Genomic DNA, 113,521 nt, shown 5'->3' with positions numbered 1-113,521 from the left:
CAATAGCAAGACAGGGCAGTCGTGGTCCAATCGGTATCTGGTCATGCGTCATGGGCATAGCGAAGCGAACGGGCAGGGCATCATTGTCAGTACGCCTGAGATCGGTTGCAGCCGCTATGGTCTGACCGGGCGTGGGCGCGAGCAGGTGGCCGCGACGCTTGAGGACTGGTCACTGCCGAAGCCGGATCGTATTTTCAGCTCCGACTTTCTGCGGGCAAAACAGACGGCCGAAGCGGCAGCAGCGTTTTTCTCCGTCCCTCTGGAACTGTCAGCAGCCCTGCGCGAGCGCAGCTTCGGTGAGCTGGAAGGGCTGGGAGATCAGCACTATGCCGACGTGTGGCGACAGGATGAGCAGCATGCAGATCATCAGCATTGGGGGGTAGAAAGCACTACGGCAGTGGCCCAGCGGGTGCTGGGGCTGATTGCTGAGCTGGAGCAGCACTACCAGCAGCAGACGCTGTTGCTGGTAGCCCACGGTGACACCCTGCAGATCAGCTGTACCTGGGCGGCCGGCGTCAGCACCGCCCTGCACCGGCATCAGCCACACCTGCAGACCGCAGAGGCTCGCTGGCTGATGGCGCCGCAGGCTCAGGCTAGCGTTGTAGAGGGCAGTCATCATGGCTGATGTATTGCTCGACCAGTCGCTGTTTGATGCTTTACTGGCACAGGCCGCTGCCTCACCACGGCTACGCAGTCATCTGCTGCTGCATGCCAGTCACGATGAGCCGGTGCAGCGGGTGTGTATTGCTTTGCAGTCCGGCACTTATGTTCGTCCTCATTGCCACCGGCAGGAAGACAAACGGGAACTGTTGCTGATGTTGCAGGGCAGGATGATGGTGGTGACGTTCAGCGAGGATGGCCGCGAGTTGAGCCGGCATAGGCTGGAGACGGGGGGCGCGCTCTGTGCGCTGGAGTTTGATGCTCACACCTGGCACAGCCTGTACCCGCTGGATGGGCCTGCCGTGGTCATGGAGATCAAGCCCGGCCCCTACCGGCCTGAGGTCAAAACCGACTTTGCTCCCTGGGCACCGGCAGAAGGTGATACGGGGGTGGCGGCTTTTCTGCAGCAGATGCAGCGGGCGTCCCCTTCAGCCTGACATGCTCAGCGTGAATCCCTCTTCCATACGGGAAGAGGGAGTTGCGGGGGCGCGTTAGCCCAGTGCTGCCTGCATCAGGGTGCGGGTGTACTGATGCCGGGGGCGGTCAAATACATCGGCAGCCTCTCCGGCTTCCACCACCTTGCCCTGATACATCACCAGCAGCCGGTGACTGAGCGCCCGCACCACACTGAGATCATGGCTGATAAAGACATAACTCAGGCCGTACTTCTGCTGCAGATGACGTAGCAGGTCGATGATCTGTGACTGCACGGTACGATCAAGGGCCGAGGTGGGCTCGTCCAGAATGATCACCTCCGGTTTCAGCACCAGCGCACGAGCGATGCTGATCCGCTGGCGCTGCCCGCCGGAGAACTCATGGGGATAGCGATGGCGGCTGGCCGGGTCGAGACCGACTTCCTGCAGGGCAGTGATCACCGCCTGCTCCTGTTCACTGTCGGAGCCCATGGCATGCACCTGTAAACCTTCAGCGATAATTTCACCGATGGTCATACGGGGGCTGAGGCTGCCATAGGGATCCTGGAACACCATCTGGATACGCCGCCGCAGAGGTTTGAAGGCTTTCTGATTCATCCCCTGCAGGGACTGACCATCAAAACTCAGCTCGCCCTGATACCCCAGCAGTTTGACCAGCGCCAGCCCCAGGGTGGTCTTGCCTGAGCCCGACTCGCCCACCACGCCCAGGGTTTCCCCTGCACGCAGTGATAAGTTGACGCCGTCTACGGCTTTCACATGGCTGCTGACTTTCCTGAAGAACCCCCGCTTGATGGGGAACCAGATCTTCAGGTCATGACCTAGCAGACGCTCGGCGGCGTTGCCTGCCAGTGGCGCAGGCGTGCCTGATGGCTCTGCCGCCAGAAGGGTACGGGTGTAGCTTGCCTGCGGGGCGGCAAACAATTCGGCCGTGGGGCGATATTCCTGCTGCTCACCGTGATACAGCACGCAGACTTCATCAGCGTAGTGACGAACGATATTGAGGTCATGGGTAATCAGCAGTATCGCCATGCCCAGACGTTGCTGCAGTTCTTTCAGCAGGTCGAGAATCTGCTTCTGGATGGTGACGTCCAGCGCGGTCGTCGGCTCGTCGGCAATCAGCAGCTCAGGCTCGTTGGCCAGTGCCATGGCGATCATCACCCGCTGGCGCTGACCGCCGGACAGTTCATGGGGGTAGCGCTGCAGCTGGCTGGGCGGGTCGGGCAGTTTGACCCACTCCAGTAACTCCAGTGTGCGCTTGCGCGCTGCCGCACCGCGCAGACCCACATGCAATTCGAGAATCTCGGTGATCTGCTTTTCGATGGTATGCAGCGGGTTGAGCGAGGTCATCGGCTCCTGAAAAATCATGGCAATGCGGTTGCCGCGGATCTGTCGGATCCCTTGCGCGTCCAGCTCCAGCAGTGACTGCCCATCAAACAGGATACGGCCCTGAGGATGGCTGGCGCTGGGGTAGGGCAGCAGGCGCAGGATCGACTGCGCGGTCACCGACTTACCCGAGCCTGACTCGCCGACCAGTGCCAGAGTCTGGCCTTTTTGCACGCAGAAGCTGACGCCCTTGACCACCGGATGGCCGTTGAAGCTGACCCACAGGTTGTCGACCTGCAGTAGCGGAGAAGTAGTGGTGCTCATCAGTGCTGGTCTCCGTCGCTGGCCTGAGATGTTGCTGCGGGTTTGCTGGCAGCGGGAACGAAGGTACTGCGCGGGTCAAAGGCATCGCGTACGGCCTCACCGATGAAAATCAGCATGGTCAGCATGGCCGACAGCACGACGAAGGCGGAGATACCCAGCCAGGGTGCCTGCAGATTGTTCTTGCCCTGTTCCAGCAGCTCGCCCAGTGAGGGTGAGCCCAGCGGCAGACCGAAACCGAGAAAGTCGAGGGACGTCAGGGTCACCAACGAGCCATTGAAGATAAAGGGCATAAAGGTCAGGGTCGCGACCATGGCATTGGGCAGGATGTGCTTGAACATGATGCGACCATTGCCCATGCCCAGCGTGCGGGCGGCGCGAACATATTCCAGATTACGGCTGCGCAGGAATTCGGCCCTGACCACATCCACCAGACTCATCCAGCTGAACAGCAGCATTATGCCCAGCAGCCACCAGAAGTTGGGCTGCACGATATTGCTGAGAATGATCAGCAGGAACAGCACCGGCAGGCCCGACCAGATCTCGATAAAGCGCTGGAAGAACAGGTCCACCTTGCCACCGTAGTAGCCCTGCACCGCGCCCGCCACAATGCCGATGACGGAAGAAGCAATCGTCAGCGTCAGGGCAAACAGCATCGATACGCGGAAACCGTAGATGACCCTTGCCAGCACATCACGGCCCTGATCATCGGTACCCAGCAGGTTGGTGGCAGTGGGCGCCGACGGGGCGGGGGTCGGCAGGTCAAAATTGATGGTGTCGTAGCTGAAGCGGATGGGCGGCCACAGCATCCAGCCATGTTCATTGATCTGCCTGGCGACAAAGGGGTCTTTGTAGTCGGCATACATATCGAACTCGCCGCCAAAGGTCAGTTCAGAATAGTCATGCAGCTGCGGGAAGTACCACTGATCGTTATAGCGCACCAGTAGCGGGCGCTCATTGGCGATCAGCTCGGCCCCGAGGCTAAGCACAAACAGGATCAGCATCAGCCAGAATGACCAGTAGCCACGACGATGGTTTCTGAATATCGCCAGACGACGCTGGTTGATGGGGCTCAAGCGACGTCGCTTGGGTGGATTGCCGGCGGTGACGGTGCCGGCGGCTGCAGAAGTCGGCATGTCGGTACTCATTGTTCGCGGCTCTCGAAATCAATACGGGGATCAACCAGAACATAGGTGATGTCGCTGATCAGTTTCAGCAGCAGGCCAATCAGGGTGAAGATGAACAGGGTGCCGAACACCACCGGATAGTCGCGGTTCATTACCGATTCAAAGCCCAAGAGGCCGAGGCCATCGAGGGAGAAAATCACTTCCACCAGCATGGAGCCGGTGAAGAAGATGCCGATCAGCGAGGCGGGCAGGCTGGCGATGATCAGCAGCATGGCGTTGCGGAACACGTGTCCGTAGAGAATGCGCTGCTCACCCAGACCCTTGGCCCGTGCCGTCATCACGTATTGCTTGTGAATTTCATCGAGAAAGCTGTTTTTGGTCAGCATGGTCATGGTGGCAAAGCTGGAAATGACCGAGGCCAGCACCGGCAGCGTGATATGCCAGAGATAGTCGATGACCTTGCCACCCCAGCTCAGCTGATCGAAGTTGGCGGAGGTCAGCCCTCGCAGCGGGAACCAGCTGAAGTAGGTGCCTCCGGCGAAGACGACGATCAGCAGAATGGCAAACAGGAAGTTGGGAATGGCATAGCCGACGGTAATGGCGGTACTGGTCCAGACATCGAAGCGGCTACCGTGATGCACAGCCTTGCGGATGCCCAGTGGCACGGATACCAGATAGGTGATCAGGGTCGTCCACAGGCCGATGGTGATGGAGACCGGCAGTTTCTCCTTGATCAGTTCCAGCACCGTCTTGTCGGAATAGAAGCTGGTGCCGAAGTTGAAGCTTAGGTAGTTCTTGACCATCAGCCAGAAGCGTTCCGCTGGTGGTTTGTCGAACCCGTACTGCGCTTCTATGCGCTTCACCAGCTCCGGATCAAGGCCACGTGCCGCCCGCGAGTCGTGATGCTGGCTACTCATGGTGGAGCCACCTTCACCGCTGATACGTGCCGTCGCACTGACGTTCAGCCCCTGCAGGTTGGCTATGGCCCGTTCAACCGGGCCGCCGGGAGCGGATTGAATGATGATGAAGTTCAGCAGCAGGATGCCAAACAGGGTAGGGATGATCAGCAGCAGGCGGCGGGCAATATAGGCGGCCATTACGGATTTCCTTGGCTAGAGGCGGCATGTTCAGCTGATTTGGCCCACCAGGTATCGATTCCGGGGCTGTACAACGGCAAGGTACCGGGGCGGCCGAACTTGTCCCACACGGCAATATGGGTGTCGGGGATGGTGAACTGTGGTACCAGATAGAAGTTCCACAGCAGCACCCGGTCCAGTGCTTTGCAGGCTGCCACAAACATCTCTTTGCTCGGGGCGTTGATGATCTTCTCTACCAGCGTATCCACTGCCGGGTTGCTGATGCCCGCCAGGTTGGAGCTGTCAGGCACATTGGCATTGGCGGAATTGAAGTAGTCACGCAGTTCGTTGCCGGGGGAGTTGGACATCGGAACCACTGCCACGGTCATGTCGAAGTCGAAGTTGCGCAGGCGGTTGATGAACTGGGTGATATCGACCCGGCGTATTTCCACATCAATACCGAGGCGGCGCAGATTACGAATATAAGGCAACACCGTGCGCTCCATGCCGGGGTCAGAATAGATCAGTAATTCAAAACGCATCTGTTCGCCGGTTTTGTCGTTGAGCAGGCGATTGCCGTGAATCTCCCAGCCACCTTCACGAAGAATGCGCAACGCCTGACGTAGCTGCGGGCGGATATTGCCGCTGCCATCGGTCTGCGGCGGGTTGTACTGCTCGCTGAACACCCGCGCCGGCACCTCCTCTTTCAGCGGTTCCAGCAGGCTCAGTTCATCGGCACTGGGTGTGCCGGTGGATTCCATTTCCGAGTTCATGAAATAGCTGCGCGTGCGGGTCAGGCCACCGTAAGACAGGTTCTTGTTGGCCCACTCAAAGTCATAGGCATAGGCCAGCGCCTCACGCACCTTGATATTCTGGAACAGCTCGCGGCGGGTGTTGTAGATGTAGCCCTGCATGCCGGACGGGTTGTGATCAGGGATTGACAATTTGAGAATCCGCCCGTCATGCACGGCGGGAATATCGTAGCGGGTCACCCAGCGTGAGGCGGAGTTTTCCTGCCGCAGATCGAACTCACCGGCTTTGAAAGCTTCCAGCGCCACATCACCATCACGGTAATAGTCGTAGCTCAGGTGGTCGAAGTTATCGATGCCTTTGCGGCTCGGTAAGTCTTTGGCCCAGTAGTTGTCCAGGCGTTTGTAGACGATGGTGCGGCCGGGAATGATCTTCTCCACGGTGTAGGCACCGGAGCCGACCGGAACGGTCAGATTGGCGGCGGCGAAGTCTTTGTGCTGCCAGTAATGGGCGGGGAAGATCGGCAACTGGCCGAGAATCAGCGGCAGCTCGCGATTGTTGCCATCCCTGAAGGTGAAGCGGATGGTCAGCGGGTCTTTGATTTCCACACCGGTGACGTCGTGATAATACACCGCGTAGAGCGGGCTGCCCTTGTTAATCAGGGTTTCAAAGGAGAATTTGACGTCAGCCGCGGTGATCGGCTGGCCGTCCTGAAAGCGGGCCTTGGGGTTGATGCCGAACTCTACCCAGGTGCGCTCAGGAGGCACGGTAATAGTCTGGGCGATCAAGCCATAGATGCTGGAGGTTTCATCCTGCGAGTGCACCATCAGGGTGTCGTAGAGCAGCGTGGAGGCTGCCGCTGGTGTGCCTTTGGAAATAAAGGAATTGAGACTGTCAAAGGTGCCCATGGCGGAGCGCTTCAGTGTGCCGCCCTTGGGGGCATCAGGGTTGGCGTAAGCAAAGTGACTGAAGTTGGCCGGGTACCTGGGGGCTCCGTACATGGCCCAGGCATGTTGCGCTGTTGCCTGCGACTGCGCAACGGACACCTCGCTGGTGGCAGGGCTGGCTGCAGCAGTGTTATCCGCAGCCTGTGCCAGCTGAAGGCAGGACAGCAATATCATGCAGAGCGAGGTAAGGCTGCGAACAAAGGCTGTTCGACGAGAAGGAATGCGGTGAGGCCGGGAAGGTGCCTGATCAAGACCTGAAAGCCGGAGCATGGAACATCCTGTCGCTAAAGTTCGGCATCAACCTTACCGGGTTTTATTTCGGCCAACCAGACCCCGTCATGGATAGAAGCACTCTGAGCGTTGCAGTGTGTTGCCTGGCTACCTTGAAGTTGTGGGTAGTCGAAATGCCTGTCAGGCACAAAAAGCAGAGGCAGGTTTCACCCGGCGGGGACGGGGCGTCGTGTGCAGGATTAACGAAAGCAAACAGAGGATGCAGACCCCTGTTTGCCTTCATGTACGAGGAGCAGGTCAGGTATCGCTGGCACCTGCAGAAGCCACTTCACTGGTGTAGACCGTCAGGCTCTGCCCGGCGCGAATACTGTGGTTTTTCAGGCCATTCCAGGTCTGCAGGGATTTGACACTGACATTGAAGTGGTCGGCAATGGTGGACAGAGAGTCACCATTCCTGACTTTGTAGTTGATCTTGCTTGAGGCCACCTGCTGCTGGGCGCTGCCTTTTTGTAAGGATTTCAGGCTCAGCGTCTGGCCGATTTTTAGCGGTGTCCTGGGATTAAGTTTGTTCAGGGAGACCAGTTCCTTGACGCTCATTCCACTTTTCTGGGCGATAGTAGAAAGGCTGTCACCCGAGCGTACCTTGTAAGAGCGGTTCTTGGCCGGTGCTGGCGCCGAGGATCCCTTGCTGGTGTTGATCTGGGCGATGGTGCGCTGCACCTTGCTGGTCTGGGCGATCTGCTGCTGTGAGATGGACTTGTATGTGCCAGGGATCATCAGGCTGGTGCCTACTCGCAGGCGGTTGGAGCGCAGCGAGTTAATGTCCTTGATAGCCTGCGCTGAGGTGCCAAAGCGCTCGGCAATAACCCCCAGATTATCGCCACGGCGAACTTCATAGCGACGCCAGGCGACCTGTTGCTCCGGGGTGATGTTGTTCAGACCGATACGCAGGGTTTCGGCAGCCTCGATCGGCACCAGCAGACGGCCGGGGCCATCCCCTTTGGGTGCGGTAACGCCGGAGGTATAGCCGGGGTTGAGAGCACTCAGCTCTGATTTGCTGACACCGGCCAGGTTGGCAGCGGTATCCAGATCGATCTGGCCGTGGGTTTTGACCACGGTGAAATAAGGAGAATTGCTGATGGGCGCCAGCGCTACGCCAAAGTCTTCCGGATCATCGACAATCGAGGCCAGAGCCAGCAGACGTGGCACGTAGGTCGCGGTTTCATTGCGCAGATTCAGTGACCAGTAGTCGGTGGGCAGACCTTTACCCTGATTGCGGCTGATGGCCTGATCAATGGTGCCTTCACCGGCGTTGTAGGCTGCCAGCGCCAGCAACCAGTCACCGTTATAACGGTCAGCCAGCACCTGCAGGTAGTTCAGTGCAGCCTGGGTCGAGTCAACGATGTCACGTCGAGCGTCATACCAGTCGTTTTTGCGCATGCCCAGATGCTTGGCTGTGCCGGGCACGAACTGCCAGGGGCCAGCAGCCTTGGAAGGGGACACCGCCATAGGGTTGTAGGCACTTTCGATAAAAGGCAGCAGTGCAATTTCGGCGGGCATGTTGCGCGCCAGCACCTGATTCAGTACGTGGTAGTAGTAAGGTGATGCCTGATTACTGACTTTTTCCAGATAGCGTTTGTAACTTTCGTACCATTCCCGTTGACTTAGCACGCGGGGGTTGTCATAAAACCCTTTGAGCTGGAAATTATCCCGGGTTTGTTGCCACAGATCGTCGTCTTCCTGCTGGTTCAGACGGATCTCGGGGTCATCAGCAACCTGACGCTGTTCAATGGAACTGCTGCGGGTAGGACGGACATAGGTTGGAACCCGGATATCGTTGTCACGATAGTGGGGAGCATAACCGGTATCCGCCTGCTTCTGGGGCACCTGATTACAGGCACTCAACAGCAGGGAAACACAGGCAAGGCCCAGCCAGGACGTTACACGCGCGGGTTTCGGGGCGATTACAGAACCAACATTACTGAGCAAAACTGCCTCCAATCTGTTGTTCTGCTCTCCGTCCGGCCATTATTTGCTGCGTACCCAGGCATGAACTACCAGCGTGAATCCACGATAAAAAGGCGTTGTCTGTGCCAGAGAAACGCCTGTTTTGTATCTGAAAACGCTGTCTGCCTGAGCTCAAAAATGCTGTCGGAAAGCATCTCTAGTGAGTCGAAACCGCGAGATTCTAAAAAAGCCTGAAGGGTCCGGTCAAGGAAATTGATCAAGAAACGTTCAGAAACGATTCTTCCAATCCCTTATCACTCTAAACACTTCTGTTGTATTAGTGGTATCGATCTGTTCGAGGTTCCCCGCTGCAGCCTGTACCGCAGGCGCCTCTGTCCGCATAAAAGGATTGATCCTGCGCTCTTCTGCCAGTGTGGAGGGCAGGGTAGGCAACTGCTGCTGACGCTTGTGCTGATCGGCCTTGATGGCCTCCTGAATAGCCTGATTGTGTGGCTCGACCGCAGCGGCAAACGCCAGATTGGATAAGGTGTACTCGTGAGTGCAGTAAACCAGTGTTTCGGCGGGCAGTTCATTAAGACGGTTGAGGGATTGCAGCATCTGCTCCGGGGTGCCTTCAAACAGGCGACCACAGCCTGCCCGAAACAAGGTGTCACCACAGAATACAAATGGCGTCTGGTCAGTGGCGCTGGCAGCGACAAAATAGCCGATGTGATCAAGGGTATGGCCAGGAATGGTCATGACCTGCACCCGTCGCCCGAACAGCAGGAAGGATTCACCCTCATGCATCGGTTCGGAAATACTGCGGATCACCGAATTGGATGGGCCGTATACCGGAATGCTGGTCAGCGGTGACGCCTCCTGCAGCAGGCGCTCAATGCCGCCGGTGTGATCATGATGATGATGGGTGACCAGAATGGTATCGAGCTGCAGCTGGTGTTCTTTGAGGAAGTTGAGGACGGGGTCCGCATCTCCCGGGTCCACAACGGCAGCCCTGTGGCTATCCTCATCAATCCAGCACCAGATGTAGTTGTCGTTGAAGGCCGGGATGGGCGTTATGCGGGGCATTGTACGTCTCCATACGAGGGTTTCTGCTATGATAGCGCTTTTCTTCCGGGGGTAAGCAAGGCGGTTTACGATCAGTGTTGATGCTGACCGGTAGTGTTGCTCAGGGCGATCATTTACTTTGCCAGCACCGGCTGAGTATGCCCCCAGAATATGAATAAAGTGGTATCGACGATGTCGATGCGTTACTTGCAGTCAACAGGAGGTTGTTTCTTTGAGCGTTGCTTCCGTGAAATTGGCCTCTGTGATTGATGAATCAGCCTACAAGCCGTCACTGAAAAAGTGGCGTAACTGGCTGGACAGCCCGGCAGGGCAACAACTGCTGGCTGCTGAGCAGCAGGCGCTGGATCGCATCATGCCCGGTCTGTTTGGCTATCATCTGCTGTCGCAAAGTGTGGCTGGCAGCCGGCAACTGGCTCAACAAAGTACTATTCGTCATATCATGCACAGTCTGCCCAGTGCTCGCGGCGAACTGCCTTTTGGTGGTCTGGTAATGCGTCCGGATGAGCTGCCCTTTGCCGAGAACTCCCTCGATGTCATCGTCCTTCATCATGTACTGGACTTCGCCCGTCAGCCTCATCAGGTGCTGCGTGAGGCCATTCGTGCATTGATTCCTTCTGGCCATTTGGTGGTCGTTGGGTACAATCCTGCCGGCCTTACCCGCCTGCGGCGCTGGCCTGCGCTGAGCAAGAGCCGTCTCAATGACTGGCTGACACTGCTGTCTTGCCGGGTGGAGCATCGTCAGGGTCATTTTGTGCATCGTTTCAATGGCCCGGTGCTTAATTATTGTCAACATGGGTTGGCGGACTGGTTTGGCGTATTCAGCGTCACCGTCGCCTGCAAAGAGGTCAGCAGCATGATCCCGATTCGCCCCAGCTGGCGAGTCAGACCCCTGCTGCCAATGCCTGTGGCACGACCTTCAATGCGCAATCCCAAAGCTATGCGGAACCCCAAAGGTGACAACTGAATCTCAACGAGTAGTGATTTATACCGATGGCGCCTGTCGTGGTAACCCCGGCCCTGGTGGCTGGGGAGCCGCCATGCGTTACCGTGGCGTGGAGCGTACGCTGTGTGGCGGTGAACCACATACGACCAACAACCGTATGGAGCTGATGGCTGCCATTGAAGCGCTTCGGGCACTGAAACGGCCCTGTCCCGTGGATCTGTTTACCGACTCCCGCTATGTGCAGCAGGGTATTCAGAGCTGGCTGAAAGGCTGGAAAGCCAAGGGCTGGAAGACGGCCAGCAAGGAGCCGGTGAAGAACAAGGACTTGTGGCAGGCACTGGATGAGCAAACCCAGCGGCATGATGTGCGCTGGCACTGGGTCAAGGGCCACGCCGGCCATGAAGGCAATGAGCTGGCAGACCAGCTGGCCAATCAGGGACTGGAGCAGGCGCTGGCTGAAGAACGTGCCAGGTGATCTGATCTATTATTTCTGATGACCTGTTGCGTTGCAGGTCATCATCTTGATGTTCATCCCACCGCAATAATTTCCGCCCAGTCTGTTAGAGGTAGTGAGGCGGTGGAAGCAGGAGCAGAGCGAACCCCATGAGACAGATAATTCTGGATACCGAAACCACCGGTATCGACCCCCTGCAAGGCCATCGTCTGGTGGAAATCGGTTGTGTCGAGCTGGTGGACCGCAAGCACACCAACCGCCACTTTCACGTTTATATCAATCCTGAGCGAGAGGTGGACCCGGAAGCGGTGGCCGTCCACGGTATTACCGACGAATTCCTGATTGATAAGCCCAAGTTTGCTGCCGTTGTCGACGACTTTCTGGCGTTTGTAACCGGTGCCGAGCTGATCATCCACAATGCACCTTTCGACGTGGGCTTCCTCAATCATGAACTGAAGATGTACAACCCGGCGCTGCAGCGTATCGATGAGATTTGTACCATCACCGATACGCTGGCGATGGCACGCAAGATGTACCCGGGGCAGAAGAACAACCTCGATGCGTTGTGCCGTCGTCTGGGCGTCGATAACTCCGGGCGTACCCTGCACGGCGCCTTGCTTGACTCCGAGATTCTGGCTGATGTGTATCTGCTGATGACCGGTGGCCAGACCAGCCTGATGCTGGCGGGTGAGGGGGAAGGTGAGGATGATGCCGGTATTATCCGTCGGGTAGTGCGGAAGGCAGCCATCCCGGTGCTGCAGCCTACCGAGGCAGAAATGGCCAGCCATCGGCAGTTTCTCGGCAAAATGGGTGTGGATGAAAACGCCTGGTAAGCAAGCCGCGTGTTCAGGCCGGCCGGTCAGATAAAGGAAAGCAGCATGAATGGTCAGGACGCAGTAAGCAGTGAAGAGTCAGTGACAACGGCACAAAGCCGTGAAGCGCTGTTCGCCAGAACATCCGACTGGCTGCGCAGCCATCCTCGCCTGTTTGTGATTACCGGGGCCGGTATCAGCACCGCCTCGGGAATTCCCGACTATCGTGACCACGAAGGTAACTGGAAGCGCAACCCTCCCGTTCAGCACGCGGACTTCATGAAGCAGCCAGCCTGTCGTCAGCGCTTTTGGGCGCGCAGTCTGGTGGGCTGGCCGGTGATGTCGCGGGCGCAGCCCAATGCCGCACACAGCGCGCTGGCAGACTGGGAGCAGCGAGGCAGGGTGGAGTTGCTGGTGACACAGAACGTCGATGGCCTGCATCAGAAAGCAGGCAGCCAGCAGGTGGTCGATCTGCACGGGCGTTCCGCTGATATTCGTTGCATGTCCTGTGGCCTGCTGATGCCGCGGGATGAGCATCACCAGCACATGGCGCTGCTCAACCCGGATTATGCGGCCATGCGCGCGGACACCGCGCCGGATGGTGACGCGGATCTGGATGGGATCGATTTCAGTCGCTTCCGGGTGGTCGATTGCCCTGCCTGTAACGGCATTCTTAAGCCCGATGTGGTGTTCTACGGTGATCATGTACCCCGCGAGCGGGTTGATCGCTCTTTTGCTGCACTGGAGGCGGCAGATGGTGTGCTGGTGATCGGTACGTCGCTGATGGTGTTTTCCAGCTTCCGGTTTTGCCGGCGCGCCCATGAGCTGGGCAAGCCGATGATTGCCATCAATATGGGCAAGACCCGAGCTGATGATCTGCTGCATTTCAAACTGCCGCTGGCGGCTGATCTGGCCTTGCCCCAACTGTCTTCAGGTCTGTAACGCGGTTCGTTGAGCCAGTGCTCTGTGGTGTGGCGAACATTGCATGACCGATGTTGCGTGGTGCAGTGCCTGTACCACAGGGGCTGCCGGACGGTTATCTTGTTTCCCTACTTTTCTATCGATACCAAGGAGCGAATGAGCCCATGTCGAGTATTGTCTTTCTTGATGAAGCGAGTCTGGATTTTGGTGATCTCGATATGCGTGGATTGCATCTGCCGGGTCTGAGCTACGTGAAGTATCCCGGCACCCGGCCGGAACAGGTGCTGGAACGCCTGCAGGGGGCCACGGTCGCTATCGTCAACAAGGTGGTACTGACGGCTGACACTATTCAGGCGCTGCCTGACCTCAAGCTGATTCTCGTCTCAGCCACCGGCACCAATAATGTGGAGTTGCAGGCGGCACAGGCGCGCGGCATCCCGGTCTGCAACTGTCAGGGATACGGTACGCCCGCAGTGGCTCAGCATACGCTGATGCTGATGCTGGTACTGGCAACCCGGTTTACCTGGTATCAGGCCGATATCGCTGAAGGGCGCTGGCAGAAAAGCAGCACCTTCTGTCTGGCGGACTACCCGATGGGCGAACTGGCGGGCAAGACGCTGGGGATCATTGGCTATGGTGAGCTGGGGCAGGCGGTAGCCCATCTGGCAAAGGCTTTTGGTATGAAGGTGCTGGTCGCTGCCCGCCCCGGCACCGAAGCAACAGACGGACGCATCGAGCTGGATACGCTGTTACCTCAGGTTGACTTCCTGACCCTGCATTGCCCGTTGACAGACGCCACCCGCAATCTGATTGATGCCCGTCGTCTGGGGTTGATGAAAACCCGCGCCATGCTGGTCAATACGGCCCGTGGTGGCATCGTCAACGAACAGGATCTGCATCAGGCGGTGAAGCACGGCATCATTGCCGCGGCGGCAACTGATGTACTGAGTGTGGAGCCACCCCGAGAAGGCAACATCCTGCTGGATGAACCGCTTGATAACCTGATTGTTACTCCTCACAACGCCTGGGCCACGGTGGAATCGCGGCAGCGTATGGTGACCCAGTTGAAGGAGAATCTGCGTGGCTGGCATCAGGGGCAGCTGGTGCGGCGAGTAGTATGACCTGCATCTGACAGTGTGGTGATCATCGCTGTACTTTCAGACTTTGCGTCAAAAGAAAAAATCCGGCGGGTTTCCCGCCGGATTTTTATTTACGGTTGGTCAGATGAACATCAGACACCTTGCTTGCTGGTGACGCCCTGCAGTGTGATGTTTTCGCGTTTACGCCCCAGCGCCAGCAATACCAGCGTCAGGATGACGGGCACGACCGGGTCAAACGCGGTACCGCCAGAGCCGAACAGCAGATTGAGTACCACCACCATGGTGGCACCTGTGCCCCCGGCGATAGTGGCGGTCACGCTCCAGATGCGCAGCTGTGAGCGGGTGTCACTGATCCCCAGAGTACGGGTGACCACATGGAAGTAGGAGTCGTTGAAGTGGCTGAAGCCCACTGTACCGACCGCACAGGCCAGTGCAACAAACAGCGGGTCGAGTTGCAGCCCTGCAATCAATGGGGCAGTGATGGATGCGGTAGTGATCATACTGACGGTGGCTGAACCCTGAACGGCACGCAGCAGCGCAGAAATGAACAGGGGAATCATGATGCCGGGCAGGCCGGAAGCGACCACGGATGAGGCGATGGCATCGCCCGCACCGGATGCTTTCAGGATGGCACCCATGGCGCCGCCTGCACCGGTAACCAGCAGGATGATGCCCGTCTCAGACACGCCACGATCCATGGCCGTGAAGATTTCTTCACGCGACAGCTTGCCGGTCAGACCGTACACGGCGATCAGCACGCCGATACCGACAGCGATCACAGGATGTCCCACCAGTTGAATCACATCACCTGCCAGCCCGGGCACGTTGGGGAAGAGGGTGCGGATCAGGATCAGGATGATGGGCAGCACAATGGGGCTGAAGGCCAGCAGGTTACCGGGCAGATCCTTGTCATCCATATCATTGATCTGTTCAGCGCTGTCGATGCCTGCTCGTGACAGAATCCAGCTGCCATCTGCGGCAGGCATGCGGAAGAACTGTTCGCCGATTCGACGGGTGTACAGCAGGGTGACCAGCAGCATGGGGATGGAGATCACAATACCCCACAGCATAAAGCTACCGATATCCACATTGAGAATACCGGCCACACCGACCGGGCCTGGCGTGGGCGGTACCATGGCATGGGTAATGAGCAGACCAATGGCCAGCGCAGCGCCCAGTCCGACCGCCGATTTGCCGGTGTTGCGCGATATGGCCCTTACCAGTGACTGCAGCAGGATATAGGCCGAGTCACAGAATACGGGTATGGAGACCACCAGCCCGGTCACACCCAGAGCGATGTCCTCGCGGCCTCTGCCAAAGATCTTGATGAAGGTTTTGGCCATGCGTTTGGCGGCACCGGAAATCTCGAAGCAGGCGCCCATCATGACGCCAAAACCGATAATCAGCCCAATGGATGACAGCGTATTGCCAAAACCGGTGGTCAGTGTTTTGGTCAGATCTGCCGGCGCCATGCCAGCAAACAGGCCCATGATCAGCGTGGCGATGACCATGGCCGGGAAAACGTGAATGCGGGTGCGCAGCACCATAAACAGAAGGGCGATCATGCCCAGCAGTACACCAATCAGAGTGGTATTCATCGTTAGAACCTCGTAAGCAGGCATGAGCAGACCCGAACAGGTCAGCCGTCAGACTGCTGTCATTGTTGTTGTTATGACGTTTGCTCTTTACTTCGGTGGCGACCGATGGCGGGTCAGCTCAGATAAGGTTGAGCCCACCCCAGTCCATCCAGCGTGGTGGAGGCAGGTTTGTATTCACAACCTATCCATCCCTGATAGCCCAGCCGCTCCAGATGCTGGAACAGGTAGGGATAATTCAGTTCGCCCTGATCCGGTTCATTGCGTTGTGGGACAGAAGCGATCTGGATATGGGCGATATAGGGCAGCAGTGACCTGATCAGGTGGCTCAGGTCGCCGTCCATGATCTGCGCGTGGTAGCAGTCAAACTGCAGCCCGACGTTGGCGCGGCCGATCTGGTCTATCAGTGCCGCCGCCTGACGCTGATGGCTGATAAAGTAGCCCGGCATGTCACGCTGATTGAGGGGTTCAGTCAGGACCCTGATGCCGTGAGGTGCAAAAAAGTCAGCAGCATGGCGCAGGTTGGCGATGAAGGTCGCCTCATAATCTGCTCGTTGTGCTCCGGCTGGCACTATTCCCGCCATGGCATGGACCTGTTTGCACTGCAATGCCTGCGCGTATTTCAGTACGGTCGGCAGATGGCTGCGAAATTCTTCCTCACGCTCAGGTATCGCTGCCATACCGCGCTCGCCTGCCGCCCAGTCGCCCGGTGGCATGTTGAACAAGGCCTGGGTCAGGCCATGCCGGTGCAGCTCCTGCGCCAGCAGCCCGGCATCAAACTCGTAGGGGAAAAGAAACTCTACGGCTTTGAAACCCTGTTCAGCGGCCAGCGCGAAGCGTTGCATGAAAGGGACTTCGTTGAACAGCATGGTAAGGTTGGCTGCCAGACGCATCAGACTTTCCTCCGGCTTAATTCAAGGACTTCCTGTTCACTCAGATAACGCACTCGCTGCTGAGACAGCAGCAGTGCCAGCCGCGCGGTTTCTTCCAGCTCTTCCATATTGTCCACGGCGTGGTACAGGTCACGGCCGGTGACGACCGGGCCGTGATTGGCCAGCAGAAAGGCATTGTAATCGCGCGCCTGTTCGCCCAGATCACGGGCGATGCGCTCATCTCCCGGGTGGTAATAAGGGATCAGCGGCAGCTGACCGACACGCATGACGTAATAAGGCGTAAAAGGGCGAATAACATTGCTGCTGTCCAGACCCTCCAGACAGGACAGGGCGGTCAGATAGGTGCAGTGCAGATGCACCACGGCGCGCTTGCCGGGGTCATTCTGGTACAGCGACAAGTGGAAGTTCAGCTCCTTGGTGGGCTTGTCGCCTTGGAGGTGACGGCCTTCCTCGTCCACCAGTGACAGGCGCTCCGCCTGCAGACGGCCGAGGCAGGAATTGGTAGGCGTGGCGATAATGCGGCCATCATCCAGTCGGGCCGACAGGTTGCCGGAGCCGCCGGTGGCATAGCCGCGATTGAACAGGGACAGGCCCAGCTCGACCATGGCCTGACGGGTATCATGCTCGTTCATTGCAGGAACTCCTGAGCGCGGCTGAAGAAACTTTCACTACCGAAATTGCCGGACTTGAGCGCCATTGACAGCGGGCGGTCGGTGGCGCGTACCCAGGGCACGCCCGGCGCTATCTGCGGGCCAATATGGAAGGCGTTGACGGCCAGTGCCTGAGTGACGCTGCTGGAGGTTTCCCCGCCGGCGATGATGAAGTTGCGCACACCCTGCTGGTAAACACCGACTGCCAGCTGGCCAAACAGAGTTTCAATGGCCTGACTGGCGCGTTCTGCACCATAGGCCTGTTGCGTCGCACTGACCTGATCAGGCGTGGCCGTCGCGTACAGCAGCGGTGCAGGCTGACCCTGCTGATAGGCTTGCAGGGCCTGTTCGGTACTCCATTGCTGCAGCTCCAGCAGATAGGCGGGACCATCTTCCAGACAGCGTTGAATATCGATCATGCGATGTGCCGCCAGAGGCAGATAATGATTGACCTGTCGGTTGGTCATCTCAGAGCAGGAGCCGGACAGGATGAGGCTTGGGCTTGGCGCCGGGCGGCCTTCCGCTTCAGCGGCATGATTCTGAGCCGCGTCTTCCGCGGCCATCAGTCTGGCCAGCCCGATAGCGAGCCCTGAGCCGCCGGTAACCAGTGGCTGGTCGATAACGGCTGCGGCGATATCGAGCAGGTGCTGTTCCTGCAGCGTGTCCATGACTGCGTAACGTTTACCCTGTTCCGTCAGCTCCTGCAGGCGTTCGGCAATCACAGCGCTGCCGTGCCTGATAACGTCATAGCTGACCAGTCCGGCCTGACCGCGCGCCTGCGCTTCAATGACCCGGCCCAGATGGCTGTCGGTCATGGGGGTCACCGGGTGATGGCGCATCCCTGACTCACTGAGGAGCTGATCAAATACAAACAGATGACCCTGATAGACCGTCCGTCCATTGACCGGTAGCGACGGGCAAATAATCGCCAGTGGCTGCTGACAGGCATCCAGCAGGGCATCGGTAACAGGGCCAATGTTCCCGGCAGCGGTGCTGTCGAAGGTCGAGCAATACTTGAAGTAGAAACGGTTGCAGCCTGCTTTGTGTAACCATTCGTGGGCCTGCAGCGCTGTATCGACGGCCTGAGTGGCAGGGCAGGAGCGAATCTTGAGGCTGATGACAATGGCCTGAGCGTCAACGGTGACAGGGGCATCAGGAATGCCGCTCAGCTGCACGGTGCTGACGCCATTCTGCACCAGAAAGCCTGCAATATCGGTGGCACCGGTGAAGTCGTCGGCGATGACGCCGAGTCTGATGGGGGAGCGTTGAGAGGTGATCATGCCGCTCACTCCTTGCTGACGCCAGGCAGCTCAATGCCAGCGAAGATCTTGATCACGGCGCTGTCATCTTCTTTACCATAGCCTGCATTGCTGGCGCTGGTGAACATGTTGAGTGCTGTAGAGGCAAGAGGCGTCGGAAACTTCAGGACCTTGGCCGTATCCGCTACCAGATTCAGATCCTTGACGAAGATATCGACTGCTGACAGCGGGGTGTAGTCGCCATCGACGACATGCTTCATGCGGTTCTCAAACATCCAGGAGTTGCCTGCGGCGTTGGTGACCACGTCATACATCAGCTCCAGCGGAATCCCCGCCCGGGCCGCCATGGCCATGGCTTCAGCACCGGCGGCGATATGCACACCTGCCAGTAGCTGGTGAATCACCTTGACGGTCGCCCCCAGACCAATTTGATCACCAATGCGGTAGACCTTGCCAGCAACAGCATCCAGTACGGGTTGTAATCTGGCGAAGGCTTCGTCACTGCCGGAAGCCATGACGGTCATTGCGCCTGCGGCGGCTTTGGCTGCACCGCCCGATACCGGCGCATCCAGCATCAGCAGTTGATACTGATTTAGTTGTTGCTCAATGGCGATGGCATCGGCGGCCGACATGGTGGAGGAGATCATCACTGCTGTGCCGGGACGCAGATGAGGGGCAACGCCCTGTTCACCAAACAGAATGGCATTGACCTGAGCGGCATTGACCACCAGCAGGACCAGACAGTCCAGCTGCGAGGCCAGTTCTATGGCAGAAACGGCTACTGCTTTGGCACCGGCATGATGCAAAGCCTCCAGTGCGCCAGGATTGATGTCAAAACCATAGGTAGGCAGACCGGCGCGAATGCAGGATTGTGCGGCTCCCATACCCATGGAACCGAGACCGATGACGCCGACGGAAGAAGCAGAAGTGGTCATTAGGCTACCTTGTTATCGTTGTAGGTGATCTGTTTGATCCTGTTCCCGCATTGTCTGGATGGGCAGGGCGGTGCGGGTTGGATCAGTAAGGCCTTATGCAAGCTCAACGGGAACGAACTGGGCTGTGATATTTTGTTAAGTTGGCTGAGATTGCCCTGATAAGGCAGGATAATACTGCGTGATTTTAACTAAATGCAACTAATTAATGTGATTAAAAGTTAAATTGTCACGTTGTATGAGCACGGATACATGCTACATCTGTTCTGGATGGCTGAATAAATGGGAAAATAACAATATTTCACAGCCAGAGCGCTCGCCTTGCTGCCGGGGTTCGGTGGTATATTGCCTTCTCGTTGATGTGAAGGTTTGAGAACAGGCATGATACCAGCAGAACGTCAGCGCAAGATCATTGCGCTGCTGACTCAGAAAGAAGTGATCAGCATTGCCGAGCTGACTGAAACGCTGGCGGTGTCTCACATGACCGTGCGCCGGGATATACAAAGTCTGGAGTCGCAGGGGCGGGTGGTATCGGTGTCGGGTGGTGTTCAGCTCAGCAGGCTGATTACCACCGAGCCGTCCCATAAGACCAAAGAGGGTCTGGAGCATCACAAAAAAGTCAGCATCGGCAAAGCCGCCGCAGCGCTGATTAGCCCTGCTGCCCGCATCTATCTTGATGCCGGCACCACGACGCTGGAGATTGCGCGCCATCTTTGCCAGCGCCCTGATGTCATGGTAGTGACCAATGATTTTGCTATCGCAGCGTTGCTGACGGAGTTTGCCGAGTGTGAGCTGTATCACACCGGTGGACTGGTGACGCGGGATAATCAGTCCTGTGTTGGCACCCTGACGGCTCGCACGCTGGAGCAGTTCAATCTGGATATATGCTTCCTCTCAACGGCATCGTGGGACAGTCGTGGTGTGTCCACTCCCAGTGAAAGCAAAGTGCCGGTTAAACAGGCGGCCATGCGGGCTGCACAGAAAAGCATACTGGTCAGTGATTCTTCCAAGTACGGTCAGGTGGGGACGTTCAAGGTATGCGCGCTGTCAGAGCTGGATGCCATTGTGTCGGACAGTGATCTGTCGCTGTCGGCGAGGTCGGTTGTGGAGCAGCAGGGAACAAAGCTGCATGTGGTGGTCACTGAATCGGCAGATTAATGAGGCATCCACCACGAAAACAGAAAAGGCCGGAAATGCCGGCCTTATGGTACTCAGAGGTGGAACTGCTCAGCCATACTGGTGCGCGTTCTCAAGCACGGTCAGTGTATCGATCAGCTCTTCCTTGCCGTCTTCACTGTCGAGAATGTCGATCGGACGAATACCATTGAAGGTGTCCTGGCTATTCAGCATCCACTGAAAGAATCGCTCTTTGTCCCCAAAAATTTGTGCACCCCGATCAATCAGTTCATCCAGGTCGTAGCGATGCAGGCGCTGGGCTACATCTTTGGTTGTGAGGGCAGACATAGGGACTCCTCCTCAAAAGAGTTGTGACTTTTTAAACGCCTTGCAGTTTATCAGCTCTCATCTCGATGTCGTTACTGCTGTCGTGCATTGATATGCATTTTTTTCATAGTCCAGTCGTCGTGCCCAGCAAAGTCTGCCTTGTCACCGGGATCTGAAATACGCTTCTGAGCAAAGGCAGTGACGTCTGTCGCTCTTGTTATGCGGGCGGATCACACAGCTGACAACCCAGTTGCAGCAGGCTTTGACATGCCTGATCACGCAGTGCTGAGGGGACGGCCATGCAAAGGGTGATGTCCACGGCAAAATGCTCCTGTTCCACTTTCGCATCCCACTCAGGCAGGCGGCGCAGTAACTGGGCATGGGTTGAGTAGTCACAACGCAGCCAGAGAGGGAAGCGTGGGGTGAACTGTTGGAGGAGCAGCTCTTTCAATCCGTCCTGAGTGCTCTGGCTGTAGGCTCTGACCAGTCCACCGACGCCCAGTTTGATCCCCCCGAAATAGCGAATAACCACGACGGTGATCTCTCCGATACCTGAATGGCTGAGTACGTTGAGCATCGGCCGACCGGCGCTGCCGGCAGGTTCGCCATCATCACTGCTGCCGTGGCTGGTGTCATCGTAAGGAGCACCAGCAATAAATGCGTAGCAGTGATGATTGGCTTTCGGGTGGGCCTCACGGCATGACTGGATGAAAGCCATGACCGCTTCGCGCCCGGGTGTATGGGCAATACAGGTGATAAATTCACTGCGCTTGATGTCGCTGCTGACCGTCACCGGTGCGGCCGGTATCGAATAGGCTGCCGACATCTCAGTCAGTTTCCTGCTGGTTTTTGTCGGATGCTGAGGCGGCAGGGGTAAACCACAGGCGAATATCCTCCAGCCAGACGGGGCGGTCGGCAATCAGTTCCTGTTGCAGCTCAAGCGTAGTGCTTTGCTGGTGATGGTCGAAGTACAGCTCAACACGCACTTGCCGGTTCAGGTAGTACAGTTTGAGGTGATGTAGATGTAGCTGGCGCTCCTGCAGTCTGGGCCGCAGCCATTGCATCACATCATGCCTGCTGGGGAGGTGCAGCTGACCCTGTTCATCGGCACTGACATCAATGTGAAAGACAATGTCGCGAATGTCGGCACAGGCTTTGCGCGCTCGCTGAGTGGCGCGTAATCCAACGTGATGGGCCTCGGCGGCAGACAACTCATCACTGACGACCAGATGCACATCCACCAGATAATGGCTGCCCATTTTGCGGCTGCGCAAATCATGGACATCCTTAATGCCCGGTTCCTGACTCATGGCCTGCATGATCGCCTCGGTTTCCTCTTCAGGCAGGGCGCGGTCGGTCAGCTCCTGCAAACTGCTCCAGGTCAGCTCCCAGCCAATCCTGGCGACCATGAACGCCACCACCAGCGCGGCAACAGGATCCAGCCAGCTGAGGCCTGCATAGTTCCCAACCAGTGCTACCAGAACTACGATGGAGGACAGCGAGTCGGTGCGATGATGCCAGGCATTGGCGATCAGCAGATCTGAGCGGATCTGCTTTCCCGCTTTCAGGGTGTAGTGATACAGCCATTCCTTGGACAGAATTGAAATCAGGGTAATGGCGAGAGTAAGCCAGCTGGTCTGAGCCGGTGTGCTGTGACCGAACAGGCGGACGATACTGTCGTAGCCCAGTGCCCCGGCAACCGCACCGAGAATCATGCCGAGTAAGACGGTACCCAGGGTCTCGAAGCGCTCGTGACCATAGGGGTGATTGGTATCCGGACCCTGATGCGCAATCTTGCCCAGTACCAGCACCAGAATGTCCGACAGCAGATCAGACAGGGAATGGATACCATCCGCCAGCAGTGCATGGGAACGGAACATCCAGCCGAGCAAAATTTTGGCAATACCCAGTGCCAGATTGATAACGGAGCCAACAATGGTCACGCGTTGCAGGGTCTGATGTTTTTCCTGCGGAGTGGGGTTCATGGATTGGCAATCTCTCTGTGAATGGGTGGTCCGTGACAGCGCTAACTGACTGAGTATTTTGGCGACAGTTTAAGACGAGCCGCGCCACTGCTTGCTTGAACTGACCTGCTAACACAGTTATCCACATTTTCTGTGGGTAACTTGGCAGCCAGTCGTACAGTTGCCGTAGCAGTGTGCGGCTGTGGATAGCTGGGTGCGATTACTCTTTGCCGCCGAACCACTCGATCATCACGGGAATCAGACGGTTCAGTTCCAGTGCGCTGAGGGTGAACAGTGCATCCAGCTCCTGATCCAGGGTATCGGTCTGGTTATTGTCCAGCTCATCCTGCAACCGCTCGCTGGCCTGCAGACGCTTCAGGCTTAAGTCATCACAGAGGGTGAAGCTCAAACTGTCCTGCCAGTGCAGGCTGAGGCGCGTGGCTTGTTTGCCGGCATCAAGGTGTGTCTGTATCTCTTCGCTGTCCAGCGCCTGACGACGCACACGGATGATGCCTCCGTCTTCCTGCGGGTCGCGCAGTTCACACTCATCACCGACAGTGACATCGCCGGGCAACGAGCTGAAGTCGTTCAGCCAGGTGGTCATGACTGCCTGTGGTGCCTGTTTGACGCGTGGTGGAATCACTGGCAGCGAGCCCAGTCCTTCGCGCAACAGATTAAGCAGAGGCTCTGCTTTGGCGTAACTGGCGGTGTCGACGGCCAGCCATCCCTGTGAAGGGGCAATGCACACAAAGAAATGCTGATGGCGGCTGAAGGCACGAGGTAGCAATTCAAGAATGACCTGATCTTTCAGGTCCTGCCGCTCTTTCCGCGTGGGGCGGCGGCCTTGTTCGTCTTCGATCTTTTCCAGCTTCTCCTGCAGGTTTTCGTTGACGACCTGGCTTGGCAGCAACTTTTCCTGACGTTTGGCTTTCAGCAGGTAGAAGCCCTGGCTTTGCAGATTGAACACCTGAGGATCATTCTGCATCGGGCTGACCCAGCCCAGTTGTTCCTGTTCCTGGCTGGAGCAAGGCTGAAACCGATGGGCTTCCAGGGCCTGATGCAACTGCTCATCGTCGAGCTCAAAAGGCTGGCTGAAGGTATAAATGATCAAATTGCGAAATAGCATCAGTCACCCGCTTGGTGGTCATGCCGGTATCCATCAGGCACCGGTGCAGTGAATGGCAATCAGCGATAAGGAATGAGTCTCATCGGCATTTAACTGGATATTTGCCCAGTTGTGCGGACCCTATTGTACTCATGACGCGAGCAGTTGCCAGTCATCTTCCGGCTCTGTTCAGCAGGAAGATGATGGCTGTTCTGTGATTGAACGGTATGCAGGGAGGTGAGGGGGTTCCGAGGTGCTGGGAGATCAGATAGGGCAGGTCACCCCGGTGCCACCCAGTCCACAGTAACCCTGCGGATTCTTGTCCAGATACTGCTGGTGATAGTCTTCTGCATAGAAAAACTCAGGTGCCTGCATGATTTCGGTGGTGATGGCACCAAAGCCTGCATCCTGCAGTTTGCTGGCAAAGGCTTCACGGCTATCCAGTGCCTGTTGCAGCTGCTCGTCCGACAAGGTGTAGATACCGGAGCGGTATTGAGTACCGATATCACCGCCCTGACGCATACCTTGCGTAGGGTTGTGTACTTCCCAGAACACTTTCAGCAGGTTCTGATAGGAAGTCTGCTGTGGATCGAACACCACCAGTACGACTTCGTTGTGGCCCGTCATGCCGGTGCAGACTTCGTCATAGGTGGGGTTAGGTGTCAGGCCTCCCGCGTAACCAACCGCGGTGCTGTATACCCCGGGTTGCTGCCAGAATTTACGTTCAGCCCCCCAGAAGCATCCCAGGCCAAATAGCGCGCACTCCATGCCTTCAGGGAAGGGGGCTTTCAGCGGGTTGCCCAGAACGGTGTGCTTGTCGGCGACAGCCATCGACTGCGCGCGGCCGGGAAGGGCTTCCTCGGCGGTGGGCATTTCCAGTTTCTTCTGACGCATACAAACCTCTACATACTGCTTTTGAATAGGGGCATCCAACCCTTGCCAGCGGCGCACGTGAACTTCGCTGAGCTGGAAGGGCAGATCGTGGGCAGGTTAGTCTGCCGAGAGCCTTATTGTGGGTACGATTCAGTAACTATCAAGGGGGTAAAAGGGGGAGTGGAGGCTGAGAATACCCGGTGGAGGGTTCTGAGGCTGATCTCTCTGTCATTGTTCACTGAATGCCGGCGCCAGTGTGAAGCCTGATCCCATTGCGCGATCAGGCTTAGTCGAGGGTCAGATATAGATTTCGAAGTCGAGTGCGGGGAATTTTTCACCCGGTATAAATGGGCCGCGCAGGACATCCTGGGGTGGTGCCCCGAGGCGTGACTCCAGCCAGATATCTTCCGGGGGTAAATGCTCATTGCGTCCGATATGAAACACGGTGCGCACCACCGCAGGCTGGCGGGTTTTGGCTGCAAGCTTCATCACAAAGCCAATTTTTCCACTTTGCAGTTCAACCAGAGAACCGACCGGGAACACGCCCATGCAGGTGATGAAACGGGTTACCACTTCAGGATCGAAACGCGTGTTCTTGAGCTGCAGAATGGTCTTTAATACCGCAGCCGGAGGGCGGGCTCCCTTGTGAAAGCGATCGACAGTCATTGCATCATAGGTGTTGACCACTGCCGCCATACGACCGTACAGGCTGATTTTTTTGCCTTTCAGTCCATAGGGATAACCGCTGCCGTCGAAATTCTCGTAATTCTGGGTAGCGACCGTCATGGTCAAGGGAGAAACATCGGGTAAATCGCGCAGTAGCGATTCGCAATAGAGCGGGCTCTGGCGAATAACTTTAAATTCATCAGGGGTCAGTTTGTCCGTTTTATCGCGAATACGCTGGGGGATCAGCATCATGCCAATATCATGGAGCAACCCCCCGGTGATCAGTTCGCTGATCATGGAGGATTTCATTCCCAGAAACAGACCGAAATTGCCCAGCAGAATGGCGACGTTAACAGAGTGCTCATAAATGTAGTTTTCGGGGCTGCGCAGGCGACCGACACAGATCAGCGCATCGGCATTGCGATCCAGGGAGCGTTGTATGAGTTGGGAGCAGTTGGCTACTGCGCTGTAATCAACTGGCGCCTGATTTTGCACATTGAGGCTAACGCCGCGTAGCAGATTGACGGCTTTCTGGTGAATGGCACGGGCACTGATCAGCTCGACTTCAAAGTCGCGCGGCTTGCCCTTACCAGGTGGGATGCCATCAGTGGTGGGCTCTGCAACATTGCTCAACGTCGTATCTCCTTGAGCATTACGGTGTTACCGAGATGAATGTCAGGTCGCTATATGTATCACTTTTCGTAACAGTTAGCACCTAGTCTGAGATCTATTAGCGGTCAGCCGCCGAAAAAGTGTAGCGAAACGTTTGCCTGCTTTTGGTGCGGTCTTTCCTGGGGGTGAGCAAAAATGTATCCAAACGGTCAAATTAGTCTTTATCCAGCTCTTAACTGTTTTTGGTCTACCACAAGAACGATTGCAAGAGAGTAGGTGATAAGCATTGTTTGGGAAGAATTTTTATATTTCTTGACCACTTGGCCAAGTTGTTGCATCTGTCCCGGCTGATTTGTCAGAGAGCGGTTCTTGCCAGGCGCTTGCTGCCAGTCGGAAACAGGTATTTTCAGTGCGAGCACTTTGAATGGCTGAATGACGATAAGCTGGCCTATTGTTTTTTAACCAGTCTGACGGTTTTTTTTTACTTAAAAACGGGCGGACATTACTATTGACGCCCTTTCGGCAGCTGAAAGCCATTCAGCTGCTGTTTCGACATTTCGATGCTACTTTTATTAATAACTATTCAAGCTTGAAGGTGAGCTATGAAACGAACTCTGATGGCTGCTGCTGTTGCAATGACCGTTTCTTTCGGGGCGCAGGCAGCTGACGTTAGCCCTGCTGTCGTGTATGACATGGGCGGTAAGTTTGACAAGTCGTTCAACGAGGCGGTTTCCAAGGGTGTCAAACGTTACGCCGACGAAACGGGTGCAGAGGTCAAGGAGTTCGAGCCTGCTAACGACTCCCAGATTGAACAGGGCCTGCGTCGCATGGCCAAGCGTGGTAGTAATCCGGTGATCGCGGTAGGCTTCAATCAGGCCCATGCCCTTGAGAAGGTTGCTACCGAGTTCCCCGATACTCACTTCGCCATTATCGACATGGTGGTCGACAAGCCTAACGTTGAATCCATCGTATTCAAGGAGCACGAAGGTTCCTTCCTGGTGGGTGCGTTGGCAGCCATGGCTAGCAAAACTGGCAAAGTCGGCTTTGTTGGTGGCATGGATATCGGCCTGATTCGTAAGTTCGAATGCGGTTACGAGCAGGGTGCCAAGTTTGTTAACCCCGGCATCGAAGTCTTCCAGAACATGACGGGCTCAACCCCAGCCGCCTGGAATAACCCCGGTAAAGGTGGTGAGCTGGCCAAGAGTCAGTTTGATCGTGGCGCAGATGTGGTATTTGCTGCCGCAGGCGGTACCGGCATCGGTGTCTATCAGGCTGCCAAGGATGAAGGCAAGTATGCCATCGGCGTAGACTCTAACCAGAACTATCTGCATCCCGGCACCATGTTGACCTCCATGGTCAAGAGTGTCGACGTAGCTGCCTACAACACTATTAAGGAAGTGGCTGACGGTAGCTGGAAACCCGGTGTGAAAGTACTGGGTCTGGCGGAAAACGGCGTTTCCTGGGCGTACGATGAGTACAACAAGGAGCTGGTCACTGCCGACATGAAAGCCAAGATGGATTCCATCCAGCAGGACATCATCTCCGGCAAGATCAAAGTTCACGATTACATGTCCAACAACGCCTGCGAGTAATCAGCTAATCTCATGACTGTGCATACCTCACAGCCGGCCGGGTCGAAAGACCCGGCTTCAGCGGCATCATCGCCGCCTGCACTGGAGCTGATCAATATCAGCAAACGCTTTGGTGCCGTGCAGGCCAACAAGAACATCTCCCTCAGCGTACCAGCCGGCACCATTCAAGGTATCGTCGGTGAGAACGGTGCAGGCAAGTCGACCCTGATGAGCATCATCTACGGCTTTTACGAAGCCGATGAAGGGCAAATCAAGGTAGATGGCAAAGTTTGTACCATTCGCTCCTCGCAGGATGCTATCCGTGCGGGTATCGGTATGGTGCATCAGCATTTCATGCTGGTGGATAACTTCAGCGTTATAGAGAACGTCATGCTGGGAGCTGAGGGCGGAGCATTGCTGCGCCAGGGCCGCGAGCACGTGCGCAATGAGCTGTTGCGTCTGGGGCGTGAGTACAATCTCGAAGTGGATCCTGATGCCATTGTTGGCGAGTTGTCTGTGGGTTTGCAGCAGCGGGTAGAAATACTCAAGGCGCTGTATCGCGGTGCGCGCATTCTGATACTGGATGAGCCGACCGGGGTATTGACGCCACAGGAGACTGACGAACTGTTCCGCATTCTGTTCTCGCTGCGTGAACAGGGCGTTACTGTCATCCTGATTACCCATAAACTGCGTGAGATTATCGATGCCACCACGCAGGTTGCCGTCATGCGCGCAGGTGAAATGGTGGCTCATCGCCTGACGGGGCAAACCAGTAAGGAAGAGCTGGCCGAATTGATGGTCGGACGCAAGGTGCTGTTGCAGGTAAACAAGGCAGATGCTCAGGCCGGTCAGGTACTGATGGAAGTGTCGCACCTGTGTGTTAATGATGCGCAGGGCGTTCGTCGGGTCAAGGACGTCAGCTTCCAGTTGCGCGCCGGTGAGGTGGTAGGGATTGCCGGGGTGTCTGGTAACGGCCAGAGCGAACTGCTTGAGGCCATGTCAGGCATTCTTCCGGTCGGTAGCGGTACCATTACCCTGGGTGGCGCCAGTATCTCTGCCGAGTCACCCAAGGATCCTGCTCAACTGCGGGAACTGGGATTGGCCCATGTGCCTGAGGATCGTCATCGAATGGGCGTGGTAACGGCCTTCTCTGCCAAGGAGTCGGCAATACTCGGTCACCATCATTACCCTGAATTCAATGGCAAAGTGCTGATGAATCAGGAGGCGATTCTTAGCTCATACAAGGAAAAGGCGGAGACTTATGATATTCGTCCGCGTGATCCTCATCTCAAGTCCGCCAACTTCTCCGGTGGTAATCAGCAAAAAATCGTTCTGGCGCGAGAAATGGAGCACGATCCGGCAGTGCTGCTGATCGGTCAGCCGACGCGGGGTGTGGATATTGGAGCCATCGAGTTCATTCACCAGCGCATCATAGCGATGCGTGACGCTGGCAAGGCCATTCTGCTGGTATCGGTGGAGCTGGAAGAGATCATGTCGGTCAGCGATCGCATTCTGGTGATGTGCGATGGCCAAATTACTGGTGAAGTTAACGCTTCTGAGGCCAATGAGCGGACACTGGGTCTGTTGATGGCTAACGCTCAGCAAGAAGGGGTGAGCGCATGAGTCAACCCGCTGGTGCATTGCCTGGTTGGGCGAACAAGGCGTTATTGCCTGCACTGAATATTATTTCTGCGTTTCTGGTAACTGGCATTGTGTTCCTGATGATCGGTGAAAGCCCGATTGAAGCGGCCAAGATCATGCTTTATGGCGCATTTGGCTATCAGGAAGGGTTCGGTTACACCCTGTATTACACTACCAACTTCATATTCACTGGCCTGGCTGTAGCCGTAGCTTTTCATGCCGGTCTGTTCAATATCGGTGGGGAGGGGCAGGCCTATATAGGCGGGTTAGGGGCTGGATTGGCCTGTCTGGCATTGGATGCCTATCTGCCTGCCTGGATTCTGATCCCGCTGGCAGTGATTGCCAGTGCGCTCTTCGGGGCGGCCTGGGCCTTTTTGCCCGGCTATCTGCAGGCCAGGCGCGGTAGTCATGTGGTCATCACCACGATCATGTTTAACTTTCTGGCATCGTCACTGATGGTGTATCTGCTGTCCCATGTGCTGAAAGACCCGGGTCAGATGTCATCTTCCAGCCGGGAGTTCGCAGAAGTCGCCTGGCTACCCTTTATCCACAATATGCTTGCGGGAATGGGAATCAGCTTCGATGAGTCACCATTGAACGTCTCTTTTTTCCTGGCGCTGGTTTGCTGTGTGCTGGTCTGGTTGCTGATCTGGCGTACGCGCTGGGGTTACGAGCTGCGTACGGTGGGCAGCAATAGCACCGCGGCGGTGTATGCCGGCATCAAGCCTGCCAAGGTCATCATCTGGGTCATGTGCTTGTCAGGTGCTCTGGCCGGGCTGGTTGGGGTCAACGAGATTCTGGGTGTGCAGCACCGTCTGTTACTGGACTTCAGTGCTGGTTATGGATTCGTCGGTATCGCCGTGGCATTGATGGGGCGCAATCATCCTGTCGGAATCGTTCTGGCCAGCTTGCTATTTGGTGCGCTCTATCAGGGGGGCGCCGAGCTTGCGTTTGATATGCCCAATATCACCCGTGACATGGTGGTGATGATTCAGGGGCTGATCATTCTGTTTTGCGGTGCGCTGGAGTTTATGTATCGGCCTTTGCTGGTGCGTTTGTTGTCCAGTAAGGCTGCATAAGGAGAAGCACTCATGGATTTTTATGTGATTGCGGTGCTGACCCTTGATGCGACCGTCAGGGTCTCAGCGCCATTGATTCTGGCTGCGTTGGCCGGGTTGTTCTCAGAGCGCTCCGGTGTGGTGGATATCAGTCTGGAAGGCAAGATGCTGGCAGGTGCTTTTACTGCTGCCTGCGTTGCTTACCTGGCTAACTCTGCCTGGATGGGGCTGGCGGCAGCCATAGTCGTCTCCTGGTCGCTGGCCATGTTGCATGGCTTTGCCTGTATCACCCATCGGGGTAATCAGGTAGTGAGTGGGGTGGCTATCAATATTCTGGTTGCTGGCCTGTCCATTGTGCTGGGGCTGGTGTGGTTCCATCAGGGCGGGCAGACTCCCAATCTGCCAAATACAGCACGATTCACGGAAATCGTGTTGCCCGGAGCTGAAGCTGTCAAAAATGTGCCTGTGCTGGGTGAGTTGTACTACGAGCTGATCAGTGGGCACAACATTCTGGTATACATCGCGTTCGCAGCCGTGCCTGTAGTCTGGTGGATTGTCTATCGTAGTCGTTTTGGCTTGCGTCTGCGGGCTGTGGGTGAAAACCCCAAGGCTGTCGATACCGCGGGTATTTCCGTTGCCTGGCTGCGTTACCGGGCGCTGATGCTCAATGGCGTGCTGTGTGGAATGGCGGGCGCCTATATATCCACGGCTCAGAATGCGCAGTTTGTCCGTGATATGACGGCTGGTCAGGGCTATATGGCATTGGCAGCACTGATCTTCGGTAAGTGGCGCCCTGTGCCCGTAATGTTTGCTTGCCTGCTGTTTGGCTTCCTTGATGCTGTGGCGGTTCGCCTGCAAGGGGTTGAAGTGCCTGGCATTGGCGTGGTGCCAGTACAGCTGATCGAGTCACTGCCTTATATCCTGACGGTGGTACTGCTAGCTGGCTTTATCGGCAAGGCCATCGCTCCTAAGGCAATTGGCGAGCCTTATACCAAAGAGCGTTAATGCTATGTGCAGGTGATGTCAGTCATTGACATCACCTGCACATTCTCAACGATGAAAAACGGCGCAACCTTCAGAAAGGGGCGCCGTTTTTGTTTGTGCGGGGGCAGGTAACAGTGCGATTACGCCGGTGTGTGCTGCCCACCTGAATAGCGTGGGGGGAGCAGCTGTTGCCAGAGATGGCTGAAGGCTGCATGCCATCCTTGCCAGGTGCGTCTCTCAGGCAGTTGATATGAAGCGCGCAGCAAGTGAGCAATGGCCTGGCCCGGGCATTTCAACGCCAGATAAAGGTGACTGTAGGCTTGTGCCAGTCTTGCTTTGGCGCGACGTTTCATCAGCATGGGCAGTCTGGCTAATTGCACGGCATAGCGCTCATGAATTGCTTCACAGGCACGAATATAAGGTAGCGTGCTGTCCGTACCTGACTGCTGCCAGCTGACCCAGGGGTAGGGAGTGGCACTGACTATCCCTTGCAGGCTGAGTCTCAGGCAGGCGTCCCAAAGCTGTGCTTCGGTGGGAAGGTTCTCGCTGATGCCACCACTACGCCTCAATATTTCAACAGCGTACAGAACGGCTGACCCACAGCATACAGGTTCTCCGAGCAGGCTCTGGAAAGCACTGCCTTTCAGTGAAATCGGACGCCAGGGCGAATGGTTAAAGAAGCGACGGAAGCCGGGCCAGTGTTCAAACAGTGTGGGTTGGGGAGTATGGCCAGCACCTTTAAGCTCAACGTTGCTGAATACCATGACGGGAGAGTCTCTGTGACTGTCGGTCGTCATGGCCTCCAGAGTATGGGGCTGCCACATGAAATTTTCTTGCCAGAAGATGATCCACTGGCAATGGGTTTCTTCTATGGCTTTGTTGCGTGCCTGGGCTAATCGATTGTCTTCAACTTCAACGATGGTGATTGGCCAGGGCCATTTTTTACTGCTCAGCAGATTGCGAGCGCGTTCAGAGCCCTGTTGACTGGTTTGAATCCAGCACTCTCTGGCTAGAGTGGATTGATCGGCAAGCATCTTCAGACGGGTTTCCAGGTGCTCACCGCCGCCGCTGGAGTCTTCCAGCACTACGCATATTGAAGATTGGTGGGTGGCCATAGAGCGTTATCCTGTGTTGCGTTGCCTGCAGTAACCGCTATTCAGCAGAGTCACCGGCCTTGAGTTATTGTTGTACACGTCTTGCATCAAGTTGAGTGGAAGGTTGGTCAGCTTTGCTCCTGGCTTGTTACCTGTAAAACTGCCTTTTTGCCAATATCCACGTACATGTGTGCTGGCATCAGCTAGGTGTTCAGATGGCTATGTATAGACTTAAAAGTAGGCGTAGCGTAAGAAAAAGCCAATCTGTTAACCAGTAACAGTAGGTAACCTTTTGCCAGCTCAGGTGTCTTTTTATACATCGACAATCTGTTCCATCTGAGTCGTGTTTCTCAAGGTTAGTGGCAATCCATCCGGAAAACAGTTCCGCTTTAGTGGATAGTCATGCAATCGTGAAATTATGGCGCAAGTATTGAGTGATGGATGTGCTGTGCTGGTTTGGGGCGAGTATACTTTGCGCGGCTAGTGGCTTTCACATTAATAAGGTTAATCATAGTGACTGAGATCAAGGTGTTTGATCCAACGCCCTTGTTGGAGTTAGCGGAAGATACGTCAAACGCGACGATGAAGGCGTTCGTACAGGGATATTTGCACGACCTGCCCGGAAAGGTAGAGAGGTTGATGCAGGCCGTGAGTGCTGGTGATACTGCGCAGACGACGCTTGTAGCACATGATCTGAAAGGTAGTTCTGCTGGTATCGGGGCTCAGCAGCTGGCCAAGATGGCCATGCAGATGGAAACCAGCGCGCGAAGTGGTCAGTTAATGGCTGTTAACGTGGTCATGAAACGGCTGCCGCCGGTGCTGGAGCTGACTACCGCTGCTGTGAGCGAATGGCTGGCGAGCGTCTCGTAATGACATCATGGTTGACCAAGGGCGTGCCATCATCTGATGGCACGCCCTTTTTGCTGACCGCATACGATGAGTTTTTGTTATCTACGAAGCACTGCTATTCATTTCTTCTATCAGCTGCAGTAAAGCTTGTACGGCAACAGCATGATCTTCAGTGTCAGGTAAACCGCTTACACACACTGCGCCAATAAGGCCTCCCTCTTTGAGTCGCAGAGGCACGCCGCCGCCATGGCCACTGTATTCTGTAACATCAATATGCACCTGCTCCTCGAAAACTCTGCCCTTCGATTCATGAAAACGCCGCAGATACAGTGTGCTGTGACCAAAGCGCAGTACGCTTTGACGTTTCCTGCGAATCCACTCCAGGTTGTCCAGCTGGCTGCCCTGTAGCGCACTGAAGAACAGTTGCTGACCGAACGCGTGTATATCGATGGCAACAGCTGCATTGATATGACTGGCGTGGTCGCGAATCAGGGTGCCCAGGCGCCAGGCTGACTCGTTGTTGAAGTAAGGGAGCAGTAATTGTTGTTCCTGTTCTAGCAGTTCATCTGCGGTCTTCATGCCAATTCCAGTGTGCTCTGTTGTGTTTGACTGAGTTCTGCCAGCTCTATGAGGCGTATAACTTGCGCGGCATTGGTTGCGGAAACCGGATTAGGACCATGGCCGTGTATGTGTTTGGCCAGCTTGCTGTAGTAAATGCCATAGTCACCAGGTTGTGTCGAAACATGTTCAGCTTTGCCATTGCCATCAAACAGCACTCCCCAGTGATGTTCGTCTTCCTTGTTCCAGCCTGGTTCGGCAGGTTGTATGCCTGCTGTCAGGCGTTCTTCCTGAGGATCCAGTCCATATTTGATGTAGCTGCCAGCATCTCCCTGAATCAGAAAGCGTAACGCTGGTTTCGCGGCCATGTAGGGACTGGCATTGAGAATGACTTCTCGTTGGGGGTAGTGGAGCTGCAGATGGACATAGTCACATGTAGTTGCGCCGGTCCGTAATGGGAGGGCGCGTGCTGTCAGGCTGTGGGGCATACCAAATAAGGCCAGTGCCTGGTCGATCAGGTGTGGTGCAAGATCCCATAAGTAGCCAGTGCCTTCTCCTGGTTGTTCACGCCAGCGCTGGCGTACTTCAGGGCGAAAACGATCGAAACGACTTTCAAAGACGTGTACGTTGCCGAGACGGCCTGACTCCATGAGTTGGCGAGCTGTCAGGAAGTCGCCATCCCAGCGGCGATTGTGAAAGGCGCTGATACAACAGTGCTGCTGATCAGCATACTCTGCCAGCTCGAATGCCTGCTCTGAGTATGTCGTAAAGGGTTTTTCCACTACGACATGCTTGTAATGTTTCAGTGCCATGTGTGCCAGGTTGAAATGGCTGCTATTGGGGCTGGTGATTACAATGAGATCGATATCATCATCGGCGCAGAGGTCGGACGGCGCTTCAACAACTTTGATACCGGGTAGCGCTTCGTTGATCTCAGCTGTTCGGCTGCTGCAGATAGCTTGCAGGCGGTACTCAGGCAGAGTTCGGAGAAAGGGGATATGAAATACTTTGGCTGACAAGCCGTAGCCAATGATACCAACACGAATAGGCCCGTTGCCTGTGCGGGATGGTTGAGAGGTTGATACGCTCATGGTGAACCTTGGTGAGAGAACCACGCTAAGGCTACGCCAGTCGGCATCTTAGTCAAGTTGAGTATGTATTTGATAGTAACGAAGGATGGTCGGAGTGGAGGGATTCGAACCCCCGACATTCTGCTCCCAAAGCAGACGCGCTACCAGGCTGCGCTACACTCCGACAGGTACAAGACTTTAGTCTTGCTGGAGTAAAAGGTATCAAGTTTAACATCAGTGGTCGGAGTGGAGGGATTCGAACCCCCGACATTCTGCTCCCAAAGCAGACGCGCTACCAGGCTGCGCTACACTCCGATATGTCAAACTGACTGTGTAGAGTGGAAAATGCATGAGTTGGTCGGAGTGGAGGGATTCGAACCCCCGACATTCTGCTCCCAAAGCAGACGCGCTACCAGGCTGCGCTACACTCCGAATGGCTCCTCGAGCTGGACTCGAACCAGCGACCAACGGATTAACAGTCCGCTGCTCTACCGACTGAGCTATCGAGGAACGACTTGCTCAACTGCGGGGCGCATATTAATGAGATGGTTAGATCAGGTCAAGCGGGAGTGATATTTTTTTTGCGTTATCAATGGCTTGTATTGAGTGGGGAAATGTTATAAGCATTCTTGACCTGTCTGTAGCAAGTCAGTAACATATGCGCTCCTTCAAAATTGCGCACTGCAAAGCTGATTGTCCGTTTTCGTCCCATTGGTCTAGTGGTCTTGTACACCGCCCTTTCATGGCGGTAACAGGGCTTCGAACTCCCTATGGGACGCCATTGTCAGGTTTGTGCTAGGGATTAGGCATGGTGAAAGCAGGTTATACGTCTTGCTTACGCTTGATTGAAGTAGTAGTGATACACCCCTTCTTGTCGGGTGGTCTTGGCCACCCTTTCTTTTAAGCTTTCGCTACCCTTATTTTTAGAAAAACTAACGGTCATCGTTTGTTTTTTAGTATCTGTTCATACACAAAACCTGACAGTACTACCCTGGTTTCTTCATCCAAATAGGCAAATTCGGCGCCATGATGGAATATGGTCTGGCCTCCTTCATCCTCCTCCAGTGTTCTGTTCCGGATAATCAGTGGGATGCGAACGATTTGCTCCACATTGGCCACGCTTAATCGGGCCGTCATATAGAGTGACTCACCAATATCTACCAACGGTTCGCTCGAGCTGATCTTGGCCCCCGTTGTGCTGATGTCGGTACAGAGTGCAGGCTTGGGCCATCTACCTGGCGTGCTGTCTTCAACCATTTCATCCAGCGATACGATCAGGCGCACACTGATGCGACTGGCCTTACGATATTCCAGTACTTCAATATCCTTGGGGTAGCTCAGATGCAGATAATTGAATGGTGTCATGCAGGCTTTGATGACAACGGTGCTGAAGCCGCAAACACGGTTTTCTGCCAATAGCTTTACGCGTATTGGCTTGCCTTCCTTCAGCAGGATGGGGCGCCCTTGTGCAAGAGGGGCGGTAACCAGCATGCTTTTTCCCGCTACATAACCCATTAAACGCACTACATATCGTGTAGTGGGTGAAAGCGTTTCCAGATAGAGCGGATCGCCAATGCGTAATGCTAAATCGTCAAGGGAGTGAGGGGTACTGTCTTGATCCACCGTCATCGATTATTCCGTTATCGAAAAGCCTAGAGCATGCAATAGTTTTGTCGTTTCTGCAGCATCAGGCTGTGGCTGCTGAGATGACGTCAGCTTGTTATAGGTGGCAGTCGTTTGCTTGTCCACTCTAACCTGTAGTTGACGTAGTTCACGTGAGAGCGGGTAAGTCTTTCGCAGCGTATCGAAGGCAGATGCCAGCTCGTCAGCCACTGCAGCGCTCAATGTTCGACGAAAACGCTGGTCCTCCCGGCTCAAATCGAGTGCCAGAGGGATCAGGTTAAAGCATTCCGGCAATGAAATGGAGGCTGTGCAGGATACTGCCCGGATGGTGGGCTCCGGCACCAGCTGGTCAAAAGAGACTGTGGGTTGAATGCCAGCGAATTTGCACAGCGCCTGGTAGATCATCCAGCTGCCTCGTAATCGTCCATCAAGGCTGTATCCCGCAATATGCGGAGTGCTGATGCGAGTGTACGGAATTAGGTCCAGTAACGGGCGTGGCTCGTTTTCCCATACATCCAGAACCAGTTCCAGATCGTTTTGTCGTTGCATCCGCTCTAGAAGTGCCTGATTGTTGATGACGTCTCCACGACCTGCATTCAGCAGTAATGTGCCGGGGCGTATGGCGCTGATCTGAGGCTCATTCAGAAGATGATAGGTTGGGAAGTCGCCTGATCTTACCAGTGGCGTGTGGCAGCAGATTATATCAGCACTGAGGGCTGTATTCAGGTCGACAAAGTGCGGATCATCAGTTGGATGTTGTTGCTGACGTGGTGGGTCGTTTACCAGAACGTGCAGACCGAGGCCTCGCAAGCGTTGGACAACCTTGCTGCCAACATTGCCGGCACCGATAACGGCGGCGGTCTTGTTGGTAAACCAGTTGCTGCCGTCCTGATGAGACAGATGAGCCAGGGCGGCAATAACATAATCGGCAACGGAGTCAGCGTTACATCCGGGGGCATTGGTATGGGTGATATGATTGTTGTCCAGCCAGGGTATGTCCAGGTGATCGGTTCCGATAGTGGCGCTGCCGACAAACTTAACGGGTGTTCCTTCCAGCAGTGCCTGATTCACTCTGGTAATCGAGCGTACCAGAAGAATATCGGCCTGCAGCAAGTCTTGCCTGGTAATAGTTCTGCCGGGGAGCGCAGTCAGGCTGCCGATGTCGTTGAAAAGGGTGGTAAGACCCGGCATATTTTCATCGGCAACAATACGTAGTCGCCCCGCCGTAGGTGCTGTCATATGGCTCTCTTTACTTTTGAATGTGAATGAGGCCCAATGGCGCCCCTTTTTTTCATGCGCGCTATTGTAAGGATTCCAGGCTTGCGTTTTAAGTGGTGTTCGTCAGTGGAGATGATCTGTATCGAGATCAAGCAAGATCTTGTAGGGGATTGGTATCTCTGGACGCAGGCTTATACGCTCTCTGGCAATTTATTGACGGTAAAACGGAGTCGTTTGCCGTTGAAGTTCGAGCATGCCTGGGAGCAGTTGCAATGTCGCTGCTTGGCACTCAAAGCCCGGGGCTTTCGCCGTTTGGCGAGTGATGAGATGCAAATCGAGCTCCCCTTTTATGCACGTGAGTGAGTCATACCCAGAATGAAAAAATGGGAGCCTTGCGCTCCCATTTTATCGTTCATGCGACTGTGCTTGTGGTTTAAGTCAGCTGTCTCAAAGCATTGATACGATCATCAAGAGGAGGGTGGCTTGCCATCAGGGCGACCAGTCCACCTTTCATGCCGCCTCGAATGCCAAAAGCTGTCAGCTGGTCAGGCATGCTGGATGGTAGCTCGTACTCTTGTTTCAGTCTCTGTAAAGCGCTGATCATGGCATCTTTATTGGCCAGTCTGGCACCTGCTTCATCGGCGCGATATTCCCGCAATCTGGAGAACCAGGCGACAATAATTGACGCCAGTATGCCAAATATGATCTCCATCACAAATGACACCAGATAGTAGGCGATGCCGTAGCCAGAGTTTTGCTCATTATTATTACTATTCAGGAAACGATCTACGGTATGGCCAATAATGCGCGCGAAGAACATGACAAAGGTGTTCACCACTCCCTGAATCAGGGTAAGCGTAACCATGTCGCCATTGGCGACGTGCCCAATTTCGTGAGCCAGTACCGCTTTGACTTCCTCTGATCGGAAGCGGCTCAATAGCCCTTCGCTGACAGCAACGAGAGCATCATTGCGATTCCATCCCGTTGCGAACGCATTCGCTTCCTGTGCAGGAAAAATCCCGACTTCGGGCATTTTGATGCCTGCTTTGTTAGATAGTTCGGCCACTGTGTCCAATAGCCACTTTTCATGAGCTGTTCTGGGTGACTCGATGATCTTGGTGCCAGTCGAAAATTTAGCCATTGTCTTCGACATGAACAAGGAGATCAGAGAGCCAGCAAAGCCAAAAATGGCACAGATGATCAGCAGGTTTTGAAGGTCCAGGTCCACCCCGTTGGCCTTCAGCGTTGATCCCACGCCGAGCAAGCTCATTACGATACCCGCCACGACCATGACCGCCAGGTTGGTCGCGAGAAATAGCAGGATTCGCATAGTTGAATTAAACCTCCATTTGTCAGGATGAGCTCTAAGATAGATTGGCGGGATAAGGATTCAAGCAAATTATGGTTGTTGAGTTTATCAAAGTGTTACCCTGCACCCTGCGCGGTTATTGCTTCCAGCGGCTTGGTTACCTGGCTTTTGTTAGCTCAGATGTTCATGCAGCAGCGGTTTGCGCTTTCGTGCGTGCATGAAGTTTGGCATGCTGCGCGGCACGCGATGGGAGGTCAGGCGGAGAAACGTATATGAATAGCCAGGTCTGGCAGACATTAGGCGGTGCTTTAGGGCAGTTGGATGAGACGCAGGCCAACTTTGTAAGCTGTGAGCTGGAAGAGGGTGGGTTGTATCTTAACTGGCTGCCTCCGGTGGCCGAGCTCTACTGTGAAGGTCTTCCATTGAGCGAGGAGGATGTGTTGCACCTGTGGGGCAGCTTGCACGTTAAAGGTATTCAGTGCCTGAGTGTGTGCATGGATGGCAAGCCAATGAGGTTATTGGGCGAGTCACCGAAGGTATGGGGTTGCCAGGGGGGGGCTCAGGCTTGGGCTGGGAAACGCTATTTCAGTTGGAGTGGTGAAGGTCTGATCGATGGTTGGCAGTTGGATGACTCACTGTTGCTCAGTGCCCTGATGCCATACTTACCTGGACGTACCTGGTTGAATCTGGAGCCGCTGGATAGTCTGTTTTCTTCGGCAGCGCTCAGTGCCGGGGCACTGCACGTGGTCAATGTCACCGGCGAGCGCTGGGTGCAGGATCACCTGAGAGATGTGCACCGTTTCCTTGGGTATCGTGCCGATCGGCTGGGGCTGGTAGACCAGCCCATGGCTTCTTGCTGGAGCCGGTTGCCGAAACAGCTGGATATAGATGGTGCGGTAGTGCGTTGCCATGAAATGCATGGTGATGTGCAGAGGCAAGCGGCTTTGGCTTTGCGTCGGCTTGAACCTGTGCTGGTGCCTGAAGGCATTCTGGCATTATGGGGAGCGGATGAAAGTCTGCCTTTGCCAAATCTCAAACGTTTACTGAAGCGGGAAGGTCCCGATTTTGTTTACGTAGATCATGTTCAGCAACAGGGCGACTTTGTACTGGTGTTGCGTTATGAGCCATAACTGAGGGCGATGGTATAACTCCAAGCCAGCAGCTGACTGATCAATGAGCCGCTGCTGGCTTGAGGATTGATGGATTACTGCTGTTCGTATTTGCTCAGGAAGCGTTTGATGCGGCCGATGGCTTCTTCCAGCATGTCTTTGTGGGGGAGGAATACAATGCGGAAGTGTTGGGTGTCGCTCATATTGAACCCGGTGCCCTGTACGATCAGCACTTTTTCCTGGCGCAACAGATCCAGTGCAAATTTCTCGTCATTGCGGATGGGGTAAACGTTCGGATCCAGGCGTGGGAACAGGTAAAGAGCTCCCTTTGGTTTGACGCAGCTCACGCCAGGAATTTCATTGAGTAACTTCCAGGCCATATCACGCTGTTCAAGCAGGCGTCCACCCTCAGTGATCAGATCATTGATGCTTTGGTATCCGCCCAGTGCAGTCTGAATAGCATGCTGGGCTGGTACGTTGGCACACAATCGCATTGATGCCAGCATGTCCAGACCTTCGATATAGTCCTTGGCCTTGTGTTTGGGGCCGCTCAGAATCATCCAGCCAGAGCGGAATCCTGCCGCGCGATAGGTCTTCGACAGGCCGTTGAAGGTCAGACACAGAACGTCATCAGACAGTGAGGCTAAAGGCGTGTGCTCTTCGCCATCATAAAGAATGCGGTCATAGATTTCGTCTGCGAACAGCAGCAGATTGTGCTTGCGCGCCAGCTCGGTAATACCTTCCAGGGTCTCTTTTGGATAGAGTGCGCCGGTTGGGTTGTTTGGGTTGATGACTACGATGCCGCGAGTGCGGGGAGTGATCTTGCGCTCCATGTCTTCCAGATCAGGAGTCCAGTCGTTGTTCTCATCACAATGGTAGTGAACAGCTACGCCGCCAGAGAGGTTAACTGCTGCTGTCCACAGCGGATAGTCTGGCGCTGGAATCAGCATTTCATCGTGATCGTTCAGCAGGGCTTGCATTGCCATGACGATCAGCTCGCTGACACCGTTACCAAGATAGATGTCTTCTATAGTCACCCCCTGAATGCTGCGTAGCTGAGCGCTATGCATGACGGCCTTACGCGCCGCAAACAGCCCCTTCGAGTCGCTGTAACCTTGGGCATTCGGAAGGTTGTGGATGACATCAGTGATGATTTCTTGCGGCGCATCGAAGCCAAAGGGGGCGGGGTTGCCAATATTCAGCTTGATGATGCGTTGGCCTTCATCTTCCAGGCGCTTGGCTTCCTGCATGACTGGCCCGCGGATGTCGTAACAAACATTGAGTAATTTCTGCGACTTGCGGATGACGGACATGGTAACGCTGTCTCTTGGTGTCAAAGGGTGGCTCTTGAGGGAGTGGGGCAACAGCCTTATAAGAAGAGGGTGTCAGACTGGTGAGGCAGGCTAGGCATGTCTCTGAGATAAGGCGACGACTCATCATACGCAGCCGCAAGGTCGTTGCAAGTGAATAAGCCGACAAGAGGAAAGAGGTAGTCGATGGAAAAAAAATCGCAGCGTTCTGAAAGCGAATGGCAGGAATCGTTGACTCCTGAGCAGTTTGCCGTCTGTCGGCAATGCGGTACTGAGCCGCCTTTCAGTGGTAAGTACTACTACCACAACGCGGTGGGGTGGTATCACTGTGTGTGCTGCGATAATCCATTGTTCTCATCCGATCATAAATATGAATCGGGTTCTGGCTGGCCAAGCTTCTGGGAAGTGGCTTCAAGCGATTCAGTCAGCAGTCTGCGTGACAATTCACACGGGATGATTCGCACGGAAGTGCGTTGTAATCATTGTGACGCTCATTTGGGGCATGTATTTGAGGATGGTCCGCCACCTACCGGATTGCGCTACTGTATAAACTCTATAGCGATGAAGTTTGTACCCTCTGACTGAATAGAGAAGGTCATTTAAATAATGACCCGATGATAAGCGGTCTGGTAATCATCAAGTAATAAAAAAGAGGCATGCAGCCTGGGCTGCATGCCTCTTTTTTGTCAGGCGCTCAGCGCTGCAGGGCCTGCCGAACCTTCGGATCGCTTAGTGCGCGGTTCAGTGTGTCAGCAAAGAGCTCATTGATTATTCGGGTATTGGTCTGTTCGTCAGGAATGCGGGCGAACTCATGGTGTTTTTCCGTCTCGAACTGGCCTGTATAGGTGAAGGAGCCTTGTTCAATCACAACTTTGATGCTGTTGGAAAGGTCAACTGTCTGAATGACACCCTTGACAGAAGCCTGATAGGTAAGTCGATCCAGAATCACACGCATGTGTACATTGGCACTGTTGTAGTCCTGAACCTGGAAGCCCATTCTGCTCAATGCCTGCCCGAGACTATTGGCGAGAGTCTGGCTGACATCATTCCGTAATGTGATATTGCTGGTGCGTGCATAGATGCCACCGCGAGTACCTAGTACTGGGTTCGCTCGCTGATCCTGGATACTGACGCTGATACTTTGTCCTCTGGCCTGATAGGTGCCAGGCTGGAGTTGAGGGGTTAGCGTGATGGCTTGTGGACTTAGCGCACACCCGCTCAGCAGTAGGCTTAATACTGCGACTGCTAATAAACCGCGCATGGAGTGAATCCTCGAAAGTGTTGGCTTATCTATAATAAGTGTTGCTTGCTTGTGTGGCAGAGAGATTAAGTTGACAAGGGCAACCATGTTGTAAAACAACGCTGCTATTTAAACGATGCGAGTTCCATAGCGTCAAGGTGAGCCCTCTGTCGCAGCCGTAAAAGAAGCAGCAATTCGCAGATTGCATTGGGGCCAGTGGCTGTCGTCTGCATAGCGATGAAAAAGCGATTTAAGTGTTTGACAAGTATTGGGAAATGCGTAAAATGCGGCCCCACATCACGACGCACTGGTCGCTGATGGAAATTGTGGAGCGGTAGTTCAGTCGGTTAGAATGCCGGCCTGTCACGCCGGAGGTCGCGGGTTCGAGCCCCGTCCGCTCCGCCACTCTTCCAGAGAGTCTAAATTTGGAAACATCCTTAGTGGGTGCATAGCTCAGTTGGTAGAGCAACGCCCTTACAAGGCGTGGGTCAGGAGTTCGAGTCTCTTTGCACCCACCACTAAGGGAGCCTGGTGACACAGGCTTGTTAGTGAAGGTTTAGTGTGGAGCGGTAGTTCAGTCGGTTAGAATGCCGGCCTGTCACGCCGGAGGTCGCGGGTTCGAGCCCCGTCCGCTCCGCCACTCTTCCAGAGAGTTTAAATTTGGAAACATCCTTAGTGGGTGCATAGCTCAGTTGGTAGAGCAACGCCCTTACAAGGCGTGGGTCAGGAGTTCGAGTCTCTTTGCACCCACCACTAAGGAAGCTTGGTGACACAGGCTTGTTAGTGAAGGTTAGTGTGGAGCGGTAGTTCAGTCGGTTAGAATGCCGGCCTGTCACGCCGGAGGTCGCGGGTTCGAGCCCCGTCCGCTCCGCCACTCTTCCAGAGAGTATAAATTTGGAAACATCCTTAGTGGGTGCATAGCTCAGTTGGTAGAGCAACGCCCTTACAAGGCGTGGGTCAGGAGTTCGAGTCTCTTTGCACCCACCACTAAGGAAGCTTGGTGACACAGGCTTGTTAGTGAAGGTTAGTGTGGAGCGGTAGTTCAGTCGGTTAGAATGCCGGCCTGTCACGCCGGAGGTCGCGGGTTCGAGTCCCGTCCGCTCCGCCATTTAAAACCCAGATGTGAGTCTGGTGCGAAGTGGGTGCATAGCTCAGTTGGTAGAGCAACGCCCTTACAAGGCGTGGGTCAGGAGTTCGAGTCTCTTTGCACCCACCACTTCGGTTCATTTAATCCTCATCTTTTTTCTGCATTAACTCAGACTTAAATTTAATTATCTCCATGCTTTGTAAAATCTTAATTACTTGCCATTTTTATTAGTCCGCGATCTGGAAAGTGCCAGAACATCCAGCACTTGCCATTGCTTTATCTTCTGCCTATTTAAGCCAGGAGCTGAATATCTCCTCAGGTACTAAACTGCCACCTGTTGTCCAGAGTATGTGCGTAGCTTTGGATAGATTGATGTGCTGGCGCTGCAGGTACGTCTGTCCTTCTATGGTATTCAACAACCGCTCTGGCCCCAATAACGCCGCGGCAGCGGAAGGCTCTATCTTAATTCCCGTCTGTTTGTATAGCTGACGAAGCCGATCAAGCATTTCCTCATCACTGGCCGTTATCACTCCAGAGAGTCTTTGTTGCATCACAGAGCATACAAAACCTGACGCTGTAGGGACTGCCAGGCCATCTGCGATCGTCTGGTTGTTCAATCCCCAATCGTAAACACTGACTTCGTCCCTGACAGAGTCTTCATTTGCTAGTGCAGATGAGGCGAGATTAGCGAGTACGCAGGGTGATGCGCAGGGCTCGACAAAAAAGATGTGCACATGTGGTGCAAATAGCTGCCGTAGTCCGAAGGCAATACCTCCTGGCGCACCCCCAACCCCGCAGGGTATGTAAACCAGCAAGGGGTGCTCGGCACTGACTTCAATATTCTGCATTGCCAGCTTTTGCTGAACACAGGTAGCGGCAGTGCTGTAGCCTACAAACAGGGCTTTGGAGCGCTCATCGTCAACGAAGTAGGCTTTTTCATCTAGTTCGGCCTGTTGTCTGCCTGCTTCCACCGCTTTGGCATAATCGCCTGAATGTTCAACGACCTTGACGCCATGTTGGCGAAGGCGCTGTTTTTTCCACTCTTTGGCTTCCACTGACATATGTACTTCTGCCTGAAACCCCAGTGCGGCAGACATCAGGCCAATGGCCATGCCAAGGTTGCCAGTGCTGCCGACTCCAATACGATACTGGCTGAACAAGGCTCTGGCCTCATCACTGCCCAGAGCTGTGGATGGGGACAGTTCTGTTAGCAGTCCATGTTGTCTGGCGAGTGACTCAGCGAACAGCAGTACTTCATAAAAGCCTCCGCGTGCTTTGACAGAGCCAGCTATCGGAAACTGGTGATCCTCCTGAATCAAGTAGCGTCCAGTGTCCGGATGAGCGCCCAGAGGCTGGTATTGATCAGGCAGCTCAATGAGTGGTGCATCCAGAATACCTGCCGTGCTTTGCAGCTCTGGAAAGCGCTCTTTTATAAAACTTTCCAGCCACTGCCAGCGTGCAATAGCTTCGAGGCGCAGGCCGGACAGTTCCTTGGTGACACTATCGGTGCTGTCAACGTCATGAAAGTGTGGGTTTGTCCAGAGAACAGGAATATTTTTTTGTAGTTGCCGGATTAGGTTTTCTGTTTGCATAATGCTGCCTTGGTGGGCCAAATTGCATTAAATATACAGCATTCAAAACTGCCAATAAGTGCATGCCCTTAACTCTAGAATTAGAAATCCTAATATAAATGCCAATCCTAAATAGCCTTTGCTGGAACGGCCTGCGGGTGTTTGAAGCCGCAGCCCGGCTGCAAAGTTTCACCAAAGCCGCCGATGAGCTTTGTGTTACCCAAGGCGCTGTCAGTCAGCAGGTGCGTCAGCTTGAGCAGCAGTTAGGGGTATCGCTATTCATTCGTCAGGGGCGTGGCGTCATGCTTAGCCCCGAAGGCCGCCGCCTTGCAGCGTTGACATCACGTGTGGTAGCAGAAATTTCTGACGAGGTTCGCCGGATTCGCCGTCCCGAAACGGACCGCCAGCTGGTCGTCAGTTGCTGCCCTTCTTTTGCCATGCAGTGGTTGCTGCCGCGTCTCGGTCGTTTTTCTGCTGCGTACCCCGACATTGAGGTCTCTCTGCGGGCGGAGTTTCATGCTCTTTCTCCTCGGGAGTTATTAGCAGAAGGTATCGATCTGGCTATTCGCTATGACCCCTGGGGATATCCGATTGGTTTTGACGAGGTGTTGCTGGAAGAATATCTGCTGCCAGTCGTGGCAGCGGACAAGTTGGCGGAGGGGGGGCAGCCCACACCGGAAAAATATCTTAAGGATCAGGTATGGCTGCTGGATGGCGTGGGCTGGGCTGGTGCCGATGTTCACGATGAATGGCGGGCGTGGTTAAAAGCCAAGACCTTGCCCGAAGTGAAGCCACGTCAGGAACAGATATTCAACCTGGCGCAGCTGGCGCAGCAAGCCGCGGCACAGGGAAGGGGAGTGGCAATGGGTCGGATGGCGCTGGTTGCTGATGCTCTGAACTCTGGGCAGCTCAAGGCACTGTGGGCACCCGCTGTGCCGTCTCCTGCGCGCTATGTCCTGCTTACTCATGCAGAGCGTCGTCGTCAGGCGGGCGTGGTGCAGTTCTGTCAATGGCTTAAACGTGAGATTGAAGAGTTCAAGCGTAGCTGTCAGCGACACTTGGCTGATTGGTTGCCGGAATAATCCGGCGACCAAAAGGGACATGTACTTCGAGCCAGGTACCGGCTCCGGTTCGCGACTGCAACTCCATCGTTCCGCCAAGACTTTCTGCGCGTTCGCGCATACCCAGCAAGCCATAGCGCTGATGCGCCTTTTCCGGCGGTACGCCGATGCCGTTGTCGTATATCTTCAGGCTGACCCAGTCCGCATCCTCAGTGACACTCAACGTTAATTCCACATTGTCGGCACAGGCGTGTTTGGCGACATTGGTCAGGGCTTCCTGACTGATGCGATACAGTGCAATGGCGGTTTTGTCGTCCAGCTCCTCCACTTCTTCGGGGTCGGGAACGTCAAGCAGGAATTGCACCCCTTTTTGCTGCAGGGTGTCGAGTATGGGGATGTTGACCAGTGCATCTATCAGCCCCAGCTCATCCAGTGGCAAGGGGCGCAAAGTTCTGATCAGGTTATATACCGTGTCATACATGAGCTTGGATGTGTCATAAATGGATTCAGCACACTGGCGTGCCAGATCATCGTCCTGAATCCGATGCTTGAGCAAGTAGGCATCGGAGCTGACTGCGGTAAGGCATTGCCCCAATTCATCATGTAATTCTCGTGCCAGGGTTTTGCGCTCCTGTTCCTGCAGCATCATTAGTTGCTGGCTGAGGGTTTTGGCGCGATGGCGTGCTTCTTCCAGATCCCTGTTCAGGGCCAGTAAGTCCCTTTCCCGGCTTTGCAGGGTGTAGATAAGCTGGGAAAGCAACTTGCCCAGCAGATCAAATTCGCTGATAGGGTGATTGAATTCGGTATCTGCCGAGTGTGGGCTTTGCGCCAGACTCACCAGCCGGTGCAGTGGACCGACACTGAGTTTCGACGCCAGGATGGCGATCAGTGCCGAGAGCAGCAGTATGGTGAGAATGGCAGCCAGCAATACTTCGTTGAGGTTGGCACGAAAGGCATTGAGAGGGGCGCTGGATAAGCAAATAGCCAGATTCAAACCCAGATCATCGCCATTGATACGTAGTGGCAGGTTGAGTATCAGCGTGTCATGGCGCTGGACGAGCGGATGACTCACAGGATCACTCTGACCGAGCAGTGTTCTGGTACTGCTATCCATCTGCCCTGAGGTGATCAGCAGGCGCTGGTTATACAGCAGTGCTATACCCTGTGCATCCGTGGTCAAGGAAGCATTCAGTGCCTTTATCAGGGCAAAACTATCATTGATCACCACTCCGGCAATGACCTGTCCCAGTATTTCTCCCGTTCTGGTGTTGATCAGTGGTTTCGCCATCAGCATCGCCGTCCAGTGTGTTTGCGGGTGGCTGATCAGGCGCCACTGGTTGCTGGGCAAGGCTTTCAGCTGACTGGCTATCGCATCAGTGTCGTAAAGCGGAGAGGACAGATCGATCGTGCCTGTCCTGGATCTGATAAGCAGAAGATCAAAGGCGGAGCGATATTTGTCGTAATAGATTTGGTCCAGGCGCTGCTGATTCAATTGCTGTGACTGTTGCAGCACCTCTGTTTCCTGGCTGAACTCCAATAGCCTTTTATCCAGCTCCTGAATGTACTGATTGAACAGATACTGGCTCAGGCTACTGTGCTGAGAGTAGGTGCGTTGCGTTTCCGCTTCAGCCAGCTTCAGCCCGCTCTGATAGCTGAGGCCATAAATCAATGCGGTGCCCGCGCCTGATAGGAGCAGCAATGCAGAGAGCCAGAACGCAAACAGTGAGTAGCGTTTCATTGCTGGATGCCTGAGTAGCGGAAAGCATGCTGGCGCAATGACTGCAGCTCGGTGGCAGGAGTATGGCTGGTCACCAGTACCATCTTGCCGGAGAACACCTGAGGCACGGGCTGATGCTGCAGGTCGAGGTGTATGGCCTCGGCGATGGCAATGCCGCTGTCGTCATTCATACGCATGACAGTGGCTTCTATCAGCCCCTGTTTCAGCATCTCCAGCTCCTTGTCACCACCGCCCCAGCCATTCAATAACACCGTGCCGTGTTGAGTGCTGTGGTGAGCTAGTGCATCGCTGATACCCACGGCCAGATCGGTCGCTGCGGCAAATATCATCGATGGCTGCGGTGATTGTGCCAGAATGCGTTCGGTCGTCTGATAGGCAGAGCTGCGTGTGCCCTCTGTGTAAAAAGCAGAGAGAAGCTGCCATTCACCCTTTTGCTCCATCTGATTGATGAAGGTGTCCCCCCGAGTCTGGCTGACATATCCGGGCAACCAGTAGACGACGGAAAACCGGCTGTGTTTGGGCAGGATGGTCAGGTAGTGATCAGCCAGCAGCTGTGTACCCAGTTCATGGTCAAAGCCGACATACATCAGCGGCTTCGGGGCATCCCATTCTTTCAATGGTGTCGTGATGTTCTGCAGGATCAGCTTCGTTTTTCCGTCAATCAGTACCCGATCCAGCATTTTTTTGTCTGGCATGGAGTCGAGCGTGGTAATCAGATAGTCCGGGTGCTGATTCAGCGCCAGCGCTAATTTGGCCTCCTGCTGTCTTGGTGGCTCATCAGGGCGGAGATTGAATACGTGCAGGGTAAAGGGAATCTGTAACTCGTTGAGGCGCCGGCTGATCACGTCCGCATTGGTTTTCCAGTAGCCTGAAACCTGATTGCCCGGCTGCACGATCATGATCTTTACGGGGTGGGAAGGCGGAGAGGTCAGTGCGACTGCCGGTACGCTGACCGTCTGTGCCAGGGCGTCACTCAGGACTTTTTGCTCTGGGTGAGCAGCAAAATAGTCACTAAGGTGCCAGTAGGGATAGTTCCAGGTCTCGGCAGCCTGTACGTTGAGCTGCCATAGCCATCCCAGCGTACTTATGAAACAAAACAGCAGTGTACGCATTGGTGAATCCAGGTGGAGGGATCGCAACGGTCCCGAGTTCGTCGGCATTCTTGAATAAAAGGCATTGTAGAACCACTATGTGAAGGGCTCAATCTGCCGGAGCCTCTTCGCTGGCATCGATCAGGAGCAATGCAGAGCGCTTGGCGTGAAATGAAAATTTTGCTACATCAATTCATTCGCTGCAGTATTTCGGTGGTATCTCGTTATTCGCAGATCCTGTGAACAGCATTCAAGAAGGTAAGTCTATGCATGAGAAGGACCCACTCGGTGAGTTGCCGAGCCTTGGCCCTGCGGAAGAGCGTAAGCACAGAGCGGCGAATGTGGCTGCCGGCAATCAGCGAGCGACTGGCAAGTCAGGAGGAGGCTGGGGAGTCAGCCTGTTATTGCTGGTCGCTGTGGGCGGACTGGGGTATTGGTCTTATACCCAGCAACAGCAGCTATCAGCCCAGTTAACCGATACTCAGGCCCGGTTACAGCAAGCCGGTCAGCGCCTTGGGCAGCTGGAGGGGCTGCTCAGTGCCAGCCAGATGACCACATCAGAGTCCGGGCAGAAGCTGCAGTCTACCCTGAGCCAGGTCAAGCTGGGGCAGGAGTACATTACCGAGCAACAGCAGCAATTGCTCAATCAGTATCAGCAGTGGCAAAAGTCTCTGGAAAGCCAGGTACAGGATCTGGTCACACAGGTACAGTCCATCACCAATCATCAGGGTGATCAGGATCGCAGTCTCGACGCCCAGAGTGAGCGTATATCTGCGCAATCCAGCCAGTTCGATGCGCTATCGCAACGCCTTGACCTGCTGGACAAAGGACGGGGCGAGGTGCTGGATCGTCTGACCACGGTAGAAAGCACGGTGGCTGATGTACAGAGTAAGCTGGGTACCCAGTTGGCACTGCTGGATAAACAGCTGCAGGACATGCAGACCAGGGTTGATCATAACAGCACTGCTACAGGCCAGCTGAGTTCTACGCAAGTCGCTGAGCTGAATGAACTGAAACAGGCACAGGATAATCTCAGCGCCAGTATTGCCTCACTCAAGTCGGACCTGGTCAGCCAGGGTAAACAGCTTGCCAGTCAGCAACAGGCACTGAAGGGGGCTCAACGCAGTACTTCTTCGCAGGATAGTGATATCCGCCTGTCTGCGATGGAGGAACGTATCAGTCAGACTGAGGATGCTATCCGGTCTATTGACAGCTTCCGTCAGCAAATCAACCAGCGCCTGGTGCGTATCGAGGATCTGGTCAAGCGTCGTTAAGAATCTGTCCACGCCCTGCGGAGGTCGAGGTATCACGTGCAGCCGACTGAGTCATTGCGATTGTTCTGGGGGATCAAGGTGCCTGAGCCTATGGCAGGGCGCCTGCTGGCGTTGTGCCCTGAGTCGTTGCGCTCAGTACATCCCGCTGCTGATGTGCATCTCACTCTGGTGTTTCTTGGTGATGTGGCAGTTGAGCTGATTGCACCGATGGTGGAGCAGGTGAGCCTGAGTTTGAAAAGCACCGCACTTGAGCAGGCTGTGACGCTACAGCCTGGCGAGCTGAGACCCTGGGCTGTGGGTCGTCATCGGACGCTGCTTGGAGCCTTTCCCGTGTTGACTCCAGAGCTTGCGATGCTCAGGCAGTCGGTCATGGACGGGATCGCTGCTGTTGGTCTGCTCGGCGTAGATGATAAGCGGGACTTCGTACCGCATGTCACATTAGGCTGGCTAAATGGTGGTGCTGAGGCGAATGCCGATAGTCTGGCGCTTGATGAAGGATTCTCCTGGTCCACCGATACGGTTGAGCTCTATGTCAGCAGTGGACATCAACGAAATACTGATCCATGTCGGTATAAGGTGCTAAAGTCCATCCCCTTTGTAAGGTCATAGCGTAAAATGGCGGCCTTTTTGAGAGCGACATCGGGCGCTCTCATCTCCCTATCACCATTAACGCCGCCACGCCATGTCCGACTCTGCACTGACTTCGATCCGCACGCCTGAACTCCTTTCTCCCGCTGGTACTCTGAAAAGTATGCACTACGCCTATGCCTACGGCGCTGATGCGGTCTACGCCGGACAGCCACGCTACAGTCTGCGCGTACGTAACAACGATTTTGATCTGAACCATCTGCAGCAGGGGATTCAGTTCGCCCATGCTCATGGCAAGCAGTTTTATGTGGCCAGCAACATTGCGCCGCACAATGCCAAGCTGAAAACCTATCTGCGGGATATGGAGCCCGTGGTCGCCATGGCGCCGGATGCGCTGATCATGTCTGACCCGGGCTTGATCATGATGGTGCGCGAGCGCTGGCCGGAGCAGACCATCCATTTGTCCGTGCAGGCCAATACACTGAACTGGGCAGCGGTAAAGTTCTGGCAGCAGCAGGGCATCAAACGCATCATCCTGTCGCGTGAGTTGTCACTCGATGAAATTGCAGAAATACGCCATCAGGTGCCGGAAATGGAGCTGGAGGTTTTTGTCCACGGTGCGCTCTGCATCGCCTATTCAGGACGTTGCCTGCTTTCTGGATACATTAACCATCGTGATCCGAATCAGGGTACCTGCACTAATGCCTGTCGCTGGAAATATGACGCCCATCAGGCGGTTGAGGATGACAAGGGTGATCTGATTCCGGTGCAGCAGTGTGATCCCCTTGGTATTGAAGAGGTGGCTCCGGTGCTGCTGCAGGAAGCAACACGCCCGGGCGAATATATGCCTGCTTACGAGGATGAACACGGCACCTACATCATGAATTCCAAAGATCTGCGTGCTGTTCAGCATGTGCCGACCTTTGTGCGCCATGGTCTGCACTCTCTGAAGATCGAGGGACGTACCAAGTCGCATTACTATGTTGCTCGTACCGCTCAGGTATACCGCAAGGCTATTGATGATGCGGTGGCGGGACGCCCCTTTGATATGGCGCTGATGGATGAGCTGGAAAATCTGGCCAACCGTGGTTATACCGAAGGTTTCTATCGACGCCACGTGCACGATGAGTATCAAAATTATCAGACCGGCAATTCTGTGGGAGTGCACCAGCAATTTGTCGCTGAAGTGCTGGCGTGGGATGTCGCTCAGGGCTGGGTTGAGTTTGACGTGAAGAATCGTTTTGCAGTTGGCGATACCGTTGAGCTGATGACGCCGGCAGGCAACCGCCGTTTCCTGCTTGATAATCTCAATAACCTCAACGGGCAGCAGATTGAGGTGGCTCCCGGGTCCGGTCATCGCGTGCGCGTTCACATGCCAGTATCGACCGATCTGCAATACGCCCTGTTGATGCGTGATCTGCCCCTTTAACTGGCTGCATTGCTGTTCAGTGTTCTGTTCATCCGCAGCAGGGATAGCGGTGCTGCGGATGCCGTCGGTACTGAAACGAATCGTAAAATCCTGACCAATCGCGCTGTAGTGTCACTGTGGCGGGGCTGCTAGACTCTGCGCCAATCTTTTTGGACGAACAAAGGCCATATCATGCTCAAGCTGACCGTTTCCCGCCGCAGGCAGAGAGTTTCTCTGGTGACTACCGGCCTGATACTGGCTGGCAGTGCGCTGCTCACAGGTTGCAGCAAGCCGCCCGAGATACAGAAGATTGAAGGCTATGCACAGGGCACGACCTACCATGTCAGCTGGTGGAGTGATAAGGCGGTAGCCAACGATGAAGTGCAGCGCGACTTCAATACCACGCTGGCACAGATCGACGAGGAGTTGTCCACCTATCGCGATGACTCCTATATTTCCCACTTTAACCACAGCAGCTCCACGGACTGGCAACCCGCCTCCGTAGACTTTATTGAACTGGTCAACATCGCTAAGGACATCAGCCAGAAAACTCAGGGGTGCTATGACCCGACGATTGGCCCGTTGTTTGATCTGTGGGGCTTCAAGAAGGATGTTCTGAACGTTCCTGCTGCCGAGCAGATTGCTGCTGTCAAAGCAGAAATGGGCATGGACAAGATTGAGGTTGATGAGGCAGGCAAGCGTGTACGCAAGACGTTGCCACAGCTGCAGGTCAACTTTTCCTCAATGGGGGAGGGCTACACCATCGGCAAGCTCTCGGCGGTGCTTGAGTCCAAAGGGGTCAGCAACTACCTGGTGGAGTTTGGTGGCGATATGAAGATTCGTGGCCATAAGCCCGATGGGAAAAAGTGGCGTGTGGCTATCGAGCGGCCGGTGCCCGGCGAAGGCGGACGTACGGTACATCGGATTGTCACTATCGACGATGAGAGCGGTGTGACGCTTGATACCTCGGGTACCTACCGTCACCACTTCGACGCTGCCGGCAAGATGTATTCTCATATTCTCGATCCGCGCTCCGGCACGCCGGTTACTCATGATCTGGTCTCTGCCTCGGTGTTTGGTACAGATCCGCGTGTCAGTGATGCCTGGGCGACCGCCATGCTGTGCATGGGGCAGGAAGAGGGCATGCAAGTGGCCAAACGTGAGAACCTGCAGGTGTTCTTTATCCAGCTCAAACAGAGCAATCTGATTGACTCAAAAAGCGATGCGTTGGCAGCGAGCAAAGGCCTGACATTCGAACAGCCCTGAGTTCCACAGGACAGAGAGATGCCAGCGCGGCAGACGGTCACTGACATCGGCAGTCTGCCACTGAAAAGCAGGGCGATGGCTATTGTGTCCAATAGCCTGTCTCAATCGGGCCCGTTTGCAGGATTCATCGTTGTCAGGGCCATCAGCTGATTGGGAAAAGCAAGGCTTGGTGTATACTCTCAGCCTCTCTCCAGACGTCACAGACCTGCCGATCTGCGACGTCATAAGCAAAACTAGAGGACACCCCGAGCATGACCGTGATTCGCCAGGACGACCTCATCGCCAGTGTCGCTGACGCCCTGCAGTTTATTTCCTATTACCACCCGACCGATTTCATTCAGGCCATGCATAAGGCCTATGAGCGTGAGCAGAACAAAGCTGCCAAAGACTCAATTGCACAAATTCTGATCAACTCCCGTATGTGTGCCGAAGGCCATCGCCCGATCTGTCAGGATACCGGTATCGTTACCGTATTCATCAGGATTGGTATGGATGTACGCTGGGATGGTGCCACCATGGGTGTGGACGACATGATCAATGAAGGTGTTCGCCGCGCCTACATGAATCCTGACAACGTGTTGCGCGCCTCTATCCTGGCTGATCCCGCCGGTGCACGGAAGAACACCAAGGACAACACACCTGCCGTTATTCACATGCAGGTTGTCCCCGGTAACACCGTAGAAGTGGAAGTGGCTGCCAAAGGTGGTGGTTCCGAAAACAAGTCCAAGCTGGCCATGCTGAACCCGTCAGACTCCATCGTTGACTGGATTCTGAAAACCGTACCGACCATGGGTGCTGGCTGGTGTCCTCCCGGCATGCTGGGGATCGGTATCGGCGGTACCGCCGAGAAGGCAACCCTGCTGGCCAAAGAAGCGCTGATGGAGCCCATTGATATCCACGATCTGATCGAGCGTGGTCCTCAGAACCGAGTTGAAGAGCTGCGTCTGGAGCTGTTTGAGAAGGTGAATCAGTTGGGTATCGGTGCTCAGGGTCTGGGTGGTCTGACGACCGTGCTGGATATCAAGATCAAAGACTACCCCACCCATGCCGCTTCACTGCCTGTGGCAATGATCCCTAACTGCGCGGCTACCCGTCACGCTCATTTCGTGCTGGACGGTTCTGGTCCTGCACTGCAGACGCCACCAAGCCTTGAAGACTGGCCGGAAATCACCTGGGAAGTGGGTGATAACGTGCGTCGTGTGAACCTGGATTCCATCAAGCCTGAAGATGTACAGGACTGGCAGCCGGGTGAAACCATTCTGTTGTCCGGCAAGATGCTCACCGGCCGTGATGCAGCACACAAGCGCATCGTAGACATGATCAACAAGGGCGAAGAGCTGCCGGTTGATCTGAAGAACCGCTTTATCTACTACGTTGGCCCTGTCGACCCTGTGGGTGATGAAGTAGTCGGACCTGCTGGTCCAACAACGGCAACCCGTATGGACAAGTTCACCCGTCTGGTGCTGGAGAAGACGGGCCTGCTGGGTATGATCGGTAAGTCCGAGCGTGGTCCTGTCGCCATTGAAGCTATCAAGGACAACAAAGCTGTCTATCTGATGGCAGTAGGCGGTGCGGCGTATCTGGTCTCCAAGGCTATTGTTGGTTCCAAAACGCTGGCGTTCCCTGAGCTGGGGATGGAAGCAATCTATGAGTTTGAAGTAAAAGATATGCCTGTCACCGTGGCGGTGGACGTGAACGGTACTTCCGTTCATAACACTGGCCCGGAAGAGTGGAAGCGTCGTATCGAAGAGCAGGCTATCAAGATCATCTGATCTGCTGGTAACAGGCCTCCCTTGCGGGTGGTCTGTTCTCCTTTGATGCTGCCAAACACAGTTGCCAAAGGGGCATAGCCTGAACAGTAAAAAGGGGCTGCAGTTGATTCTGCAGCCCCTTTTTTATCTTCCCTTGCACCTGTTAAAGCGTTTGAGGAAAGGTACTGACTGTCAGTTTTTGCGCAGGATGGCCACAAACAACCCGTCACAGCCGTGCTGGCTTGGCAGCAGCTGCAGCCAGGGGCTGGTTGTCTTCAGTTTGATACCCAGTTGCTGCAGACGGGACTGCACAGGTACCAGACTGAACTCGGGATGAGCATCAATAAACGCTTGTACTTGTTGTTGGTTTTCACTGGCCAGCAGACTGCAGGTGGCATAAACCATTTCACCACCGCTTTTCACTAACTGGCTGGCCGCTGCCAGAATGCGTTGCTGGGTCGCCTGCAGGCGTTCCAGGCTCTCTGGTGTCAATCGCCATTTGAGATCTGGATTGCGGCGCAGGGTGCCTGTTCCAGAACAGGGAGCATCGATCAGCAACAGATCTGCTTTTGCCTGCCAGCGAGACAGGTAAGGATCCTGTTCATCTTTCAGCAGCACAGTTTGCACATTGTCCAGACCTGCACGCTTGAGTCGAGGACGCAGATTGTTGAGGCGGCGTTCGTTCACATCCATGGCAACCAGTCGGCCACGTGACTGCATCTGGCTACCCAGCACCAGCGTTTTGCCACCGGCGCCCGCGCAGAAATCAATCACTGTCTGGCCACTCTGAGCGTTGGCGAGCAAGGCGACGACCTGACTGCCTTCGTCCTGCACTTCCAGCGTGCCGTTCTCGAACAGCGCATTGCGGTTGATTGGCAGATGCTTGTTCAGACGGATTCCCCATGGTGACCAGGGGGTCGGTGCTGCCAGAATATGTTGCAGCTCAAGCTGTTTGAGCACGGCTTCACGGCTGACGCCTTTGGCCGCATTGACACGCAGATCCATCTCGGCCGCACGGGTAGAGGCTTTGATCAGGTTTTCGGCACCATCGTCATATTGCTCTTCCACCTGCATCTCCAGCCAGGCTGGCAGGCTGCCTGCGGGAATAACCGTGTCCTTGAACTCTTCGTCGACCTGATGGCGATGCAGGCCTTCGCTGATCTGCTGATGACGCAGCAGGTAATGGACCCACAGCGTTTTCAGGAGGGCAGGGTGGCGCTGTAACAGGTCGATGCCCTGGCCTTCGCGCAAAAAGCCGTAGATGTGCTCAATGCACCAGTTACGGCTATGAGCGTCACTTTGCTCCTTATGGAAGTGCTGGCTCAATGCCGCGTCGGCAGGCACCTGATGGTGGAGTATCTGGCTCAGTACCCGCAGGCCTTGTTGCAGCTGGCGAGCAGCAGGTGAGACAGCGGAGGGGCGGGAACGACGCGGACGTGATTTCATCATGTATTTAGTATCAGGGCACGGTATTGAGGATTGTGAGTCAGCCAACGCTGAATACGGCCCAACAGTATGCCATAAAGCGGCAGCGTAAAGACCAGACTCATCAGTAGTTTAAAGCTGTAGTCGACCCAGGCGATTTCGACCCAGTGACTGGCCATGAATTCATCACTGGAGTGATAGAAGGCCAGGGAGAAGAAGCTGATGGTATCAAGCAGGTTACCGATGACGGTTGAGGCCAGAGGGGCTGCCCACCAGATGGGAAGCTTGCGCAGACGATTGAAGACCTGAATATCAAGCAGCTGCCCCAGCAGATAGGCCATAAAGCTGGCCATGGCGATGCGGGCAACAAAGCTGTTGAAGGTAAAGAGACTATCCAGCGGCTGTACCTGCCCCTGATAGAACGCTACTGAAATCAGGTATGACAGCAACAGTGCGGGAAACATCACCAGGAAGATGACCCTTCGTGCCCGCTCGGCGCCCAGAATACGTACCGTCAGGTCGGTGGCAACAAAAATCAGAGGGAAAGTAAAAGCACCCCAAGTCGTATGAAAACCGAACAGGCTCACCGGTAGCTGAACCAGATAGTTGGACGCAGCGATCACTGTGATGTGAAACAGGGTCAGCCAGGCCAGAGTACGGCTGGCAATACGTGCAATAGCAGGTGTCGCCACATTGGGCGTGGAAGAGGTCATGCTTGTCTCCTTTTTGGTGCCGGGGTGAGGGAACCCGGAGGCGCCTAATATAAAGAACTCGGTCGCAATTGACCAGTGCAGTAGTAAACCGCCCGGTCAATATTTTATCGGGTAACACCGTTGTGCCCGCTTCTGATACGTTCTGGTTTCTGCCCGGGTAAAGGTTACAGATTGACAAAGTATTGAATAGAAATAACTATCAATCGCGGTTTTAGTGCCTGACTGATGTCAGGCTGGCAAAGGTTGGGTATGCAGATGCAATGGCGCTGGGTGGTTCTGGCTGGTGTGTGGTTTTCTATGGCGCATGGTGTAAGTCAGGCGGATGCGCTGTCGTCTGCTACACAACCGTCCTCATCTGCATCGCCTCAACGTTCAGCCGCCGAACAGCTGGAACTGGAAAAGTTCGGCCGGATGCTGTTCTTTGATCCCAGCCTGTCCCTTACCCGTGGCATGGCCTGCTCTGGTTGCCACAACCCGGCGCAGGCCTTTATTGACCATGTTGATAATGGTACCCATCGCGCGGTGTCACTAGGCGATGACAAACATTCTCTGGGGGATCGTAATGCCCCGACCGTGACTTATGCCAGCTTCAGCCCTCCTTTCCACAAGGATGAACAGGGGCGTTATGTAGGCGGGCAGTTCTGGGATGGACGTGCTGCCACCCTGGCTGAGCAGGCGGGCGGTCCTCCCCTCAACCCGATTGAAATGGCCATGCCTGACAAGGCCAGTGTCTGGCAACGGCTGCTGGAGAACCCCATCTACGTCCGCAAACTGGAAAGCCTCTTTGGCAAGCAGGCCGCATCCGATGCGAAGGTCGGCTATAACGCCATGACGCAAAGCATCGAAGCTTTTGAGCAGAGCGCCTTTATGGCGCCATTTGACTCTAAATACGACCGTTATCTGCGTGGTGAATATCAGATGACCGCGCAGGAAGAGCTGGGCCGTACTTTGTTTTTCTCCCAGCAGTTCACCAACTGCAATCAGTGTCATCAGCTGCGCAGCTCGGCGCTGGCAGAGCAGGAGACCTTCAGCAACTACCAGTACCACAACATTGGTGTGCCTAAAAATGAGCGAGTCCGTGCGATGAATGGTCTGGGAGATCAGTTTGTCGATCAGGGTCTGCTCGATAATCCTCAGGTTGATGATCCGGCGCAACGTGGCAAGTTCAAAGTGCCAACCTTGCGTAATGTCGCGGTGACGGGCCCCTATATGCATAACGGGGTTTTTCAGGATTTGCGCACGGTGATCCTGTTCTACAACAAATACAACAGCAAAAGTGCCAGGAGTCAGATCAACCCTGAAACCGGTCTGTCCTGGGGCCCACCTGAAGTAACGGAGAATCTCTCACTCAAAGAGCTGGAAAGTGGACCTGCGCTGGATAACCGTCGGGTGGATGCGCTGGTTGCCTTCCTGAAAACCTTGACTGACAAACGCTACGAGGCATTGCTGGAGCAGCAGGAAAGCACGCAGAAAAAGATCGTCGGCCAATAGCTGTTAACGTACTCCTTCTCGCATGGAGGCAGTGCACTCTAACCCAAGTCAGACAGGGCCAACCCTACAAGCTTTATAAGGTGAACCTACGCTCTTGCCATATGATTGTCCCAGCGCTGACGGCGGGCAAAGCGGTCTGGCATCGGTTGCCAGTCGCCATCTATCGGGCTGTAACTGATGACGCCGCCCGAGCCTGAACTGATGATAAAACTGCCAGCTACACTGTCCTGAGTGATCCCGCAGGTATCGGAATAAGTGATGCCTGGTCCCCAGCGGCCTGCTGAGTTTTCCGCCAGCGGCAGCGCATTGAAAAAGTAGGCCCGGCTTCCCTGTGGCGCCGTCAGTGCCAGCCACCGACCTTCGCTGTCCCAGCAGACGCTACCTATATAGTTGTGATGAAACTCCGGCCCTTCGGGTAGGTGAACAAGCTGCAAGTGATCGTCATGGGGACGCAGTAATGCCAGTAATGGCACCACTTTGCTGGCGCTGTCGGGTAAGGTAACGCCACCGGCATACTGTAATGCACAGGCAATCACGCCTGATGAGCTGACTGACAGATGGCGAATACTGAGGCGCTGCAGTGCTGAGGGCAGGTTCAGCTGGCGGCTGACCTGGCCGGTCTGAATATCAATAAAACTGAGGTTGGGATGCATGGTGTCGAGGTTGAGCATATCGCGGCCTGTGTCAGGGTGGGTAATTACCCCTCCATTGGCAACCAGTAGCTGGCCGTCAGGATGCATGATCACCTCATGAGGGCCTTCGCCACCGGACAGCCATTCATCAGTGCGTCGCAGCTGCTGACCATCCCACTGCCAGACGCCAATCACTCCCCGCTGATGTTCGTAGTCATTTTCACTGGTGAACAGGCGCTGGCCATCAGGGCTAAAGGCGGCATGACCATAAAAGCGTCTTTGTGCAGGATTGTTCAGAGTCTGCAGATGCCTGCCCTCCGGCAGGCTCACTATGGATAAGAAGGTGCCCGCACGACGGGCGATGACGGCGCACACGCTGCCTGAGGGATGGATGGCGATACCGTGAGCACGCCCGGGCAGGGGAACCGCAAAGCGCTGGCTGCCCAGCTCATCAAAGCCACCAAAAAAATGTTGGCCATGCTGATCATCAAAGGCTGACAGAATCAGGCCTTGGCCATCCGTGGTATCCGCCAGCACTTTTGCGGGGCCGGACAACGTGGCTGTCAGTGCCAGCTGCAGTAACTGGCGGCGGGAAATACAATAGTCAGGCATCGTTTTTTCTCCGGTGGCCAGTCAGTCGCCATCTCGGCTGTTGAAGCCAAGAATGATACCCAGCGTGCCACTGACATCAGTGGATAACAGACTTTGCATGGTGTCGATATTGGCCTGCAGCATCATCAGTTTGCCGCGCTGTTCAGGATCGCTGATGGCGTGCTCCAGCGTGAAGTCCATGGCCTTAAGCAGATGATCAGTGGTAAAGATCAGCCCGCGCAGGGTTTCTGCAAGCTCATCATTTTCTCTGCTGATCAGTTTGAGTAATCCGGGCTGATCACTGTTGCCTTGCAACAGGCTGGAGATAAAAGCCCAGTTGGCGCGGATGTTGGCAAGCGAACTGGCACTGCGGTAAGACTCGGCACGGCTGACGCGGGCTTTGCTCAGTTCACTGCCCATGGGCATGGCAATTTTTTGCTGGCTGATGATCTGGGCGATTTCATCCATGCTTTTCAGCAGCAGGCGAATGCCCTTTAAAGGGTCGCTGTCGGTTTGCCATTGCTGCACATAGGTGGGCCACTCTGCTGCCAGCTGCTGACTGATACGCGCCGTATTGGCAGAGATCGCGCTGAGTAACTGACAGCTATAGCTTTTGGGCTGCGGAGGCGGCGAGTCAAAGAGCAGGCGTTCTGTGGCACTCAGACCACTGACAGCAATACTGGCCTGGTTGAAGGCAGCCGGATCCAGTACTGCAGGGTCAGCATTGTTGATCAGGGTATTGAGCTGGCGTGAGCTGATATTCTTTTTGTCCGGCCAGAAGTACATGGAGGGATTGCGGTTGTGCTTTTCCGCAGGCCCCCAGTTGATGGCCTGCACCCGCATCCAGGCATTCAGACTGTCTCGATAGCTTTGTTGCACCGCTTCAAGGGAGCTGCCTGTCGTCTGGCAGTAAGCTTCTGTGTCATGGCTCAAGCGGTCAGTGGTTTCAGCCAGCTGCTGGTACGCAGGCTGGATAAGCTTGTGGCCGATATCCATGGCCAGTTGTCGCTCCAGTTCAGGTGCCGGCACTGCCCAGGTGACGTTCGCCATTGACAGCAGGCATAAGCCCGTCAGGGCTTGGCGAGGTCTTTTCAGGATAGGCGTCAGGCCTGAATGAAGGGCTGATAGAAGTGACGTCATCAGAGCGATTCCAGAAAGGTCAGTAACTGTTGTCTTTGTGTCGGCGTCATACGCTGAGCCACATGGTTTCTGGCGACTTCGGCTTCACCACCGTGCCAGAGAATGGCTTCCAGCACGGTGCGAGCACGGCCATCATGCAGGTAGCCTGCCTTGGGGTTGATGCGGCGGGTGTGGCCCAGCCCCCATAGCGGTGCTGTGCGCCACTCATGACCTGCTGCGCGATATTCCTCGTGCTCATCGGCCAGTCCTGGCCCCATATCGTGCAATAGCAGGTCGCTGTAAGGCCAGATGGTTTGCTGGGCAAGGGCTGGCGTTGTGTCAGTCGAGGTGGTGTACGTCGGGGTATGGCATTGGGCGCATCCTGCCTGATTGAATTGTTGCTTGCCTGCCAGTACTTCTTCATTGCGCGCATCCTGCCGTGCCGGGACGCCAAGGTGTCTGGCATAGAACAGGAGCAAATCCGTCATGGTTGAAGCGGCTTCGAGGTTTTCCTGTGCGGGGGTATTGCCGTTGTGTGCTGTCAGACACGCTGGCTGGGCTACAGTGCAGTCGCCATAAGCGCTGGAGAATAGCGGGTTGCCAATGCCTATATCATTGGCTAAGGCACTGTTGTTCTGATCTGTCAGGGTGGCATTGCCTGCTTTCCAACCAAAGCGGCCAAGCATCAGACGTTGTTCTGCTCTGCTCCATACCCACTGGGCTCGCCCTGATATTCCGTCGTTATTGTTATCTTCAGGATCTTCTCGGGCCAGGATCTGCTCCGCAGGGATGGCTTCCAGCAATCCCAGACCGAGCATCGGCGGTGCTACCCTTGGTGACAGACGCAACTGCGGATGCATGGGGCCATAACCCAGTGTATCGATCCGGTAGACAGGCTTGAGCAATACCACCTGCTCATTGCCTGCCAGGGTGACGGTAATTTCCTCATGCTGAATGCGCACCTTGCCCTCGGCAGGTACGTTCTGCACGCTGAAGTTCTGTAGCTGGCTACCGTAGACAGGGTCAGGAATACTGGCCAGATGGCCGGAGTACATCTGCTGTTGTTGGGACTGTGTGGGGGGAATGCTCAGGCGCAGGAACAGGGCCGTGGGCTGCTCGTTTGCTACGGGTGGATGGCCACGGCCATCTCGCACATGACAGCTCTGGCAGGAGCGGGCATTGAACAAAGGTCCCAAGCCATCACTGGCCGTAGTCGACGAGGGGGCCGCAACCCACAGTTTGCGGAACAACGCATCGCCGAGGCGAAAATCGAGTCGCTGCGCCAGGGTGAGTGTTGTCACAGGGTGGGAAAAACTATCGCGACTCAGTGCGCTAAGGTGGCTGGCAGTGCCACCGGGCATTTCTTCGCCCTGCTGGTAAAGCGGATGGTCAGGCAGCGGAGCATCCACAGGGGCGGCACGTACTGAGCTGAGTTGTACTGCAATACACAGTAAAGCAATACTGGCCCTACCAATGTTCTGAATCAGCACAGAAACCCCGAACAGCGGGGGGAGAAAGGAAAAGCTCATGTCGTTGGCGTCCGGCACACAGCAAGTGGCCCCAGAGGTATCGCTGGGGCCAAGTGATATGGTGGGTTACTGCACGGCGCTGGGGTTATCCAGGCTGTCGGAACCCTCAATGCTGATATCACCGGAGCCAACGATTTTTACTGCTTTCTCCAGAGACTGGGTTTGCGCTACCAGTCCGTCAACGAATGTCTGTACCAGTTTATTACCGCTGTCATTGTTGGCCGCAATCAGCACGTCAAAGGTGTGACCTTTGCCTGCCGCGTCCACCATGGCCTGTGCTGCGTTCTGGGTGGTGTCCAGCTTGCCGCGCAGTTCAGTATCCAGCGCGGGATCAGCTGCTTTGATCAGATCAGACAAGCTGGGGCCCTTGACGGTGTTGCCATCGACGCGTGTGTACTCGCCCAGATAAACGTTCTGAATGCCTTTGGCATCATAGAAATGTGACCAGTGGGTGTTGTCGGAGAAGCAATCATGCTCTTCTTCAGGATCGTGCAGCATCAGACCCAGCTTGGTACGCTCTCCCGCCAGTTCGCCGTAAGACAGGGAACCCATGCCGGTCAGAATGGTTGCCAGACCGTCTTTGTCACCTTTGGCCAGTAGTGCCTTACGTGCATCGCCATCCGCTTTCCAGCTATTGGCCATGTCCTGCAGATCATCAATCAGCAGCTCTGTTGCCGCCTGCAGATACTGCGCACGGCGGTCACAATGGCCTCCGGTGCAGTTCTTGGTGTCAAAGTCGGTGGCAGGGCGGTTTCCTGCACCGGGATTGGTGCCGTTGAGGTCTTGCCCCCACAGCAGGAATTCAATGGCGTGGTAGCCGGTTGCGACGTTAGCTTCTACTTCTTCTGCTTCATGAAGCTTCTGTAGCAGTGCCTTATCGATAGTTGTGGCATCCAGTTCTTCACCGTTGAGTTGCAGTTTCGCATTGGCGATAACGTTGGCCGTGTAGAGTGGATTTTCATCGGAATCGGCACCGTAACTGTCCGTGGCAACATAGTCGATCAGGCCTTCATCCAATGGCCAGGCGTTGACCCTGCCTTCCCAGTCATCCACTAGAGAGTTACCGAAACGGTATACCTCTGTCTGCTGATAGGGTACACGAGCGGCAATCCAGGCATCGCGTGCGGCTTTGAGATGGGTGTCGGTTGGTTCGCCAATTAGTTTGCTGATGCTGACCTGCAGGGCCTGAGCAGTATGGAGGCTGTCTTCGTAACCTGCCTGAGCAATATCTGCGTAGGTTTTTAATACGTCATTGGCCTGTGGGGCTGCGAATCCATGGACAGGCATCAGTGCCGTGATGCCTGCTGCCAGTACAGCAAGGGTTGGCTTAAACATGGGGAACTCTCTTCTTCACTGTCCAAATGTGAGAGTAGAGTCTATTGGCAATGCAAATCGTTATCAATCAATTTGAGTCATGATTCTTGCTGTATTTGCACTTTGTTTATCATATTTGCGCAATCTGACAGGGGCGTCATTTACGCTGCAATGACTGCCTGAGGCGCAGATAGTTGGGCATCGGGCCAATGTCTTCATAGATCGGCTCACCTTCTTCCTCACGAATAACGCGTGGGCCGGGAATATAGGGCATGCTGGCTTCCAGTGCCTGCAGGGCCGAGTGTATCAGGTCGCGGGCAATCTGCTCCCCTGGCAGGCCATAGAGTTTGGCGAGGGCATCAATACGCTCCAGATCATCCTGATAGATGGAAAACGAAAATGGGGTTTGTCTGATATGTTGATCGGCTTGTTCTTGCCACTGTTGCAGTAACTGGCTGAAGTCCTGTTTCGACATGATGTGCTCCTGGCCTGAGTGACGTTGAATAGCTTACATCTCTGGATGTAGGTGCCTGAGCAGGTGAAATCAAGCGCATTCAGCCAATGTGATTTTGCTATATTGGCGGGCAGATATTGATGTCGAGAGGTCAAAGCAATGGCAGTAGTGCGGATATTTGTAGGTACGGTATTTGGGAACGCTCAGCAGGTGGCAGAGCACGCCATGAAGTTGTTTACTCAAGCGGGGCATGATGCGCAGATAGCCATTCCTGAACAGGCTGAGTTCATCGCAGAGGGTGTGGATCTGCTGCTGATCTGTACCTCGACCACAGGGCAAGGGGATATTCCCGATGATCTTGTGCCGCTATTTGTTGGTCTGCGCGATACGTTGCCACAGCTGCCTGGCCGAAAAGCTGCAGTTGTCGGCCTCGGCGATAGCTCCTACGACAATTTCGCTGGCGGTGGTCGTCAATTTATTGCCCTGTTTGAAGAGATGGGGCTACCACTGGCGCAGGCACCGCTGATCATTGATGCCTGTGAAGACAGTGATCCCGTTGCAGCCAGTCGTGACTGGTTGACTGAGTTGGCAGGGAAGCTCTGACCTTATTCGCTTCGCGGCTCGCTGCCATGTAACGGTGGGTGAATCGTCCTGAAGGTAAGGTTGATCCGCGATTGCTGGTGGCGTGCGCTTCTGGGTACGGCATGCTGCCAGTCTCTCTGGCTGTTGCCATGCATGATCAACAGACTGCCGTGTGCCAGTTCCCATGTGTGGGCCATTCTGCTCTCCCCCTTACGACGTAAAGCAAAACGCCGTGGTTCTCCAAGACTGATGCTGGCAATGACTGGAGTTGGCCCCAGTTCTGCTTCGTCATCACTGTGCCAGCCCATAGTGTCCTTACCGTCACGATAGTAATTCAGTAGCACCGAGTTGAATCGCAATGGCGGCAACTCCGCTCCGATATCCAGAGGAGTGTCGGTAAATGCAGCGTTAAGCAGAGCGACGGCGGGATGCCAGGGCAAAGGAGTCTGTACCAGACCCGAGTAGGTGTAGCTAGTGTCCGGGTTTCCCATCCATGCCTGTAATCGCGGGATGGGGTGCCATTGGCCGTATACTCTTACACTTGGCTGACTCCAGAACGTTTCCTGCAGTAGTTGAGACAGTAATTCATCAGCCCACTGAGGTGACAAAAAGTCAGGTATGTAGAGGAATCCTTCTGGCAGTGCAGGGGGGATGCCTGTTTCAAGCAAGGGCAGCTGCAAGTTCGGGGATGACATTGATGTGATTACTAGAGTGCGGAACAGTGTTGGCCGTAATGACCGTGGCTCGTTGCTGCAGTTGCTTGAAAGCATCGTCAGCAAAGACACCATGGATACCCAGGCAGTAGGGACGTCGTTCCAGAGGAATCTGCACCAGTGTTTGCATCATGGTCTGGCCACTGGAAATGATATCGTCGATAACCACTGGGGTATATCCGGGATAGTCATCAAGATTCAGGTCTGAAATGCGCACATCGCGATCACCAAAACGCTCTTTCAGCAATACCAGATGAGGCGCCTGAAGTGCCTCTGCGACGGGGGCTACCCACTGAAGGCTCTCCGCATCAGGGCCAACGATCAAAGGCCGACTGACGTGCTCCCTGATCCAGCGGGCAATGGCCGGAGCGGCTGGAACAACCTGAGTCTGGCAGCGATAGATCTGATCGAGGCTGTCATAGCGATGCAAGTGAGGATCTACGGTTACCAGACGATCAATAAAAGCAGACAGAAGGTCAGCGAATATATCAGCAGTGACAGCTTCACCCGGTTTAAAGCAGTGATCCTGGCGCATATAGCACAAGTACGGTGTCGCCAGAATAACTTCGCTGGCGCCCAGCAACTTGCAAGTACGGGCTACAAATAGCAGGGGGAGGAGTTTTTGCTCTGGCTCGAACAGATTACAGAAGAGGATGACCCGTCGCGCAGTGACATCGGTCAGCAGGCGTAAATAGTGTTCTTGGTCGGGGAACTGCCGCTGGTCAATCTGACCGGTTTCGGCATTCAGCAGCGTTGACAGTTGGTCTGCCTGAGTGCTGTCACTATATAGGTTGAAGAGGACTGGCTGCATAGGGCCTGAGCTCCTTGTACCGAAAAGAGCATGTTGTACCTTGGGCTGGGAGGGACGGCAGCGAACTTGACGTAAAAGACTGATCTGCTTTGGCGTTCAATTAAAAAACATCAAATTCGTTTGTTCGGTGTCCACTTGCGCAGATGGCAACACGATCCTGAGGGTGTCTGAGTTGTTGTTGCTTGCTAAGGCGCGTACTAGACGGCCTCCATAGTGCAGTAACCATACAACAGTTCTGGTTTTATACAACTTTCACTTTGTCACCCGTTTTCTGCAGAGTGCTTACATTGATACTGCACATAGTGGGCGGATCTGCAGCACTGGCAACGCTGAGATAGAGCGAGAGCGGAAAGAGGAATCATGATGAGTACACAACAACAGGACACGAAAGAAGACCAGCCAGCGCTGTGTGATATCAGTTGTGAGGCATGCCGGGCAGATGCACCTCAGGCAACAGCAGAAGAACGTGTTCAGTTTATGACTGAGTTACCTGACTGGCAGATACGAACGGAGCAAGGTATCGATCAGCTGGTACGTAGCTACTCTTTCAAGAACTTCCGTACCGCACTGGCATTTACCAATGCGGTAGGGGAACTGGCAGAAGGAGAGGGGCATCATCCGGCCATTTTGACCGAATGGGGCCGGGTGGAGGTCTGCTGGTGGACGCACAAAATTAAGGGCCTACATCACAATGATTTCATCTGTGCGGCCAAGACAGATGAGGTCTGGAAAGGGCTTCAATAAGGTCAGATATGGCTTCCCCTAGTGTGAGCGACTGTTATCGTCTTGTCCGACGGGAGCTGTAAAAAACATATCTTCTTCGTATTCCAGAGCGGTCAGATCGGGTTCAGCGGGTACTGCATAGGATTCATCTGCCCAGGCACCCAGGTCAATGAGTTTGCAGCGCTCGGAACAGAAAGGGCGAAACGGGTTTTCGTTGCTCCACTCGATGTCTTTTGCGCAGGTAGGGCAGGGGTATTTCATTGTCATTTCCTGAAGACGGCAGCTCCTTCTTTGGGGAAGCAAGCTGACCACCGTATGTTTTAAGCGGTTGGGCTGAAGCGTTTCATGCTAGCAAAGATAGCCGGGAGGAAAAACAGTGCTTCGTGGCTCAATGTATCAAGGGCGAATGCTGGCCATCAGCAACGTATGGACTCTTGCAACCTCAAGTTGCAACTGCTGCAGATCACCCGCGTTATCAATAATGTAGTCGGCATGCTCCAAACGGCGGTGCCGTGGCCACTGTTTTGACATCACCGCTTTAATCTGATCGTGCGTATTGATGTCTCGCTGGCTGGCACGCTGAACCTGCATTGCCTCGGGTACATCCACTACAATGGTCTGCTGTACCAGTTGTGCTTGTCCTGACTCAAATAGCAACGGGCTTACTAGCAGAACATAGGGAGACTGGGCTTGAGCAAGGCGTTCAACGGTGAGCTGGCGAATCAGTGGGTGAAGCAAGCCTTCGAGCCACAGTCGCTCCTGATCATCCGCAAAGATATGCTGGCGCAGCCAGGTTCGGTTGAGTGAACCATCGCTGTTCAGTACTGTCGGGCCAAAATGCTCAGCTATGTGCTGCAAAGCAGGCTGACCGGGCATCACAACTTCTCGCGCGAGCACGTCTGCGTCTACAGTCTCAATACCCCGTTGTTCAAACAGTGTTGCTGTCGCACTTTTTCCACTGCCGATGCCACCTGTAAGACCGATAGGTATGCTAGCAGGTTGAGCAATATTGATAGCCACTTAGATACTTATCCAGACAGGAAGCCAGGGCTGGAGCACAATCATAATCCAGCCGGCGATGACGAGTGCCGGACCAAAGGGGAACTGATCACCAGCCTGAATGCGGCCAGTCAGGCGCAGAAACAGTGCAATCAATAACCCGGTACATGCGGAGATCAGCAGTAGCCAAGGTAAGCACAGAGCGCCACCCCAGGCACCAAGTGCTGCCAGCAGCTTGAAATCGCCGTAGCCGAAGCCTTCCTTGCCGGTGAGGAGCTTGAATATCCAGAACAATATCCAAAGCACCAGATAGCCCCAGACTGCTCCCCAGATCGCCTGCTCGATACTTATGTGTTGGGTTAGTAAGTTAAACAGCAGGCCTACCCATAACAGCGGTAAGGTAATGTCATCAGGTAATAGTTTATGTTCAGCATCAATGAAGAAAAGCACTAGCAGGGCTGAGGAAAATAGCATTAATCCCAGTGATATTTCAGTTGGGCCATAAAGCCAAAACACCAATACCCAGACAAATGCATGAAATGCTTCGACGAGAGGATAGCGAATTGAGATGGCTGTACTGCAAGAAGCACACTTTCCTTTGAGTAAAAAAAATCCCATTAATGGAATATTATGCCACCACTTTATTGGCGCCTTGCAGTTAGGGCATGTAGAAGCTGGTAGTAATAAATTGAAGTTAGGTTTTTCATCCTGAGGTAACTCAAGAAAAGACTGGCATTGTAGTCGCCAGTCGTTATTCAGCATTATTGGTAGTCGATAAATCACGACATTGATGAAGCTGCCAAAGATTGAGCCAAATATAAAAAGGAAAATAATTTGTATGACAAGAGGGAGTTCTATAAATAAAGCTAGCATTGTTGGATGATACCTTAACCAATGACCGATCCCAGTTTGAAAATAGGTAAGTACATGGCAATGATTAAACCACCAACAAGTATTCCTAGAACACACATAATAAATGGTTCTAGGAGTGCTGTAAGAGAATCGACGGCGTTATCAACGGCTGTTTCGTAAAAAATAGCCAACTTATCTAACATTGTCTCTAGGGAGCCAGCATCCTCACCAATTCCAATCATCTGAATAACCATATTTGGAAATATACCCGTCATTATTAATGAGGTTCGAAGGTTTTGGCCGCCTGACACGGAGCGTTTTGCTTGTAGTATGGCACGCTCATAGAAAATATTACCAGAAGCCCCTGCGGCAGAGCTCAATGCATCTACCAAAGGAACCCCAGAAGCATATGTGGTACATAACGTTCTAGCAAATCGAGCTAAGGCTGCTTGATGAAGAATGTTACCAATGACTGGAACTTTGAGACTGGTTAGCTGTAGCTTATGTCTAAAATTTTCACTGGATTGATGTGCTCGTTTCAACAATATTCCCGATATGAACAGTATTCCTGCCACAGCCCACCACCACTGCTGCAGTGCTCGCGAAAGATTGACAACGAATTGAGTAAATACTGGTAGGTCGGCACCAAAGCCTTTAAAAAGGCTTTCAAATTGTGGCACAACCTTAATAAGAAGAATGGCAGTTACTATGATTGCAACAACGATAACTGCTATAGGATAGGTAAGCGCCTTCTTGATTTTTGCTTTTAGTGCTTCTGTCTTTTCCTTGTAGCTAGCCAACCGATCAAGCATATGGTCAATAGTACCAGACTGCTCTCCCACCATAACCAGCTGGCAAAAAAGAGGGTCAAAGTATTTTGGGTGTTTGCGTAATGCGACCGAAAGTAAATTTCCTCCAGCCACACTGTCGCGAATATTTTCTATTAGGTCCTTCATTTTTAGTTTTTCCATTCCTTGAGCAGATATGTCAAAGGATTGGACGAGAGGAACACCCGATTGCATCATGGTCGCCATTTGGCGAGTAAAAAACGTGAGATCCTGAGAGTTAATAGATGCATTTTTCTTAAAGTTGCCAAATTCAAGCTTTTTGGCAACCTTCTTGACTTTGACTTGTTGTTCTGTAAGGAGTTGCTTGGCGTGTTGTGGTGAGTCAGCAATAATTTCGCCTTTTACTTTCTCGTTGTAGCGATCAATGCCACTCCAACTGTAGGTAAATTGTTTTTTTTCTACCACTTTTTTGCGTCTTTGTGTCGCTACCGCCATAGGTTATTCCTTGATTACTCGGTTTAGCTCTTCCAGGCTGGTCATACCCGACAATACTTTCTTGATACCTGACTGGCGAAGATCACTCATTCCTTCTTCTTTGGCAACTGCGGCGATATCTAATGAGTTACCGTTATGCATGATGACTTCCTGAATGCGGGGCGACACTTTTAGCACTTCATAGATACCGACTCGTCCTTTATAACCCTGATGGCAGCGCGTGCAGCCTACAGGTTTAAATATGGTTGCGGTTGATATTTGTTCTTCAGAAAAACCCGCATCTCTGAGAATTTCAGCCGGTATCTCTTCTATAACCTTGCAGCTGGTGCATAAGCGGCGAGCAAGACGCTGAGCGATAATCAGGCTCACTGACGTGGCAATGTTATAAACAGGAACCCCCATATTCTGCATTCGGGTAAGCGTTTCAGGGGCGCTGTTGGTATGAAGCGTTGATAATACTAGGTGGCCTGTTTGTGCGGCCTTGATGGCAATCTCCGCCGTCTCCAGGTCACGAATCTCGCCCACCATCACCACGTCGGGGTCCTGACGCAAAAATGAGCGTAGGGCTTCAGCAAAGTTCAGGCCGACCTTGGTATTGATATGGACCTGGTTGATGCCCTCAATATTGATCTCCACTGGGTCTTCTGCGGTAGAGATATTCCGCTCAGTGGTATTAAGAATATTCAGGCCGGTATAAAGAGAGACAGTTTTACCACTACCGGTGGGGCCTGTAACCAGAATCATCCCCTGAGGCTGGTTTAACGCTTCCAGATACATGGCTTTCTGGTCTGGATCGTATCCTAGCGCGTCTATACCCAACTGAGCACTGGACGGGTCCAAAATACGCAGTACAACCTTTTCACCCCAGAGGGTCGGCAAGGTGTTGACCCTGAAGTCGATTGCCCGAGTACGTGAAATTTTGAGTTTAATTCGACCGTCTTGGGGTAGTCGTCTCTCCGAAATGTCCAGATGCGACATAACCTTCAGTCGAGCAGAGATGCGATTCCCCAGTGATGCTGGCGGGCGGCTGACTTCATGTAAGACGCCATCGGTACGGCAGCGTACCCGATAAATTTTCTCGTAAGGCTCGAAGTGGATATCAGATGAGCCGCGTTTTATGGCATCCAGCAGTATCTTGTTAACGAACTTGACAACAGGGGCGTCGTCAGACGTCATCGCAGTAAGGTCAAGCATATTGAGCTGAGGCAGCTCATCAATAACTTCCAGCTTCTCTAATTGTGAGTCATCAAACCCTGCTAAGGCATCGCTGGCGGAGTCAAACAGGGTTTCGATGGCATGAGCCAGCTTGCCTGCTTCGACAAGGATTGGCTCCACACTCATGTTGCTGGAGAATTTGAACTCACTTATGGCTTGAGCTTGTGTCGGGTCACAGAAGCCAACAAACAACTTTTTGCCTCGGACAAACAACGGCAATCCGTAGTGCTTCTGGATGACTTTGTCTTTCACAAGATCTTTCGGCCAAACATCCCGATCCATCTTGCTTAAATCAATCACAGGTACACTGAAGGCTTGCGATATCACTTCTGCCAGAGCGCGTTCATCGACGCCCAGTTTCTCGACTAGGTAGAGTGGAAGTGGCTGCTGTTGCTGGTTAGCACCCTTTGCGGCCTCTTTCGCTTGTGCTTCTGTAATTAATCCAGCTTTTACCAGTTGGCCAACCAGGCCTACTGGCTGAAAGGGGATCCCCATCATTCCCTGCATGTCACTTGACCTGTACTACATTTCGCTATGTGGGTTTTATAACCTGAGAGCCAAGTATAGCCTAGTGCTCTTCATTATCTTTACCCATCGTTGATCAACAAATCTTTGTCATTTTTTGACTTTTGTGTCATTTGTTTCTTTCTGCGCGTGTGGTGCTGTTGCTTTAGGGTAAGGTCAGTGGCCTGTCGGTAAAGGGGGTGAAAGGTGCTTGAACATGGTGGTTTTTTTGATAAAGATGTCTCGCACAGTCTGGGTTATTGGTTCTACAATGATGCAGATTGAAACATACTATCCGGGAGAATATGGACATGAAAATGGGTAACAAAGCTCAGGCGGGCTTTACATTGATCGAACTGATGATTGTTGTCGCAATCATCGGTATTTTGGCGGCGATTGCGATTCCTCAATATCAAAACTATGTGGCAAAGTCACAGGCATCTCGTGTAATGGATGAGGCTGGCTCTCTGAAAACAGCTGTCGAGTCATGTATTTTGGATGGACGCACAACTATTGGAACAGCGGCAGGTCAATGTGATCCTGGGGCAACGGGTTCAACATTGTTAACTGGTGCGACTCAAGGGACAGCAGTGTTACCTGCAGGTACTGGCGTTCCTCAAGTCGCTATTACAGCTGCAACAGGTGCGGCTACTATCACCGCTACTTTGGGCGGTAGTGCTACGTCTCAACTGTCTGGCGATACTTTGGTATGGTCACGTGATACTACTGGCACGTGGACCTGTACTTCAAGTATAGATGTTCAGTGGCGTCCAACAGGGTGTACCGCCAATAATCCGTAATCGAATGTTCAAAACTCCGCGGTTTCCGCGGAGTTTTTTATCTTATGCTTAACTTTTCTTTGTATAGATCCAGAAAGGGTGAACGTCACTTTTTTCCATTAGATTGGTTTGCGCGTAATGCAAAATGGCTGGTCTTTAATCGAGTTGATGATTGTCCTTGCCATCATTGGTGTATTGGCTGGCTTGGCATTGCCAGCTTATCAAGATTATTCGTCGCGAGCTCAGCTTGCGCGTGCTGTTCATGAAGTGTCAGAGTTGAAGCATTCCGTAGAGGTGCTTGTAAACGATGGTGTTGTGCCTAGCACCTCATCCTCTCTAGGGTTCACTGGTTCGTCCTTGTTTGAGGAGGTGGGCTCAAATGGGGTATCTATAATTGTTGACGGAGATGTTGTAAGTTTGGTCGCAACCATGGGAGCAGGAAGTAATTATGCAATAAGGGGGGTCAAGGTGTTTCTAACTCGTGACTCCAACGGAACTTGGCTCTGCATTTTTGATACTACTGCTAGCCATAACTGGAAGTCAGAGTATCTTCCCAGCTCATGTAGTCTGATGTGAAGCGTTAATAAAGTTAAAAAAAGTGAGAAGTTTTTGGTTATCGACCTCCACTCCCACACTACTCGCTCAGATGGCCACCTCTCTCCTGAAGTTTTGCTTTCGGTTGCGGCAGACCGTGGTGTTTCCGCTTTGGCTATCACCGATCATGACATGCCCTTTTTCCCCTCAATGGTAAAACACTCTACGGTACAGGTGATTGCGGGTACAGAGCTGTCCTGTGTCTGGAGCAAGCAGACTATCCATGTCGTTGGTCTTAATATGACAGTGCCTGAGCCTATATCAGACCACTGTTGTGAGATTCAGCAAGCGCGTGTGCGACGCGCGGAGGAAATTGCCAGACGTCTGGAGAAGTTAGGCATGGCAGGGGCTCTGGCAGGGGCTCGTGAAGAGAGTGGCAGTAATCAGTTAGGTCGTCCGCATTTTGCCCGCTGGATGGTGAAGCAGGGGCATGTGAAGGATATGCGTGCTGCTTTCAAACGTTATCTGGGGGCGGGGAAGATAGGTGACATCAAGTCCGAGTGGCCCTCGCTGGCCAAAGCGGTCGAAGTGATAGTGGAGTCTGGTGGTATTCCCGTGTTGGCGCACCCCAAACAGTATCAAATGACCAATACCAAGTTAAAGGCGCTGATCACTGACTTTGCTGCTGCTGGTGGGAAAGCCTTGGAAGTATGTAATGGCTTTCAGCCGCGAGATCAGGTGGAGTATTTAGCCAGACTGACGCAGGATGCTGATTTGCTTGCGTCGGCAGGAAGTGACTTTCATGGTCCGGAAGCGCCTTACCATTTTCCTGGGGGATATACCGCATTGCCAGGCAATGTGCGCCCTGTATGGAGCCTCTGGGAATAGCTTTGTCTGGTTGTGCTATGCTTTAAGGCACTTGTCGCAGTGGACTTTGTTATGAGCCAGTTTTTTCAGATTCACCCGGAGAACCCACAGGTTCGTCTTATTCGCCAGGCTGTTGAAATCATAAAGGCAGGCGGTGTGGTCGCTTATCCCACTGATTGTGCTTATGCTTTGGGATGCCATATTGGTGATAAGGACGCAGTTGAGCGAATCAGACGTATCCGCCAGCTGGATGAAAAACATAACTTTACTCTCATTTGTCGTGACTTATCCGAATTGGCGACCTACGCGAAAGTGGATAACCATCATTTTCGCTTGTTGAAAGCGCATACCCCAGGGGCTTACACCTTTATTCTTGATGCCACTCGTGAGGTGCCAAAGCGTCTGATTCATCCCAAACGGAAAACAATCGGAATTCGAGTGCCCAACAACCCGATAACACTGGCATTGCTGGCAGAGCTGAATGAACCTTTGATGAGTGTGTCGCTCATTTTGCCTGGCGATGATCAGCCTATGACCGACCCTTACGATATACGTCAGACCCTTGAACATCAGCTGGATCTGGTAATAGATGGCGGGTATGCCGGTATGGAGGCCAGTACCGTAGTGGCTTTGACCGATGAGGGAGTGGAAGTCATCCGCGTAGGTGCAGGAGACCCTTCACCGTTTATGGGCAGTTAAGCACGCTACTGGAGAATACACCTCAGCAAGTGAGGGCTTGCTGAGGTAAATAATGACAAAAACTAAGAACGTATTAGCCGTTGTCGACTCGGCCAGAACGTTTGCCAGCGCGAGCTCCGGGACGCTTCACTTGCTTGCGTTGCTGACGCTCGTAGGCGACCTGCTGCTGAGCTGTTTTCTGTGGCACTCGTTTCACCGGTAGGCCAGCCATTTCATAGACTACATTGGCGTCTTTTTGCCCTAGTTCTTCCCACGATCCCGCCTTCAGGCGGCTGGGCAGGAATATATGACCGTAGCGGACGCGTTTCAGCCGGCTGACTTTTACGCCCTGTGACTCCCACAGGCGGCGAACTTCCCGGTTACGACCTTCCATCAGTACGCAATGGTACCAGCGGTTGATGCCCTGGCCGTCGAAAAATCGCACGTCGGTAAAGCGTGCTGGACCATCCTCAAGCATTACCCCGTCTTTGAGACGTTTAATCATGTCATCGTCGACTTCACCCATGATGCGTACCGCGTATTCGCGATCCAGCTCAGTTGAAGGGTGCATCAACTTGTTCGCCAGTTCCCCGTCGGTAGTGAATAACAACAATCCAGAGGTGTTTAAGTCCAGACGGCCGACGGCGATCCAGCGTTCCCCTTTTACTCGAGGCAAGCGGGTAAATACGGTAGGGCGTCCTTCAGGATCAACGCGGCTAACCAGTTCGCCTTCAGGCTTGTTATAAATCAGAACGCGAGTGCTGCGTTCATCAAGCTGATCCAGACGTACCACCTGGCCGTCGAAGGCAATGACTTCCGCACCGGTAACACGGTCACCTAAGGTGGCAATTTGACCATTGACCGTCACGCGGCCTTCTACAATGGCCTTTTCAAGCTCGCGGCGAGAGCCCAGACCTGCACGGGCTAATACTTTCTGTAGTTTTTCGTCTTGCATGATGTACTCCGATGGTAGCGCCTCACGGCGGGGAAAGGCCTTTGCGCTTGGGCAAGGGCGCGAGAGTATAGTCTAGCCCAGGGACAGGATAAAGAGGTGATGCTGGCTGGTGCCAGCATCAAGGTGTTTTAAGGGTGTGAGCGGTTATTGTCCGCTGGTGATGCCTGTCCATACTCGGGTCATCACACGCTGGAGTTTGGCATCCTTGGTTTTGTATACGTAAAGGTTTTTCTTAACTTCTGCTGGTGGGTAGATGCTTGGGTCATCCAGAATGTCTTTATTTACATACTGGTCTGCCGCTGCATTCGGGTTGGCATACCAGACGTAGTTGGTGACGTCCGCAATCACTTTGGGTTCCATCAAGTAATTCAGGAATTTGTGTGCCAGTTCAGGATGGGCAGAGTCTTTGGGAATGGCGAAGGAGTCGATCCAGAGCTGAGCGCCTTCCTTTGGAATGCTGTAGGCGATCTTGACGCCGTTTTTGGCTTCTTCAGCACGTGAAGCCGCCTGCAGAATGTCACCCGAGTAGCCAATTGCGGCGCAGATATCACCGTTGGCAAGGTCGTTAATGTACTGGGATGAGTGGAAGTAGCGGATATAAGGACGGATAGACTCCAGCAGCGGTTTAGCCGCTTTCTCATAGTCGTCCGCGTTAGTGCTGTTCGGTGGTTTGCCAAGATAGGCAAGTACAGATGGGATGATGTCGGTTGGTGAGTCGAGGAAGGCTACGCCACAATCTGCCAGCTTGCTGATGTATTCGGGTTTGAACAGCAAGTCCCATGAGCCTACAGGTGCATCGTCACCAAGGCGTTTCTTGATGGCGTCGACGTTATAGCCTATGCCTGTGGTACCCCACATATAGGGGACGCCATATTTGTTATCCGGATCAAAGGACGCCATTTCTTTCAGCAGAGACGGGTCGAGATTTTTCCAGTTGGGGAGTTTTGATTTGTCCAGAGGCTGAAATGCCCCAACACTGATCTGACGCGACAGAAATGCACCGGTTGGTACCACCAGATCGTAGCCTGTTTTACCAGAGAGTACCTTGGCTTCCAGCATTTCATTGCTATCAAAAACATCATATACAACCTTGATGCCGGTCTCTTTCTCGAAGTTACTCAGCGTGTCTTCTGCAATATAGTCAGACCAGTTGTAAATATGCAGGGTTTTGGCGTCATCCGCATGAGCTGTGGCTGCGGTTGCAAGTGCCAGAGCGGCAAGTGTCAATCTCGGAAATTTTGTCATCTTGTATCGTATCCAGAGGTTAGAAAACTTAAGCCGATACAGGCTCCATCAAGAGTGCGCTGTACGGCATGCAATGATGCATTGCTGGAGCGTTTCGATAACTCGTGCTTCTTTGATAACTAAGCTTCTATAAAGCTTACCCATGAATCCCAAGCAGAAATCGGGCCATGGTGAGTAGAGGGCTTATATATTCACGCTGGTCTATGTCACTGATAGAAGAGAAAGTGATCAGACCTGATAGAAAGGTAGCAGTGGTTACCTTTGGTGCCAAATACTTTCACCACGATGCATTATCTATCCTTGATGTGCAAATGGGCGGTTATGAGTTCGGATGCTCTCTGCCAAAGGGGCATCCGACTCATGGTGAATAGGGGGTAAAAGGAAGCGTTTTAATTGGTGGGATGACTGTGGGTCTGGATGAACTGTTTGATGCGAGGGCCAACTTCTGAGCGGAAGCGACGGCCATTGAATATTCCATAATGACCGACATCTTTCTGGATGTAGTGAAGCTTTTTATCAGCACTTAATCCCGAGCACAGTTCCTGTGCCGCTTTGGTCTGGCCTTGACCCGTGATGTCATCGAGCTCCCCTTCAATGGTCATCAAGGCCGTTTTCTTGATTGCAGACAGATCAATACGTTCGCCACGATAGTCAATCAATTTACGTGGCATCTGATGCTCAATAAACACCTTGTGCAGCGTTTCCAGATAGAAGTCGGCGGGTAAGTCCATCACGGCGAGATATTCGTTGTAGAACTTGCGGTGTGCCTCGGCGCTGTCACCGTCACCCTGGATCAGGTCGTTAAAGAACTTGAAATGCTTCTGCACATGCAGATCAGGGTTCATCATCATAAAACCAGACAGTTGGATGAAGCCTGGATATACCCGTTGGCCCGCGCCTGCATACATTTCAGGGACGGTACAAATGACTTTATTTTCAAACCACTCTACATCTTTGTTTGAGGCGTAATCGTTTACCTCTGTGGGGCTGATACGAGTATCAACAGGGCCCCCCATCAGGGTGAGTGTCAGGGGTTGATAGCTGGACTGGCTCATGGCCAGCCATCCGCAGGCGACCAGGACGGGGACGCTGGGCTGGCAAACGGCGATGACGTTGACATCCGGCCCCAGGTATTTGATGAACTCGATGACATAGCTGACGTAGTCATCAAAGCTGAAGCCGCCTTCCGACAGGGGGACATCTCTGGCATTGATCCAGTCGGTGATATACACCTCATGATCAGGCAGAAAGTGCTCAACTGTGCCGCGTAGTAGTGTGGAGTAGTGCCCGGACATGGGGGCAACCAGCAGCACCTTGGGATGGTTGAAGTGTCCGAAGCGACGGAAGTGGATCAGATCGCAGAAGGGTTTGGCCAGCGTCACTTCTTCTCTGACCAGAACCGGCTGACCATCTATTTCGGTCCCTACCAGTTCAAACTCTGGCTTTTCATAGTTGTTAGTGCATCGCTCGATAAGTTCCATGCTGGCTAGCATAGTGCGCCCGGCAGGATGCATGGGGAGGGTGCTCCAGGGCAATGACAGTTGTTTGCGAATTGCCTGGGCCCAAAGGTGCAAGGGTTGCAGAGCTTGTTGAGTGTGGGCGTGCATTTCATAAAGCATAGATTGGCTCCGCTGGTATGCATCCCTGAATAAATCTACTGGGCGACCGTGTCCAGATATCAGTTCCACTTATTGACTACGACAGCATGGGAGCCCTTTTGATGGCAAAAGGCTGCAAACCAGCTGAGGCTTCCATTGTGACTTCGTCTTACGCAATTCTGGCCAGTAATGAAGCAGCAGAAGTGCGAGTTATTACATCTCTATACGCTGCTTGTCTTTGACCGGCAACACTACATTAGTGGCGTCCTGAGCTCAGGCGTTACTGAGCGTCAAACAATCCTAGCTAGCCGTCTTTGGAAAATGGCTGTTCTCACTTATCTGGTGTGATCAGTCTTGGTTGTGCGATGCACAAAGAATAAGTGTAGCCGGTCAGGAAGGCAATTGCTGCTCAAAATTGCGCCAGTTTCGCGAATGATCTGGCTTGAAAGTGTCAGTGGGGAGTATCGGTTCGAAACCGCCTGAAGTTCGATTTTGTGTCGTCAAATCGTCATCGATGCTTCTTAAGGTGTTGCTATCTGAGCATAGCAGGAGCCGTTCGCCATGCTGAACATTGAGCAGGTCATCACCAACAAGTATCCCGCATTCCAGCAACGTGCGCCGTTGGTTAGGCACTCGACTCTAAGCCTGCTGCGTGGACTGATCCATGAAAACGAGATTAATCGTTTTCTCGATCAGTATCAGGGGCTTCAGGGTTTCGAGTTTCTTGACAAGGTGCTGGAGTATTTCAACTTCAGTTACCGTATCAGTCATCAGGATCGCAGCAACATACCGGCGACAGGGCGTGTCGTCATCGTTTCCAACCATCCGCTTGGCTCTCTGGATGGCTTGGCATTGCTGCAGATGGTGGGCAGTGTACGTCGTGATGTGCGTATTGTAGCGAATGACTTGCTCGGTCATTTGACCCCACTTCAGTCGCTTTTCTTGCCCATCGACAATATGGCGAACCAGGGCCATAAGCGAAGCATTCAGCGTATAGTTCAGTCGCTGATGCGCGATGAGGCCGTCATTGTATTCCCTGCCGGAGAAGTCTCCAGAGCAAGTTTTACCGGGATCAAAGACGGTAAATGGCAGTCAGGGTTTTTGCTGTTTGCCAGGAAGGCTAATGCGCCTATCCTGCCTGTTCATGTGCAGGGTAAAAACTCGATGCTGTTTTACGGGCTATCGATGGCGTACAAGCCTTTCTCCACCTTGATGCTCGCCAATGAGATGTTCAAGCAGCGTAACAAGGTGCTGTCGGTGAAAGTAGGCAAGCCGATCCCCTTTCAGCAGATAGATCAGCTACCCGTCAACAACAACACCAAGGCAAAGATGTTGAAGAAACACATCTATCGCCTGGGTCGAAACGGCAAGCCGTTATTCGTCACGGAAAATACTATTGCGCATCCTCAGGATCGTCAGGCTCTGAAAAAGGAACTGGTTGAGGCTGAGTGTCTGGGAAGTACGCAGGACGGCAAGCGGATCTATCTGTTCAGCTATCGACCTGACTCCATTGTGATGAAAGAGATTGGCCGCTTGCGTGAGCTGGCGTTCCGTCAGGTGGGGGAGGGGACGGGGCAGCGTCTGGATGTCGATAAGTATGATCGCTACTACCGGCATCTTATTCTATGGGATGAAGAAGCGCTGGAGATCGCCGGGGCGTATCGTTTGGGAGAGGTCGCCAAGATTGCGGAACAGGGGCAGGAGATCTATTCAGCTGAATTGTTCCGCTACCGGCCGGATATGCAGCCATTTTTCGAGCAGGGAATTGAGTTGGGGCGTAGTTTTGTGCAGCCACGCTATTGGGGGCGTCGCAGTCTGGACTACCTCTGGCAGGGGATTGGTGCGTATCTCAAATGCCACCCTGAAATCCGCTATCTGTTTGGTCCGGTGAGTTTGAGTAACAGTTATCCCGCCGCTGCCAAGTACTTGCTGGTGACATTTTATCGGATGTACTTCCCTGATCGCGATCATCTTGCAATAGCCAATGCTCCCTTTGTTATTCCCGAGGCAGATCAACGGTTGCTGGATACGGTGTTTGTGGGTAGTGACTACGACACGGATTTCACTGAGTTAAAAGAGCGTCTGGCTCACTACGGTGTGACGGTGCCCACTTTGTACAAGCAGTATTCGGAGGTGTGCGAGCCCGGAGGCGTACGCTTTTTGGATTTCGGAGTGGATCCAGACTTTGGCTACTGCGTTGATGGCCTGGTGCTGGTGGACTTGCATCGATTGACGGCCAAAAAGCGCGAACGGTACCTAGGCTAAGTTGCCTATGGCGCTGCTGGCTGGATTGCTCAGTGGGAGCCAGGGCTATTTCTGTTCGAGGGTATGACGGAGGCCTCTGTGAGAGGTCTCCGTGTTTTGGTCTCTATCACGTGTTGTGAGGAGTTCGATGTTCTGTAGTGCTCTGGTTAGTCTTCATAATCCTGCTTGATACGCCACTTGTTCTCTTCATCTGCTATCCGCTTCAGTTGGTCTTCCAGCTGCTCTTTTTGCTCCAGAATGACTTTCTCCTGCACGGCCTTCAATTGCTCCAGACGTTGAGTGATAGTTCGAATGCGCTCGTCCATGTTGCAGTATTTACTTAGTTGCTGGTAACCACTGAGGCATTGGGCTAGTGCTGTTTTGGCTGCCTTCCAGTTGCCACGCTGGTCATACTGTTGAGCTGTAAGCCATGCGATATCCAAGGATATTTGTCGGGAGGTCAGTTTCAGGTGCTGGATGTAATGTTGTGCTTGCTGATGGTTGAACAGACGTTGTTCATATAATGACTTGACCAGCTGGCTGAGTTGGCTCAATTGACGCTTGATCAATACTGCCTGCTTCTCTGAGTAGAGAATCGGAGCTGGCTCGTCACCAGTACTTTGCTGTTTCGACTCTTCTAGTTCGGCGCGTAATTCTCCTAACAAGGAGTCTGGCAGCGGGTCTTTGGCATCGAGTGATTTGAGTTCATGCAGTCTTGCTATCAACAGCTGCAGTAGGGCATTACGAAGCGGGGTGGGCACATATCCTTCAGGCGTCTGTTGCAGGTTGGTATGGACATGGCGAACCTGATCTTTGATTGCGATAACGCGCTGACGCTTTTTGGCCCGATTGTTTTCAACAGACTGCCCAATCATGGCCATGATGATCAAGGCAACCACTCCAAGCACAATGATGATGGCGATTTGCGTTGCGGTCATTGCAATCTCAGGCCCTTTATAACAATTCGGTCAGGTATCGGTAGATTTGACATCTATATAGATAGAGCGAGGTGCTCGTTCTGAATGTTACTTCTATCTATATAGTGCGTTATAAGGGCAGGGTTCCAGTACGTCTGCCGCCGTGTCGCATTCAGTCTGCTCACAGGCTAACGTGCATTTGCGTCGGCCAATCACATACTTAGGCAAAACTTACATTAATAGGATGACAGATAACAGTCTTCGCCTTCATTTAATAAGTAGTGGTGAGGACGGTTGTCACGGGGCAGTGCTTCGTCTGTGCTCACTGCTCTTTATTTATAGATCCATGAATTGCTTAGTAAAAATGAAGCAGGAAAAGCTTGACCGAAATGAGGGGTGTGAGTAGTATACGCGCCCGCAGCAGTCGTACAGTGCACTCGGTGAGAATGTTAAGTATGAGCTGATGCAGGCCGCGTCCCATTCGTCTAGTGGCCTAGGACACCGCCCTTTCACGGCGGTAACAGGGGTTCGAACCCCCTATGGGACGCCACGCGGGAATAGCTCAGTTGGTAGAGCACGACCTTGCCAAGGTCGGGGTCGCGAGTTCGAGTCTCGTTTCCCGCTCCACTTACTACTCCAAGGAGTGAAGTGGCTAAAGAATGTTATGTGTCCCATTCGTCTAGTGGCCTAGGACACCGCCCTTTCACGGCGGTAACAGGGGTTCGAACCCCCTATGGGACGCCACGCGGGAATAGCTCAGTTGGTAGAGCACGACCTTGCCAAGGTCGGGGTCGCGAGTTCGAGTCTCGTTTCCCGCTCCACTTACCACTCTAAGGAGTGAAGTGGCTAAAGAATGTTATGTGTCCCATTCGTCTAGTGGCCTAGGACACCGCCCTTTCACGGCGGTAACAGGGGTTCGAACCCCCTATGGGACGCCACGCGGGAATAGCTCAGTTGGTAGAGCACGACCTTGCCAAGGTCGGGGTCGCGAGTTCGAGTCTCGTTTCCCGCTCCACTTACCACTCTAAGGAGTGAAGTGGCTAAAGAATGTTATGTGTCCCATTCGTCTAGTGGCCTAGGACACCGCCCTTTCACGGCGGTAACAGGGGTTCGAACCCCCTATGGGACGCCACGCGGGAATAGCTCAGTTGGTAGAGCACGACCTTGCCAAGGTCGGGGTCGCGAGTTCGAGTCTCGTTTCCCGCTCCATTTCTTGTCTTGTCTCATTTCTCTTCTCATCAGCGTCAGCATCACAGATTTGTGGTGTTATTCCATTTGATTTCCTGTAATTCTTCCTACTCCTGACTGATCAGTATCTTGGCTTTTCCTGAAGGCTGAGCTCGATTAGGCGAGGCTCAGCCGTGCAGGCTTATCAGTGCGTCGTTTTCCCAAAGCGATCTTTTAACGCTTCATAATCAAAATGTAAGCCCTGTTGTTCAGCCTGAAAGCGCAACTCTTCAATGTTCTGGTAGAATTCGATTTCTTCGTCATCGAGAAAATGCAGGCAGTCGCCGCCGAAAAACCAAAACAGGTCGCGACTCGCCAAATGAGTATGCTGAGGATAAAGGCGAACAAGCTGATTAATGACGTCTTGCCCTTCTGCATACCAATCGCCACTGTGTGTCGACATACTTTCAATCAAATGCTGGAAGTTTTCTAAAAATAATTCGTCAGTCTCGCTGATGTGTTCAGGAGCGAATTCTGGCAGTGCTTCCAGCTTATTGAGGCTTTCTAGCAGCTGATCCAGATGATACTCAAACCATTGTTGATCATTCATGTAGTGGATTCCTTTGAGGTCAGGCTAATTCGGGGGATGGCCCGTGAGCCTGTCATCGTTGATGTAATACCGCCGCCGCTAAGCGGACGTGATTGATTCAGAATTCGAAACGCATTGGTTCACCCAGGTCTGGTTGAAAATGCCAGGTTTCCACCCTAAAAAAGGTGGCCACTGCATAATTGGGGATAGGTTATGACCAAAGCGCTAACCATACGTGGGTTGCGAAAGGTATATGGTAATGGTTTCGAGGCTTTAAAAGGCATAGATCTGGATGTGGAACAAGGTGATTTTTTCGCTTTGCTAGGGCCTAATGGCGCGGGCAAGTCTACCACGCTAAGTATCGTTTCGTCGTTGGTGAGAAAGACGGAAGGCTCAGTCACTATCTTTGGCTATGATCTGGACACAAAACTGTCTAGCGCCAAGAAAATGCTTGGCGTCGTGCCACAAGAGTTCAATTTCAACCAGTTCGAGAAAGTCTGGAATGTGGTCATTACCCAGGCTGGGTATTATGGTATCCCCGCTGATGTCGCGGCTCCCCGTGCTGAGCGGTTACTGAAAAAGCTCGATCTTTGGGAAAAACGCAACAACGTGTCAAGAATGCTATCAGGCGGCATGAAACGGCGGCTGATGATCGCACGGGCATTGGTGCACTCTCCCAGATTGCTCATTCTAGATGAACCCACTGCAGGAGTGGATATCGAGTTACGTCGTTCTCTCTGGGAGTTTCTGCGTGACCTCAACTCCGAGGAAGGTACGACGATTATCTTGACCACTCACTACCTTGAAGAGGCAGAGAATCTCTGCCGGCATATTGCCATCATTAACAAAGGCGAGATTATCGAGAACACCTCGATGCGGTCTCTGCTGTCCAAGCTCAATACTGAGACATTCTTATTGGATATCAGTCGTGATCTTCTGCCGGCAGATATACCGGTATTGGAGCATTACCCGTTGAGCCTTGTGGGTGAGCATACGCTGCAAGTTGAAGTGGAGAAGTCGCGCGGTATTACAGCGCTGTTTTCCGGTTTGCAGGCACACGGAATTGAAGTGGTCAGTATGAGAAACAAAGCTAATCGACTGGAGGAGTTGTTTGTGGCTTTGGTCAGAGGGGAGAGTATATGACCTCGCGCGAACTGATGGTGGCGTTCTGGACCATATTTATTAAAGAGATTCGCCGTTTTTCTCGTATCTGGGTGCAGACCTTGCTGCCTCCAGCGATCACTATGACCCTGTACTTCGTCATCTTCGGCAACCTGATCGGTAACCGCATTGGTGATATGGGTGGTTTTACTTATATCCAGTTTATTGTGCCGGGGCTGATCATGATGTCGGTGATCACAAATTCCTATGGGAACGTCGTATCGTCTTTTTTTGGTACGAAATTTCAGGGGCATATAGAAGAGCTGCTGGTATCTCCTGTGCCTAACTGGGTCATTTTGTCAGGGTATGTGTTAGGTGGTGTTGCACGTGGCCTTGCTGTCGGGCTGATTGTGACGTTATTGTCGCTGTTCTTTACCAAGCTGCATGTGCACCATATCGGCATTACGGTACTGGTCGTGTTTCTAACTGCCTTCCTGTTTTCACTTGGTGGTTTTGTGAATGCGGTCTTTGCCCATACCTTTGATGATATTTCCATTGTGCCGACCTTTGTGTTGACGCCATTAACCTATCTTGGCGGCGTATTCTATTCCATCACGCTGTTACCTCCCTTCTGGCAGGCAGCCTCTCAGGCCAATCCGATTCTTTATATGATCAACGCTTTCCGGTTTGGCATTCTTGGGGTTTCAGATATCAATGTTGGTACGGCGATAGGAATTATCCTGCTGTTCAGTGTGGCCTTGTTTGTGTATTGCCTGCATTTGTTGAAATCGGGCAAGGGTATTCGTAATTAGAGGTGGGGAGAGATGAGTAAGACTGAATCATTGTTGAAGCAGGCGCAGGCTCCTCTGGGTGAAAAAAGTGCCTACGTGGATCAGTATGATCCGGCTCAGCTGTGTCCTATTCCTCGTCAGCAGATCTGGACTGGACCCTGCTACCGCACGGACGTGTGGACTGGTTATGAAATCTCCTGGCTGAATGAGAAAGGCAAACCCGTGGCTGCGATGGCGACGTTCGGCATACCGGGTGATTCACCAAGCATCATTGAGTCCAAGTCCTTCAAGCTGTACTTGAACTCCTTCAATGGCTATCGAGTAGCAAGCTGGGATCGGGTGGCTGAGATGATGACGAGGGATCTTTCAGCTGCTGCGGGCGCACGGGTGTCGGTGACACTGCAGCCATTGCATCAGTTGTTGGTGCCTTCATTACCTGAGGGTTTGTGTCTGGATGACCTTGATGTGGCGATTGATCACTACGTTCCGGAAGCGGCTTTGCTGTCTCATGCCAAAGGGGCGGATGCGGTGGTCGAGGAGGTGGTGCATAGCAACTTGCTAAAATCCAACTGCCCGGTAACGGGTCAGCCTGACTGGGGGACGGTCGTCGTTCGCTATGTCGGTAAGGCCATAGACCACGAGTCCTTGTTACGCTACATCGTCTCTTATCGTAATCATGGTGACTTCCACGAGCAGTGTGTGGAGCAGATCTTTACTGACATAATGATGCGTTGTCGGCCAGAACAGCTCACGGTTTATGCACGCTATGTTCGTCGTGGCGGGTTGGATATTAACCCATGGAGATCGACATCGGAGTCGATGCCTACGTTCTACCGCTTACCACGCCAGTAACCCTACGGGCGTACATTTGGGTCTGGCATGAAAAGCCGGGGCAGCTAACGCTGTTCCGGCTTTTTAGTATACGGCTTACAGCGCCTTGTTATGTCATTCGGTCTCATTGCAGCAAGCTGAATGTCTGCGTAGCAGATTCAATGAGTTTAAGCTGGCCCTGGAGGCGCTCAAGATCGGTCCTCAATACGTGATGCATGTCTCTGGACTCTTTGAGCATCTCCTCTATAAACGCGTGATGCTGAGTTTTGGGGCGGATGGTGCTCAGTGCATCATGAAGCTGGCCCGTTGCTGATTGAAGCGTTTGAATTTGCTCAAGATATTCAGGAATCTGGGCATTGGTATACCAGAGCAAATCAGCGAGCTTATCTTTCAGTAAGTTAAGATCTTCATCCGGGGCTGGCATATCGAGTGTCAGCGCGTTCTGACAGGCTTGCTGAGCCTGTTTCAGCGAAGACAGGGTTTCTCTCCATCCATTCAGCGTTGTTGTGGCTGGTTCGCTATCAGCGGGATAGTTAGGGCCAAAGGCTGTTGACAGGGCGGTGAGTGTATCTTTGAGTGCTGGTTGATTTTGGATTGTTTTTTCCAGCTCTGAGTTAAGTGTAGAGAGGTGTTTGCTGGATTCAGCGGCTTGCCGCATTAATTTGTTTACTGACGGGATGAGATGCCCAAGCAATTCTGCCTCCTGTCGGGGCTGGCCTGAAGCGTTGACCACACTGGTTGGTTCAACGAGGGTGACCGGTTCAGGTTTACGCCTTTTTTGTTCAAAATCTTCTATGTACGCTTCGGCAACGCGTGACAGGCTTTTGTGAATACTGTCCCAGAAGCTGTTTTCATCGTTTGATTTAAGAGCCTGTTTTTCAGCATGCAGGAACATCAGCCGCATTGCCGTGGTCTGAACCTCGGCAGGAAGATCTTTGTTGAACTCAAAGTTGGTCTGGTCAGGGCGCAGCTCTTTATAGTGTTGAACGGTATGCTGCAATGCTTTGTTCAGGTGGTAGCGGTAGCTGCTGTCCTGTTCACCATCTATATCAGCAAGATCAAGGTCAGGCATCTGTTCAGGGCCTCTTTCCAACTGAGATTTCAGGCGTTTAATACGTTGATTCTGGTAGCGACTGAAAACTGCCAGCAGGATGAGTAAAAATGCCAAAACCACAATTGCTTCAAGGGCGAGCAGCATAAAAGGGTCCTGTAAACTCATTCAATATTCCCATTGTTCAGATCCGCTAAGCAGGTACGGGCTTTAAGCGTGCCACTGGCTCCACAGCCTATTACTCAAGCGTTAATAATGATCAGGCTGGTATGGCTCGAGTGTACTAAATAATTCGTTTGGCAACGCCTTGCGTCGCTTGATAATTGTCATCCGCAGTGCAAGTTGACCGTCAGCCGTGCTCAAGTTTTGTCTATGTTCCCTAGTCGAGGTTCCTTATGCTCGTCTGTGTAAGCATAGTCTAATTCGTATATATCTTTATGGCAGATCTGAGACAGGATATTAGCTGTTTTCAGTTTAATGTTTCAGCATCATATTTGACTAAAGCGTGTAACGTACTGCGTAACAATTAAGAGTTTTGTATCTGCGAATGCGGACAAGTTTAAACATATCTGCATTTTCATACTCTCTCAGTCGTCTCTGACGATAGCCTGAAAGGCAGTAATCGACTCTGCTGATGCGAGTCGGTAATGACGTACCAACATTATTTTCTTATCTGTTTGCGAGCGAGAGTTATTTATGGATGCATTAAGTTTACTTCAGCACCGGGTGTCTGTGGCTCAACTGACCGGGCCAGCCCCCACTTCGGATCAGTTGGAGCTTTTGTGGCAGGCAGCGTTGCGTGCGCCTGATCATGGAGCATTGCGCCCCTGGCGGTTTCTTGTCGTTCAGGGTGAGGCGCTTGCTCGCCTTGGGGAATTATTTGCTCAGGTGGCTATGGATAATGATCCTGATGCGGATCCAGCTTTTCTGGAAAAATGCCTCAATATGCCGCTGCGGGCTCCCATGCTTATTGTTGTAATCGCATGCTGCCAGCAGCACCCTAAAGTTCCTGAGCAGGAGCAGATTCTGTCTGCGGGCGCTGCGGCACAGAACATCCTGTTGGCTGCCCATGCTCAGGGGTTGGGAGCTATCTGGCGTACTGGTTGGGTGGCGGATGATGAAGTTATTAATCAGCAGCTGGGATTGGCCAGGGGGGAGGTGAATATTGGCTATATTTACATTGGCACGCCGAAAGGGCATCTGCCGGTCTCGCCCGTGTTGAATAGTGCTGATTTTGTAACATCGTGGCATGGGTGAGCTGATGAGAGTGTTCGATGATGCTGATGTCCTTAGGGTTGAGCACAGGCTGTTGAACACGATCCCGCTTGTCGCGCACATGTCACTGCAAGGTATCTCGCTACAGGAAGAGGGGTTGTCGCTGAGCGCTCCCCTGGCTCCCAACGTGAATGACAAGGGGACCGGCTTCGGAGGAGCTCTTTCAGCAATCGCTACGCTGTCTGGTTGGTCTCTGACATCCATTTATGCCGAATCTATCAAGGCAAATGGTTTTGATGTGGTTGTGTATACCAGTGAGCTGACGTACCTGGCTCCCGTTAAAGCGGACTTCTGTGCGCTTTGCTTCTACCCGGAGGAGCCGTTGCTTGAGGTCTTTTTGCGCAAGCTTGCGGAACGAGGAAAAGCCTCGTTGCCGTTACGTGCAGAAATTCGCAGTAATGGCGAGGTGGCGGTTACGTTGTCAGGGCGCTTTGTTGCTTTTGCTCGTGCAGAGCAGGTGTGAAGCTCATCGCTCTGCTTTGCCTGAGTTGTACTGATGAAAAAAATGCTTGCGTTTCAAATGCCTATTAAGTACATTACGCACCGCGTTCAGCGATGAACGCAACCGGTGAGGTGTCCGAGTGGCTGAAGGAGCACGCCTGGAAAGTGTGTATACGGGAAACCGTATCGAGGGTTCGAATCCCTCCCTCACCGCCAGATTCCAATGAAAAGCCCCGATTGAAATATCAGTCGGGGCTTTTTGTTTTTCTGCGTTATAGCATACGTTTGCGCGTCTTTTTTTGGGCGGCTGGTGCTTCTAATCTTGCAGGCATTGGTGCTGGTGCTTCTGACTGTTTTTCTTCTTTGAAGCCGCTTCGTTTCTCGCTGTGTTTCCCGTCCCGTTTGATTCCGTATCCTAAACTGTGATGTTGGCCTGAGGGTCGTTTATAGCGGCTCTAAAGGTCTATGCATGGAGAGTGGGATAGCCTGGTTGATATGGCTTTAATTCAGGTTGAAGCGAGGAGTGGGCGACCCGTCACTTTTTCCTGGTTGGCGCTCCGCTTATGTGAAGGGCATTGTTTGTTAGGTGCTGCTCGCTGTTGGTTAATGTGCAGTTGTGCTGGCGGTTATAAGACTGGTAATCACTTCCACAAGAAGTGGCAGGCTGCAAATGCAAAACCCCACTATGAAGTGGGGTTTTTAAATTGCGCTTCGATCGCTTAGCCCAGATAGGCCAGCATATCCAGATGCGATGCCGGTGTCTGGAAATCGACTGCCATCATTATGCTCAGTGCGGTAATAGTGACGATCGAAACCACAAAAACCTTGCGGGCCCATAACCGATCATCAGTGCTGGACTTATAGCCTGATAGTGCCATTCCCAGCCACCACAAGCTGGTTGCGCAGGCAACCACCAGATAGCCGTAGCCGACGTAGCCGCTCAGGGCCAGCATGACTGTCGCCAGGGCGAAGGCAACGATGTAGATGACGATATGGTGCTTGGCTTTGTTGATGCCCTGAGCAACGGGAAGGACGGGGATATTCGCTGCTTCATAGTCTTTGAAGCGGAATATCGCAATGGCATAGGAGTGGGGCATCTGCCACAGACTGAACATGATCAGCAGGATTGCAGCGCCTATGTCGAAATTGCCAGTGACGGCGCAGTATCCGACGACGGGTGGTACTGCACCAGAAAAGCTGCCAACCAGTGTGCCGTAGACGGATTTACGCTTCATGTAGAGGCTGTAGACAACCACATAAATAAAGAAGCCGAATGCTGCAAATCCCAGTGCAACGAGGTTGGTCCAGTAATAAAGCATGCCAAAGCCAATCAAGCCCAGAACGATGCCGTGGGTGAATGCTGCTTTGGTGGACATGGCGCCAGTGACGGTGACGCGATTCTTGGTACGTTCCATCTTGCGATCGATGTCGCGGTCAATGCAGTTATTCAGTGCACATCCTGATGCCACGATCAATGACAGCCCAACCACTGTGGCCAGAAACAGGGATAAATCTACGCTGCCCTTGGCAGCTAGGAAGAAGCCCCCGGCAACAGAGATCAGATTGCCGAAAATGATTCCCGGCTTAGTAACGAGTAAGTATCTCTTAATCATCAGAACACGCTTACCAGTTGAAGAGGCGTAAGAAAGGGTGCCGGCAGGCACCCGCTCTTACGGTAGGCGGACAGTCTTACAGGACCATGTTGATATGCATGTTGTACATGATCCAGACCGAACCACCGATCAGGATGACCGCAATCAGGATGGTGAAGGCAAATGCCATCACGTTCCAGCTTTGCTCTGATGAACTATCCATATGCAGGAAGAACACCAGCTGAACCAGTACCTGAGCGATTGCCATGATTACCATGACAATAACGGCGGTGACCGGTGTGGCCAGACCTGGGAACATAACCAGGGCAAAGGGTACCAGGGTCAAAATGATGGACAGAATAAAGCCGCTTACGTAGGACTTCATGCTGCCGTGGCTCGCGCCACCACTGCCATGTGAATGATGATCGCTCATTTACATTGCCCCCATCAGATAAACAACGGTAAATACGCAGATCCAGACGATGTCCAGGAAGTGCCAGAACAAGCTCAGGCAAGTCAGACGAGTCTTGTTCGTGTCGGTGAGTCCTTGTTTGGAAACAAGGAACATCATTACCACCATCCAGATCAGGCCGCAGCTTACGTGGAAGCCGTGAGTGCCCACCAGGGTGAAGAATGAAGACAGGAATGCGCTCTTGTCGGGACCGATGCCTTCTTCAATCAGGTGGTGGAACTCATAGATTTCCATTGCAACGAAGCCTGCACCCAGCAGGGCAGTGATGATCAGCCACTTGATGACCTTGGCTTTATCGCCCTGGTGCATCGCCAGCATGGAAATACCGCTGGTAAAGCTACTGATCAGCAGCAGGAAAGTTTCAACCAGCACGAATGGCAGCTCGAAAATTTCCTTGCCGCTTGGGCCGGTGGCAATGTTGTTGTGAAGGACTGCATACGTTGCGAACAGGGTCGCAAAGATAATGCAGTCAGTCATTATGTAGATCCAGAAACCGAAGACCTTTGTTGCTCCGGCATCGTGGTGCCCATGATCATCATGGGCGTGATGTAGTGCTTCAGTGGACATGGGTTACACCTGGGTTACGAAGGGGTGGCTAGATGCGTTTTTCTCAAGCACGTCGTGATGCGCGTTTTCAATGCGTGCCACTTCGTCTACCTGAACGTAATAGTCAACATCTTCGTTGAACGCACGAACAATCATGGTGGCCAGAATGCCGGCGGCACTGAGGATTACCATCCACCAGATGTACCAGATCAAGCCAAAGCCAAGGCCTACAGAGAACAGGCCGATGATGACACCAGCAGCTGCGTTCTTCGGCATGTGGATCTTCTCAAAAGAAGCAGGGCGCTTGTAGGCAATACCTTTCTCTTTGTTGTCCCAGTGGGCATCCAGGTCTTCTACGTTCGGCATATGCGCGAAGTTGTAGAAGGGGGGTGGAGAGGAGATGGACCATTCCAGTGTGCGTGCATTCCAGGGGTCACCAGTAACATCCATGTTGTCCTTGCGGTCACGGATACTGACGTACAGCTGGATGAACTGGCACAGGATGCCGCCCAGAATGATGAACGCACCGATAGCCGCGACTACCAGATATGGGTGCCAGGCTGGGTTGTCATAGTGGTTCAGGCGACGGGTCATGCCCATGAAGCCCAGGATGTACAGAGGTACGAAGGCTACATAGAAACCTACCAGCCAGCCCCAGAATGCACGGCGGCCCCATTTGTCGTTCAGGGTGAAGCCGAATACTTTCGGGAACCAGTAGCCAAAACCAGCCAGGTAACCGAACACCACGCCACCGATAATTACGTTGTGGAAGTGAGCGATCAGGAACAGGCTGTTATGCAGCAGGAAGTCTGCACCAGGGACGGCCAGCAGTACGCCGGTCATACCACCGATAGAGAAGGTGATCATGAAGCCAATGGTCCAGAGAATGGGAGCATTGAACTGCACGCGGCCACGGTACATGGTAAATAGCCAGTTGAAAATCTTCACCCCGGTCGGGATGGCAATGATCATGGTGGCAATACCGAAGAAGGCGTTGACGTTAGCGCCAGAGCCCATGGTAAAGAAGTGGTGCAGCCAGACGACGAAGGACAGTACGGCAATGGCCGCAGTTGCGTATACCATTGAGCTATAGGCAAACAGACGCTTGGTCGAGAAAGTGGCTGTTACTTCTGAGAACACGCCGAAAGCCGGCAGAATCAGGATGTATACCTCGGGGTGACCCCAGGCCCAGATCAGGTTGACGTACAGCATGGGGTCTCCACCAGCGGTGTTGGTGAAGAAGTGCATGCCCAGGTAGCGGTCAAAAGTCAGCAGAGCCAGAGCAACAGTCAGCATGGGGAAAGCGCCCATGATGATGATGTTGGAGCACAGTGCAGTCCAAGTGAAGACAGGCATCTGCATCAGGCGCATGCCAGGAGCGCGCATCTTCATGATGGTCACGAAGAAGTTAACACCTGTCAGGGTAGTACCGATACCGGATATCTGTAGTGCCCAGATGTAGTAGTCAACACCTACGCCAGGGCTGTACGTCGCCTCCGATAGTGGCGGGTAAGCCAGCCAGCCGGTGCGTGCGAACTCGCCGATACCCAGAGACAGGTTGATCAGCACCACACCTACTACGAACAGCCAGAAGCTGACAGAGTTCAGGAAAGGGAAGGCAACGTCACGAGCACCGATCTGCAGGGGAACGACAATGTTGAACAGACCGATCATGAATGGCATGGCCATAAAGATGATCATGATCACACCGTGAGCGGTGAAGATCTGGTCATAGTGCTCAGGAGGTAAGTAGCCCGCGCTACCTGCATCGGCAAGGGCGAGCTGGGTACGCATCATGATGGCATCGGCAAAGCCGCGCACCAGCATCAGCATGGCAACGAAGATGTACATGACACCGATTTTTTTGTGGTCGACAGAAGTCAGCCACTCGGACCACAGGTAGCCCCATTTCTGGAAGTAGGTCAGACCGGCAACGACGGCAAGGCCGGCGAGCAGAATGATACTTACAGTAACGACGATAATCGGCTCATGGAAGGGAAACGAGTCTAGCGTTAATTTTCCAAACATTGTTATTCCTCAGAAGCCACGTTCATGCTGACTTGCTGAGCTTCATCACCGGCCTTGCTGTTCAGGGCTTCGTGAGAGTTCAGTGCAGTCGCAGAAGGAGATTGGCAGTAAGAGCCATAACTGTTCAGGATGGACTGATACAGATTGGATTCTACGGATGAGAAGTGTGCAACAGGGTTGGCTTCGCTGGGCTTGACCAGCTCGGTGTACTGTTCTTTCTCAAGAGGCTGAGGTGCGGCTTTGACCTTCTCTACCCAGGCATTGAAGTCCGTAGTGGACATGGCCAGAGTGTCGAATTTCATGCCAGAGAAACCGCTGCCGCTGTAGTTGGCAGACATACCCATGTAAGTACCGGGTTCGTCAGCCAGCAGGTGCAGTTTGGTGTTCATGCCCGCCATGGCATAAATCTGGCTACCCAGCTGTGGAATGAAGAAAGCGTTCATTACCGAGGCAGAAGTGATGTCAAACGCAATTGGTGTTCCGGTGGGGATAGCCAGTTCGTTGACTGAGGCAATGTTCTGCTCGGGGTAGATGAACAACCATTTCCAGTCCAGAGCGACTACCTGAACGTGAAGTGGCTTCACTTCAGATTCAAGAGGCTTGTAGGGGTCCAGTTCGTGGGTGGTTTTCCAGGTGATCAACGCCAGAACGCCGATGATGACGCAAGGAATGAACCAGACTACCACTTCAATGGCGTGGGAGTGTGCCCATTTGGGAGCGTAAGTGGCGTTCTTGTTGGAAGCGCGATATTTCCAGGCAAAAACGAGGGTCATGATAATGACCGGGACAACCACGATTAGCATCAGCCATGTGGCAGTAAGAATCAGCGATTTACCGCTTTGGCCTATCGGCCCCTTGGGATCCATCAGCACCCAGTCGTCGCAGCCACTTAGGAACAGTGCAGCGAGCAGGCCAGACGCCTTCATCAAACTTAGACAGGTTTTTTTTTTCATCTCACAGCCTCATTACCTCACAAATGTAATGTCAGAAAGGGAAAGGGGATCACAGATTCTTGATAGCTACAGGCGTACTGCCGCGGGGTCACATACCTTAACTGAACACTTCGCGATTAGCAGAGGTGTCTGTTCTGAAAAGTATGATGTATTGATCTGAATCATTGATAAATCATGGACGAATGCAGCGTTTGGACTTCTTCCACAAAGGTCAGTGCTCAGCCGAGCGCTGACCCTGTCACAGGGGGCGCCATGTTACTGCATGTGCTGGCCGTGGTGGGAGAGTTACCTCCGTATCTGCAACTTCTATCCTTAAGTTATCCTGATTCCGCGGTTCACGTACTAACTCTGTGCTTCATTTGTTCTTCGGCCACTACACTGTCGTGCTAACAGGGCGGTAACCTGAATTCTTTTTGATGCTGTGACATGAATCAGGTCGATTCATACCAGCGTCGAGCGGGCCGCAGTATAGCAGCCATGCGACATTTTGTCGCTGTTAATGTGCCATTTATTGATGATCACTTCTGCTCGTTTCAACCGGTATCCAGAAGCGACCAGACTATGCTCCAGTACGACGGGGTCGAGTGTTTTCGCGGCTTGTAAGCTTACTGGGTGGACGGACAGAGCTCGATAATTAGTTGTAGAACAGTCCGTTTGTTCTGTCTTTCAGCTTTGCTTTCAACTGAGGCAGGTCGCACCTGAAACGGAGCCTGACTGGTCACGGTATTGTCTGGTCGTCAGGTCCTGAAGTTACCAGTTTGTATGCCATGAGTGAGTTAGTATAGGCATAAGCGCTGCGGTACTTTAGATCAATTCCTAAATTCAGCAGGTCATATCTGCCGTAATGGCATCGTTCGTATTATGTGTTCTGCCATTGGGAGTAGTCGCTGCGCTGCTAAAAGCTTCAGGCGTCTGATTGCTGTTTCGCCGGTTTGAGCAGCGTTGCCGCTGGCCGGCAGAATGTCTGTTTGCCACTCTTGAATCCCATCAGAGGGGGACGTATTTCCGCTATAGTCTGCGGCCCATCTGTACTGTCCATCACGATAAAGTCTGCTCTACAGCCAGGGTGTAAACCATAGTTTTCCAGTCGCAGGAGTTGCGCCGAGTGTTTGGTGATCCAGTGCAGGCATTGCTCCAGCTGTTTATCTGTTCCCAGCTGAGCAATGTTGGCATAGAGATTAGCGATACGGAGTAGCGAAGCATCGCCCAAAGGGGTAAACGGATTACGGACATTGTTGGTTGAGAGTGAGCAGCACATTCCCTGTTGCTGAAGAATATGGATCGGGCTTACTCCCCGTGGTATCAGGTGATCGTATTGCCTGCCCATCAGGAACAGATCCGTTGCGGGAAGGCAGGTAAGCTGAATACCTGCCGTAGCCAGCTTCTTCGCTGTACCAAGCAAGTCTGTATGGGAGACTGCCGACAACCGGGTGACATGGCCTAAGGTCACTCTTCCGTGCCAGCCATAGTGATGCGTTTGCTCTATGACCTTTTCCAGATTCGTCAGATCATCCATCAGGTCAAAGTCGAGATGAAAGTCCAGATCGCGATCGTATTGATGGGCTAACGCAAACAGCCGCTCAATCTGGCCCGTTGGGTCGCTATCTGTGTAGGGGCAGCCGCCAAGTACCTCCGCGCCCTGTTGCAGGCATTCTATGAGCAGCGTTTCCGTTCCCGGCTTGTTGAGCATTCCTTCCTGCGGAAAGACACAAATTTGCAGGGTCACTGCCCATGCGTAATCGGCTTGCAGCCGTCGAATGGCCTCGAAGCCTTTGAGGCCGATACCTGGATCTATTTCAACATGGGTTCGCATGTGGGTGGTGCCCTGTGTGATGGCACGCTCAATGACGTGTGCACCACGTTGATAAATATCTACCTCACTGAAGCCTTGTTTGGCCTTACTGGTCAGAGCAATGGCTTCTTCGAGCGTACCGTGCTGCAAATGGCAGCGATCCATGATGCAGGCTTTGTCCAGATGGATATGGGTTTCGATCAAGCCGGGCAGAATCAGCGCATTATCCATGTCCCTGTGCTCAATCTCTGTATCTGATCTCAGGGCGTCGGTCGGAGGCTCAACAAAATAGCCATCTTCTATCCACAGTTCAGAGGTGATGTCTGGATGATCCAGAAGGCGCAAGTTGCTCAAGTGTGTCAATGACATCGGGTGTGACCTCTGTTGTGAATCGGTAAAGCGAGACTGTCGCTGAGGTAAGTTGTTAGCAAAACGGTATTTTTTGCTAACAATGGCTTCCAAATTGCTAGCAATTTCTCTGCCTGATTTCTCAGTGAACCTTACAGCAGGAGAAAATGCTTATGCCGTCTGCGCAAACAGCCATAGACATAGTTAGAGATTTTTTGGCGGCTTCCATGGCGCCAGACCCGGTCAAGGCGGCCAGCTATATGGCGGACGGGGTTGTAATTACGTTCACCGGTGGCAGGGCAATGGCAAGTGCAACTGAAATAACCACTTTCAATGCCAGCCGTTACCGGTGGGTGAAGAAACTGCTGGGGGATTTTGACTGCATGGAAAAAGAGAGCGTGGTCGTTGTATATGCGACAGGCACGCTTTATGGCGAGTGGCCGGACGGGCGCAGCTTTTCTGGTAACCGTTACGTGGATCGTTATGAGGTGGCTGGCGGCAAGATTGTGCGCATGGACGTCTGGAATGACAGTGCCGAGTGGATTCTGGCACCGGCTATAGCGAAAAGTTGATCTACACCTTTTGATTTGACGACTGCCACACAGGCAGTCGTCAGTGTGCCCTTAACAGGCTGTTGAAAAACGTTATCGAGGCAGCCGAGACAAGGAAATACCCCGAGGGCACAAGAAACAGGCGAAAAAGCGGAGTTTAGTGAACTAAATGAGCATTTTGAGCCTGTTTTTGACGCGGTATTCGGCAACGCAGATAGCTTTTCAACGACCTGTTAATGCTCGATGCAGGCGATGACCTGTTGCTCGATGCTATCCCAGTCCAGTGGCTGCTGGCTGATGATTTCCAGTCTTGAGTCGCGACGCCAGGCCAGACGGTGGTAGTCAAACTCCCCCAGTACCTGATTGAACAGCAGCCAGGCGTCGCCAATGCGAAATACGCCTTTTACTCTGATGGCCGACGTAATGGCTGTCAGCACAGGCTCCAGTTTTGTGTAATCGAATACGTCATCGCGATGAAACTGCCAGCCGACGCTGCTGAAGTCCCCATTGCTGCCGCTGCGGCGAATTGGCTTGCCGGGATGAGGATGCTCCACAACGGGGGTGAGCTTTGAGCCTGCGAGTGGCTCCGTTACGGCAGTAAAGAGACCTTCGGAAGCGCTGGTAAATGCTGTGTTACTGTTTTCAGTAGTAGTGCCTTCCAGTATTTCCTGAAGTTCAGGAGCGCCGCTGGGAGTAAAGGGACGCTGTGGAGTACCAGCGCGCACAACATCGAGCAGGTTCGGGTCGATATGGCCTGCATGTGCCTGCACCACGGCTTGTTTGGGAGGGTACATGTTCAGGCTGCTGGCTTCGGCCAGCTTGATCAGGTCAGTTGCAGCGATATCACATTTACTGACGACGATCACGTCAGCAAGGCTCAGCTGGTCCTGAAAGGTTGGGTTGGCCAGCACGTCGGGCCGCTGCAGGTTGCGTGGGTCCAGCAGGCAAATCGTGGCCCGCACATCCAGCGCCTGGCGGAATGCTTCTGACTGCAGGGTGTCAATGATGCCTTCAGGATGACCCAGGCCGGTTGGCTCAATCAGCAGGCGGTCGGGCCTGGACTGACGCAATAGTGCAGCTAAGCCGACCTGCAAGCTGGGGCCGAGGGCGCAGCACATGCACCCCCCGGCCATCTCTTTGATGAAAATGCCATTCTCTGCAGCAAATGCCGCCTGATCGACCCCAATCTGTCCGAACTCGTTGACCAGAATGGCCCAGCGTTCATTTTCCGGCTTGCTTGCCAGTAGCTGGTTGATCAGTGTCGTCTTGCCGGAGCCAAGAAAGCCTGTAATGACATTGGTCGGTATCTGTCGCAACACGATGTGATCCTTTGTCTTCCTGAGGATTGGTCAATCGCCTGAAGGTGGGGTCAATAGAGGCGAGTTTCGAGTAGGGCGCGCAGTTTTCTTTCTTCAACCTTCAGCGTTGTGCCATGTATAAGGCGTTGTTTGAAGCGCAAGGAAGCATTTGGAAACCCAAATCGGCTGGAACGTCTCCATCTAAAGAAGGTCTATTTTGGTCAGTTATCATGGCCAATACCTGATTGAGCCCGGAAGAGGTGATCGCAGTATGAATAACGACGAACGTCAATTGATCGATGGCTTGTTTTCACGTCTTAAACAGGCGGCGCAGCAATCACCCGTGCGCGATGAGGAGGCCGAGAAGGTCATCAGTAGTCACCTGAGTGAGCAGGGGAATGCGGGTTATTACATGGCTCAGGTGCTGCTCGTGCAGGAAGAAGCACTCAAGCGTATGGAGCAACAGGTCAAAGGCCTGGAAGAGCAGAATCGCCAGTTAAATCAGCAGCTGGCGCAGGCTTCTGCTCGAAGCCAGAGCGCTGGCAGCCAGGGCGGATTTCTGTCCAGTTTGTTTGGACTGGGGGGCGGGCAGTCTCAGTCACGGCCGAACGATACCAGCTGGGGACAGCAGAATAATGCTTCACCTCAGGCAAGCCAGTGGGGGCGCCCTGTAGGGGCTGCTCCTGCGCAGGCCAACGCCTACCCGCCTCAGGCAGGTCAGGGCTATGCTCCTAATCCTGCCTTCCAGCAGGCGCAGACAGCGCCCGCGGCAAACGCTGGTCGAGGCTTTCTTGGAGGGGCATTGCAGACGGCGGCGGGTGTCGCGGGCGGTGTCTTGCTGGCAGAGAGCATCAGCAGCCTGTTCAGTCATCACAGTGGTCTCGGTGGGCTGGCAGGTGGTGCGGCACCAACGGAAGAGATCGTCAATATCTATAATGAGGCGCCCGGTACGACAACCACGGGTCTGGATAGTGGGGGCGAGTATCAGAATGGCTGGACTGACACGTCCTACAATCAGGGTGGGAATGATTGGGGGAGTGGGTTAAGTGACAATCAGGCTGATTTCGGTGGCTATGATGACGGCGATATGGGCGGTTTTGACGACGATGATTTCGTTTAAACTGCCATTCTGCGCTTGCTGGTAGAGTGGCAGCGCTGCAGGTCATCCAGACTATGACGGTCAGATACAACAAGGGGCACATGATGTGCCCCTTGTTGTATCTGAGTGCTTTATTGTATCTGTGGCCCTGATCAGGCACCGATAACAGCGTCGACAAAATAGGTATCGACACCATTGATCTTCTCGCGCACCAAGCCGTGGCAGTCAGTCTCAAAGCCCGGGAAGCGGGAGTTGAAATCACGGACAAACTGCAGATAACGGACGATAGTGCGGTTGAAACGCTCACCAGGAATCAGCAGCGGGATGCCGGGTGGGTAAGGTGTTACCAGCATGGCGGTAACCCGACCTTCAAGCTCGTCAATAGCGACGCGCTCGATCTGACGGTGTGCCATTTTTGCCCAGGCATCGGCAGGCGTCATTGCCGGTTCGATGTTGGACAGGTACATCTCAGTGGTGATCTTGGCCAGATCGTACTGTTTGTATACGTTGTGGATGTCGGTACACAGATCGCGCAGGCCGACTTTCTCGTATTGCGGGTTCTGTGCGGCAAACTCCGGCATGATGCGCCACAGCGGCAGGTTCTGGTCGTAATCGTCCTTGAACTGCTGAAGCTCGGTGACCATGGAGTTCCAGCGGCCTTTGGTGATACCGATGGTAAACATGATGAAGAAGGAGTACAGCCCCGTCTTCTCGATGATGATGCCGTGTTCGGCCAGGTACTTGCTGACGATGGCAGCAGGAATACCGATCTCATCGAAGTTACCGTCCATATCCAGGCCGGGGTTGATGATGGTTGCCTTGATCGGATCAAGCATGTTGAAGCCCGAATCGATCTGGCCGAAACCATGCCAGGTATCATTGGTATGAATAACCCAGTCATCCCGGTCACCAATGCCTTCATCGGCCAGAGTTTCCGGTCCCCAGACCCTGAACCACCAGTCATCACCGTACTCGGCGTCCACCTTGCGCATGGCGCGGCGGAAATCCAGTGCTTCCAGAATGGACTCTTCAACCAGTGCGGTACCGCCGGGCGGCTCCATCATGGCGGCAGCCACGTCGCAGGACGCAATAATGGCGTACTGCGGGCTGGTAGAGGAGTGCATCAGGTAGGATTCGTTGAAGCGGTGGGTGTCCAGCTTCCGTGACTTGCTGTCCTGCACCAGAATCTGTGAGGCCTGAGACAGACCGGCCAGCAGCTTGTGAGTGGACTGGGTAGCGAACACCAGGGTTTCTTCCGAGCGTGGGCGACCACTGCCGATGGCATGCATGTTGCGGTAAAAATCATGGAACGCCGCATGGGGCAGCCAGGCTTCATCAAAGTGCAGGGTGTCGATGGTCGAGCCCAGCATGTCCTTGATTTCTTCAACGTTATACAGAATGCCGTCGTAGGTACTCTGAGTAATGGTCAGAATACGTGGCTTCTTGTTGGTAGCGTTGCGCGCAAAAGGATTGGCTTCAATCTTCTTACGGATGGTTTCCGGGTCAAACTCGCTCTTCGGAATCGGACCGATGATGCCGTAGTGGTTGCGGGTCGGCATCAGAAACACCGGAATCGCGCCGGTCATGATGATCGAGTGCAGGATGGACTTATGGCAGTTGCGGTCAACGACCACGATGTCGCCCGGCGCAACGGTAGAGTGCCATACCACCTTGTTGGAGGTGGAGGTACCGTTGGTGACAAAGAACAGGTGGTCACAGCCGAAAATGCGCGCAGCGTTGTTTTCGCTCTTGTTAACCGGGCCGGTGTGGTCCAGCAGCTGGCCCAGCTCTTCTACAGCGTTACAGACGTCAGCACGCAGCATGTTTTCACCAAAGAACTGGTGGAACATCTGGCCGACCGGGCTTTTCAGGAATGCCACACCGCCTGAGTGACCCGGGCAGTGCCAGGAATAGGAACTGTCGCTGGCGTAATGCATCAGGGCACGGAAGAAGGGCGGTGCCAGTGATTCCAGATACTTGTTGGCTTCACGGATGATGTGGCGGGCGACGAACTCGGCGGTGTCTTCAAACATATGAATGAAGCCGTGCAGTTCGCGCAGAATTTCATTGGGGATATGACGTGACGTGCGGGTTTCACCGTACAGGAATACCGGAATATCGGTATTGCGGCGACGTACCGCTGTAATGAACTCACGTACGGATGCCAGTGCAGTATCAACCGCTTCGACACTGCCATCGCCAAATTCTTCGTCATCAATTGAGAGAATGAAACAGGATGCCCGGCTCGCCTGTTGGGCGAAGGCGGTGAGATCCCCATAACTGGTCAGTCCTACGACTTCCAGGCCTTCCTTACTGATGGCATCGGCCAGATCGCGAATGCCGGAGCCGGAAATGTTTTCAGAACGAAAATCTTCGTCGATGATGACGACAGGAAAGCGAAATTTCATGTGCAGCGCCATTTGCATGAGAGGTGAATGTACGGTTTCCGGAGGGAAGGCAGGACCATAGTCCGGAACCTTGAAAACGATCAGCAGGGAGGCGTGCTTTGACTCATGTCTCGGTCAGGTCCGCGATCGAATTCGGGGTGCATTGTGAGGCCAAAACCTCCAGAAACCTAGTGTTTATTTGCTATGGCCCTTGGTGGTAGATAATCCAACCCAAATGCGGACGGTTTTGTTACAGAGTCCTGCTGAGCGCAGGTATTTTTATCGACAGTGAGTACACTGCGGCCGTCACAAAGGCGACTTTGCCGGGCTTGGGCGGGTGGGGCAAGATGGGTGAGCGTATCTATCGCTGGGCGATTGTCCTTTGAGTATGCAGTAGCAGATGGTCTGTTGGTAATACAGGAGCAGTATAAGTGACAGGGCAACAGGTAAAGGCAGTGACCATTGAGTCGGTTTCTTCCATGGCCGATGTTGATGCCGGGGAATGGAATGCCCTGTTGGGGAATCACTACCCCTTTCTGCGTCATGAGTTTCTGCACGCCCTTGAAGTCAGCGGCGCGGTCAGCGATCAGACGGGCTGGATACCGGCTCACCTTGTGGCACGCAGTGAGGGGCAACTGGTGGCGGCAATGCCCCTCTATGAGAAGCATCATTCCCGTGGCGAATACGTATTTGACTATCAGTGGGCCGATGCCTGGGAACGGGCAGGGGGACGCTACTACCCCAAGTTGTTGTCAGCGGTCCCTTTCAGCCCGGTCACAGGGCCTCGTATTCTTGCGCGTGAGGCGGCCCATGCCCAGCGCCTGATTGAGGTGGTGACGGCCAGTGTGTTGCAGCATGGCCTGTCGGGTGCTCATTTATTATTCCCGCATCCCACCTTTGACCGGCAGCTGGAAGAGTCGGGCTGGTTACTACGACTCGGGTGTCAGTATCACTGGCATAATCGCAGCTATAGCAGCTTCGACGACTTTCTGGCGGTGTGTACCTCACGCAAGCGTAAAAACTTCCGTAAGGAACGTGCCCAGGTGACCGCGCAGGGCATCAGCTTCAGGGCCTTTCATGGCGATGAGGTCGATGAGCGTTTGTGGCGGCAGTTCTTTACGTTTTACGCGGCGACCTACCTCAAGCGCGGTCAGCGACCTTATCTCAGTCTGGCATTTTTTCTACAGTTGGCTGAACACATGGCTGAATCCATCCGGCTGGTAGTGGCTTATGCCGGAGAGCAGGAAGTGGCGGCTGCGTTCTTTCTTACCGGAGGCAATACGCTGTACGGGCGTTATTGGGGATGCCTGGATGAGTATGACAAGCTGCATTTCGAGACCTGCTTCTATCAGGGTATCGATCTCTGTATTGCGGAAGGTCTTGCGCACTTTGATGCGGGCGCTCAGGGGGAGCACAAGCTGATTCGTGGTTTCGAGCCTCAGCTCACTTCATCCTGGCACTTGTTACAACCGGGCCTGCATGAGGCAGTGGAAGAATTTCTGCTGCAGGAACGAGCTGCTATTCATCGCTACTATGCCGATGCACTGAGCTATCTCCCTTATCGAAATGAGGACAGCAGTGAATAACGGCTGGCGCTAGCAGCACTGTACAATTTCCCTTCCTTTAACCTTCTGACAAGACATCACTGATGACTGATTTAGCTTCGACATCATGCCCCTGTGGATCAGGCCGTCTATATCACCAATGCTGCCAGCCTCTACATAGGGGAGGGCAGGTCGCAACCACCCCTGAGGCGCTGATGCGTTCACGTTATGCTGCGTTCGCGCTGGGGAATCTGGGTCAGTATTTGCTGGATACCTGGCATGTCAGTAAACGGCAGGGTCTGAGTGCCAGTGAGCTGTCGCGTCGGGATACCGACTGGCAACGTCTGCAGGTGCTGAACAGCTCCGCTCATGCGGATTCAGGCGAAGTCGAGTTTCGTGCGTTCTTCAGTGAGAACAATGTTCTCAAGGTGTTGCATGAGCGTTCCAGATTTGTTCGTGAGCAGGGATGCTGGTTTTATGTCGATGGTGTCATCAATCCTCCCGCCGTGAGTCGTCAGGCCGGGCGCAATGACCCATGCCCGTGCGGTAGTGGCAAGAAATTCAAAAAGTGCTGCGGCCAATGACAGGCAAGAGCAGCAATGTAAATCGCGCCCGCTGGCATATCGTCGCCTATCAGGCGTCCATGGCCAGTACGCTGGCGGATCTTTTTACCCTGGCTGTCCAGCATATTGACGACGCTGTTTACTCCGCCGCCGAGAAAGCTGCATGGGCGCCGCAGCCTCCTGATTATGAGCGCTGGCAGCAGCGACTGGCCGGGAAACGCCCATGGGTGGCCGTCTGCCAGGAGATGCCCATCGGATTTATCGAGCTGGATGCTGACGGTCACATCGATTGCGCCTATGTCCATCCTGACTGGCAACGTTGTGGTGTGATGACGGCGTTATACCGTTTTCTTGAGACTGCCGCTTTGGTGCAGGGACTGGGCAGGCTGTACGTTGACGCCTCGGAAGTGGCGCTGTCCTTCTTTGCCGGGCAGGGTTTTACCCTGCTAAGCAAAAATCACCTGCGGCGTGGCGAGCAAACACTGGTTAACTACCGAATGGAAAAATGTTTGACCGCAAAGCCTTAACGGGTGGAGCGTTTGTGCAGATTTCAGAGTTGGGATGCCGATGGGGAATCAGGCTGCTGCCACCGTTGCCGCTCGCCACAACATCAGAAACCAGATCAGATGGCAGGCCAGTACCACAAAGCTCAGTCGCTTGCGCACATCACGATACCAGCGTTCACGAATCAACGGACTTTCGTACGCCCACCAGCCAATAAAGGCCAGACCCAACAGCGGCACTGCCCACAGTGACGGTACCAGCAATGCCGCCCAGGCCAGCAGGCTTGGCAGCATCGCCAGCTTCAGCCGGACATGAGCAGCAGGCAAAGCACCCTGCATTATCCACCCCCAGTGAATGCCACCCAGAAAAGACAGAATGACGACGCTGTAGCCTATAAACAGCGTAAAGGCGAAGTGCATGTTGACTCCGACCAGCGTGATCAGAATCGTGCCGAGAAAGGGAATCAGGCCGAAGTAGCCCAGGCGGGTAGCCAGCTCACTGATGTCCTGGCTGTGGTCTGGCTGGGTCGTAGAAGGGCGCGGTGACTGCTGCATGGGGTCTCGATTCTGGCTGAGTTATAAACCGTGGCTGCCATATACGTGGCTGCAGGTGTCGTCAGGATGAAGGTCATCGGTACTGACATCCAGGCGCTCAAGGCCCTCGATAATACCGCAACGGCTGACCGGGCCGTGATTGTCACACTGGCTGCGCAGCAGGCGCAACTGTTCCTGCAGATGCTGTAACTGGGTAATGCGGGCTTCAACATGCTGCAGGTGGTTGTCCAGCAGAACGTCCACCTGCTCACAGGGGCTGTCGGGTTTGTCCTGCAAGGTGACCAGCAGGCGGATTTCTTCCTGTGTCATATCCAGTGCGCGACAGTGCAGAATGAACTGCAAGCGTTTGAGATGCCCCTCCTGATAGACCCGGTAGTTTGCCTGATTGCGGCTGGCGGCAGGCAGCAATCCTTGCTTCTCGTAGTAACGGATGGTCTCTACCGGGCAGCTGGTCAGGCTGGCCAGCTCTCCTATCTTGTATTCCAGCACTGGCTTGTATTCCTCCACTGACCGCGAAGTGGTTGGTTGTCTTCCCATGGTGACGTTCTCTGGTTGTTCCCTTTCGTCTGACGTGATGAAAATCCATTCTGATTTCATCGCTTGACCCTGTAGCAGCTACAGGGTTTTTAATTCCTCCCAGTTGATAATTTCAGATATGCCGACTTTCAAGGAGGGAGCATGGATTTACATCGCCACGATCACGATCACGATCACGATCACGATCACGATCACGATCACGATCACAGCCATTCCCATGGTGCTCATCGTCATCAGGGTGGTGGCTGCGGTTGCCATCATACCGGACAGGATGCTACCGCCGTTGTTGACGAACAGAGTGCGCAGATTCAGGGGCGTTACCAGTATCTGCTGCATATACCTGCACTGGATTGTGCCAATGAAGAAGCACAGATCCGTCACAGCCTGACTGACATGGCGGGCGTGCAGCGGCTGCAATTCGATACTCCGGCAGGCCGGTTGCGCGTACATGCCAGTGAGGACGTGCTTGCCCGGGTGCTGGAGCAGTTGAAGCGCATGGGGTTGCCGGGCAAACCCTTGGCTGATTCAACGGAACAGCCTGCTGCTGCCGCACGCTCAACCTGGGCCGGGCTGCCCAAACTGCTGCTGGCACTGACAGCCGCTGCTACTTCGGAGCTGGTGCACTGGTTTGAATGGGGGCCTTCATGGCTGGCCGCGGGCTTTGCACTGGTTGCTATTGTGCTGTCGGGTCTGTCGACCTACCAAAAGGGCTGGCAGGCCCTGCGTTACGGCAATCTCAGTATCAATGGTCTGATGAGTATTGCTGTGACCGGCGCGGTGTTGATCGGGCAGTGGCCTGAGGCCGCCATGGTCATGACGCTCTATGTTCTCGGGGAATGGATCGAAGCCCGTACTCTGGCCAGCGCCCGTTCTGCTATCGGCAAACTGGTCGCGCTGGTGCCTGAGATGGCGGAGTGTCAGGACGCTTTGGGACAATGGCGGACGGTGCCGGTAAAAAGTGTAGAAGCAGGGCAGACGTTACGGGTGAAGCCGGGTCAGCGCATACCGCTGGATGGCGACATCAGTAAAGGTCAGGGGTCGGTCAATCAGGCCGCCATTACCGGAGAAAGTGAGCCGGTCGCTGTTGCCGAGGGGGATCCGGTGCTGGCCGGTGCGCTTAATGGCGAGTCGACATTGCAGATCCGGGTTTCGCGAACCGCTGACGAGACCCTGCTGGCGAAGATTCTGCGCCGGGTGGAAGAGGCGCAGCACAGTCAGGCGCCAACGCAGACGCTGATTGAGCGCTTCTCACGTATCTATACGCCTGCCGTTGCGGCACTGGCGGTTGTTATGGCGGTGTTGCCACCTTTGCTGGGATGGGGAGGCTGGCTGGAGTGGTGCTATCGGGCACTGGTGTTGCTGGTGATTGCCTGCCCCTGCGCACTGGTTATTTCCACCCCCGTCACCCTGATGAGCGGTATTACCCGCGCCGCCAGAATGGGAGTGATGGTCAAAGGGGGACGCTATCTGGAGGACGCCCGTCATCTGCAACAGCTGGCTCTGGATAAAACCGGCACCATTACGGCCGGGCAGCCTGAAGTGCAGCAGCTTGAAGTCCTTTCCGAGCGTTATCCGCAGGCGCAGATTCATCGCTGGGCCTGGCAGATGGCATCGGCCTCCAGTCACCCGGTCTCTCAGGCTATCACCACCGCATTGTCACCCGCTGGCAGCAGGGCACACGCCGAGGTTACGCAGCTGCCGGGGCAAGGGTTACAGAGCCAGCTGGAAGACGAACAGGGACAGTCTGTCAGCCTGTATCTGGTCAAGCCGCAGTTTGCGCAACAGCGTGGCTTGCTGTCAGCACAACAACAGCAACAGGTAGAGCAGTACTACACAGATGGATGCAGTGTGACGTTGCTGATCACCGACCATGAGGCGTTGCTGCTGTGCAGTGTGCGAGATCCGCTGAAGCCTGGCAGTGCCGATGCCATTCGTCAGTTGCATGAGCTGGGCATCACGACGCTGATGCTGACCGGCGACAATGCGCGCGTGGCCGCGGCCATTGCTGAACAGGCTGGCGTCCAGCGGGTTGAGGCTGACTGTCTGCCTGATGATAAATGGCTGCGTATCAGGGAGTTAGCTCAGCAGGCCCCGGTCGGTATGGTTGGTGATGGCATTAATGATGCGCCGGCTCTGGCCGAAGCCCAGGTGGGGTTCGCGATGGGGAAAGGAGGAACCGACATTGCTGTCGAAACCGCTGATGTCGCACTGATGGACGATGACCTGCGCAAATTGCCTCGTTTTATCAGGCTGTCGCGGTTTACCTTCAGGGTGTTGCAGCAGAATCTTGTACTGGCGATCGGCATCAAGCTGCTGTTTGTGGTGCTGGCGGCACTGGGGATGACATCACTATGGATGGCGGTATTTGCCGATGTCGGCGCCAGTCTGCTGGTGATCGCCAATGGCCTGCGGGTGCTGCGTTATCCGTCCTGATCCAGACAATAATCAGGATATGCAACGGCTGCAATTGCGCCCCATGCGACCATCTGGTAGCGTTCGTCACCTTGTTTGTTTGGCGCCTGATCGCTAGTTGTTATAAGCGTGGCCGATGTTTGTCAGCGTAAACCGACAGACAGCGACAGGTGGACAGTGTTGTGAAGTAGAGGTGTGGATGCAAGGTTCAGATAAAGTGGTGAAAGGGCTCTCCGCTCAGCAGCTGGAAGACTGGCTGGACCAGGCTGGGATTCGCCACGAGCGTTGCGGTGATTGCGATGGCTACCACTTTGCCGAGTTGGAAGCCATGGTGGAGGGAATGGAGTGCCGCCTGTTCTTCGAGCAGGACGTGATTCTGATCTCTACCGAAATGGAGATTCGTCCGGCAGCCATCTTGCCTGCAGTGGCGGAAACGGCGAGGTTGAATATGGAATTTACCAACCTCAAGATCTTCGTGGATCTCAATGATCAGACCATGCCGCATCTGGTAATGGGCGATACCCTGTCGTTGCGGGCGGGCCTGACCTTTGAGCAGTTGCTCAATTTCATTCAGGAAACCCTGAATACTACCCAGCTGGTGATCGAAGACTGCCAGCGCATGGGCTATCTCTACAACGATGAGCAGGAACCTGACACCCTGCACTAGCGTGTTGGAGATCGCCTGATCTCATTGGCAGACATACTGAAAAAGAGCGAGCCCGTGGGTTCGCTCTTTTGCTTTCTGGCCAATTACGCACCCGGAGCGTGAGCATCGTCTTACACGGTGCGCAGAGGCTTGTTGCTGCGTGATCTGATCTGGCTGATCAGCAGGAACAACGCCAGAATGCCGAGCGCGTAGAACATCTGCATTCCCAGTACGCTGAGGGTGATGACACACAGCAGCGTGCTGATGCCCGCCAGCCAGCGCCACACCCCCTGCAGCAGCACCCAGCCTGCCGCCATGCTGAGCAGATAGACCAGAATGAAGTTACCGTTGGCATAGCGAATCAGCTCGGCAATAGAGACACCCTGCCACCACGCCAGCGTGGCAAAACTGCTACAGGTCACAATTACTACCAGTAACGCACGTGCAGGTACGCCATGCTGGTTACGTTGTGCCAGCCCGGCGGGCAGTTTGCCTTCGTCGGCCAGGCTCCAGATCAGGCGGGCAAAGCCTTGTACATAGATGTTGATCGAAGCGAAGCAGGCCAGATAACCAATGACGGCAGCCAGCCACTGCGCTTTGCCTCCCATCAGCCGATCAATCAGATGAGGTAGTGAGGCGCCGTTGGCCTGTTCGTCACCGTAAGTACCGAAGGTCAGTACTGCGACGGAGCAGGCCCAGTACACCAGACCGGCCAGCAGCACACCGATCAGCAGTGCCAGAGGAAAGTCGCGCTGCGGATTTTTAAATTCCTCGCCCATGTGGGCAAAGGCCTCAATACCGACGAAACACCAGAACATTACGGCCAGCGCTGCAGGAATGCTGTGCCAGTCGACTCCGGCGGTCGGTAGCAGTGGCTGCTGCTGGGCGGGGAGATCACCAGCCCACCACAATGACGCGACCGTGGCCACAATCAATACGGCTATGGCAGTCTGAATCAACCCGGATGCTTTGGCAGGGCGCTGCCCGAGCAACCCCATCAGGCCCAGCGTCCCCAGTTGAATCAGCAGCACCATGGCGGGTGACAGGTCGAACAGGGCATGCCAGAAACCCGTGGCAATGTTTAGTGCCGCAGGCAGGCCGACCGGGACGACGGCCAGAAAGAGAAAAGCCACACTCTGCTCCATCCGTGCGCCAAAGGCCCGGCCGATCAGATGTGGTGCGCCGCCCGCATGGGGGAAACGCTTACCCAGCTGCGCAAAGGTGAAGGCGATGGGCAGCACCAGTGCGATCAGCAATAACCAGGCCCACAGTGAAGCCTGTCCGGCGACCGCAGCAGCAACCGCAGGGACAATGAAAATGCCCGTTCCCAGCAGGGAGGTCGTCAGCAGACCTACTCCCTGCAATAGACTCAGTTCTTTATTAAGGCGACTCATGATCAGCACTCACAGGCAGATAGGGCAGAGCTGCAGGGCAAGGTTCCGACCGCAGGGCACAAGGTGGCGAGCCATCGGAAAGATGCGTCTGAGGCGAGTGCTGCTATAGTATTCGCCTCCCTTGATTCTTGCTGCTGACAGACTGTCGGCATTCACCGTCACAATGACGGAAAGTGCCGGCAGACTGACTGCAGCGCGTTTTCAACACCGATCAGCGAAGGAATACCGTGGACAAGTTTGACCAGCACATCATCAGCCTGTTGCGTAACGATGCCCGCATGCCGGTGGCGCAGATCGCCAGAGAGGTCAGTTTGTCCCGCAGTGCCGTCAGTGAGCGTATTCGCCAGCTGGAAGAGCAGGGCATCATCGTCGGCTATCACGCCAAAGTGGCATCTGCTGACAGGGCACAGGTCTGTGCTTATCTGGAGCTGTTCTATGTCGACAGCAAATGTGAGAAGTACGTGACGCTGATGCGTGCCTACCCCGAGATCAAGCGCTGCTGCGCCATCAGTGGAGAAACCGACATGATGGTCTATGTGGAAACCGCCTCCATGGAGCGACTTATCGAGATTCGCAGTGCGGTAGAAAGCTTTCCCAATATGCAGCGGGTCAAGACTCACATGATCATGAAAGAGTGGGAGATGTAGTGGCTCGGCAGATGTGCGGAAGCAGGCAGCAAACGTCTATAAGTCCCTGAAAAGAAAAAATTACTTTCAGGGCTTGCGTGGCAAAACTGGCTGCGTATAATGCGGCCCATCGTCACGCGACAGGATGCGTTTCTGCAGCGGGATGGTGAAATAGGACTATAGCTCAGTTGGTTAGAGCACCACCTTGACATGGTGGGGGTCGCTGGTTCGAGTCCAGTTAGTCCTACCAAATTCTGAAGACAGCCACTACGGGTCAAGCCGGGTGGCTGTTTTTCTTTGTGCGTTTTCTTCTCTCAGCCCATCGCTTTATGGTCAGCCTGCGCTGAACTCGTTAAAGACTTCCATCGCAATTCTCTCGAATGCCACAAACTCCGGCTGGTGCTGAATCTCATCCTTGAACCACAAATACAACGGTCGTGAAATGACGGTTTCAGACAGTGGCTTCAGCTCCACGGTGCGCACAAAATCCCGTGCAGCCACCAATGGCAGGTTGGGCAACACCGCCAGATGCATTCCCTGCGACAACGTTTTCAGCAGCATGACGCCGTCATTCTTGAACACCACCTTGGTGCGCACATTTTTGATGCCACCTGCTGTCAGTAACTCTACTGCCTCCCGAACGAAGGGGGCCGACATGCCTAAACTCAGCCAGTCCGCTGCCTCATAGTCGCGAATACTGATGTCGCTGCGGCCAGCCAGCGGGTGCTGCTCACCACAGTAAATACCAATGTAGTCGTCAGCCAGCAGGCGGCGCTGGATGCCTGCCGGTCGCTGATTGTTCGGTGCCGGCATGATGGCAATATCGTAGCGATCATCCAGCAGCCCATCCCAGGCGGCGGCGGGGGATTCACTGGTGATATTCAGCACGGTGCGTGGCTTTTCAATGCTGACCCGGCGAATGATTTCCGGCGTCAGACCGATGCCAATCAACGGTCCGGTCGCGATGCGTAACTGCTCTCTCAGCCCCAGCTGAAAGCGGGATACCTGCTCGCGGGCTATTTCCATATTGCGCTGAATGGCCCGCCCTTCACGCGCCAGCACTTCACCCATGGAGGTACTCTGCACACCGAAGCGACTGCGGGTAAACAGCTGGGTGCCGGCCTGCATTTCCAGTGTGGCAATAATGCGTGTCAGGGTTGGCTGGGCCACATGCAGATGCTTTGAAGCGGCAGTGATGGAGCCTTTGTCCAGAATCACCGCCAGATACATCAAGTGTTTAGGATCCATACATTTTTGATCGATTGGTGGCTCAAAGCCGTATTTTACATAGCAAAGCCGTCACCGCTACAGTCATAGGCGTCCCACAACAAATACAAGAAGTAGCGGAGGCACTATGAATCGATCTGTGCAATGGCTGAGCCGGGGGCTGGTCAGCCTGACACTGGGCGCCCTGTCTTTTGGTGCGCATGCTGAACACATCAGTATGGAAACCACATCGGCCAGCAGCATCATTGGCATCATTCCGCAAAGTATGGCGGGCTACTGGGCCAAAGCGGGGGTTGATGTACAACTGGCGATGGACCAGACGCTGACCAAGTCACTGCTGAAAATCAGTCGTGGCTCTCTCGACTCTGCAGTCGCTCCCACTCTGGCTTACGAACAGCTGAAGGAGGCCAAAGGCCCTTATGCCAGCATGGGTGAGAAAGCCAGAGAATCTGCAACCAGTGTACGGGCGCTGTTTGGAATGCCCGGCAGCGTCTATCACCCTATCGTCTGGGCCGACTCCGGTATCACATCCTGGCAGGATGCCAAAGGAAAACGCATTTTCATTGGCCCGCCTGCAGGCTCTGCCAATGCCCAGATTACTGCTTTGCTGCAGGCGGCCGGGCTGAAGGAAGGGGAATATGAGGCCATCAAGGCACCCTGGGGAGCGGCCAGTCAGAGTTTTCAGGATGGCCAGAGTGACGTTTACGTCGCCGCCTTGCCACTGGGCTCGCAAACCCTGTCGGAGCTGAGCCTGGCGCGCAAGGTGCACTTTCTCTCGCTGGATGAGGCCCAGGCCAATGCACCCGCTGGCTTTGGCATGACCAGAGCAGTGATTCCTGCCC

104 protein-coding genes and 23 tRNA genes (2 of these 127 cut by a window edge) are annotated in these 113,521 nt (G+C 53.9%); 63 read left to right on the top strand and 64 right to left on the bottom strand.

Features of this window, described 5'->3' with window-relative positions:
- On the top strand, positions 1-625 hold the 3' portion of the coding sequence (locus QCD60_RS28520; protein ID WP_279790652.1) for a histidine phosphatase family protein. Its footprint begins 11 nt before the window's first position; the window shows 625 of its 636 coding nt (coding positions 12-636); its start codon lies off the left edge, out of view; its stop codon occupies positions 623-625.
- The gene (locus tag QCD60_RS28515) at positions 618-1,097 is read left to right on the top strand and encodes a WbuC family cupin fold metalloprotein (protein WP_279790649.1); all 480 of its coding nucleotides are present in this window, start codon (positions 618-620) and stop codon (positions 1,095-1,097) included. Before QCD60_RS28520 ends, QCD60_RS28515 begins: the two co-directional genes overlap by 8 nt.
- A gap of 54 nt (positions 1,098-1,151) precedes the next feature.
- Here the strand turns inward: QCD60_RS28515 and QCD60_RS28510 are convergent, their stop codons facing one another.
- The 6 genes from QCD60_RS28510 to gloB form a co-directional block, all read right to left on the bottom strand.
- Positions 1,152-2,741 (bottom strand): ABC transporter ATP-binding protein, encoded by a 1,590-nt coding sequence (locus tag QCD60_RS28510; protein WP_279790646.1) that lies wholly within the window; start codon positions 2,739-2,741, stop codon positions 1,152-1,154.
- Positions 2,741-3,874, bottom strand: a complete 1,134-nt coding sequence (locus QCD60_RS28505; RefSeq protein ID WP_279790644.1) for an ABC transporter permease — start codon at positions 3,872-3,874, stop codon at positions 2,741-2,743. The genes QCD60_RS28510 and QCD60_RS28505 overlap by 1 nt, the downstream gene beginning before the upstream one ends.
- Positions 3,875-3,882: 8 nt before the next feature.
- Entirely contained in the window at positions 3,883-4,962 is a 1,080-nt protein-coding gene (locus QCD60_RS28500) for a microcin C ABC transporter permease YejB (RefSeq protein WP_279790642.1), read from the bottom strand.
- Positions 4,962-6,908 carry an extracellular solute-binding protein gene (locus tag QCD60_RS28495; protein ID WP_279790641.1) on the bottom strand — a complete coding sequence of 649 codons (1,947 nt, stop codon included), beginning with the start codon at positions 6,906-6,908 and terminating at the stop codon, positions 4,962-4,964. Before QCD60_RS28495 ends, QCD60_RS28500 begins: the two co-directional genes overlap by 1 nt.
- 258 nt (positions 6,909-7,166) lie before the next feature.
- Positions 7,167-8,858, bottom strand: a complete 1,692-nt coding sequence (locus QCD60_RS28490) for a LysM peptidoglycan-binding domain-containing protein (RefSeq protein WP_279790640.1) — start codon at positions 8,856-8,858, stop codon at positions 7,167-7,169.
- Between the two features lie 246 nt (positions 8,859-9,104).
- Positions 9,105-9,902, bottom strand: a complete 798-nt coding sequence (gloB, locus tag QCD60_RS28485; RefSeq protein ID WP_279790638.1) for a hydroxyacylglutathione hydrolase — start codon at positions 9,900-9,902, stop codon at positions 9,105-9,107.
- A gap of 211 nt (positions 9,903-10,113) precedes the next feature.
- On the opposite strand from gloB, the gene QCD60_RS28480 reads away from it, so the two are divergent.
- The 5 genes from QCD60_RS28480 (at position 10,114) to QCD60_RS28460 (ending at position 14,153) form a co-directional block, all read left to right on the top strand.
- Positions 10,114-10,866 (top strand): methyltransferase domain-containing protein, encoded by a 753-nt coding sequence (locus QCD60_RS28480; RefSeq protein ID WP_133251281.1) that lies wholly within the window; start codon positions 10,114-10,116, stop codon positions 10,864-10,866.
- On the top strand, positions 10,856-11,320 hold the full coding sequence (rnhA, locus tag QCD60_RS28475; protein WP_279790636.1) for a ribonuclease HI: 465 nt from the start codon (positions 10,856-10,858) through the stop codon (positions 11,318-11,320). Before QCD60_RS28480 ends, rnhA begins: the two co-directional genes overlap by 11 nt.
- A 128-nt stretch (positions 11,321-11,448) precedes the next feature.
- Positions 11,449-12,132: a DNA polymerase III subunit epsilon gene (gene dnaQ / locus QCD60_RS28470; RefSeq protein WP_279790634.1), complete on the top strand. Its 684-nt coding sequence runs from the start codon at positions 11,449-11,451 to the stop codon at positions 12,130-12,132.
- A gap of 45 nt (positions 12,133-12,177) precedes the next feature.
- Positions 12,178-13,053 (top strand): NAD-dependent protein deacetylase, encoded by an 876-nt coding sequence (locus QCD60_RS28465; protein ID WP_279790632.1) that lies wholly within the window; start codon positions 12,178-12,180, stop codon positions 13,051-13,053.
- Between the two features lie 143 nt (positions 13,054-13,196).
- Positions 13,197-14,153, top strand: a complete 957-nt coding sequence (locus tag QCD60_RS28460) for a 2-hydroxyacid dehydrogenase (protein ID WP_279790630.1) — start codon at positions 13,197-13,199, stop codon at positions 14,151-14,153.
- Positions 14,154-14,263: 110 nt separating this feature from the next.
- Here QCD60_RS28460 and QCD60_RS28455 read toward each other — a convergent pair whose 3' ends face one another.
- The 5 genes from QCD60_RS28455 to ltnD form a co-directional block, all read right to left on the bottom strand.
- Positions 14,264-15,730: an SLC13 family permease gene (locus QCD60_RS28455; protein ID WP_279790628.1), complete on the bottom strand. Its 1,467-nt coding sequence runs from the start codon at positions 15,728-15,730 to the stop codon at positions 14,264-14,266.
- Between the two features lie 113 nt (positions 15,731-15,843).
- Positions 15,844-16,620 carry a 2-oxo-tetronate isomerase gene (otnI, locus tag QCD60_RS28450; RefSeq protein WP_347950282.1) on the bottom strand — a complete coding sequence of 259 codons (777 nt, stop codon included), beginning with the start codon at positions 16,618-16,620 and terminating at the stop codon, positions 15,844-15,846.
- Positions 16,620-17,252: an aldolase gene (locus QCD60_RS28445; RefSeq protein ID WP_279790626.1), complete on the bottom strand. Its 633-nt coding sequence runs from the start codon at positions 17,250-17,252 to the stop codon at positions 16,620-16,622. Before QCD60_RS28445 ends, otnI begins: the two co-directional genes overlap by 1 nt.
- Entirely contained in the window at positions 17,249-18,550 is a 1,302-nt protein-coding gene (gene otnK / locus QCD60_RS28440; RefSeq protein WP_279790624.1) for a 3-oxo-tetronate kinase, read from the bottom strand. The genes QCD60_RS28445 and otnK overlap by 4 nt, the downstream gene beginning before the upstream one ends.
- Before the next feature lie 5 nt (positions 18,551-18,555).
- Complete coding sequence (gene ltnD / locus QCD60_RS28435) at positions 18,556-19,464, bottom strand: L-threonate dehydrogenase (RefSeq protein WP_279790622.1); 909 nt, start codon at positions 19,462-19,464, stop codon at positions 18,556-18,558.
- Positions 19,465-19,842: 378 nt separating this feature from the next.
- Between ltnD and QCD60_RS28430 the strand changes: the two genes are divergently transcribed.
- Positions 19,843-20,619: a DeoR/GlpR family DNA-binding transcription regulator gene (locus tag QCD60_RS28430; RefSeq protein WP_279790620.1), complete on the top strand. Its 777-nt coding sequence runs from the start codon at positions 19,843-19,845 to the stop codon at positions 20,617-20,619.
- 69 nt (positions 20,620-20,688) lie between these two features.
- Here the strand turns inward: QCD60_RS28430 and QCD60_RS28425 are convergent, their stop codons facing one another.
- The 6 genes from QCD60_RS28425 to QCD60_RS28400 form a co-directional block, all read right to left on the bottom strand.
- The gene (locus QCD60_RS28425; RefSeq protein WP_104153817.1) at positions 20,689-20,925 is read right to left on the bottom strand and encodes an MbcA/ParS/Xre antitoxin family protein; all 237 of its coding nucleotides are present in this window, start codon (positions 20,923-20,925) and stop codon (positions 20,689-20,691) included.
- A 196-nt stretch (positions 20,926-21,121) separates the two neighbouring features.
- Complete coding sequence (locus QCD60_RS28420; RefSeq protein WP_279790617.1) at positions 21,122-21,730, bottom strand: YigZ family protein; 609 nt, start codon at positions 21,728-21,730, stop codon at positions 21,122-21,124.
- 1 nt (position 21,731) lies between these two features.
- Positions 21,732-22,889, bottom strand: coding sequence for a cation diffusion facilitator family transporter (locus QCD60_RS28415; RefSeq protein ID WP_279790614.1), 1,158 nt, complete (start codon positions 22,887-22,889; stop codon positions 21,732-21,734).
- 199 nt (positions 22,890-23,088) lie between these two features.
- Complete coding sequence (gene rdgC / locus QCD60_RS28410) at positions 23,089-23,994, bottom strand: recombination-associated protein RdgC (protein WP_279790612.1); 906 nt, start codon at positions 23,992-23,994, stop codon at positions 23,089-23,091.
- Positions 23,995-24,237: 243 nt separating this feature from the next.
- Positions 24,238-24,867: a peptide-methionine (S)-S-oxide reductase MsrA gene (gene msrA, locus QCD60_RS28405; protein WP_279790609.1), complete on the bottom strand. Its 630-nt coding sequence runs from the start codon at positions 24,865-24,867 to the stop codon at positions 24,238-24,240.
- A gap of 276 nt (positions 24,868-25,143) precedes the next feature.
- Positions 25,144-26,145, bottom strand: a complete 1,002-nt coding sequence (locus QCD60_RS28400; protein WP_279790607.1) for an HD-GYP domain-containing protein — start codon at positions 26,143-26,145, stop codon at positions 25,144-25,146.
- A gap of 581 nt (positions 26,146-26,726) precedes the next feature.
- Between QCD60_RS28400 and QCD60_RS28395 the strand changes: the two genes are divergently transcribed.
- Genes QCD60_RS28395 through QCD60_RS28380 form a run of 4 tightly spaced genes read left to right on the top strand, consistent with a single transcriptional unit; the run spans position 26,727 to position 31,399 of the window.
- Positions 26,727-27,716, top strand: coding sequence for a BMP family ABC transporter substrate-binding protein (locus QCD60_RS28395; RefSeq protein ID WP_279790605.1), 990 nt, complete (start codon positions 26,727-26,729; stop codon positions 27,714-27,716).
- Between the two features lie 12 nt (positions 27,717-27,728).
- Complete coding sequence (locus tag QCD60_RS28390) at positions 27,729-29,318, top strand: ABC transporter ATP-binding protein (RefSeq protein WP_279790602.1); 1,590 nt, start codon at positions 27,729-27,731, stop codon at positions 29,316-29,318.
- Positions 29,315-30,415: an ABC transporter permease gene (locus QCD60_RS28385; RefSeq protein WP_279790599.1), complete on the top strand. Its 1,101-nt coding sequence runs from the start codon at positions 29,315-29,317 to the stop codon at positions 30,413-30,415. Before QCD60_RS28390 ends, QCD60_RS28385 begins: the two co-directional genes overlap by 4 nt.
- A 12-nt stretch (positions 30,416-30,427) precedes the next feature.
- Positions 30,428-31,399 carry an ABC transporter permease gene (locus QCD60_RS28380; protein WP_279790597.1) on the top strand — a complete coding sequence of 324 codons (972 nt, stop codon included), beginning with the start codon at positions 30,428-30,430 and terminating at the stop codon, positions 31,397-31,399.
- 119 nt (positions 31,400-31,518) lie between these two features.
- On the opposite strand, the gene QCD60_RS28375 is transcribed toward QCD60_RS28380, so the two are convergent.
- The gene (locus QCD60_RS28375) at positions 31,519-32,493 is read right to left on the bottom strand and encodes a hypothetical protein (protein ID WP_279790595.1); all 975 of its coding nucleotides are present in this window, start codon (positions 32,491-32,493) and stop codon (positions 31,519-31,521) included.
- Positions 32,494-32,985: 492 nt separating this feature from the next.
- Here QCD60_RS28375 and QCD60_RS28370 point away from each other — a divergent pair, with 492 nt between their 5' ends.
- Positions 32,986-33,342, top strand: coding sequence for an Hpt domain-containing protein (locus tag QCD60_RS28370; protein ID WP_279790593.1), 357 nt, complete (start codon positions 32,986-32,988; stop codon positions 33,340-33,342).
- A gap of 81 nt (positions 33,343-33,423) precedes the next feature.
- Here the strand turns inward: QCD60_RS28370 and QCD60_RS28365 are convergent, their stop codons facing one another.
- From QCD60_RS28365 to QCD60_RS28340, 6 genes are all read right to left on the bottom strand, one after another.
- Positions 33,424-33,900, bottom strand: coding sequence for a heme-degrading domain-containing protein (locus QCD60_RS28365; RefSeq protein WP_279790590.1), 477 nt, complete (start codon positions 33,898-33,900; stop codon positions 33,424-33,426).
- Positions 33,897-34,970 (bottom strand): oxidoreductase, encoded by a 1,074-nt coding sequence (locus QCD60_RS28360; RefSeq protein WP_279790588.1) that lies wholly within the window; start codon positions 34,968-34,970, stop codon positions 33,897-33,899. Before QCD60_RS28360 ends, QCD60_RS28365 begins: the two co-directional genes overlap by 4 nt.
- 86 nt (positions 34,971-35,056) lie before the next feature.
- Positions 35,057-35,133 (bottom strand) — tRNA-Pro (locus QCD60_RS28355).
- A gap of 54 nt (positions 35,134-35,187) precedes the next feature.
- Positions 35,188-35,264, bottom strand: a tRNA-Pro gene (locus QCD60_RS28350).
- 40 nt (positions 35,265-35,304) lie between these two features.
- Positions 35,305-35,381: transfer RNA gene (locus QCD60_RS28345), tRNA-Pro, on the bottom strand.
- Positions 35,382-35,383: 2 nt separating this feature from the next.
- A tRNA-Asn gene (locus tag QCD60_RS28340) sits at positions 35,384-35,459 on the bottom strand.
- 195 nt (positions 35,460-35,654) lie between these two features.
- On the opposite strand from QCD60_RS28340, the gene QCD60_RS28335 reads away from it, so the two are divergent.
- Positions 35,655-35,730 (top strand) — tRNA-Glu (locus QCD60_RS28335).
- Between the two features lie 158 nt (positions 35,731-35,888).
- On the opposite strand, the gene QCD60_RS28330 is transcribed toward QCD60_RS28335, so the two are convergent.
- The gene (locus tag QCD60_RS28330; RefSeq protein ID WP_104153803.1) at positions 35,889-36,578 is read right to left on the bottom strand and encodes a flagellar brake protein; all 690 of its coding nucleotides are present in this window, start codon (positions 36,576-36,578) and stop codon (positions 35,889-35,891) included.
- A 3-nt stretch (positions 36,579-36,581) separates the two neighbouring features.
- Positions 36,582-37,811, bottom strand: a complete 1,230-nt coding sequence (locus tag QCD60_RS28325; RefSeq protein ID WP_279790585.1) for a 4-phosphoerythronate dehydrogenase — start codon at positions 37,809-37,811, stop codon at positions 36,582-36,584.
- Between the two features lie 36 nt (positions 37,812-37,847).
- Here QCD60_RS28325 and QCD60_RS28320 point away from each other — a divergent pair, with 36 nt between their 5' ends.
- Positions 37,848-38,153: a hypothetical protein gene (locus QCD60_RS28320; RefSeq protein ID WP_279790583.1), complete on the top strand. Its 306-nt coding sequence runs from the start codon at positions 37,848-37,850 to the stop codon at positions 38,151-38,153.
- Positions 38,154-38,223: 70 nt separating this feature from the next.
- On the opposite strand, the gene htpX is transcribed toward QCD60_RS28320, so the two are convergent.
- Positions 38,224-39,120, bottom strand: a complete 897-nt coding sequence (gene htpX / locus QCD60_RS28315) for a protease HtpX (RefSeq protein ID WP_279790581.1) — start codon at positions 39,118-39,120, stop codon at positions 38,224-38,226.
- A 251-nt stretch (positions 39,121-39,371) separates the two neighbouring features.
- Between htpX and QCD60_RS28310 the strand changes: the two genes are divergently transcribed.
- Entirely contained in the window at positions 39,372-40,229 is an 858-nt protein-coding gene (locus QCD60_RS28310) for a class I SAM-dependent methyltransferase (protein ID WP_279790579.1), read from the top strand.
- Positions 40,230-40,303: 74 nt separating this feature from the next.
- Here the strand turns inward: QCD60_RS28310 and QCD60_RS28305 are convergent, their stop codons facing one another.
- Entirely contained in the window at positions 40,304-41,521 is a 1,218-nt protein-coding gene (locus QCD60_RS28305; RefSeq protein WP_279790577.1) for a pyridoxal phosphate-dependent aminotransferase, read from the bottom strand.
- A 183-nt stretch (positions 41,522-41,704) separates the two neighbouring features.
- Between QCD60_RS28305 and msrB the strand changes: the two genes are divergently transcribed.
- Positions 41,705-42,103, top strand: a complete 399-nt coding sequence (gene msrB, locus QCD60_RS28300; RefSeq protein WP_110186871.1) for a peptide-methionine (R)-S-oxide reductase MsrB — start codon at positions 41,705-41,707, stop codon at positions 42,101-42,103.
- 109 nt (positions 42,104-42,212) lie between these two features.
- On the opposite strand, the gene QCD60_RS28295 is transcribed toward msrB, so the two are convergent.
- A complete protein-coding gene (locus tag QCD60_RS28295) occupies positions 42,213-42,866 on the bottom strand; it encodes a YajG family lipoprotein (RefSeq protein WP_279790575.1) in 654 nt (217 codons plus the stop codon).
- Between the two features lie 220 nt (positions 42,867-43,086).
- Between QCD60_RS28295 and QCD60_RS28290 the strand changes: the two genes are divergently transcribed.
- The 8 genes from QCD60_RS28290 to QCD60_RS28255 all read left to right on the top strand — a co-directional run bounded on the left by QCD60_RS28290 (position 43,087) and on the right by QCD60_RS28255 (position 43,974).
- Positions 43,087-43,163: transfer RNA gene (locus QCD60_RS28290), tRNA-Asp, on the top strand.
- A gap of 37 nt (positions 43,164-43,200) precedes the next feature.
- Positions 43,201-43,276: transfer RNA gene (locus tag QCD60_RS28285), tRNA-Val, on the top strand.
- A 45-nt stretch (positions 43,277-43,321) separates the two neighbouring features.
- Positions 43,322-43,398 (top strand) — tRNA-Asp (locus QCD60_RS28280).
- Between the two features lie 37 nt (positions 43,399-43,435).
- A tRNA-Val gene (locus QCD60_RS28275) sits at positions 43,436-43,511 on the top strand.
- Between the two features lie 44 nt (positions 43,512-43,555).
- A tRNA-Asp gene (locus QCD60_RS28270) sits at positions 43,556-43,632 on the top strand.
- 37 nt (positions 43,633-43,669) lie between these two features.
- A tRNA-Val gene (locus tag QCD60_RS28265) sits at positions 43,670-43,745 on the top strand.
- A gap of 44 nt (positions 43,746-43,789) precedes the next feature.
- Positions 43,790-43,866: transfer RNA gene (locus tag QCD60_RS28260), tRNA-Asp, on the top strand.
- Positions 43,867-43,898: 32 nt separating this feature from the next.
- A tRNA-Val gene (locus QCD60_RS28255) sits at positions 43,899-43,974 on the top strand.
- Positions 43,975-44,132: 158 nt separating this feature from the next.
- On the opposite strand, the gene QCD60_RS28250 is transcribed toward QCD60_RS28255, so the two are convergent.
- Positions 44,133-45,458 (bottom strand): D-serine ammonia-lyase, encoded by a 1,326-nt coding sequence (locus tag QCD60_RS28250; RefSeq protein WP_279790573.1) that lies wholly within the window; start codon positions 45,456-45,458, stop codon positions 44,133-44,135.
- A gap of 77 nt (positions 45,459-45,535) precedes the next feature.
- Between QCD60_RS28250 and QCD60_RS28245 the strand changes: the two genes are divergently transcribed.
- Positions 45,536-46,498 carry a LysR substrate-binding domain-containing protein gene (locus tag QCD60_RS28245; RefSeq protein WP_279790572.1) on the top strand — a complete coding sequence of 321 codons (963 nt, stop codon included), beginning with the start codon at positions 45,536-45,538 and terminating at the stop codon, positions 46,496-46,498.
- Here QCD60_RS28245 and QCD60_RS28240 read toward each other — a convergent pair.
- Positions 46,452-48,215 (bottom strand): ATP-binding protein, encoded by a 1,764-nt coding sequence (locus QCD60_RS28240; RefSeq protein ID WP_279790569.1) that lies wholly within the window; start codon positions 48,213-48,215, stop codon positions 46,452-46,454. The genes QCD60_RS28245 and QCD60_RS28240 overlap by 47 nt on opposite strands.
- The gene (locus QCD60_RS28235; protein WP_279790567.1) at positions 48,212-49,327 is read right to left on the bottom strand and encodes a substrate-binding domain-containing protein; all 1,116 of its coding nucleotides are present in this window, start codon (positions 49,325-49,327) and stop codon (positions 48,212-48,214) included. The genes QCD60_RS28240 and QCD60_RS28235 overlap by 4 nt, the downstream gene beginning before the upstream one ends.
- A 245-nt stretch (positions 49,328-49,572) precedes the next feature.
- Between QCD60_RS28235 and QCD60_RS28230 the strand changes: the two genes are divergently transcribed.
- The 5 genes from QCD60_RS28230 to QCD60_RS28210 all read left to right on the top strand — a co-directional run bounded on the left by QCD60_RS28230 (position 49,573) and on the right by QCD60_RS28210 (position 55,614).
- Positions 49,573-50,580: a hypothetical protein gene (locus QCD60_RS28230; protein ID WP_279790566.1), complete on the top strand. Its 1,008-nt coding sequence runs from the start codon at positions 49,573-49,575 to the stop codon at positions 50,578-50,580.
- Between the two features lie 90 nt (positions 50,581-50,670).
- Positions 50,671-51,189, top strand: a complete 519-nt coding sequence (locus QCD60_RS28225; protein WP_279790564.1) for a hypothetical protein — start codon at positions 50,671-50,673, stop codon at positions 51,187-51,189.
- A 97-nt stretch (positions 51,190-51,286) separates the two neighbouring features.
- Positions 51,287-52,597, top strand: a complete 1,311-nt coding sequence (yegQ, locus tag QCD60_RS28220) for a tRNA 5-hydroxyuridine modification protein YegQ (RefSeq protein ID WP_279791089.1) — start codon at positions 51,287-51,289, stop codon at positions 52,595-52,597.
- Positions 52,598-52,768: 171 nt separating this feature from the next.
- Complete coding sequence (locus QCD60_RS28215; protein ID WP_279790562.1) at positions 52,769-53,842, top strand: FAD:protein FMN transferase; 1,074 nt, start codon at positions 52,769-52,771, stop codon at positions 53,840-53,842.
- 251 nt (positions 53,843-54,093) lie between these two features.
- Positions 54,094-55,614, top strand: a complete 1,521-nt coding sequence (locus QCD60_RS28210) for a fumarate hydratase (protein WP_104155822.1) — start codon at positions 54,094-54,096, stop codon at positions 55,612-55,614.
- Positions 55,615-55,785: 171 nt separating this feature from the next.
- Here QCD60_RS28210 and QCD60_RS28205 read toward each other — a convergent pair whose 3' ends face one another.
- Entirely contained in the window at positions 55,786-57,042 is a 1,257-nt protein-coding gene (locus QCD60_RS28205) for an RsmB/NOP family class I SAM-dependent RNA methyltransferase (protein WP_279790559.1), read from the bottom strand.
- Complete coding sequence (locus tag QCD60_RS28200; protein ID WP_279790557.1) at positions 57,039-57,731, bottom strand: 7-cyano-7-deazaguanine/7-aminomethyl-7-deazaguanine transporter; 693 nt, start codon at positions 57,729-57,731, stop codon at positions 57,039-57,041. Before QCD60_RS28200 ends, QCD60_RS28205 begins: the two co-directional genes overlap by 4 nt.
- 255 nt (positions 57,732-57,986) lie before the next feature.
- Between QCD60_RS28200 and QCD60_RS28195 the strand changes: the two genes are divergently transcribed.
- Positions 57,987-59,222, top strand: coding sequence for a cytochrome c peroxidase (locus QCD60_RS28195; RefSeq protein ID WP_279790555.1), 1,236 nt, complete (start codon positions 57,987-57,989; stop codon positions 59,220-59,222).
- An 86-nt stretch (positions 59,223-59,308) separates the two neighbouring features.
- Here the strand turns inward: QCD60_RS28195 and QCD60_RS28190 are convergent, their stop codons facing one another.
- The 5 genes from QCD60_RS28190 to QCD60_RS28170 all read right to left on the bottom strand — a co-directional run bounded on the left by QCD60_RS28190 (position 59,309) and on the right by QCD60_RS28170 (position 64,882).
- Positions 59,309-60,466 carry a DUF1513 domain-containing protein gene (locus QCD60_RS28190; protein ID WP_279790553.1) on the bottom strand — a complete coding sequence of 386 codons (1,158 nt, stop codon included), beginning with the start codon at positions 60,464-60,466 and terminating at the stop codon, positions 59,309-59,311.
- A 21-nt stretch (positions 60,467-60,487) separates the two neighbouring features.
- Entirely contained in the window at positions 60,488-61,585 is a 1,098-nt protein-coding gene (locus QCD60_RS28185) for an imelysin family protein (protein WP_279790551.1), read from the bottom strand.
- A complete protein-coding gene (locus QCD60_RS28180) occupies positions 61,585-63,093 on the bottom strand; it encodes a di-heme oxidoredictase family protein (RefSeq protein WP_279790548.1) in 1,509 nt (502 codons plus the stop codon). The genes QCD60_RS28185 and QCD60_RS28180 overlap by 1 nt, the downstream gene beginning before the upstream one ends.
- A 66-nt stretch (positions 63,094-63,159) precedes the next feature.
- Positions 63,160-64,380, bottom strand: coding sequence for an imelysin family protein (locus QCD60_RS28175; RefSeq protein ID WP_279791086.1), 1,221 nt, complete (start codon positions 64,378-64,380; stop codon positions 63,160-63,162).
- Between the two features lie 184 nt (positions 64,381-64,564).
- A complete protein-coding gene (locus QCD60_RS28170) occupies positions 64,565-64,882 on the bottom strand; it encodes a hypothetical protein (RefSeq protein ID WP_279790518.1) in 318 nt (105 codons plus the stop codon).
- A gap of 138 nt (positions 64,883-65,020) precedes the next feature.
- Between QCD60_RS28170 and QCD60_RS28165 the strand changes: the two genes are divergently transcribed.
- Positions 65,021-65,464, top strand: coding sequence for a flavodoxin domain-containing protein (locus QCD60_RS28165; protein WP_279790516.1), 444 nt, complete (start codon positions 65,021-65,023; stop codon positions 65,462-65,464).
- Between the two features lie 2 nt (positions 65,465-65,466).
- On the opposite strand, the gene QCD60_RS28160 is transcribed toward QCD60_RS28165, so the two are convergent.
- Complete coding sequence (locus tag QCD60_RS28160; protein ID WP_279790515.1) at positions 65,467-66,138, bottom strand: alpha-ketoglutarate-dependent dioxygenase AlkB; 672 nt, start codon at positions 66,136-66,138, stop codon at positions 65,467-65,469.
- On the bottom strand, positions 66,104-66,967 hold the full coding sequence (locus QCD60_RS28155; RefSeq protein WP_279790513.1) for a ribose-phosphate diphosphokinase: 864 nt from the start codon (positions 66,965-66,967) through the stop codon (positions 66,104-66,106). The genes QCD60_RS28160 and QCD60_RS28155 overlap by 35 nt, the downstream gene beginning before the upstream one ends.
- A 363-nt stretch (positions 66,968-67,330) precedes the next feature.
- On the opposite strand from QCD60_RS28155, the gene QCD60_RS28150 reads away from it, so the two are divergent.
- The gene (locus QCD60_RS28150) at positions 67,331-67,711 is read left to right on the top strand and encodes a 4a-hydroxytetrahydrobiopterin dehydratase (protein ID WP_279791084.1); all 381 of its coding nucleotides are present in this window, start codon (positions 67,331-67,333) and stop codon (positions 67,709-67,711) included.
- An 18-nt stretch (positions 67,712-67,729) separates the two neighbouring features.
- On the opposite strand, the gene yacG is transcribed toward QCD60_RS28150, so the two are convergent.
- From yacG to pilB, 5 genes are all read right to left on the bottom strand, one after another.
- Complete coding sequence (gene yacG / locus QCD60_RS28145; RefSeq protein ID WP_279790511.1) at positions 67,730-67,957, bottom strand: DNA gyrase inhibitor YacG; 228 nt, start codon at positions 67,955-67,957, stop codon at positions 67,730-67,732.
- 129 nt (positions 67,958-68,086) lie between these two features.
- On the bottom strand, positions 68,087-68,710 hold the full coding sequence (gene coaE / locus QCD60_RS28140) for a dephospho-CoA kinase (protein WP_279790509.1): 624 nt from the start codon (positions 68,708-68,710) through the stop codon (positions 68,087-68,089).
- Positions 68,711-69,562: an A24 family peptidase gene (locus QCD60_RS28135; RefSeq protein ID WP_279790507.1), complete on the bottom strand. Its 852-nt coding sequence runs from the start codon at positions 69,560-69,562 to the stop codon at positions 68,711-68,713. It lies immediately after the preceding gene.
- A gap of 14 nt (positions 69,563-69,576) precedes the next feature.
- On the bottom strand, positions 69,577-70,824 hold the full coding sequence (locus QCD60_RS28130) for a type II secretion system F family protein (protein ID WP_279790505.1): 1,248 nt from the start codon (positions 70,822-70,824) through the stop codon (positions 69,577-69,579).
- Positions 70,825-70,827: 3 nt separating this feature from the next.
- A complete protein-coding gene (gene pilB, locus QCD60_RS28125; RefSeq protein ID WP_279791082.1) occupies positions 70,828-72,537 on the bottom strand; it encodes a type IV-A pilus assembly ATPase PilB in 1,710 nt (569 codons plus the stop codon).
- 317 nt (positions 72,538-72,854) lie between these two features.
- Here pilB and QCD60_RS28120 point away from each other — a divergent pair, with 317 nt between their 5' ends.
- The 4 genes from QCD60_RS28120 to QCD60_RS28105 all read left to right on the top strand — a co-directional run bounded on the left by QCD60_RS28120 (position 72,855) and on the right by QCD60_RS28105 (position 75,422).
- Positions 72,855-73,343, top strand: a complete 489-nt coding sequence (locus tag QCD60_RS28120; protein WP_347950277.1) for a pilin — start codon at positions 72,855-72,857, stop codon at positions 73,341-73,343.
- A 117-nt stretch (positions 73,344-73,460) separates the two neighbouring features.
- Positions 73,461-73,898: a pilin gene (locus QCD60_RS28115; RefSeq protein ID WP_279790503.1), complete on the top strand. Its 438-nt coding sequence runs from the start codon at positions 73,461-73,463 to the stop codon at positions 73,896-73,898.
- Positions 73,899-74,210: 312 nt separating this feature from the next.
- Positions 74,211-74,744: a hypothetical protein gene (locus QCD60_RS28110; RefSeq protein WP_347950276.1), complete on the top strand. Its 534-nt coding sequence runs from the start codon at positions 74,211-74,213 to the stop codon at positions 74,742-74,744.
- A gap of 51 nt (positions 74,745-74,795) precedes the next feature.
- Entirely contained in the window at positions 74,796-75,422 is a 627-nt protein-coding gene (locus QCD60_RS28105; RefSeq protein WP_104155603.1) for an L-threonylcarbamoyladenylate synthase, read from the top strand.
- 73 nt (positions 75,423-75,495) lie between these two features.
- Here QCD60_RS28105 and rluB read toward each other — a convergent pair whose 3' ends face one another.
- From rluB to phaZ, 3 genes are all read right to left on the bottom strand, one after another.
- Positions 75,496-76,356 carry a 23S rRNA pseudouridine(2605) synthase RluB gene (rluB, locus tag QCD60_RS28100; RefSeq protein WP_279790494.1) on the bottom strand — a complete coding sequence of 287 codons (861 nt, stop codon included), beginning with the start codon at positions 76,354-76,356 and terminating at the stop codon, positions 75,496-75,498.
- Between the two features lie 144 nt (positions 76,357-76,500).
- Positions 76,501-77,601, bottom strand: coding sequence for an extracellular solute-binding protein (locus tag QCD60_RS28095; protein WP_279790492.1), 1,101 nt, complete (start codon positions 77,599-77,601; stop codon positions 76,501-76,503).
- A gap of 389 nt (positions 77,602-77,990) precedes the next feature.
- Positions 77,991-79,220 (bottom strand): polyhydroxyalkanoate depolymerase, encoded by a 1,230-nt coding sequence (gene phaZ / locus QCD60_RS28090; protein WP_104155600.1) that lies wholly within the window; start codon positions 79,218-79,220, stop codon positions 77,991-77,993.
- Between the two features lie 540 nt (positions 79,221-79,760).
- Here phaZ and QCD60_RS28085 point away from each other — a divergent pair.
- Entirely contained in the window at positions 79,761-81,464 is a 1,704-nt protein-coding gene (locus QCD60_RS28085) for a lysophospholipid acyltransferase family protein (RefSeq protein WP_279790488.1), read from the top strand.
- Positions 81,465-81,610: 146 nt separating this feature from the next.
- Here QCD60_RS28085 and QCD60_RS28080 read toward each other — a convergent pair whose 3' ends face one another.
- Positions 81,611-82,381, bottom strand: a complete 771-nt coding sequence (locus QCD60_RS28080; protein WP_279790486.1) for a hypothetical protein — start codon at positions 82,379-82,381, stop codon at positions 81,611-81,613.
- Between the two features lie 453 nt (positions 82,382-82,834).
- Between QCD60_RS28080 and QCD60_RS28075 the strand changes: the two genes are divergently transcribed.
- From QCD60_RS28075 to QCD60_RS28040, 8 genes are all read left to right on the top strand, one after another.
- Positions 82,835-82,910, top strand: a tRNA-Glu gene (locus QCD60_RS28075).
- Position 82,911: 1 nt separating this feature from the next.
- Positions 82,912-82,987, top strand: a tRNA-Gly gene (locus tag QCD60_RS28070).
- 41 nt (positions 82,988-83,028) lie between these two features.
- Positions 83,029-83,104: transfer RNA gene (locus QCD60_RS28065), tRNA-Glu, on the top strand.
- A gap of 1 nt (position 83,105) precedes the next feature.
- Positions 83,106-83,181: transfer RNA gene (locus QCD60_RS28060), tRNA-Gly, on the top strand.
- 41 nt (positions 83,182-83,222) lie between these two features.
- Positions 83,223-83,298, top strand: a tRNA-Glu gene (locus QCD60_RS28055).
- Between the two features lies 1 nt (position 83,299).
- Positions 83,300-83,375, top strand: a tRNA-Gly gene (locus QCD60_RS28050).
- 41 nt (positions 83,376-83,416) lie between these two features.
- Positions 83,417-83,492, top strand: a tRNA-Glu gene (locus QCD60_RS28045).
- Between the two features lies 1 nt (position 83,493).
- Positions 83,494-83,569, top strand: a tRNA-Gly gene (locus tag QCD60_RS28040).
- A 163-nt stretch (positions 83,570-83,732) separates the two neighbouring features.
- Here QCD60_RS28040 and QCD60_RS28035 read toward each other — a convergent pair.
- Positions 83,733-84,137 carry a PA2817 family protein gene (locus QCD60_RS28035; protein ID WP_279790484.1) on the bottom strand — a complete coding sequence of 135 codons (405 nt, stop codon included), beginning with the start codon at positions 84,135-84,137 and terminating at the stop codon, positions 83,733-83,735.
- 192 nt (positions 84,138-84,329) lie between these two features.
- Between QCD60_RS28035 and QCD60_RS28030 the strand changes: the two genes are divergently transcribed.
- The 3 genes from QCD60_RS28030 to queF are packed head-to-tail and all read left to right on the top strand — an operon-like array spanning position 84,330 to position 86,860.
- Complete coding sequence (locus QCD60_RS28030; RefSeq protein WP_104155757.1) at positions 84,330-85,259, top strand: ABC transporter ATP-binding protein; 930 nt, start codon at positions 84,330-84,332, stop codon at positions 85,257-85,259.
- Positions 85,256-86,029: an ABC transporter permease gene (locus tag QCD60_RS28025; protein ID WP_279790481.1), complete on the top strand. Its 774-nt coding sequence runs from the start codon at positions 85,256-85,258 to the stop codon at positions 86,027-86,029. The genes QCD60_RS28030 and QCD60_RS28025 overlap by 4 nt, the downstream gene beginning before the upstream one ends.
- Before the next feature lie 12 nt (positions 86,030-86,041).
- Positions 86,042-86,860 (top strand): NADPH-dependent 7-cyano-7-deazaguanine reductase QueF, encoded by an 819-nt coding sequence (gene queF, locus QCD60_RS28020; RefSeq protein WP_279790479.1) that lies wholly within the window; start codon positions 86,042-86,044, stop codon positions 86,858-86,860.
- 103 nt (positions 86,861-86,963) lie between these two features.
- On the opposite strand, the gene QCD60_RS28015 is transcribed toward queF, so the two are convergent.
- Complete coding sequence (locus tag QCD60_RS28015) at positions 86,964-88,058, bottom strand: hypothetical protein (RefSeq protein WP_279790477.1); 1,095 nt, start codon at positions 88,056-88,058, stop codon at positions 86,964-86,966.
- Positions 88,059-88,586: 528 nt separating this feature from the next.
- Between QCD60_RS28015 and QCD60_RS28010 the strand changes: the two genes are divergently transcribed.
- The 3 genes from QCD60_RS28010 (at position 88,587) to QCD60_RS28000 (ending at position 89,822) form a co-directional block, all read left to right on the top strand.
- Positions 88,587-89,147 carry a nitroreductase gene (locus tag QCD60_RS28010; protein ID WP_279790475.1) on the top strand — a complete coding sequence of 187 codons (561 nt, stop codon included), beginning with the start codon at positions 88,587-88,589 and terminating at the stop codon, positions 89,145-89,147.
- Complete coding sequence (locus tag QCD60_RS28005) at positions 89,140-89,628, top strand: YiiD C-terminal domain-containing protein (protein WP_279790472.1); 489 nt, start codon at positions 89,140-89,142, stop codon at positions 89,626-89,628. Before QCD60_RS28010 ends, QCD60_RS28005 begins: the two co-directional genes overlap by 8 nt.
- Positions 89,629-89,732: 104 nt before the next feature.
- Positions 89,733-89,822 (top strand) — tRNA-Ser (locus QCD60_RS28000).
- 503 nt (positions 89,823-90,325) lie between these two features.
- Here QCD60_RS28000 and cyoE read toward each other — a convergent pair.
- From cyoE to QCD60_RS27970, 6 genes are all read right to left on the bottom strand, one after another.
- A complete protein-coding gene (cyoE, locus tag QCD60_RS27995) occupies positions 90,326-91,219 on the bottom strand; it encodes a heme o synthase (RefSeq protein WP_279791079.1) in 894 nt (297 codons plus the stop codon).
- Between the two features lie 76 nt (positions 91,220-91,295).
- Entirely contained in the window at positions 91,296-91,631 is a 336-nt protein-coding gene (gene cyoD / locus QCD60_RS27990; protein ID WP_104155750.1) for a cytochrome o ubiquinol oxidase subunit IV, read from the bottom strand.
- Positions 91,632-92,237 (bottom strand): cytochrome o ubiquinol oxidase subunit III, encoded by a 606-nt coding sequence (locus QCD60_RS27985; protein ID WP_279790469.1) that lies wholly within the window; start codon positions 92,235-92,237, stop codon positions 91,632-91,634. It abuts the gene before it with no gap.
- A 3-nt stretch (positions 92,238-92,240) separates the two neighbouring features.
- Positions 92,241-94,244, bottom strand: coding sequence for a cytochrome o ubiquinol oxidase subunit I (gene cyoB, locus QCD60_RS27980; RefSeq protein WP_279790467.1), 2,004 nt, complete (start codon positions 94,242-94,244; stop codon positions 92,241-92,243).
- A gap of 2 nt (positions 94,245-94,246) precedes the next feature.
- Positions 94,247-95,197: a ubiquinol oxidase subunit II gene (gene cyoA / locus QCD60_RS27975; protein WP_279790465.1), complete on the bottom strand. Its 951-nt coding sequence runs from the start codon at positions 95,195-95,197 to the stop codon at positions 94,247-94,249.
- A gap of 904 nt (positions 95,198-96,101) precedes the next feature.
- Positions 96,102-97,451 (bottom strand): amidohydrolase family protein, encoded by a 1,350-nt coding sequence (locus tag QCD60_RS27970; protein WP_279790463.1) that lies wholly within the window; start codon positions 97,449-97,451, stop codon positions 96,102-96,104.
- Positions 97,452-97,510: 59 nt separating this feature from the next.
- Here QCD60_RS27970 and QCD60_RS27965 point away from each other — a divergent pair, with 59 nt between their 5' ends.
- Positions 97,511-97,909: a nuclear transport factor 2 family protein gene (locus tag QCD60_RS27965; RefSeq protein WP_279790461.1), complete on the top strand. Its 399-nt coding sequence runs from the start codon at positions 97,511-97,513 to the stop codon at positions 97,907-97,909.
- Between the two features lie 212 nt (positions 97,910-98,121).
- On the opposite strand, the gene QCD60_RS27960 is transcribed toward QCD60_RS27965, so the two are convergent.
- Positions 98,122-99,207, bottom strand: a complete 1,086-nt coding sequence (locus QCD60_RS27960; protein WP_279790459.1) for a GTP-binding protein — start codon at positions 99,205-99,207, stop codon at positions 98,122-98,124.
- Between the two features lie 250 nt (positions 99,208-99,457).
- On the opposite strand from QCD60_RS27960, the gene QCD60_RS27955 reads away from it, so the two are divergent.
- On the top strand, positions 99,458-100,306 hold the full coding sequence (locus QCD60_RS27955; protein ID WP_279790457.1) for a DUF2076 domain-containing protein: 849 nt from the start codon (positions 99,458-99,460) through the stop codon (positions 100,304-100,306).
- A gap of 131 nt (positions 100,307-100,437) precedes the next feature.
- Here QCD60_RS27955 and QCD60_RS27950 read toward each other — a convergent pair whose 3' ends face one another.
- On the bottom strand, positions 100,438-102,693 hold the full coding sequence (locus tag QCD60_RS27950) for an arginine/lysine/ornithine decarboxylase (RefSeq protein WP_110185880.1): 2,256 nt from the start codon (positions 102,691-102,693) through the stop codon (positions 100,438-100,440).
- Between the two features lie 410 nt (positions 102,694-103,103).
- Here QCD60_RS27950 and QCD60_RS27945 point away from each other — a divergent pair, with 410 nt between their 5' ends.
- From QCD60_RS27945 to QCD60_RS27935, 3 genes are all read left to right on the top strand, one after another.
- Positions 103,104-104,258 carry a GNAT family N-acetyltransferase gene (locus QCD60_RS27945; RefSeq protein ID WP_279790454.1) on the top strand — a complete coding sequence of 385 codons (1,155 nt, stop codon included), beginning with the start codon at positions 103,104-103,106 and terminating at the stop codon, positions 104,256-104,258.
- A gap of 62 nt (positions 104,259-104,320) precedes the next feature.
- On the top strand, positions 104,321-104,800 hold the full coding sequence (locus tag QCD60_RS27940; RefSeq protein WP_279790452.1) for a YchJ family protein: 480 nt from the start codon (positions 104,321-104,323) through the stop codon (positions 104,798-104,800).
- A complete protein-coding gene (locus QCD60_RS27935; protein ID WP_279790450.1) occupies positions 104,797-105,306 on the top strand; it encodes a GNAT family N-acetyltransferase in 510 nt (169 codons plus the stop codon). The genes QCD60_RS27940 and QCD60_RS27935 overlap by 4 nt, the downstream gene beginning before the upstream one ends.
- 48 nt (positions 105,307-105,354) lie before the next feature.
- On the opposite strand, the gene QCD60_RS27930 is transcribed toward QCD60_RS27935, so the two are convergent.
- Entirely contained in the window at positions 105,355-105,837 is a 483-nt protein-coding gene (locus tag QCD60_RS27930; protein ID WP_279790448.1) for a DUF3429 domain-containing protein, read from the bottom strand.
- Positions 105,838-105,858: 21 nt separating this feature from the next.
- Complete coding sequence (cadR, locus tag QCD60_RS27925) at positions 105,859-106,374, bottom strand: Cd(II)/Pb(II)-responsive transcriptional regulator (protein ID WP_279790445.1); 516 nt, start codon at positions 106,372-106,374, stop codon at positions 105,859-105,861.
- Between the two features lie 141 nt (positions 106,375-106,515).
- Between cadR and QCD60_RS27920 the strand changes: the two genes are divergently transcribed.
- On the top strand, positions 106,516-108,807 hold the full coding sequence (locus QCD60_RS27920; protein WP_279790443.1) for a cation-translocating P-type ATPase: 2,292 nt from the start codon (positions 106,516-106,518) through the stop codon (positions 108,805-108,807).
- Positions 108,808-108,985: 178 nt separating this feature from the next.
- Positions 108,986-109,453, top strand: coding sequence for a YbjN domain-containing protein (locus QCD60_RS27915; RefSeq protein ID WP_279790441.1), 468 nt, complete (start codon positions 108,986-108,988; stop codon positions 109,451-109,453).
- Between the two features lie 110 nt (positions 109,454-109,563).
- Here the strand turns inward: QCD60_RS27915 and yjeH are convergent, their stop codons facing one another.
- Positions 109,564-110,826 carry an L-methionine/branched-chain amino acid transporter gene (yjeH, locus tag QCD60_RS27910; protein WP_279790439.1) on the bottom strand — a complete coding sequence of 421 codons (1,263 nt, stop codon included), beginning with the start codon at positions 110,824-110,826 and terminating at the stop codon, positions 109,564-109,566.
- Between the two features lie 227 nt (positions 110,827-111,053).
- Here yjeH and QCD60_RS27905 point away from each other — a divergent pair, with 227 nt between their 5' ends.
- Both QCD60_RS27905 and QCD60_RS27900 read left to right on the top strand, forming a co-directional pair.
- Entirely contained in the window at positions 111,054-111,473 is a 420-nt protein-coding gene (locus tag QCD60_RS27905; protein ID WP_110185859.1) for an Lrp/AsnC family transcriptional regulator, read from the top strand.
- A gap of 152 nt (positions 111,474-111,625) precedes the next feature.
- Positions 111,626-111,702: transfer RNA gene (locus QCD60_RS27900), tRNA-Val, on the top strand.
- 83 nt (positions 111,703-111,785) lie between these two features.
- On the opposite strand, the gene QCD60_RS27895 is transcribed toward QCD60_RS27900, so the two are convergent.
- A complete protein-coding gene (locus tag QCD60_RS27895) occupies positions 111,786-112,700 on the bottom strand; it encodes a LysR family transcriptional regulator (protein WP_279790436.1) in 915 nt (304 codons plus the stop codon).
- A 106-nt stretch (positions 112,701-112,806) separates the two neighbouring features.
- Here QCD60_RS27895 and QCD60_RS27890 point away from each other — a divergent pair, with 106 nt between their 5' ends.
- Positions 112,807-113,521 carry the 5' portion of a TAXI family TRAP transporter solute-binding subunit gene (locus QCD60_RS27890; RefSeq protein ID WP_279790433.1) on the top strand. 275 nt of this gene lie beyond the right edge of the window, so only the first 715 of its 990 coding nucleotides appear in the window; the start codon lies at positions 112,807-112,809; the stop codon falls past the right edge of the window.

Source organism: Pokkaliibacter sp. MBI-7, from assembly GCF_029846635.1.
In the GTDB taxonomy this organism is placed as follows: domain Bacteria; phylum Pseudomonadota; class Gammaproteobacteria; order Pseudomonadales; family Balneatricaceae; genus Pokkaliibacter.
Note: the sequence above shows the minus strand (reverse complement) of the source record. Positions and strands in the feature narration are given on the sequence as shown.

Coding starts and splice junctions, on each gene's coding strand:
- QCD60_RS28515 (WP_279790649.1), top strand. CDS start 618: ATGGCTGATGTATTGCTCGACCAGTCGCTGTTTGATGCTTTACTGGCA.
- QCD60_RS28510 (WP_279790646.1), bottom strand. CDS start 2,741: ATGAGCACCACTACTTCTCCGCTACTGCAGGTCGACAACCTGTGGGTC.
- QCD60_RS28505 (WP_279790644.1), bottom strand. CDS start 3,874: ATGCCGACTTCTGCAGCCGCCGGCACCGTCACCGCCGGCAATCCACCC.
- QCD60_RS28500 (WP_279790642.1), bottom strand. CDS start 4,962: ATGGCCGCCTATATTGCCCGCCGCCTGCTGCTGATCATCCCTACCCTG.
- QCD60_RS28495 (WP_279790641.1), bottom strand. CDS start 6,908: ATGCTCCGGCTTTCAGGTCTTGATCAGGCACCTTCCCGGCCTCACCGC.
- gloB (WP_279790638.1), bottom strand. CDS start 9,902: ATGCCCCGCATAACGCCCATCCCGGCCTTCAACGACAACTACATCTGG.
- dnaQ (WP_279790634.1), top strand. CDS start 11,449: ATGAGACAGATAATTCTGGATACCGAAACCACCGGTATCGACCCCCTG.
- QCD60_RS28465 (WP_279790632.1), top strand. CDS start 12,178: ATGAATGGTCAGGACGCAGTAAGCAGTGAAGAGTCAGTGACAACGGCA.
- QCD60_RS28460 (WP_279790630.1), top strand. CDS start 13,197: ATGTCGAGTATTGTCTTTCTTGATGAAGCGAGTCTGGATTTTGGTGAT.
- QCD60_RS28455 (WP_279790628.1), bottom strand. CDS start 15,730: ATGAATACCACTCTGATTGGTGTACTGCTGGGCATGATCGCCCTTCTG.
- otnI (WP_347950282.1), bottom strand. CDS start 16,620: ATGCGTCTGGCAGCCAACCTTACCATGCTGTTCAACGAAGTCCCTTTC.
- QCD60_RS28445 (WP_279790626.1), bottom strand. CDS start 17,252: ATGAACGAGCATGATACCCGTCAGGCCATGGTCGAGCTGGGCCTGTCC.
- otnK (WP_279790624.1), bottom strand. CDS start 18,550: ATGATCACCTCTCAACGCTCCCCCATCAGACTCGGCGTCATCGCCGAC.
- ltnD (WP_279790622.1), bottom strand. CDS start 19,464: ATGACCACTTCTGCTTCTTCCGTCGGCGTCATCGGTCTCGGTTCCATG.
- QCD60_RS28430 (WP_279790620.1), top strand. CDS start 19,843: ATGATACCAGCAGAACGTCAGCGCAAGATCATTGCGCTGCTGACTCAG.
- QCD60_RS28425 (WP_104153817.1), bottom strand. CDS start 20,925: ATGTCTGCCCTCACAACCAAAGATGTAGCCCAGCGCCTGCATCGCTAC.
- QCD60_RS28420 (WP_279790617.1), bottom strand. CDS start 21,730: ATGTCGGCAGCCTATTCGATACCGGCCGCACCGGTGACGGTCAGCAGC.
- QCD60_RS28415 (WP_279790614.1), bottom strand. CDS start 22,889: ATGAACCCCACTCCGCAGGAAAAACATCAGACCCTGCAACGCGTGACC.
- rdgC (WP_279790612.1), bottom strand. CDS start 23,994: ATGCTATTTCGCAATTTGATCATTTATACCTTCAGCCAGCCTTTTGAG.
- msrA (WP_279790609.1), bottom strand. CDS start 24,867: ATGCGTCAGAAGAAACTGGAAATGCCCACCGCCGAGGAAGCCCTTCCC.
- QCD60_RS28395 (WP_279790605.1), top strand. CDS start 26,727: ATGAAACGAACTCTGATGGCTGCTGCTGTTGCAATGACCGTTTCTTTC.
- QCD60_RS28390 (WP_279790602.1), top strand. CDS start 27,729: ATGACTGTGCATACCTCACAGCCGGCCGGGTCGAAAGACCCGGCTTCA.
- QCD60_RS28385 (WP_279790599.1), top strand. CDS start 29,315: ATGAGTCAACCCGCTGGTGCATTGCCTGGTTGGGCGAACAAGGCGTTA.
- QCD60_RS28380 (WP_279790597.1), top strand. CDS start 30,428: ATGGATTTTTATGTGATTGCGGTGCTGACCCTTGATGCGACCGTCAGG.
- QCD60_RS28375 (WP_279790595.1), bottom strand. CDS start 32,493: ATGGCCACCCACCAATCTTCAATATGCGTAGTGCTGGAAGACTCCAGC.
- QCD60_RS28365 (WP_279790590.1), bottom strand. CDS start 33,900: ATGAAGACCGCAGATGAACTGCTAGAACAGGAACAACAATTACTGCTC.
- QCD60_RS28360 (WP_279790588.1), bottom strand. CDS start 34,970: ATGAGCGTATCAACCTCTCAACCATCCCGCACAGGCAACGGGCCTATT.
- QCD60_RS28330 (WP_104153803.1), bottom strand. CDS start 36,578: ATGACGGTGGATCAAGACAGTACCCCTCACTCCCTTGACGATTTAGCA.
- QCD60_RS28325 (WP_279790585.1), bottom strand. CDS start 37,811: ATGACAGCACCTACGGCGGGGCGACTACGTATTGTTGCCGATGAAAAT.
- QCD60_RS28320 (WP_279790583.1), top strand. CDS start 37,848: ATGGCGCCCCTTTTTTTCATGCGCGCTATTGTAAGGATTCCAGGCTTG.
- htpX (WP_279790581.1), bottom strand. CDS start 39,120: ATGCGAATCCTGCTATTTCTCGCGACCAACCTGGCGGTCATGGTCGTG.
- QCD60_RS28310 (WP_279790579.1), top strand. CDS start 39,372: ATGAATAGCCAGGTCTGGCAGACATTAGGCGGTGCTTTAGGGCAGTTG.
- QCD60_RS28305 (WP_279790577.1), bottom strand. CDS start 41,521: ATGTCCGTCATCCGCAAGTCGCAGAAATTACTCAATGTTTGTTACGAC.
- msrB (WP_110186871.1), top strand. CDS start 41,705: ATGGAAAAAAAATCGCAGCGTTCTGAAAGCGAATGGCAGGAATCGTTG.
- QCD60_RS28295 (WP_279790575.1), bottom strand. CDS start 42,866: ATGGTTGCCCTTGTCAACTTAATCTCTCTGCCACACAAGCAAGCAACA.
- QCD60_RS28245 (WP_279790572.1), top strand. CDS start 45,536: ATGCCAATCCTAAATAGCCTTTGCTGGAACGGCCTGCGGGTGTTTGAA.
- QCD60_RS28240 (WP_279790569.1), bottom strand. CDS start 48,215: ATGAAACGCTACTCACTGTTTGCGTTCTGGCTCTCTGCATTGCTGCTC.
- QCD60_RS28235 (WP_279790567.1), bottom strand. CDS start 49,327: ATGCGTACACTGCTGTTTTGTTTCATAAGTACGCTGGGATGGCTATGG.
- QCD60_RS28230 (WP_279790566.1), top strand. CDS start 49,573: ATGCATGAGAAGGACCCACTCGGTGAGTTGCCGAGCCTTGGCCCTGCG.
- QCD60_RS28225 (WP_279790564.1), top strand. CDS start 50,671: ATGGCAGGGCGCCTGCTGGCGTTGTGCCCTGAGTCGTTGCGCTCAGTA.
- QCD60_RS28215 (WP_279790562.1), top strand. CDS start 52,769: ATGCTCAAGCTGACCGTTTCCCGCCGCAGGCAGAGAGTTTCTCTGGTG.
- QCD60_RS28210 (WP_104155822.1), top strand. CDS start 54,094: ATGACCGTGATTCGCCAGGACGACCTCATCGCCAGTGTCGCTGACGCC.
- QCD60_RS28205 (WP_279790559.1), bottom strand. CDS start 57,042: ATGATGAAATCACGTCCGCGTCGTTCCCGCCCCTCCGCTGTCTCACCT.
- QCD60_RS28200 (WP_279790557.1), bottom strand. CDS start 57,731: ATGACCTCTTCCACGCCCAATGTGGCGACACCTGCTATTGCACGTATT.
- QCD60_RS28195 (WP_279790555.1), top strand. CDS start 57,987: ATGCAATGGCGCTGGGTGGTTCTGGCTGGTGTGTGGTTTTCTATGGCG.
- QCD60_RS28190 (WP_279790553.1), bottom strand. CDS start 60,466: ATGCCTGACTATTGTATTTCCCGCCGCCAGTTACTGCAGCTGGCACTG.
- QCD60_RS28185 (WP_279790551.1), bottom strand. CDS start 61,585: ATGACGTCACTTCTATCAGCCCTTCATTCAGGCCTGACGCCTATCCTG.
- QCD60_RS28180 (WP_279790548.1), bottom strand. CDS start 63,093: ATGAGCTTTTCCTTTCTCCCCCCGCTGTTCGGGGTTTCTGTGCTGATT.
- QCD60_RS28175 (WP_279791086.1), bottom strand. CDS start 64,380: ATGCCTGTCCATGGATTCGCAGCCCCACAGGCCAATGACGTATTAAAA.
- QCD60_RS28170 (WP_279790518.1), bottom strand. CDS start 64,882: ATGTCGAAACAGGACTTCAGCCAGTTACTGCAACAGTGGCAAGAACAA.
- QCD60_RS28165 (WP_279790516.1), top strand. CDS start 65,021: ATGGCAGTAGTGCGGATATTTGTAGGTACGGTATTTGGGAACGCTCAG.
- QCD60_RS28160 (WP_279790515.1), bottom strand. CDS start 66,138: ATGTCATCCCCGAACTTGCAGCTGCCCTTGCTTGAAACAGGCATCCCC.
- QCD60_RS28155 (WP_279790513.1), bottom strand. CDS start 66,967: ATGCAGCCAGTCCTCTTCAACCTATATAGTGACAGCACTCAGGCAGAC.
- QCD60_RS28150 (WP_279791084.1), top strand. CDS start 67,331: ATGAGTACACAACAACAGGACACGAAAGAAGACCAGCCAGCGCTGTGT.
- yacG (WP_279790511.1), bottom strand. CDS start 67,957: ATGACAATGAAATACCCCTGCCCTACCTGCGCAAAAGACATCGAGTGG.
- QCD60_RS28135 (WP_279790507.1), bottom strand. CDS start 69,562: ATGCTAGCTTTATTTATAGAACTCCCTCTTGTCATACAAATTATTTTC.
- QCD60_RS28130 (WP_279790505.1), bottom strand. CDS start 70,824: ATGGCGGTAGCGACACAAAGACGCAAAAAAGTGGTAGAAAAAAAACAA.
- pilB (WP_279791082.1), bottom strand. CDS start 72,537: ATGATGGGGATCCCCTTTCAGCCAGTAGGCCTGGTTGGCCAACTGGTA.
- QCD60_RS28120 (WP_347950277.1), top strand. CDS start 72,855: ATGAAAATGGGTAACAAAGCTCAGGCGGGCTTTACATTGATCGAACTG.
- QCD60_RS28115 (WP_279790503.1), top strand. CDS start 73,461: ATGCAAAATGGCTGGTCTTTAATCGAGTTGATGATTGTCCTTGCCATC.
- QCD60_RS28105 (WP_104155603.1), top strand. CDS start 74,796: ATGAGCCAGTTTTTTCAGATTCACCCGGAGAACCCACAGGTTCGTCTT.
- rluB (WP_279790494.1), bottom strand. CDS start 76,356: ATGCAAGACGAAAAACTACAGAAAGTATTAGCCCGTGCAGGTCTGGGC.
- QCD60_RS28095 (WP_279790492.1), bottom strand. CDS start 77,601: ATGACAAAATTTCCGAGATTGACACTTGCCGCTCTGGCACTTGCAACC.
- phaZ (WP_104155600.1), bottom strand. CDS start 79,220: ATGCTTTATGAAATGCACGCCCACACTCAACAAGCTCTGCAACCCTTG.
- QCD60_RS28085 (WP_279790488.1), top strand. CDS start 79,761: ATGCTGAACATTGAGCAGGTCATCACCAACAAGTATCCCGCATTCCAG.
- QCD60_RS28080 (WP_279790486.1), bottom strand. CDS start 82,381: ATGACCGCAACGCAAATCGCCATCATCATTGTGCTTGGAGTGGTTGCC.
- QCD60_RS28035 (WP_279790484.1), bottom strand. CDS start 84,137: ATGAATGATCAACAATGGTTTGAGTATCATCTGGATCAGCTGCTAGAA.
- QCD60_RS28030 (WP_104155757.1), top strand. CDS start 84,330: ATGACCAAAGCGCTAACCATACGTGGGTTGCGAAAGGTATATGGTAAT.
- QCD60_RS28025 (WP_279790481.1), top strand. CDS start 85,256: ATGACCTCGCGCGAACTGATGGTGGCGTTCTGGACCATATTTATTAAA.
- queF (WP_279790479.1), top strand. CDS start 86,042: ATGAGTAAGACTGAATCATTGTTGAAGCAGGCGCAGGCTCCTCTGGGT.
- QCD60_RS28015 (WP_279790477.1), bottom strand. CDS start 88,058: ATGAGTTTACAGGACCCTTTTATGCTGCTCGCCCTTGAAGCAATTGTG.
- QCD60_RS28010 (WP_279790475.1), top strand. CDS start 88,587: ATGGATGCATTAAGTTTACTTCAGCACCGGGTGTCTGTGGCTCAACTG.
- QCD60_RS28005 (WP_279790472.1), top strand. CDS start 89,140: ATGGGTGAGCTGATGAGAGTGTTCGATGATGCTGATGTCCTTAGGGTT.
- cyoE (WP_279791079.1), bottom strand. CDS start 91,219: ATGATTAAGAGATACTTACTCGTTACTAAGCCGGGAATCATTTTCGGC.
- cyoD (WP_104155750.1), bottom strand. CDS start 91,631: ATGAGCGATCATCATTCACATGGCAGTGGTGGCGCGAGCCACGGCAGC.
- QCD60_RS27985 (WP_279790469.1), bottom strand. CDS start 92,237: ATGTCCACTGAAGCACTACATCACGCCCATGATGATCATGGGCACCAC.
- cyoB (WP_279790467.1), bottom strand. CDS start 94,244: ATGTTTGGAAAATTAACGCTAGACTCGTTTCCCTTCCATGAGCCGATT.
- cyoA (WP_279790465.1), bottom strand. CDS start 95,197: ATGAAAAAAAAAACCTGTCTAAGTTTGATGAAGGCGTCTGGCCTGCTC.
- QCD60_RS27965 (WP_279790461.1), top strand. CDS start 97,511: ATGCCGTCTGCGCAAACAGCCATAGACATAGTTAGAGATTTTTTGGCG.
- QCD60_RS27955 (WP_279790457.1), top strand. CDS start 99,458: ATGAATAACGACGAACGTCAATTGATCGATGGCTTGTTTTCACGTCTT.
- QCD60_RS27950 (WP_110185880.1), bottom strand. CDS start 102,693: ATGAAATTTCGCTTTCCTGTCGTCATCATCGACGAAGATTTTCGTTCT.
- QCD60_RS27940 (WP_279790452.1), top strand. CDS start 104,321: ATGACTGATTTAGCTTCGACATCATGCCCCTGTGGATCAGGCCGTCTA.
- QCD60_RS27935 (WP_279790450.1), top strand. CDS start 104,797: ATGACAGGCAAGAGCAGCAATGTAAATCGCGCCCGCTGGCATATCGTC.
- QCD60_RS27930 (WP_279790448.1), bottom strand. CDS start 105,837: ATGCAGCAGTCACCGCGCCCTTCTACGACCCAGCCAGACCACAGCCAG.
- cadR (WP_279790445.1), bottom strand. CDS start 106,374: ATGGGAAGACAACCAACCACTTCGCGGTCAGTGGAGGAATACAAGCCA.
- QCD60_RS27920 (WP_279790443.1), top strand. CDS start 106,516: ATGGATTTACATCGCCACGATCACGATCACGATCACGATCACGATCAC.
- QCD60_RS27915 (WP_279790441.1), top strand. CDS start 108,986: ATGCAAGGTTCAGATAAAGTGGTGAAAGGGCTCTCCGCTCAGCAGCTG.
- yjeH (WP_279790439.1), bottom strand. CDS start 110,826: ATGAGTCGCCTTAATAAAGAACTGAGTCTATTGCAGGGAGTAGGTCTG.
- QCD60_RS27895 (WP_279790436.1), bottom strand. CDS start 112,700: ATGGATCCTAAACACTTGATGTATCTGGCGGTGATTCTGGACAAAGGC.